Origin of the sequence: Oceanobacillus timonensis (assembly GCF_900166635.1) — a bacterium.
GTDB lineage: Bacteria > Bacillota > Bacilli > Bacillales > Amphibacillaceae > Oceanobacillus > Oceanobacillus timonensis.
This window is the reverse complement of the sequence record NZ_LT800497.1, coordinates 329,984-445,326: the sequence shown is the minus strand read 5'-3', so window position 1 is coordinate 445,326 and position 115,343 is coordinate 329,984. Positions and strand designations below refer to the sequence as shown.

At 39.7% G+C, this 115,343-nt stretch carries 108 protein-coding genes, 1 riboswitch and 1 other annotated feature (1 of these 110 cut by a window edge); of the genes, 34 read left to right on the top strand and 74 right to left on the bottom strand.

Annotation, left to right across the window (positions count from 1 at the left end; genetic code table 11):
• Window positions 1–383 carry the beginning of a DUF1002 domain-containing protein gene (locus B7E05_RS02520; protein ID WP_080872248.1) on the bottom strand. Its footprint begins 496 nt before the window's first position, so only the first 383 of its 879 coding nucleotides appear in the window; the start codon lies at window positions 381–383; its stop codon lies beyond the left edge, outside the window.
• Window positions 384–1,333: 950 nt separating this feature from the next.
• Between B7E05_RS02520 and B7E05_RS02515 the strand changes: the two genes are divergently transcribed.
• Window positions 1,334–2,584, top strand: coding sequence for an MFS transporter (locus tag B7E05_RS02515; protein WP_425435103.1), 1,251 nt, complete (start codon window positions 1,334–1,336; stop codon window positions 2,582–2,584).
• Window positions 2,585–2,913: 329 nt separating this feature from the next.
• Entirely contained in the window at window positions 2,914–3,159 is a 246-nt protein-coding gene (locus B7E05_RS02510; RefSeq protein WP_080872245.1) for a YuzB family protein, read from the top strand.
• A 65-nt stretch (window positions 3,160–3,224) separates the two neighbouring features.
• Here B7E05_RS02510 and B7E05_RS02505 read toward each other — a convergent pair whose 3' ends face one another.
• The 7 genes from B7E05_RS02505 to B7E05_RS02475 form a co-directional block, all read right to left on the bottom strand.
• On the bottom strand, window positions 3,225–3,602 hold the full coding sequence (locus tag B7E05_RS02505) for a RidA family protein (protein WP_080872244.1): 378 nt from the start codon (window positions 3,600–3,602) through the stop codon (window positions 3,225–3,227).
• Between the two features lie 174 nt (window positions 3,603–3,776).
• Window positions 3,777–4,427, bottom strand: coding sequence for a lysozyme family protein (locus B7E05_RS02500; RefSeq protein WP_080872242.1), 651 nt, complete (start codon window positions 4,425–4,427; stop codon window positions 3,777–3,779).
• A complete protein-coding gene (locus B7E05_RS02495; protein WP_080872241.1) occupies window positions 4,424–4,849 on the bottom strand; it encodes a hypothetical protein in 426 nt (141 codons plus the stop codon). The genes B7E05_RS02500 and B7E05_RS02495 overlap by 4 nt, the downstream gene beginning before the upstream one ends.
• 16 nt (window positions 4,850–4,865) lie before the next feature.
• Window positions 4,866–6,206 (bottom strand): MATE family efflux transporter, encoded by a 1,341-nt coding sequence (locus tag B7E05_RS02490; protein WP_080872240.1) that lies wholly within the window; start codon window positions 6,204–6,206, stop codon window positions 4,866–4,868.
• A 143-nt stretch (window positions 6,207–6,349) separates the two neighbouring features.
• The gene (locus B7E05_RS02485) at window positions 6,350–8,344 is read right to left on the bottom strand and encodes a TRAP transporter permease (protein WP_080872238.1); all 1,995 of its coding nucleotides are present in this window, start codon (window positions 8,342–8,344) and stop codon (window positions 6,350–6,352) included.
• Entirely contained in the window at window positions 8,337–8,879 is a 543-nt protein-coding gene (locus tag B7E05_RS02480; protein WP_080872237.1) for a DUF1850 domain-containing protein, read from the bottom strand. The genes B7E05_RS02485 and B7E05_RS02480 overlap by 8 nt, the downstream gene beginning before the upstream one ends.
• A 92-nt stretch (window positions 8,880–8,971) precedes the next feature.
• A complete protein-coding gene (locus B7E05_RS02475) occupies window positions 8,972–9,955 on the bottom strand; it encodes a TAXI family TRAP transporter solute-binding subunit (protein ID WP_080872236.1) in 984 nt (327 codons plus the stop codon).
• A gap of 598 nt (window positions 9,956–10,553) precedes the next feature.
• On the opposite strand from B7E05_RS02475, the gene B7E05_RS02470 reads away from it, so the two are divergent.
• Window positions 10,554–11,345: a serine hydrolase gene (locus B7E05_RS02470; protein WP_080872235.1), complete on the top strand. Its 792-nt coding sequence runs from the start codon at window positions 10,554–10,556 to the stop codon at window positions 11,343–11,345.
• Between the two features lie 155 nt (window positions 11,346–11,500).
• Complete coding sequence (locus tag B7E05_RS02465; protein WP_080872233.1) at window positions 11,501–12,760, top strand: hypothetical protein; 1,260 nt, start codon at window positions 11,501–11,503, stop codon at window positions 12,758–12,760.
• Between the two features lie 96 nt (window positions 12,761–12,856).
• On the opposite strand, the gene B7E05_RS02460 is transcribed toward B7E05_RS02465, so the two are convergent.
• The 3 genes from B7E05_RS02460 to B7E05_RS02450 form a co-directional block, all read right to left on the bottom strand.
• Window positions 12,857–16,009, bottom strand: a complete 3,153-nt coding sequence (locus B7E05_RS02460; RefSeq protein ID WP_080872232.1) for a DEAD/DEAH box helicase — start codon at window positions 16,007–16,009, stop codon at window positions 12,857–12,859.
• Between the two features lie 5 nt (window positions 16,010–16,014).
• On the bottom strand, window positions 16,015–17,205 hold the full coding sequence (locus B7E05_RS02455; protein WP_080872231.1) for an MFS transporter: 1,191 nt from the start codon (window positions 17,203–17,205) through the stop codon (window positions 16,015–16,017).
• A 177-nt stretch (window positions 17,206–17,382) separates the two neighbouring features.
• The gene (locus B7E05_RS02450) at window positions 17,383–17,883 is read right to left on the bottom strand and encodes a DoxX family protein (protein ID WP_080872229.1); all 501 of its coding nucleotides are present in this window, start codon (window positions 17,881–17,883) and stop codon (window positions 17,383–17,385) included.
• A 1,192-nt stretch (window positions 17,884–19,075) separates the two neighbouring features.
• Here B7E05_RS02450 and B7E05_RS02445 point away from each other — a divergent pair.
• The 5 genes from B7E05_RS02445 (at window position 19,076) to B7E05_RS02425 (ending at window position 24,879) form a co-directional block, all read left to right on the top strand.
• A complete protein-coding gene (locus B7E05_RS02445) occupies window positions 19,076–20,011 on the top strand; it encodes an ABC transporter ATP-binding protein (RefSeq protein WP_080872228.1) in 936 nt (311 codons plus the stop codon).
• A complete protein-coding gene (locus tag B7E05_RS02440) occupies window positions 20,004–21,251 on the top strand; it encodes an ABC transporter permease (RefSeq protein WP_080872227.1) in 1,248 nt (415 codons plus the stop codon). Before B7E05_RS02445 ends, B7E05_RS02440 begins: the two co-directional genes overlap by 8 nt.
• A 303-nt stretch (window positions 21,252–21,554) precedes the next feature.
• The gene (locus tag B7E05_RS02435; RefSeq protein ID WP_080872226.1) at window positions 21,555–22,100 is read left to right on the top strand and encodes a flavodoxin family protein; all 546 of its coding nucleotides are present in this window, start codon (window positions 21,555–21,557) and stop codon (window positions 22,098–22,100) included.
• 229 nt (window positions 22,101–22,329) lie between these two features.
• On the top strand, window positions 22,330–23,499 hold the full coding sequence (locus B7E05_RS02430) for an N-acetylmuramoyl-L-alanine amidase family protein (protein WP_080872225.1): 1,170 nt from the start codon (window positions 22,330–22,332) through the stop codon (window positions 23,497–23,499).
• Between the two features lie 120 nt (window positions 23,500–23,619).
• A complete protein-coding gene (locus B7E05_RS02425) occupies window positions 23,620–24,879 on the top strand; it encodes a hypothetical protein (RefSeq protein ID WP_080872224.1) in 1,260 nt (419 codons plus the stop codon).
• Between the two features lie 233 nt (window positions 24,880–25,112).
• On the opposite strand, the gene B7E05_RS02420 is transcribed toward B7E05_RS02425, so the two are convergent.
• From B7E05_RS02420 to B7E05_RS02400, 5 genes are all read right to left on the bottom strand, one after another.
• Window positions 25,113–26,156: a ribonucleotide-diphosphate reductase subunit beta gene (locus B7E05_RS02420; RefSeq protein ID WP_080872222.1), complete on the bottom strand. Its 1,044-nt coding sequence runs from the start codon at window positions 26,154–26,156 to the stop codon at window positions 25,113–25,115.
• Entirely contained in the window at window positions 26,137–26,583 is a 447-nt protein-coding gene (locus B7E05_RS02415; RefSeq protein WP_080872221.1) for a flavodoxin, read from the bottom strand. The genes B7E05_RS02420 and B7E05_RS02415 overlap by 20 nt, the downstream gene beginning before the upstream one ends.
• On the bottom strand, window positions 26,568–28,796 hold the full coding sequence (locus tag B7E05_RS02410; protein WP_080872220.1) for a ribonucleoside-diphosphate reductase subunit alpha: 2,229 nt from the start codon (window positions 28,794–28,796) through the stop codon (window positions 26,568–26,570). Before B7E05_RS02410 ends, B7E05_RS02415 begins: the two co-directional genes overlap by 16 nt.
• Before the next feature lie 776 nt (window positions 28,797–29,572).
• A complete protein-coding gene (locus B7E05_RS02405; RefSeq protein WP_080872219.1) occupies window positions 29,573–30,106 on the bottom strand; it encodes a hypothetical protein in 534 nt (177 codons plus the stop codon).
• Window positions 30,107–30,115: 9 nt separating this feature from the next.
• Window positions 30,116–31,291 (bottom strand): ParM/StbA family protein, encoded by a 1,176-nt coding sequence (locus B7E05_RS02400; protein WP_080872217.1) that lies wholly within the window; start codon window positions 31,289–31,291, stop codon window positions 30,116–30,118.
• A gap of 702 nt (window positions 31,292–31,993) precedes the next feature.
• On the opposite strand from B7E05_RS02400, the gene B7E05_RS02395 reads away from it, so the two are divergent.
• A complete protein-coding gene (locus B7E05_RS02395) occupies window positions 31,994–33,241 on the top strand; it encodes a GGDEF domain-containing protein (protein WP_080872216.1) in 1,248 nt (415 codons plus the stop codon).
• Window positions 33,242–33,797: 556 nt separating this feature from the next.
• Here B7E05_RS02395 and B7E05_RS02390 read toward each other — a convergent pair.
• Window positions 33,798–34,271 carry a GNAT family N-acetyltransferase gene (locus B7E05_RS02390; RefSeq protein ID WP_080876191.1) on the bottom strand — a complete coding sequence of 158 codons (474 nt, stop codon included), beginning with the start codon at window positions 34,269–34,271 and terminating at the stop codon, window positions 33,798–33,800.
• A gap of 87 nt (window positions 34,272–34,358) precedes the next feature.
• A complete protein-coding gene (rlmN, locus tag B7E05_RS02385; RefSeq protein ID WP_080872215.1) occupies window positions 34,359–35,426 on the bottom strand; it encodes a dual-specificity RNA methyltransferase RlmN in 1,068 nt (355 codons plus the stop codon).
• Between the two features lie 243 nt (window positions 35,427–35,669).
• On the opposite strand from rlmN, the gene B7E05_RS02380 reads away from it, so the two are divergent.
• Window positions 35,670–36,689: an LLM class flavin-dependent oxidoreductase gene (locus tag B7E05_RS02380; RefSeq protein WP_080872213.1), complete on the top strand. Its 1,020-nt coding sequence runs from the start codon at window positions 35,670–35,672 to the stop codon at window positions 36,687–36,689.
• A gap of 62 nt (window positions 36,690–36,751) precedes the next feature.
• Here the strand turns inward: B7E05_RS02380 and B7E05_RS02375 are convergent, their stop codons facing one another.
• The 8 genes from B7E05_RS02375 to B7E05_RS02340 form a co-directional block, all read right to left on the bottom strand.
• On the bottom strand, window positions 36,752–37,981 hold the full coding sequence (locus B7E05_RS02375; protein ID WP_080872212.1) for a cytochrome P450: 1,230 nt from the start codon (window positions 37,979–37,981) through the stop codon (window positions 36,752–36,754).
• A 116-nt stretch (window positions 37,982–38,097) separates the two neighbouring features.
• Window positions 38,098–38,535, bottom strand: coding sequence for a Na+/H+ antiporter subunit G (locus B7E05_RS02370; protein WP_080872210.1), 438 nt, complete (start codon window positions 38,533–38,535; stop codon window positions 38,098–38,100).
• Entirely contained in the window at window positions 38,513–38,797 is a 285-nt protein-coding gene (locus tag B7E05_RS02365) for a Na(+)/H(+) antiporter subunit F1 (protein WP_080872209.1), read from the bottom strand. Before B7E05_RS02365 ends, B7E05_RS02370 begins: the two co-directional genes overlap by 23 nt.
• A complete protein-coding gene (locus B7E05_RS02360) occupies window positions 38,794–39,279 on the bottom strand; it encodes a Na+/H+ antiporter subunit E (RefSeq protein ID WP_080872208.1) in 486 nt (161 codons plus the stop codon). The genes B7E05_RS02365 and B7E05_RS02360 overlap by 4 nt, the downstream gene beginning before the upstream one ends.
• 114 nt (window positions 39,280–39,393) lie before the next feature.
• Entirely contained in the window at window positions 39,394–40,875 is a 1,482-nt protein-coding gene (locus B7E05_RS02355) for a Na+/H+ antiporter subunit D (RefSeq protein ID WP_080872207.1), read from the bottom strand.
• Window positions 40,868–41,200: a Na(+)/H(+) antiporter subunit C gene (locus B7E05_RS02350; protein WP_080872204.1), complete on the bottom strand. Its 333-nt coding sequence runs from the start codon at window positions 41,198–41,200 to the stop codon at window positions 40,868–40,870. Before B7E05_RS02350 ends, B7E05_RS02355 begins: the two co-directional genes overlap by 8 nt.
• Window positions 41,201–41,202: 2 nt before the next feature.
• Window positions 41,203–41,625 carry a Na(+)/H(+) antiporter subunit B gene (locus tag B7E05_RS02345; protein ID WP_080872202.1) on the bottom strand — a complete coding sequence of 141 codons (423 nt, stop codon included), beginning with the start codon at window positions 41,623–41,625 and terminating at the stop codon, window positions 41,203–41,205.
• Window positions 41,612–44,026 (bottom strand): Na+/H+ antiporter subunit A, encoded by a 2,415-nt coding sequence (locus B7E05_RS02340; RefSeq protein WP_080872200.1) that lies wholly within the window; start codon window positions 44,024–44,026, stop codon window positions 41,612–41,614. The genes B7E05_RS02345 and B7E05_RS02340 overlap by 14 nt, the downstream gene beginning before the upstream one ends.
• A gap of 1,229 nt (window positions 44,027–45,255) precedes the next feature.
• Here B7E05_RS02340 and B7E05_RS02335 point away from each other — a divergent pair.
• Window positions 45,256–45,948, top strand: a complete 693-nt coding sequence (locus B7E05_RS02335) for a universal stress protein (protein WP_080872197.1) — start codon at window positions 45,256–45,258, stop codon at window positions 45,946–45,948.
• An 86-nt stretch (window positions 45,949–46,034) separates the two neighbouring features.
• Here B7E05_RS02335 and B7E05_RS02330 read toward each other — a convergent pair whose 3' ends face one another.
• Window positions 46,035–46,835 (bottom strand): carbon-nitrogen family hydrolase, encoded by an 801-nt coding sequence (locus tag B7E05_RS02330; protein ID WP_080872194.1) that lies wholly within the window; start codon window positions 46,833–46,835, stop codon window positions 46,035–46,037.
• A 201-nt stretch (window positions 46,836–47,036) separates the two neighbouring features.
• Here B7E05_RS02330 and B7E05_RS02325 point away from each other — a divergent pair, with 201 nt between their 5' ends.
• Window positions 47,037–47,666, top strand: coding sequence for an NUDIX hydrolase (locus B7E05_RS02325; RefSeq protein WP_080872192.1), 630 nt, complete (start codon window positions 47,037–47,039; stop codon window positions 47,664–47,666).
• A 112-nt stretch (window positions 47,667–47,778) separates the two neighbouring features.
• Here B7E05_RS02325 and B7E05_RS02320 read toward each other — a convergent pair whose 3' ends face one another.
• Window positions 47,779–49,653: an ATP-dependent DNA helicase gene (locus tag B7E05_RS02320; protein ID WP_080872190.1), complete on the bottom strand. Its 1,875-nt coding sequence runs from the start codon at window positions 49,651–49,653 to the stop codon at window positions 47,779–47,781.
• Between the two features lie 278 nt (window positions 49,654–49,931).
• Here B7E05_RS02320 and B7E05_RS02315 point away from each other — a divergent pair, with 278 nt between their 5' ends.
• On the top strand, window positions 49,932–50,993 hold the full coding sequence (locus tag B7E05_RS02315) for an NAD(P)/FAD-dependent oxidoreductase (protein WP_080872188.1): 1,062 nt from the start codon (window positions 49,932–49,934) through the stop codon (window positions 50,991–50,993).
• A gap of 42 nt (window positions 50,994–51,035) precedes the next feature.
• Here B7E05_RS02315 and B7E05_RS02310 read toward each other — a convergent pair whose 3' ends face one another.
• The 8 genes from B7E05_RS02310 to B7E05_RS02275 form a co-directional block, all read right to left on the bottom strand.
• Entirely contained in the window at window positions 51,036–51,974 is a 939-nt protein-coding gene (locus tag B7E05_RS02310) for a Cof-type HAD-IIB family hydrolase (RefSeq protein WP_245832927.1), read from the bottom strand.
• A 132-nt stretch (window positions 51,975–52,106) separates the two neighbouring features.
• Window positions 52,107–53,498 carry an argininosuccinate lyase gene (gene argH, locus B7E05_RS02305; protein WP_080872187.1) on the bottom strand — a complete coding sequence of 464 codons (1,392 nt, stop codon included), beginning with the start codon at window positions 53,496–53,498 and terminating at the stop codon, window positions 52,107–52,109.
• Window positions 53,495–54,748 carry an argininosuccinate synthase gene (locus tag B7E05_RS02300; protein WP_080872186.1) on the bottom strand — a complete coding sequence of 418 codons (1,254 nt, stop codon included), beginning with the start codon at window positions 54,746–54,748 and terminating at the stop codon, window positions 53,495–53,497. Before B7E05_RS02300 ends, argH begins: the two co-directional genes overlap by 4 nt.
• 282 nt (window positions 54,749–55,030) lie before the next feature.
• On the bottom strand, window positions 55,031–55,678 hold the full coding sequence (locus B7E05_RS02295) for an SDR family oxidoreductase (RefSeq protein WP_080872184.1): 648 nt from the start codon (window positions 55,676–55,678) through the stop codon (window positions 55,031–55,033).
• A 164-nt stretch (window positions 55,679–55,842) separates the two neighbouring features.
• Window positions 55,843–56,661 carry a phosphate ABC transporter ATP-binding protein PstB gene (pstB, locus tag B7E05_RS02290; protein WP_245833219.1) on the bottom strand — a complete coding sequence of 273 codons (819 nt, stop codon included), beginning with the start codon at window positions 56,659–56,661 and terminating at the stop codon, window positions 55,843–55,845.
• Between the two features lie 49 nt (window positions 56,662–56,710).
• Window positions 56,711–57,601 carry a phosphate ABC transporter permease PstA gene (gene pstA, locus B7E05_RS02285; RefSeq protein ID WP_080872181.1) on the bottom strand — a complete coding sequence of 297 codons (891 nt, stop codon included), beginning with the start codon at window positions 57,599–57,601 and terminating at the stop codon, window positions 56,711–56,713.
• A gap of 1 nt (window position 57,602) precedes the next feature.
• Window positions 57,603–58,547, bottom strand: coding sequence for a phosphate ABC transporter permease subunit PstC (gene pstC / locus B7E05_RS02280; protein WP_080872179.1), 945 nt, complete (start codon window positions 58,545–58,547; stop codon window positions 57,603–57,605).
• A gap of 159 nt (window positions 58,548–58,706) precedes the next feature.
• On the bottom strand, window positions 58,707–59,666 hold the full coding sequence (locus B7E05_RS02275; protein ID WP_080872178.1) for a PstS family phosphate ABC transporter substrate-binding protein: 960 nt from the start codon (window positions 59,664–59,666) through the stop codon (window positions 58,707–58,709).
• A gap of 398 nt (window positions 59,667–60,064) precedes the next feature.
• Window positions 60,065–60,334, top strand: a binding site (T-box leader).
• Between the two features lie 91 nt (window positions 60,335–60,425).
• Between B7E05_RS02275 and B7E05_RS02270 the strand changes: the two genes are divergently transcribed.
• Complete coding sequence (locus B7E05_RS02270) at window positions 60,426–61,277, top strand: SAM hydrolase/SAM-dependent halogenase family protein (protein WP_080872177.1); 852 nt, start codon at window positions 60,426–60,428, stop codon at window positions 61,275–61,277.
• An 865-nt stretch (window positions 61,278–62,142) separates the two neighbouring features.
• On the opposite strand, the gene B7E05_RS02265 is transcribed toward B7E05_RS02270, so the two are convergent.
• From B7E05_RS02265 to B7E05_RS02245, 5 genes are read right to left on the bottom strand one after another with little or no spacing between them, the layout of a single operon-like run.
• The gene (locus B7E05_RS02265) at window positions 62,143–62,835 is read right to left on the bottom strand and encodes an ABC transporter ATP-binding protein (RefSeq protein ID WP_080872175.1); all 693 of its coding nucleotides are present in this window, start codon (window positions 62,833–62,835) and stop codon (window positions 62,143–62,145) included.
• 6 nt (window positions 62,836–62,841) lie between these two features.
• The gene (locus B7E05_RS02260) at window positions 62,842–63,909 is read right to left on the bottom strand and encodes an ABC transporter permease (RefSeq protein WP_080872174.1); all 1,068 of its coding nucleotides are present in this window, start codon (window positions 63,907–63,909) and stop codon (window positions 62,842–62,844) included.
• Window positions 63,910–63,959: 50 nt separating this feature from the next.
• On the bottom strand, window positions 63,960–64,934 hold the full coding sequence (locus tag B7E05_RS02255; protein WP_080872172.1) for a phosphotransferase: 975 nt from the start codon (window positions 64,932–64,934) through the stop codon (window positions 63,960–63,962).
• Between the two features lie 27 nt (window positions 64,935–64,961).
• Entirely contained in the window at window positions 64,962–65,525 is a 564-nt protein-coding gene (gene def / locus B7E05_RS02250; RefSeq protein ID WP_080872171.1) for a peptide deformylase, read from the bottom strand.
• Window positions 65,509–65,709 carry a helix-turn-helix transcriptional regulator gene (locus B7E05_RS02245; RefSeq protein ID WP_080872170.1) on the bottom strand — a complete coding sequence of 67 codons (201 nt, stop codon included), beginning with the start codon at window positions 65,707–65,709 and terminating at the stop codon, window positions 65,509–65,511. The genes def and B7E05_RS02245 overlap by 17 nt, the downstream gene beginning before the upstream one ends.
• Window positions 65,710–65,994: 285 nt before the next feature.
• Here B7E05_RS02245 and B7E05_RS02240 point away from each other — a divergent pair, with 285 nt between their 5' ends.
• The 3 genes from B7E05_RS02240 to B7E05_RS02230 all read left to right on the top strand — a co-directional run bounded on the left by B7E05_RS02240 (window position 65,995) and on the right by B7E05_RS02230 (window position 69,101).
• Entirely contained in the window at window positions 65,995–67,107 is a 1,113-nt protein-coding gene (locus B7E05_RS02240; protein ID WP_425435080.1) for a YibE/F family protein, read from the top strand.
• A complete protein-coding gene (locus B7E05_RS02235) occupies window positions 67,104–67,886 on the top strand; it encodes a YibE/F family protein (RefSeq protein WP_080872169.1) in 783 nt (260 codons plus the stop codon). Before B7E05_RS02240 ends, B7E05_RS02235 begins: the two co-directional genes overlap by 4 nt.
• Before the next feature lie 564 nt (window positions 67,887–68,450).
• Entirely contained in the window at window positions 68,451–69,101 is a 651-nt protein-coding gene (locus tag B7E05_RS02230) for a lysoplasmalogenase (RefSeq protein WP_245832925.1), read from the top strand.
• A 58-nt stretch (window positions 69,102–69,159) separates the two neighbouring features.
• On the opposite strand, the gene B7E05_RS02225 is transcribed toward B7E05_RS02230, so the two are convergent.
• The 3 genes from B7E05_RS02225 to alr all read right to left on the bottom strand — a co-directional run bounded on the left by B7E05_RS02225 (window position 69,160) and on the right by alr (window position 71,470).
• Window positions 69,160–69,717, bottom strand: a complete 558-nt coding sequence (locus B7E05_RS02225; protein WP_080872167.1) for an NADPH-dependent FMN reductase — start codon at window positions 69,715–69,717, stop codon at window positions 69,160–69,162.
• A gap of 288 nt (window positions 69,718–70,005) precedes the next feature.
• Window positions 70,006–70,314, bottom strand: coding sequence for an MGMT family protein (locus B7E05_RS02220; protein ID WP_080872165.1), 309 nt, complete (start codon window positions 70,312–70,314; stop codon window positions 70,006–70,008).
• Window positions 70,315–70,339: 25 nt separating this feature from the next.
• Window positions 70,340–71,470 (bottom strand): alanine racemase, encoded by a 1,131-nt coding sequence (gene alr, locus B7E05_RS02215; RefSeq protein WP_080872163.1) that lies wholly within the window; start codon window positions 71,468–71,470, stop codon window positions 70,340–70,342.
• Window positions 71,471–71,756: 286 nt separating this feature from the next.
• On the opposite strand from alr, the gene B7E05_RS02210 reads away from it, so the two are divergent.
• Window positions 71,757–72,680, top strand: a complete 924-nt coding sequence (locus tag B7E05_RS02210) for a YitT family protein (RefSeq protein ID WP_080872161.1) — start codon at window positions 71,757–71,759, stop codon at window positions 72,678–72,680.
• Between the two features lie 41 nt (window positions 72,681–72,721).
• On the opposite strand, the gene B7E05_RS02205 is transcribed toward B7E05_RS02210, so the two are convergent.
• The 5 genes from B7E05_RS02205 to htpG form a co-directional block, all read right to left on the bottom strand.
• A complete protein-coding gene (locus B7E05_RS02205; protein WP_080872159.1) occupies window positions 72,722–73,426 on the bottom strand; it encodes a coiled-coil domain-containing protein in 705 nt (234 codons plus the stop codon).
• A gap of 269 nt (window positions 73,427–73,695) precedes the next feature.
• Window positions 73,696–73,992 carry a hypothetical protein gene (locus B7E05_RS02200; protein WP_080872158.1) on the bottom strand — a complete coding sequence of 99 codons (297 nt, stop codon included), beginning with the start codon at window positions 73,990–73,992 and terminating at the stop codon, window positions 73,696–73,698.
• 43 nt (window positions 73,993–74,035) lie between these two features.
• Complete coding sequence (locus B7E05_RS02195; RefSeq protein ID WP_080872156.1) at window positions 74,036–74,446, bottom strand: Spx/MgsR family RNA polymerase-binding regulatory protein; 411 nt, start codon at window positions 74,444–74,446, stop codon at window positions 74,036–74,038.
• A 39-nt stretch (window positions 74,447–74,485) separates the two neighbouring features.
• Complete coding sequence (locus B7E05_RS02190) at window positions 74,486–75,100, bottom strand: TetR/AcrR family transcriptional regulator (protein ID WP_080872155.1); 615 nt, start codon at window positions 75,098–75,100, stop codon at window positions 74,486–74,488.
• A 437-nt stretch (window positions 75,101–75,537) separates the two neighbouring features.
• On the bottom strand, window positions 75,538–77,415 hold the full coding sequence (htpG, locus tag B7E05_RS02185) for a molecular chaperone HtpG (RefSeq protein WP_080872153.1): 1,878 nt from the start codon (window positions 77,413–77,415) through the stop codon (window positions 75,538–75,540).
• A gap of 159 nt (window positions 77,416–77,574) precedes the next feature.
• On the opposite strand from htpG, the gene B7E05_RS02180 reads away from it, so the two are divergent.
• Window positions 77,575–78,285: an NAD-dependent protein deacylase gene (locus B7E05_RS02180; protein WP_080872151.1), complete on the top strand. Its 711-nt coding sequence runs from the start codon at window positions 77,575–77,577 to the stop codon at window positions 78,283–78,285.
• Window positions 78,286–78,362: 77 nt separating this feature from the next.
• Here B7E05_RS02180 and B7E05_RS02175 read toward each other — a convergent pair whose 3' ends face one another.
• From B7E05_RS02175 to B7E05_RS02165, 3 genes are all read right to left on the bottom strand, one after another.
• Window positions 78,363–78,950 (bottom strand): YpjP family protein, encoded by a 588-nt coding sequence (locus tag B7E05_RS02175; RefSeq protein WP_080872149.1) that lies wholly within the window; start codon window positions 78,948–78,950, stop codon window positions 78,363–78,365.
• A gap of 396 nt (window positions 78,951–79,346) precedes the next feature.
• On the bottom strand, window positions 79,347–80,015 hold the full coding sequence (tenA, locus tag B7E05_RS02170) for a thiaminase II (protein WP_080872147.1): 669 nt from the start codon (window positions 80,013–80,015) through the stop codon (window positions 79,347–79,349).
• A 39-nt stretch (window positions 80,016–80,054) separates the two neighbouring features.
• The gene (locus B7E05_RS02165) at window positions 80,055–81,323 is read right to left on the bottom strand and encodes an acetylornithine deacetylase (protein ID WP_080872144.1); all 1,269 of its coding nucleotides are present in this window, start codon (window positions 81,321–81,323) and stop codon (window positions 80,055–80,057) included.
• 82 nt (window positions 81,324–81,405) lie between these two features.
• A riboswitch (TPP riboswitch) is annotated at window positions 81,406–81,509 on the bottom strand.
• Window positions 81,510–81,719: 210 nt separating this feature from the next.
• Between B7E05_RS02165 and B7E05_RS02160 the strand changes: the two genes are divergently transcribed.
• From B7E05_RS02160 to B7E05_RS02150, 3 genes are all read left to right on the top strand, one after another.
• Window positions 81,720–82,655 carry a hypothetical protein gene (locus B7E05_RS02160; RefSeq protein WP_080872141.1) on the top strand — a complete coding sequence of 312 codons (936 nt, stop codon included), beginning with the start codon at window positions 81,720–81,722 and terminating at the stop codon, window positions 82,653–82,655.
• A 42-nt stretch (window positions 82,656–82,697) separates the two neighbouring features.
• Window positions 82,698–83,732 carry a S66 family peptidase gene (locus B7E05_RS02155; RefSeq protein WP_080872138.1) on the top strand — a complete coding sequence of 345 codons (1,035 nt, stop codon included), beginning with the start codon at window positions 82,698–82,700 and terminating at the stop codon, window positions 83,730–83,732.
• Between the two features lie 212 nt (window positions 83,733–83,944).
• Entirely contained in the window at window positions 83,945–84,241 is a 297-nt protein-coding gene (locus tag B7E05_RS02150; protein ID WP_080872136.1) for a DUF2653 family protein, read from the top strand.
• 86 nt (window positions 84,242–84,327) lie between these two features.
• Here B7E05_RS02150 and B7E05_RS02145 read toward each other — a convergent pair whose 3' ends face one another.
• The gene (locus tag B7E05_RS02145) at window positions 84,328–85,575 is read right to left on the bottom strand and encodes an ISL3 family transposase (RefSeq protein WP_080872134.1); all 1,248 of its coding nucleotides are present in this window, start codon (window positions 85,573–85,575) and stop codon (window positions 84,328–84,330) included.
• A 422-nt stretch (window positions 85,576–85,997) separates the two neighbouring features.
• On the opposite strand from B7E05_RS02145, the gene B7E05_RS02140 reads away from it, so the two are divergent.
• Window positions 85,998–86,657 carry a TerC family protein gene (locus tag B7E05_RS02140; protein WP_080872132.1) on the top strand — a complete coding sequence of 220 codons (660 nt, stop codon included), beginning with the start codon at window positions 85,998–86,000 and terminating at the stop codon, window positions 86,655–86,657.
• Between the two features lie 47 nt (window positions 86,658–86,704).
• Here the strand turns inward: B7E05_RS02140 and B7E05_RS02135 are convergent, their stop codons facing one another.
• Complete coding sequence (locus B7E05_RS02135; protein WP_342745020.1) at window positions 86,705–87,958, bottom strand: MFS transporter; 1,254 nt, start codon at window positions 87,956–87,958, stop codon at window positions 86,705–86,707.
• A gap of 123 nt (window positions 87,959–88,081) precedes the next feature.
• Between B7E05_RS02135 and B7E05_RS02130 the strand changes: the two genes are divergently transcribed.
• Entirely contained in the window at window positions 88,082–88,663 is a 582-nt protein-coding gene (locus B7E05_RS02130) for a TetR/AcrR family transcriptional regulator (protein WP_080872128.1), read from the top strand.
• A gap of 50 nt (window positions 88,664–88,713) precedes the next feature.
• Here the strand turns inward: B7E05_RS02130 and B7E05_RS02125 are convergent, their stop codons facing one another.
• The 4 genes from B7E05_RS02125 to csaA form a co-directional block, all read right to left on the bottom strand.
• Window positions 88,714–89,226, bottom strand: coding sequence for a hypothetical protein (locus B7E05_RS02125; RefSeq protein ID WP_080872127.1), 513 nt, complete (start codon window positions 89,224–89,226; stop codon window positions 88,714–88,716).
• 169 nt (window positions 89,227–89,395) lie between these two features.
• Window positions 89,396–89,725 carry a hypothetical protein gene (locus B7E05_RS02120; RefSeq protein WP_080872124.1) on the bottom strand — a complete coding sequence of 110 codons (330 nt, stop codon included), beginning with the start codon at window positions 89,723–89,725 and terminating at the stop codon, window positions 89,396–89,398.
• A gap of 184 nt (window positions 89,726–89,909) precedes the next feature.
• Window positions 89,910–90,098: a hypothetical protein gene (locus B7E05_RS02115; RefSeq protein ID WP_080872122.1), complete on the bottom strand. Its 189-nt coding sequence runs from the start codon at window positions 90,096–90,098 to the stop codon at window positions 89,910–89,912.
• Window positions 90,099–90,147: 49 nt separating this feature from the next.
• Complete coding sequence (gene csaA / locus B7E05_RS02110) at window positions 90,148–90,480, bottom strand: chaperone CsaA (RefSeq protein ID WP_080872120.1); 333 nt, start codon at window positions 90,478–90,480, stop codon at window positions 90,148–90,150.
• 221 nt (window positions 90,481–90,701) lie between these two features.
• Here csaA and B7E05_RS02105 point away from each other — a divergent pair, with 221 nt between their 5' ends.
• The 6 genes from B7E05_RS02105 (at window position 90,702) to B7E05_RS02080 (ending at window position 96,685) form a co-directional block, all read left to right on the top strand.
• Window positions 90,702–91,409, top strand: a complete 708-nt coding sequence (locus B7E05_RS02105) for an ABC transporter ATP-binding protein (protein WP_080872118.1) — start codon at window positions 90,702–90,704, stop codon at window positions 91,407–91,409.
• A complete protein-coding gene (locus B7E05_RS02100) occupies window positions 91,406–92,653 on the top strand; it encodes an ABC transporter permease (RefSeq protein ID WP_080872116.1) in 1,248 nt (415 codons plus the stop codon). Before B7E05_RS02105 ends, B7E05_RS02100 begins: the two co-directional genes overlap by 4 nt.
• A 78-nt stretch (window positions 92,654–92,731) precedes the next feature.
• The gene (locus B7E05_RS02095; RefSeq protein ID WP_143833155.1) at window positions 92,732–93,409 is read left to right on the top strand and encodes a response regulator transcription factor; all 678 of its coding nucleotides are present in this window, start codon (window positions 92,732–92,734) and stop codon (window positions 93,407–93,409) included.
• Window positions 93,406–94,794 carry a sensor histidine kinase gene (locus tag B7E05_RS02090; RefSeq protein WP_342744968.1) on the top strand — a complete coding sequence of 463 codons (1,389 nt, stop codon included), beginning with the start codon at window positions 93,406–93,408 and terminating at the stop codon, window positions 94,792–94,794. Before B7E05_RS02095 ends, B7E05_RS02090 begins: the two co-directional genes overlap by 4 nt.
• A gap of 150 nt (window positions 94,795–94,944) precedes the next feature.
• Window positions 94,945–95,994 (top strand): ABC transporter permease, encoded by a 1,050-nt coding sequence (locus tag B7E05_RS02085; protein ID WP_080872113.1) that lies wholly within the window; start codon window positions 94,945–94,947, stop codon window positions 95,992–95,994.
• Window position 95,995: 1 nt separating this feature from the next.
• Complete coding sequence (locus B7E05_RS02080) at window positions 95,996–96,685, top strand: ABC transporter ATP-binding protein (protein WP_080872111.1); 690 nt, start codon at window positions 95,996–95,998, stop codon at window positions 96,683–96,685.
• Window positions 96,686–96,721: 36 nt separating this feature from the next.
• Here B7E05_RS02080 and B7E05_RS02075 read toward each other — a convergent pair whose 3' ends face one another.
• Complete coding sequence (locus B7E05_RS02075) at window positions 96,722–97,444, bottom strand: GntR family transcriptional regulator (RefSeq protein WP_080872110.1); 723 nt, start codon at window positions 97,442–97,444, stop codon at window positions 96,722–96,724.
• A gap of 262 nt (window positions 97,445–97,706) precedes the next feature.
• Here B7E05_RS02075 and B7E05_RS02070 point away from each other — a divergent pair, with 262 nt between their 5' ends.
• Entirely contained in the window at window positions 97,707–98,069 is a 363-nt protein-coding gene (locus B7E05_RS02070; RefSeq protein ID WP_080876187.1) for a DUF488 domain-containing protein, read from the top strand.
• Window positions 98,070–98,178: 109 nt separating this feature from the next.
• Here the strand turns inward: B7E05_RS02070 and B7E05_RS02065 are convergent, their stop codons facing one another.
• The 9 genes from B7E05_RS02065 to B7E05_RS02025 form a co-directional block, all read right to left on the bottom strand.
• Window positions 98,179–99,426, bottom strand: a complete 1,248-nt coding sequence (locus B7E05_RS02065) for an oligosaccharide MFS transporter (RefSeq protein WP_080872108.1) — start codon at window positions 99,424–99,426, stop codon at window positions 98,179–98,181.
• A 71-nt stretch (window positions 99,427–99,497) separates the two neighbouring features.
• Window positions 99,498–100,922, bottom strand: coding sequence for a glycoside hydrolase family 32 protein (locus tag B7E05_RS02060; protein ID WP_080872107.1), 1,425 nt, complete (start codon window positions 100,920–100,922; stop codon window positions 99,498–99,500).
• Between the two features lie 265 nt (window positions 100,923–101,187).
• Complete coding sequence (locus B7E05_RS02055) at window positions 101,188–101,376, bottom strand: hypothetical protein (RefSeq protein ID WP_080872106.1); 189 nt, start codon at window positions 101,374–101,376, stop codon at window positions 101,188–101,190.
• Between the two features lie 113 nt (window positions 101,377–101,489).
• The gene (locus tag B7E05_RS02050) at window positions 101,490–102,683 is read right to left on the bottom strand and encodes an oxalate decarboxylase family bicupin (RefSeq protein ID WP_080872104.1); all 1,194 of its coding nucleotides are present in this window, start codon (window positions 102,681–102,683) and stop codon (window positions 101,490–101,492) included.
• 158 nt (window positions 102,684–102,841) lie between these two features.
• Entirely contained in the window at window positions 102,842–103,693 is an 852-nt protein-coding gene (locus B7E05_RS02045; RefSeq protein ID WP_080872100.1) for an ROK family protein, read from the bottom strand.
• 105 nt (window positions 103,694–103,798) lie between these two features.
• On the bottom strand, window positions 103,799–104,791 hold the full coding sequence (locus tag B7E05_RS02040; RefSeq protein WP_080872097.1) for a LacI family DNA-binding transcriptional regulator: 993 nt from the start codon (window positions 104,789–104,791) through the stop codon (window positions 103,799–103,801).
• Between the two features lie 160 nt (window positions 104,792–104,951).
• Window positions 104,952–105,308, bottom strand: a complete 357-nt coding sequence (locus B7E05_RS02035; protein ID WP_080872095.1) for a YxeA family protein — start codon at window positions 105,306–105,308, stop codon at window positions 104,952–104,954.
• A 1-nt stretch (window position 105,309) separates the two neighbouring features.
• Window positions 105,310–107,208, bottom strand: coding sequence for an ABC transporter permease (locus tag B7E05_RS02030; protein WP_245832920.1), 1,899 nt, complete (start codon window positions 107,206–107,208; stop codon window positions 105,310–105,312).
• Window positions 107,165–107,932: an ABC transporter ATP-binding protein gene (locus B7E05_RS02025; RefSeq protein WP_080872091.1), complete on the bottom strand. Its 768-nt coding sequence runs from the start codon at window positions 107,930–107,932 to the stop codon at window positions 107,165–107,167. The genes B7E05_RS02030 and B7E05_RS02025 overlap by 44 nt, the downstream gene beginning before the upstream one ends.
• 191 nt (window positions 107,933–108,123) lie before the next feature.
• On the opposite strand from B7E05_RS02025, the gene B7E05_RS02020 reads away from it, so the two are divergent.
• Window positions 108,124–108,834 carry a response regulator transcription factor gene (locus B7E05_RS02020; protein ID WP_080872089.1) on the top strand — a complete coding sequence of 237 codons (711 nt, stop codon included), beginning with the start codon at window positions 108,124–108,126 and terminating at the stop codon, window positions 108,832–108,834.
• 58 nt (window positions 108,835–108,892) lie between these two features.
• A complete protein-coding gene (locus B7E05_RS02015; RefSeq protein ID WP_080872088.1) occupies window positions 108,893–110,266 on the top strand; it encodes a sensor histidine kinase in 1,374 nt (457 codons plus the stop codon).
• Between the two features lie 291 nt (window positions 110,267–110,557).
• Here the strand turns inward: B7E05_RS02015 and B7E05_RS02010 are convergent, their stop codons facing one another.
• The 6 genes from B7E05_RS02010 to B7E05_RS01985 all read right to left on the bottom strand — a co-directional run bounded on the left by B7E05_RS02010 (window position 110,558) and on the right by B7E05_RS01985 (window position 115,259).
• Window positions 110,558–111,322 (bottom strand): ABC transporter permease, encoded by a 765-nt coding sequence (locus tag B7E05_RS02010; RefSeq protein ID WP_080872087.1) that lies wholly within the window; start codon window positions 111,320–111,322, stop codon window positions 110,558–110,560.
• Window positions 111,319–112,254, bottom strand: a complete 936-nt coding sequence (locus B7E05_RS02005; RefSeq protein WP_080872085.1) for an ABC transporter ATP-binding protein — start codon at window positions 112,252–112,254, stop codon at window positions 111,319–111,321. Before B7E05_RS02005 ends, B7E05_RS02010 begins: the two co-directional genes overlap by 4 nt.
• Complete coding sequence (locus B7E05_RS02000; RefSeq protein ID WP_179134431.1) at window positions 112,251–112,463, bottom strand: PLD nuclease N-terminal domain-containing protein; 213 nt, start codon at window positions 112,461–112,463, stop codon at window positions 112,251–112,253. Before B7E05_RS02000 ends, B7E05_RS02005 begins: the two co-directional genes overlap by 4 nt.
• Window positions 112,460–113,590: a helix-turn-helix domain-containing protein gene (locus B7E05_RS01995; protein WP_080872083.1), complete on the bottom strand. Its 1,131-nt coding sequence runs from the start codon at window positions 113,588–113,590 to the stop codon at window positions 112,460–112,462. Before B7E05_RS01995 ends, B7E05_RS02000 begins: the two co-directional genes overlap by 4 nt.
• A 204-nt stretch (window positions 113,591–113,794) precedes the next feature.
• Window positions 113,795–114,049, bottom strand: a complete 255-nt coding sequence (locus B7E05_RS01990; RefSeq protein WP_245832918.1) for a hypothetical protein — start codon at window positions 114,047–114,049, stop codon at window positions 113,795–113,797.
• Window positions 114,024–115,259, bottom strand: a complete 1,236-nt coding sequence (locus B7E05_RS01985) for an IS91 family transposase (protein ID WP_080872081.1) — start codon at window positions 115,257–115,259, stop codon at window positions 114,024–114,026. The genes B7E05_RS01990 and B7E05_RS01985 overlap by 26 nt, the downstream gene beginning before the upstream one ends.
• Window positions 115,260–115,343 lie beyond the last annotated feature (84 nt).

The window sequence follows — 115,343 nt, the reverse complement described above, 5'->3', positions numbered from 1 at the left end:
GTAGCATTTTCTGCTCCTGCTGTTAATAAAGCGTTCATATACATCTCTCTGGTTACTTCAGTTATATTATCCGGTGTTAAAATATTTACTTCCAGCCCGGTTCCATTTGATTCTAACGTAATTCCTGCAGAAGAATACATATTTGCATCTGGATTTCCATCTATAAAATCAGCATAATCCTGCCCTGTCACATCATGTTCTTCGTATGTGTCATCCTCTGATATATCCAGCGTTTCCCTGACTTCTTCCCGTTGATCTTCACTAAGCTTTTCCCCATAGATAATCGTTGTATTGGAAGCTGCCGAAACAGGCAATAAAATACTGAAAAATAATATGCAGCTTAGCGCAACGTACTTCCATAAGGATAAGAACTTTTTATTCATTTTGTTTACTCCTTTTCTCCGTAAGAGCACTTCTCTTACTTTTGATATTTGGTATGAGCAACTATCGTCATCTATTATAACGCTTTGCAAAATGGATTACATGTTTTTAAACAATTAAATTTTCATAAAGTAAAACTTCCTTCAGTAGGGGTTTCTTTCACCCCCACTGAAGGTTAGTTGAACAAATCGGGCCGTTACTGGCTGCCCTATCTCCCACTTAGAAATAACAATTTTCCTTCATTTCTTGAAGTGGGAGTCTTACAAATGCTCTTCGATGGGACGAATAAGCGCAGTAATGCTGTCAGGTTAATAAATTTTTAAAAAATATAGTTGCTACAAGCAGAGAGCAATAAAGCTAACCAGCGGAGGAAAAACACGGAGACTCCTGCGGGAAAGCGCAGTGGGAAGACCCCGCAGAAAAAAAGCGAACTTCTTTTTTTCGAGGAGGCTGAGCTCAAGCCCGCGGAAAGCGTAGTGTTTTTCCGGAGTGGTCATACTAACCTGAAAACATTGGTAAGCGCAAAAGCTCTTCGGTGGGGCGAGTAATCGCAGTCCCAGCTAGTTACATTGCGATAAAAACGGACGTGGACAACGGAAAAAATACTATTTTAAATAAATATCCTTTGTATAGGAGTAATGGGAAAAGAATTATTTTTTGAGCAGATACCTTTTCTTTTAATTCGTATTCATGTATATTTGGAGTAGCGAAATAAATGAAGCTGATTTCCGTCTATTTCCGAAATGCTCTGTTGCATGATTAGGAAATGACGAAGAGGATTATCGTTTCATTTAAGAAAGTATTTAAACGGACGGCTGCAGATTGTCACAACGAAGGTATGGGTTATAAGAACTTATGCCTTTTTCATGTGTTCTTAAGCACCTGTGTCATCTGGAACAGGTTCTTATCAATTTGCAGTTTTTACAGTAAAAAGAAAGAAGGTTTGAACGTTATTGATACACATGCAGGAGTAAAACGGAACTTAGCGATTATGTGGTTTGCTAATTTTTTTATTAGCGGCAGTATGACAATGGTAGTACCTTTTATTTCCTTATATATTCAGTCGATGGGAAATTTCTCTGACTCGTATGTGCAGACTTGGTCTGGATTAACCTTTGCCGTAACATTCATCAGTGCCTTTATTTTTGCACCAATTTGGGGAAGAGTCGGTGACCGCTTCGGCAGAAAACGGCTGCTGATTATGTCGGCATTCGGCATTGGCATTTCCGTCTTTTTAATGGGCTTTGCTACAGCCGTGTGGCAATTATTTATTTTACGCCTGTTAATGGGAGTTGTAACCGGGTTTATCCCGATGTCCCAAGCATTTATTTCAACCCAGACACCGAGAGAGGTGGCAGGAAGAGTATTAGGAACCTTGCAGACTGGTACCATCACCGGTCAATTGATGGGTCCTTTATTAGGTGGTGTATTAGCCGATACATTCGGATATGCCAGCACGTTTAAATGGGTTGCCGGAACTATCTTTATCTCCGGATTGCTCGTTACCTTTGGCGTGAAAGAGATGAAAATTAAATATTCAACAGAAGAAGAGGACACCAAAAAATTCTCCAGCAAAGAGTTATTGCAGCACATTATGCATAAACCAATCTTAGTGATTGTTCTGCTGATGTCTGCTCTTGTACAAATTGCACACTTTAGTGTCCAGCCCATTTTATCTTTATTTGTAGAAAAAATTCATGGCCCGGTCAATCTCGCATTCTTTGCAGGTATTGCTTTCTCAGCAACTGGCGTTGGAAACTTGATTATGACCAGACGTTGGGGACGCATTGGAGATAAACATGGTTATACCAAAATATTGATTATTATGCTATTTGCATCTGGTCTGGTGTACCTGCCAGGTATGTTTATCACAGGTATTTGGCAGTTAGTTGCTTTACGGTTCATGCTCGGTCTATTCCTTGGAGGAGTAATTCCAATCCGGGTCGCCTATATACGTCAGGAAGCACCGCTGTCCACACAAGGAGAAGTGCTTGGCTATGACACCAGTTTACGCTTTTTCGGTAATATTGTCGGACCAATGCTTGGCGGTACGATTGCAGCAACCTGGGGATTCTCATCCGTCTTTTTAACAACAAGTCTGCTGCTCATACTTTGCGGCTTTATTATGCTTATTGCTTGGTTACGATATGAACATGAACCAAATGCAAAACGTTCCCATTCACATTCTTCCGTCTCTAGGTAAAAAAATTGATTTGTTTCTATAATTATGCTAAAACTGACTAGCGAAGCAATCATAATATGAGTTTAAAAAGTTGCCAATGGTTTTCGATGGGGCGAGTAATCGCAGTCCCAAATTAGAAGCAAGAAGATCAAGGCGATGTAGCTTTTGCGAACGGACTTCCACAGGATGTGGTGACTTCTGTGTTGTCCACAGGACGTGGACGATTTTAACAGAAGTTCCTCTATGCTTTTAAATACGTGAGTATCGGAAAAGCTGCGTCAACTAAAGCGTTCGCCGCTTATTATTTGGTGGCTTTTTAAACATCCTTTTTTAGAAAGAAAGTGATAGCAATGGGTATCGTTATCGTAGAAATATGTGACGGAAACACCATCACTACGATAGATATTGAAGCCATCCTGGAAGAAGAATTCCCTGAAGTGGCGGTTATTACAAATGAATGCTTGTCATTTTGCGGCCTATGTGCTGTTCGGCCATATGCCTTAGTCAATAATAAACGTGTATTTGGCAAGACAGCGGAAGAATGTCTTGATAAAATACGTTTGCAGATAAAAGAAGAGCTTGCCGTTTATGAATAACGGCAAGCTCTTTTTTACACGTTAGGAAAGGATAATTGAAAATTCCTTTGAGATGGAGATAACAATTATGCTTTACGGTATGCTACAAGATCCATTTCTACAAGAACGTCCTTTGGAAGACGGCTTACTTCCACACAAGCACGTGCCGGATAAGGCTCTGTTAACGCATTCCCATAAATATCGTTAACGGTAGCGAAATCTTCCATGGAATTTAAGAAAATCGTAAATTTTACTGCGTTTGCAAAGCTCAAACCCGCTTCATCCAAAATAGCTTGTAAATTTGCTAATACTTGTTTCGTTTGTGCTTCAATTCCTTCTACTACCTCACTTGTCTCCGGATTAATTGGAATTTGTCCGGAAATATAAAGGAAATCTCCCGCCTCTATTGCTTGAGAGTATGGTCCAATTGCTGCTGGTGCATTACTTGTTTGAATAGCTTTCATGAAAATCAATCCTCCACCTTGTTTTTTAGAATACATATTGTTGTCAAAATCATCAGTTAATTATCCCAAAAATAACTTGGACAATATCGCTCTTTCCTCACGCAAAAAGATATGACAACCTTTGTATGTAGAAAATAATTCTATAAGAGAATTATTTTCCATACTATTATCATATCAGTTTTCCTGTTCTATTTCTATTGCTTCCTTATAAGACATTACAGAAGAGACATAGTAGATGTCGCCGTAACAAGCATCCAATTCTTCCGCTTCCTCTCTGCGACAGCCGTAAACAGAGCTTTCTTTTCCTGCTTCTTCATACATTTGCCGGGAATAAGCAATCGCAGCTTCTTCCGAATAATTTTCTTCCGTTTCCCGTACATAATCAATGAAGCCCGGACCAAAATTATACGCTTGTACCGCTAATGCTTCATCTTCTTCTGCTTGTTGATATATCCAGGCAAAAAAGGATATTCCCTGCTCAATAGATTCTTCCGGGTCATCAATACATCCTTTTTCACCACACAGACTTTCAGATGATTGCATTGGATCTGTCCCGTTTCCTCCTGACTCCTGCATGATAATAGCAAGAATGGTATTCGTCTGTTCTTCCATTCCGTGCTGTTTTGCATATTTTTCAACAAGCGGTTTGTACTCCCACATTTGTTGGCTTAAGGACGGCCGGGGCTCTTTAGACTCCTGTTCTGCACTATCATTCATATTATTGACCAGCAAAGAAAGGAAAATGAAAATAAATATAAAAACAAATCCGATAACTACAATATATTTCAATAATTCTTTGATATGACGCAATCTTCTTCGTTTCATTCATTGTTCTCCTTTAACCGTTCACCTGTCTTCAGCATCCCCCATATAGAAAAACCATATACGATATGTCCGGCAATCCAAATAAGCCATGCTCCTGTATTGTCTATTTCCGGAGTTCTGTCAGATAGTATCGTGGCAGGAAAAATAAGCAGACCGATTGCAGCATTACAAACGACATAAGGCAGCAGCTTCCGTTCCATTTTTTTCTTTTTTAATATGAAATAGAGAAGCTGGACAACTGCCACTGAAACAATCAGATGGAAAGAAAATGCTAACCAACCTGGTAAATCCATCTCGCCAAGAACAGGAAAATAATCCACATTCATCAGCAGCGTATAAACAGGAATGGCAGTCCATTGCTGCAATATATACAAGAAACCGCCGAGTACAAAGCCAGATACCAAACCGATGAACCAGATCATTTATTATCCCCCTACCTTAAGCATCTGCAAATAAGTTCTTTTCTCTCCACTTTCCAAAACGATAATACAGGACAGCAGCAATACTGCTGAGGATAAAGCTTGCTCCTACACCGATGGCAATACCGGTTTCACCAAATAGATGGGAGAACAAAGCAGCTAGGGGATAGCGCAGTATCCAGAAAGAAATAATATTTAATATCAAAATTGGATACATTGCTCCTGCTGCACGAACAACTCCGTTCAAAATAAAATTGATTCCTAAAAATGGATAGCATAATGCAACAATCTGAAGATATAATGTTCCAAATCGGACAGATGCTTCATCCTGAATAAATAATCTTACACCAAATTCAGCAAAAATGGCCACGATAATGCCGATAAAAAGCATAATAAGAAAATTATAAATCACACCGTACTTCGCTACATCTCTGACTCTTGCCCTGTTTTGCGCACCAATATTCTGACCTGCCATACTGGAAATAGCAATACTTAAAGCATGCGCAGGCAACATTAATAAACTGTCCAGACGCTGTGCCGCACTATATCCCGAAACGACTGCTTCTCCATGTCCAGCCACTACACCGATAATTGCTGCTGCTCCAGCGGAAATGACAGCCATCTGCAGACTGGAAGGGATACCAATATGCAAAATTAATTTAATCTCTTTCCATTTTGGCAAACTTGGTACCGTAAACGGCGCTAAATTTTTCTTTAGAATATAAAAGAGTCCGATTAAAAAGGAAAAACCTTGCGATATTACAGTAGCGTAGCCTGCTCCTATGATCCCCCAACCAAATACATGAATAAAAAGCGGATCCAAGATTGTATTCAATAACACAGCTGTTGTCACAAAATATAGCGGTGTCTTACTGTCTCCAATCGAGCGCAGCACCGTGCTGATAAAGTTGTAACCAAATAATAAAAGAATTCCGATAAAGTTAATCCGCAGATAAGTAGCTGCATCTGCCACCATTACTTCCGGCGTTCCCAATAAATGCAACAGCATCTCGGCAAAAATAGTTCCGGATATACCAAGTACAAGCGCAATACTTGTCATAAGAACAACAAAAGCATTCAAGTAACGCTTTAACCCGTCTTCATTCTGCTTCCCCTTTTGCTGGGATAAAATCGTTAACGCCGCATTGTTTAAACCGATGATAAAGGAGAGCACAACAAATAAAATACTCCCTGAGATGGCAACGGCTCCTAAAGCATTCGCACCAAGCAGATTCCCGACCCAAAGACTATCTACAAATTGATACGATGTCTGCAACAGGTTTGCCAAAAGAATCGGTCCTGAAAAATAAAAAAGACTTTTGCCAATACTTCCTTCTGTAAAATCATATTTCTTAGCCATTGATTTACACTCCTGTTTTTTCTTTCCTCTTTCCTTACAATTATATTATAAACGAAACTTCAGATGTTTATCGTCATTCGCTTTCACAGTAAAAAAGAAGAAGCTCTTATCTTAAAGAACTTCTTCCCCTTTTGCTATTTCTTTTAACTTACTTGTGCTTTACTGCGTTGCGTATTTTTATCTCTTGACATAAATTGAATCACTAACTGAATAGCAAATAATACAAAACCAATGGTATCGGAGTACCCTTCCGGATAAATCAGCATCAGGCCGGTTACAACAGCTAAAATGCGCTCAAACCATTTGATTTTGCGATACCAGTATCCAATCATCCCAGCACCTATCGCTATCATTCCAAGGATAGCTGTGAGAAAGGAGAATATAATCTCGAATACGGTAGCGTCTATCATCAGCAGGGTCGGGTTCAATACAAACATATATGGAATAATAAATGCGGCAATAGCTAACCTGGCAGCATTACCACCAGTACGTATCGGTTCTCCCCCGGAAATCCCGGTCGCCGCAAAGGCAGCTAATGCTACCGGAGGCGTAATATCTGCCATTATTCCAAAATAGAATACAAACATATGCGCTGCTAGCAGTGGAATTGCCACATCCAAATTATCATTCAGCGCAACAATTGCCGGTAAAGCAATTGTTGATGTAATAATATAGTTCGCTGTTGTCGGAGAACCCATGCCGATAATAATCGAGGTAATCATCGTAAATACCAATGTCAGCATCAACTGGGTTTCCGGTGAGGTAGCAATAGTACCGGCAATCGATACTAAGCTATTACCCAGTTTCAGGCCTAAACCTGTTCTCGTCACTACGCCCACAATAATACCGGCACATGCTGTCGCAGCAGCAACACCTAATGCAGTTCTAGCCCCTTGTTCTAAAGCAACAATAAATTTAGCCGGCGTAATTCTCGTATCTTTCCGGAACAGGCTGACAATAATCGTCGTTACAATCCCATAAATAGCAGCCCTCTCTACACTCACGCCGATAAATAAGAAATAAACAATAGCTACGATCGGCAGCAATAGATGAATCTTTTTTAAAACGGATATTTTACTCGGTATCTCCTCATCCGATAAACCAGTTAAACCGGTCCGTTTTGCTTCAAGATGGGTCATTATCCAAATTCCCGCAAAATATAATGCTGCTGGAATAACAGCTGCTTTGGCGATATTCCAATAGCTTTCTCCTGCAAATTCAATCATTAAAAAGGCGGCAGCCCCCATAATCGGCGGCATAATTTGACCACCTGTAGAAGAAGCGGCTTCTACAGCACCTGCAAAGTTCTTACGATACCCTAATTTTTTCATCATAGGAATGGTATAAGAACCTGTTGTTACTGTATTCGCAACAGAACTTCCTGAAATTGTTCCGTTTAATGCACTTGAGAAAATAGCTACTTTCGCAGGCCCACCTACTCTTTTACCAGCTATGGATATCGCTAAATCATTGAAATAATTCCCTACTCCTGTCTGCACTAAAAATGCACCGAATAAAAGGAATAAGAATATATATGTAGACGATACCTGCAATGGTGTGCCCAAAATACCTTCTGTCGTAAAGAACATCGATTGAATAAGCTGTTCCAGCGAAAGGCCCGCATGCGCAAACATTCCTGGTATGTTCGGCCCAAGAAGTGCATAACCAAGAAACAATAGAGCAATAATGATAATTGGCAGACCTACCGCACGTCTCGCTGCTTCTAACACAAGCAGAATTCCGAGACCCCCTACGACCATTTGCATGGCAGAAATCCCGCCAAACTGCTGAACTAATGTATCATAATATACCGGCCAATATCCGCAGACAAGAATAGATAACAGCATTAAAATATAATCATACCAGGGAATTTTATCCTTCTTCATTCCTCGGGCAGCCGGAAATAATAGGAAAATAAGTGAAAGCGCAAATCCTAAGTGAATGGTTCGTTGAATATAAGCAGTCAATTGACCAAAAATCCCAGTATATAATTGAAATACAGAAAAGGCAATTAACCCAAGAAAGATAACATGGTATAGCTTGCCCTTTAAATTTCTGGTTTTTGATTCTGCATCATACTTCTCCAACAATTCCTGCTGTTCTTTTTCTGAAAGCTGATCCTTTTCTTTTTCACTCACTGATCCTCTCTCCTTTCCAATAATCAAGCAATGTTATCTTATCTATTTTCACTTTATACCAATCTCCAGGCACAAAATAATCATTAAAAGGGACTTCACAACATTCCTTGACTTGTTTTTTATCCATCCAAGCTAAACGATGATTGGAAACAACTTTTCCATTACGGATGTTTATCGATTCAAATTGATGTTCCATATTTTTTATATGATATTTCCCATCCTCATAGACAAATTCTTCCCCTTCACCTGCATTATTCGGCATACCCACACCGAATTCTTCATAAATAATTTCGTATTGCTCTATCATAAAATCCTCTGTTACTCTATATTTCTCCACAACATCTGTTAAATGAATGGAGTGGGTGAAAGTAATTGAGAAATGATCATTTTCTTTCAAAGGTAAAAAAGCCGTGAATTCTCCTGATTCACCTTCGTTAAAAACCAACGCTGTCTGAATCGGATAATTCACGCCTAGTCCAATTCCTCCTCCAATTAAAAGGAATAAAAGAAGGGTTTTTACCCACTTTCTCCGCATTTTAGCATCACCTAATTTTACAAACTTCATTTAAAAAAAGCCGGCAGCCTATCCCTGCAGTTTCTGGGTGGAGCCGGCTGTATTCCTTTTAATTATTCAATACCCTCTTCATCAAAGTATTTCTGCGCACCAGGATGCACCTCGATATCAATTCCTTCTAATGCAGAATCTGGTGTAATAAAGGACGCTTTATCATGCGCCATTCCTTCAGCATTTTCATAGATGGCTTTTGTCATTTCGTAAACAAGGTCTTCCGACAAAGAGCTATTCACTGCCAACGCTGCCAATACTGCAACTGTCCCCACGTCTTCATCCAACCCATAAGTGCCTTCCTCAACCGTATCTTCAGCATAATAAGGATATGCATCGATAAGCTCATCAATTTTATCTTGTTCAAGCGGAACAATAGAGACATCTACAGAAGCGGTCAACCCTTCCACTGCACCAGTCGGCGTTCCAGCTGTTATAAACGCAGCATCAATGTTACCGTCTTGGATACCACCAGTAGATTCATCAAAATCCAGATTCTGTGCATCAATGTCGTCTATTGACATGCCATGTACTTCTAAAATCTGCTCTGCGTTAATGTATGTTCCTGAACCAGGAGCACCGACAGAAACGGTCATTCCTTCAAGATCTTCCACAGACTCGATTCCAGTATCATCTGTTGTTACAATTTGAATCGTCTCCGGGTATAAAGATCCCATTGCCTGTACATTTTCTACAGTTTCATCTTCAAAAGCATTAATTCCTTCAACGCCATGTGCTACCACATCTGTTTGTACAAAAGCAATTTCTATATCACCATTTTCTAAAGACAGCACATTTTCTGCAGAAGCATTGGAAGAAATAGCATCAGCTGATACATCTGTATTATCAGAAATAATGGAAGCCATTTCCCCTCCAAGCGGATAATAGGTTCCACTTGTCCCGCCAGTAGCGATTTGAATCATTTCCGGATCTGTGCTTGGATCTCCAGCCTCTTCACCGCCTTCACTGTCATCGCCTCCACAGGCTGCTAAAAATAACAATACTGCAAAAATAAGTGCGAGCGGGCTTAACCACTTCTTTTTCATCTAAAATCCCCCTTATTACAATAAAGTAAAGTACTTGAAACAATTTTACAATATAAGTAACATATCCGTCAAATTATTCTTAAAACGGGAAACGATTACATTTTAAAATATGAAAATATTTTATCATTTCCAACCCCTAATATATGTTGTTTGTATTGTAAAAAGTCATCCCACCTGCATATCCAGGTCTTTTATCGCAGTGTAATTGGCTGGGGCGAGTAAGCGCAGCAATGTTGTCAGGTTAATATGGCCGCTACGGAAAAACACTCCGCTTTCCGCGGGCCCCGAGCTCACTCCTCCTCGGTAAAGGAGACTTAGCGATTGGCAAGCCGAAAGGCGCAGACAGAGCTAAAGTCGCTCTTATGCCCCGCGGGTAAAAAAAGAAGTTCGCTTTTTTCCTGCGGGGTCTTCCCACTGGGGCTGCGCTTACTCGCCCCAGTCCCAGTCCTACGACATCACGACCGCAGCCTTTGTTCCCTTATCAGTGGAGATGAAAGTATTCTCCATTGAAGGAAGTCTCGCTTTATTTGTATTGCTTGACTATTTTTTGAATATGCCTAATATTATAATTATCCATTCTTCATTAAGAGGTGATAACATGTTTCCCCTTACTTTGTTAAAGCATGCCATTGATTCTATCAAGCCGTTACCACCAATAAAGATTTGTTATTTCATACGTGCAGGTGACGAAGAAATCGCTTTTCATCACAAAGAAGAGGTGCGTGCAGCCAGCATTATTAAACTGTTTATTCTTGCTGCTGCCTATTATGAAGAAGAAAAAGGAAATCTTGATTTATCCAGACAGGTCTGTATCTCTTCTTCTGATATGGCAGGCGGTGCAGGGGTTATTCCTTACTTATCTGATAAACAGACGTATACATATCAGCAGCTGCTTGAATTAATGATTATTGTCTCGGACAATACCGCAACAAACGTATTGATAGATTATATCGGATTGGATAACATACATGTATTTATTCAAACAATAGGTTGTAAACAGACAACATTAGAGCGAAAACTGATGGATGAAGAAGCTATCAAACATGGTCTCGAGAATAAGACAACCTGCTATGATGTGATGCACCTGCTTGATTTCTTTACGGAACCAAATGACATCCTGTCATCGTACGCACAAGAAAAAATGTTAACTATCCTGGGAAACCAGCAATTAAATAATAAACTGACTGCCTACACTTCCTATGATCATACTATCAGGGCATTTCATAAAACAGGAGAACTGAACAGAGCAGAACATGATGCCGCTATATTTCAAACAGCAGATAAACTTCTCAAAGCTGTTGTACTTACAGAAGGCTGGACAAATAACGGACATGGACAGCAATTTCATCAAAAAACAGGATTACATATCTATCATTATTTAAAAGGGTAAGCAGCAATGTCTCTCTTTTTCAATAAAGGAGAGCAAATCGTTTCATATTTGGCTGTTGGTTTCCCGCTTAAAATGTTCGCGCTTCTTCTTTTTTGAAATAAGCGTTTTACAGCGTATTACACTGCGATACCATCCATTAAAAAAGGGGGAAATAAATGACTATCAAACTAGGGGTATATGGAGAAAAAAAGATCGTGCACAGAGTACAAGAAATAGCCAAACAGCTCCCATCTATCGATGTTCTTCCTTTTATATTAACCGGACCGGATGATACATGGAATCAAACAGCGGGAGCTATGATGTGTGATGTACTTCTTTTCACGGATTATTCTTATCATGAAAATGTAGACCAAAAATATAAGCAAACCATCTTTTATATTGATTATGATGAATACAGCATTCTATCATCTGCTTTGCATGCAGGAAAATTTTCTGAGAAAAAATGCCTGTCAATGGATTATCCCGAAGATGTCCAGCTGGCAGCGTTCGCACATGAAATAGCGGTGACAGAATACGAATTCATTTCCACCTCCTATAAGAAGCAAGATCAGTTAAGTACCCAAGAGCTGGTGGATTTTCATAAGCAATTATTTTTTCAGCAAAAAACAGATATCATCCTGACCTCTAGAAGAGACGTCTACAGCAAACTCTTTCAAGAAGGGCTGCCCGTTCATCGCATGCACATACCAGATAAATGTATCTTCCAGTCATTAGAAAAAATCGTACAAACATGGGAGGAAAAACATCAGTCTTCTCATTCTGTTATCACGGGCATCTTTCGATTAAAACAAACGAATTCTGCCCCTATTCATCAGCCAACGCATATGGAAGTCAGAAACCGTCTGAATCAGTTTTGTGAAAAATATGATGCTATCCTTTTACCGGATAAAGATAATGGTTATTTTATCATTGGAACAAACAAACTGATTCAAGTTATTACGGAAAGCTATCGTTCCTTTCCGCTTCTTTATGAATTAGAAGAACTTGCAGGATGTCCTGTCTGTCTGGCTTTTGGTCTGGGAGTAAACCCGCTTGCTTCCCAAAAAAACGCTTATTTAGCCCTGGAAGCTTGTTACCATGAGCAAGCCAGCCTTTGCTATCTGGTTAACGCCTATCAGGAAAAAATGGGCCCGATTGGCCGGCAAAAAAATATTGATACGAATAAATTACTTCATGCACTGGTGCATCAAGCCCGTCTGAACAATGAATTATCCTATCTTTTTATTCAATTTATTGTAGAGCGGAACAATGAACCATTTTCGTCTCATGATATTTCCGCTTTTTACCGGATTAGCAAACGCAGTGCCGAGCGCACTGTCAAAAAATTGCTATCCGGTGATATCATTAAAATTTCCGGCAAAGAGAGGCAATACACCAAGGGCAGACCAAGAAAACTTTTTATTTTAAATCACTAAAGAATGTACGAAATAAAGAAAACGTGGTACTTAAACATTTTATGCTTTCTTAAACCTAAAAAAAGACGGTCTAAACCGTCTTTTTTGTTTATCATGCTACAAGCTCAACAATTCTTTAATATCATCCTCACTCAAGGAAGAAAGCATCGTCTCTCCCGGCTGGATGACCTGATCAATTAATTCCCGTTTCTGCTGCTGCAGTTCATATATTTTTTCTTCGATGGTTCCTTCTGTCACCAGGCGAATGACTTGCACAACATTTTTCTGGCCAAATCGGTGTGCCCTTCCAGTAGCCTGGTCTTCTACAGCAGGATTCCACCATAAATCATATAAAACAACCGTATCCGCACCTGTCAGATTCAAACCGGTACCGCCGGCTTTTAGCGAAATAAGAAATATACCTTTCTCTCCGTTATTAAATTGCTCGCTCATTTCGACACGGTTTTTAGAAGGTGTGTCGCCAGATAGATAAAAGTAATCGTACCCGGCTTCCTCCAACCGGCCGCTGATGATTTCCAGCATGCTTGTGAACTGGGAGAAAATAAGCAGCCGCTTTCCGTTATTAATAGCTGTCTCGACTGTTTCCATCAATTGCTCCAGCTTACCGGATTTCCCTTCATAATTCTCCACAAATGTTGAAGGATGACAGCAAATCTGGCGCAGTCTCGTGAGACCCGCTAAGATCTTCATCCTGTTCTGTTGAAAGGAATCTTCTTTCATCGATGTCGCTGCTTCCTGCTGCAATTTTCTCAAGTAACCGACATACAAATCCTTCTGATCATCCGTTAACTCGGAAATATGAACAGACTCAATTTTCTCCGGCAGCTCTTTCAGCACGTCCCGCTTCAGACGCCGCAGAATAAACGGCTTTGTAATCGCGGAAACTTTACTGGAATCCATTTGTTTAAATGTCTTTTGATCTGGCATCAACCCGGGTAAAATAACCTGGAAAATTGACCAAAGCTCACTAATGGAATTTTCAATCGGTGTACCGCTTAAGGCAAATCGCCTGGTTGCATGGAGTGTGCGAATCGCTTGGGATGTTTTTGTCTGGTAATTTTTAATATACTGCGCCTCATCCAACAATAACGTCTGGAAGCGAACATCCTGATAATATTCCACATCCTGACGCAATGTCGCATAAGAAGTAATCCAGACATCTTTCTCCATCGAACCTTCCATACGTTCATGTCTCTCTATTGGCTGTCCTGTTAAAATAACCGACGTTAAATGCGGTGCAAACTTTTCCAGTTCATTTTTCCAGTTGTACACGACAGAAGATGGTACAACAATCAAGTGTGGACCGACGGGATTTCCTTCTGTTTCAGAAGTGATATAAGCAATTGCTTGCAACGTCTTTCCCAGCCCCATATCATCTGCTAAAATACCGCCAAATTGATATTCGCTTAATGATTTAAACCATTGATAACCAACCTTTTGATACGTACGCAAAGATGCCTGAAGCTTTTCAGGCAGTTCATACACTTGTTCTTCCGGTGACTTCAAATGACTTAATAATTCCCTGAAATTCGAATCATACTGTTTTTTAGTATCGAGCAGCTCATCCAGCTGGGCGCCGCGATATGCAGGCATCTGTACCTGCCCATTCTGTACGGCCTCTTTATCCATTCCCAATCCGTCAAAAAATTTCTGGATGGAAGCAAACTCTTCTGTATCTAAATCCAGCATCTGCCCGGAATTCAAACGGAAATAACGTTTCTTCTCAATCACCGCCTGCAATACACGATTAATTTCGTTATCATCTACCCCGTCGATAGAAAAACCAATCTCCAATAAATTATTTTGTCCTTCCATTCGGACACTGGTGCTTGGCTGCGGTTCATAATCAAAAAACAGCTTCTTAAACTCGCTGGATAAAAACAATTCCACATCCTGGTTCAATGCAGGTAAAATCTTATACAAGAAATAATAAAGATCTGCTTCATCCACCACTGACATATAAAGTTCTCTGCCGTTATATTTAAAATCTGCTTCCTCGATATGCTGCATAATAAGCTGTTCTTTATCCACATCGCGGATCAGCATCACATCAGAATCTTTTTTCCCTTGAAAAGGATCGATCACATGCGTTCCATAATGATATTCCAGGCGTCCAATAATAACGTCATCTTGTAACTCCAAATAACATTTCGCTTTCAGCGGTTCCTTAATCACTTCTTCCGCAATACGCTCATCCAGCTGCACCTCACCAACTGTTTCAAGCGCAGGCATCACCTCTGAGAGGAACGTATCTGTCTGTTCTGTCGGCACATCGAAGTAAATATTCTCTAAACGGAACATTTCCAGCTCCTCTAAAACTGGAATCTGTTCTCTTTTTGGAAAATAGAAAACACCATCTAAAAATAACAAATCATAGTTTGGAAAAAAGGTCATGGCATTTCCCTGCTGCAGCCGGAGCGATATATGCTGCTCGTTTTTCATGACGTCAAACTGAAACGGAAGTTCCCCATCTACAATCTGTATGTCTGTATACTCTTCCCGTTGTGTTTTCACGGAAGTTTTCCGTTCTTTTAATTTATACAATAAGTTTTTAGCCAGTACTGGCGGAATCGTCAGGTATCTTTCATTATTTCTTCGTGTATAACTATATGAATCATATACCTCTGCACTTTTGCTTACTTGATATAACAACTCAAAAATTTCCTGATCTGCTTCATCTATCACATGTTTCTCCGGCTGAAATGTAAATTTCTTAGAGAAGTAATGCTCTCTTTTTTTAAAATAATTCTCTAAGAATTCGGCTGCATTTTTCACAACATAAAGATGCTTCTCCCCAATTTTCCACTCAATCTGCAGATGCTTCAGGTAAGACCAGCTAACAATATACTCCACCTTTACCGGCTGTTGATAAGAAGTATTCTCCGTCACGTTTCTTGTTCCCCTGATTGCTTCCATAAACCGGTTCAGTCGATAATTATTCACTTTAGGCCGGATATCATTCCTTTCAAAACGCTGTATCGCCAATAACGCAGCTATAATATGCTTACAATATCCGAACGTTTCATATGCAGGACAATTACACTGCATATCAATGGATCCTTCCTGTAAGCTATCTGTATTTATCTCTACAAAGTAATCTTCTGTCCCTTGTACCGTTGCCGTCCACGTATCATTAAATTGATCGTACATCAGGTCGTGGACTTTATTATTATTAAAATAATTTAATCCACGGCGGTAAAATTTGTCAGGAAATGCATTTTTAATATTTATATCCTTTATTTGTTTCAAACCAATTAACCCACCTTTACATTATCAGATGTTTTTCCAAGGGCAGTAAATATATAAATCAGCATCGAAATAATGATAGAAACCGCTGCTGTTAAATAAATAGATGTATAGTTAAAAGCTGCTGCAATTTGCCCGAAAAGAATAGCGCCTATTCCTACTCCTAAGTCAAAGCAGGAGAAGAAGGTCGCATTCGCCATCCCTTTCCGGTTTGCAGGAGCCCGGTTGACTGCCCAGGCTTGTAATGTCGGCTGTACCGCTCCAAACCCGAGACCAAATAAAGCTGCCGCTATTAATAAAACGGTCGTGCTTGGCAGCCATGCTAACAGAAGCATCGACAGGAATATAAGCACAACGGCCGGCAGGAAAATTACTTTATGGCCTTTTCTATCATATAGTCTGCCCGAAAAAAGGCGGGAAACCATGATAAATACAGCAAAAATAAAGAAATAAAGTTGAATCCCTTCTACGCCTCTTTCTATCGCATGCAACGGCAGAAATGTAGCTATTCCACCGAAAGCAAATGTAATAAAAAATAATAAAATCGATGGTTGTAATGCATTTTTCTCCAATACATCAAAGCGTGCTACTTTCGTCAAATGTGCCGGGTCCACTTTTTTATAGTGGATGCGCATGGCAAAAAGAAAAGCAATAACGCCGCCGAGTGCACATATTAAGAACAATTGCTGATATGAAATCAGGGCAGCTAACGTTAGCCCTAAACTTGGTCCGAAAGATAGAGCAATATTTCCGGATAAACCGAAATAACCCATCCCCTCTCCTCTTTTACGGGGCGGAATCAAGTCTGTTGCTACTGTCCCTCCGGCTGTAGTCGAAAACCCCCAGCCGACGCCCTGGATAATCCGAATAATAATTAAAAATAAAATACTTGCTGTAAATGCAAAAGCGCCTACAGACAGGACAAAAATGCCTAATCCAATCAAATAAACAAATCCTCTTCCCTTGCTTTCCAGCGCATGGCCGGCATAAGGGCGTATTAACAAAGCAGAAAATGTAAAAATACCTACAATGATACCCACCATCTGATCACTGCCGCCAAGGTCTTTCACAAATAATGGTATAGTGGGAATAGTCATTTGAAAACCTAAGAAAATAAAAAAGTTCGCTATCCAAATATATAGAAAGTCTCGTGAAAAAATCTTATCATTTTGCGAGTCTGCTTGCGCCTGGGCTGACATTACAAACAACCTTCTTTCATTTTGTCATCACTAAATTATTATACAGGAGTTTCACGGTAAATAACATGAAAAGAATTTACAAGACAGGCCGTTTCACAAAAATAAATAGAGGAGAACGGCAGGATATCCGTTCTCCTCTATTTATTTTTTATCTCCTATATGATTCATCAGCTCATGTTAGGCTACATAACTTTCACTGTGTTTCTCTTTTTTCATACGTTGATTCCAAGTGCCTTTTAAATAAGGCATTACCCAGCGGTCTAAACCATATCTTCCAGCATTCGCGCCAGCAATAGCAATAAAGACTCCTAATATGGCCATTTGCGGATTAGTAGATAGTGTTCCGCTAAGTAAGAAAGAGAAGTTCATCACAACACCCATAAGTGCAGCAAGGTTTGTGAAAATGCCCAAGATTAGCCCAAGTCCAATAAATACTTCTCCCCACATCACAACGATTGAAAATAGGCCAGCGTTCGGAATAGCTACAGCATCCAGAAATGTAGACCACCATCCCGGTACATCCGGATTTCCTAAAGCGCCTTGCAAATAACCGCCTGCATCAAATTCTCCACCTGCAATTTTGCCCCAACCAGATGTTAACCATGTATATCCTAGATAAAGTCGAATAACTGCCCAAAGACCCGCAATATACTTGTTCGTTCTTAAAAAGTTCATCATGTTCACTCTCTCCCTTTATTTAATAAATTAATCAGTTCATATTTTGTTCAATATTTCACAATTGTTTATAGAGGATATCCTTTATTACACTTTTATAATACCATGCCGTTTTTCTTAAGTAAATAGTTTTTGTGAATTATTTCACATAATGTGAACAAAGGATGAAGGTAATTTCTGGATTTTCAAATAACGGTGTCTCTTCTGCTTATCAGAAAAGGTATTCTCTGTAATTTTAAATTGCCCAAAATAATCTAACTTTTTGAAACCATATAAACAATTGTTTCGTACAATAAAATAAGAAGAATTTTCCGTTTTTGTCCCGGCTGAGGTTTATGAACTTTTTCATTACTCAACTTTCGCACTTTAAAAAGTAACTCCCTTTCCATGGGAATAGGGGTTGATTGTTACTTCCATAGAGCAGTTGCCAAAGGAAAGAAGGTAAAGTGTAAGGCGACCGCTACGACGGACCGTTTTGCTTTCCTAGGGGCACGCTCTTCAGCTAACTTTTACCAAGAAGAGCACTTGACAAAAGGGTATCTTCAGATGGTGCTAATCCCTCAGGAGTCAAAACGGTCCGCCTCCGCTAGTAAGGTGTTCTAGACGGTTGAAATAGATCAACAAATAATAGTTATATCAGATAGAACAGATTTTTCATGACGTGTAGTAAAAATGTGCTGTTACAACGTCTGCACTAGTACGTCTTGGGATTGAGGCTGCGCTTACCAATTGTCAGGTTAATAAATTTTCAAAAAATGATATTTGCTACAAGCATAAAGCAATAACGCTAACCAGCGTAGGAAAAACACGGAGACTCCTGCGGGAAAGCGCAGTGGGAAGACCCCGCAGGAAAAAAGCGAACTTCTTTTTTCCGAGGAGGCTGAGCTCAAGCCCGCGGAAAGCGTAGTGTTTTTCCGTAGCGGTCATACTAACCTGACAACATTGCTGCGCTTACTCGTCCCATCGAAAACATTTGTACGTCGGTAAGCGGCGTGGTTGACCAGAGTGGAAGCTATACAGCCTATCCTGTTCAAAAAATAGAAAGATGATTGAACGAAAACGGTTTATTTAATTCATTGAATCGAGACGTGGTGTTACCAAGGAAAACGATCACAGATTCATCTCATACGTATTGGAATGAACGCGCGCGAAGACACGTTTCATTTTATCTTGTGATGTGAAAGGAGATTTTTACGTGAACACTTTATTAACAGTAGATAATCTTAAAAAATCTTTTAAAGATAAAGAAGCTCTAAAAGGCATTTCTTTCGAAGTGTATCGTGGAGAAATTATGGCTATCCTGGGCCCGAACGGTGCAGGTAAATCTACGACAATCCGCAATATTATGGGGATTATGTACCCTGACAGTGGAGAAGTTCATTTTCATCACCAAAAGGGAAAAGCCATTCCGAAATCAAAAATCGGTTATCTGCCCGAAGAAAGAGGTCTATATAAAGATGTAAAGGTGATGGATATCCTTTTATACCTCGCAGATTTAAAGGATTACCCTTTAGATAAAGCGAAAGAACGCGTTTTAACGTATCTGAAGAAATTTGATTTAGAAGGAAAAGAAAATACTTCTGTGGAAGAACTCTCTAAAGGAATGAGTCAAAAAGTACAGTTTATCGGTGCAATTCTTCATGAACCGGAATTACTTATTCTTGATGAGCCTTTTTCCGGGCTAGATCCCGTCAGCCAGGAAATTTTCAAAGAAGAAATTGCTTCTTTAGCAGCAAATGGCACTGCCATTCTGCTTTCCTCCCACCAAATGAATCTTATAGAGCAAATGTGCGATCGTCTTTTTATGATGCAGCATGGCCAGAAAGTGATTTATGGAACATTAGATGAGGTGAAAAAGCAATATGCTAATTTCAAATGTATCCTGCAGGGAGAGAACCCGCCTGCCCTGTTAGAAAAAATTCCTGAAGTCGATCGGATTGAATATAACGGCAATCATGCGATTCTTCACCTGCAAAAAGAAGTTATTCCGCATCATTGGTTAAAGCAATTACCCGATGCATTAGATGTACAGGAGCTACATATTAACCGTATCTCTCTACATGAAATTTTCATTGATATTGCTACGGATAAACATTCGGTTTCGCAGGAAGGAGGGTCACAACATGCATAACTCCCTGAAAGTTGCGAAATGGGAATTAAAACGGAATCTAAAAAACAAAACATTTATCATTGGCCTATTTATAACACCTGCTATCTTCATTTTGTTTTTCTTTTTAGGTTCTTTATTTTCAGATTCAGATGACAATGCAGACGCGGATGAAAATATGACCGTGTACGTGAATGAAAATATTGGCTTTTTTGAAGAAATGGAAGCCATCAACAGAGAACAGAATTTCGGATGGGATATACAGCGTACAGATATGCTTAAATCGGAAATAACAGAGGTTGATGAACCTTATACAGCATATCTATTTATTAATGAACAATCCTTGGAAGAAAATCGGATTGCCACATACACCAGTGAAGAGTCTGACCCATTATTTCCCGGGCAATTACAGACACTGACTGCTCCTTTACAGATGATAAAGGCAGAAGCATCCGGTCTCAGCCAACAGGAGATAAATCAATTATTTGAACCAATCACTTTTGTAGAAGGAACAGATCAAGGAGAGGGATCAACCCCTTCCAGTATAGAAGAAAATTCGCTGATTGATTTAGAAAATCCTTGGGAAACCATTATTCCCGGTGTCTTCGCTGGTATTATTATGCTTTCTATTACGTTTACAGGAATGGCTATTTTTCAGAGTGCATCTCAAGAGAAAAAAGATAAGATTGCAGAAATTATTTTATCTTCTTTAACCCCTTCCGAGCTAATGCAGGGAAAAATTATCGGGTACTTTATGTTAGGTCTTATCCAGGTCGCTGTCTTTATCATTATTTTACTTCCATTTACTGTTTGGCAGACAGATATCCCGATTGTAGAAAATCTATTTGTACCAAGAACCATTTTCTTTGTATTGATTGCTCTGTTGAGTTATTTGATGTTTGCATCTATTTTTGTTGGTGTCGGCGCGACCATGTCTGATATTTCCAGCTCCGGTAATCTGCAAGGCCTTGTTATGATGCTGCCATTTCTGCAGTTTGCAGTTATTGGACCGGTTATCAGTAATCCAGAGGGCATATTCGCCACTGTGAGCACTTATATCCCGTTTACGGCACCTCTAACATTACTTATCCGGCTAACCTTGTTAGATAGTTGGCCATGGATGGAGATTATCATTTCTATTGCGGTTATGGTGTTAAGTATCTATATATTTATGAAGCTGGCAGGAAAGATTTTTAAAGTAGGTATTCTTTTATATGGCAAAAATGCAACCCCCAAAGAAATCTGGAAATGGATTCGCATGTAAGCAAAAAATCCTTTGTGCTTGATTTCAAGGCTTGAATGCAGCTGTTTTGGAACAGGAATAATATCATGCCAACCTGAAAAACCCGAGGCGGGAGCAGAACACTGCTTGCTTCCCCTCGGGTTTTTCAGGTTTATGCATACACAGGTAGATGCGTACATATCCTTTACCATATTGCTTTTTTAAGTATAGGAAAGATGCACACCATTTTTTAATAAGAGCAGAATCTAGGTAGACTACGATGGTGATGGAAATCGCTATCCTTATTTCCTCTCCCTGTTTCTTCATTATAGAAGGAGGATGTTTATGAGCACGATTGTTTTCCATGGATCAACACGCAAGAACAGTAACACCGAGATTCTAACTTATGAAGCTGTACCTGAAAATCAGGGCACCCATGTTTATTTACGTGATTATACGATCTATCCTATCATTGATCAAAGACATGATTCCAATGGCTTTACCCCCGTAAATGATGATCATACGAAACTGATTGATTTGCTATTAGCGCATGACACCATCGTTTTTGCCACGCCTATTTACTGGTACAGCATGTCTGCGTTAATGAAATTATTTATTGATCGCTGGTCACAAATTTTAAGAGATGCAAATTATCCTGATTTCAGAAAGAAACTATCTCAAAAAAAAGTGTATGTCATTATTGTTGGCGGTGATAACCCCTTTATTAAAGGATTGCCGCTGATTCAGCAATTTCAATATATATGCGATTTTTATAAAATGCATTTTGCAGGCTATGTTATTGGAAAAGCTAGTAAACCAGGTGATATATGGAATGATAAAAGAGCTTTTAAAGCTGCTTCAACATTACTTTCTTCTGAAGATGATCAATAAAGGGCTCCCTTTCGATCATCACAGAAACCAAGACGATTCTATCTGTTTTCCAAAAAGAAAGTTTTTGTCTCCCCTGTTTCCCAAAATAACTATTTAATCCTAAAAGCATCGCTCTGTGCTAGTCTTTTTTGATTATTTTTGCGGTTGCAGGTTTAAACTCTTCTATGTTTAGGCTATTCTATTAATATCCAGTCATGCCATTAATTTTAGTCACCTAGAGGAGGATTCAATGGAAAAGAAAATAAAAAGAGTTTACCTATTAGCAGCACTTTTATTTATAATCAGTATTTTCTTACCAAGTTTAAGTTTTGCAAGTAGTAATAGTTATGAAGTAAGCTCTCCCGTGTTAAACATTCGAAGCGAACCATCGAATAATGCTTCTCTTGTTGGCCAATTTACAAAGGGAGATACAGTAAATGCTTTTGACGAACAGCATGGTTGGATTCAAACGTATTATGGCGGAGAACCTGTCTGGATTGCAAAACACCATCTTATTTCCACTGGCAATTCCGATCAGGAACAAACAGCTGCTGAAACAGAAACGGTTGATACAAGCAGTGAAGAAGCAACGGCAGAACCAGTTGCAGAAACGACGGAAGAAGTGACTGTTGCTGCAGACAGCATCTATGTCCGTTCCGGTCCGGATACATCTGATACGATTATTTCCTATGCCTACAAAGGAGATTCTTTTGACGTTCATTCCACTTCCGGAGATTGGCTTGAAATTTCCTTGGACGGCGGGGAAACAGGATGGATTGCATCCTGGTTGACGACGGATGGAAATGTGAATGAAGAAGAAACCACGGAAGATGCTGCTCCAACTGTAGAAGCAGCCCAAACACAATCCAGCAGTTCCGGATCTCTATCCGGTTATAACATTGTCATTGATCCTGGCCATGGAGGAAAAGATCCGGGAGCAATCGGGTTAAATAATGTTCAAGAAAAAGATGTTGTCACATCAACAGCTGATCATGTGGTTCAACACCTTGAAGAAGCCGGAGCCAATGTCATTATGACAAGAAGCAGCGATTATTTTGTTTCTTTAGATGAAAGAGTACAAATGAGCAATAAGAACAATACCGATGCTTTTATCAGTTTACATTATGATAGTTTCTCTGCTGTCCCGGTAAGCGGTGTAACAACGTATTATAACTCTGACAGTGATACTGGTTTGGCAGATTCACTCAACAGTACACTAGCTTCTACTGTTCCCTTACCATCAAAAGGAACAAAGCAGGCGAATTATAAAGTACTTGCTGAAACAGATGCTCCATCTGTACTTATTGAACTTGGGTATATTACCAACCCGAATGATTTAACGACTGTACAGTCTGCGGACTATCAATCTAGTGCAGGTCGGGCAATTACCAACGGTCTTATTAATTATTTAAATAACTAATAGCGAAACGGCTTCGAATGATATTCGAAGCCGTTTTCTTTCTGTTAATGCATTTCTTTAGAAAGATTCGGCAGCATGTTATACTTTAATCATTCTAAAAGTCAAAAGCGAGGTATAGACATGCATCCTGCTACAAAAGAGATAGTAGAAACAACACATGAACAATTTCAATTAAATGATTTTTACTTGGAGAGCTATCATTTCTTTCAAGATGAAGAGAATCGAATTCATTTAAGTATGACTTGGCTGCCAAATGGAATAGCCAAAGAGAATGATGTAAATCCATCTGGAGCAGTGGAAATCGTTGTGGATATAAACACAAAAAAAGTAAAAAAAGTAGAATTTGCAGGAGAAAAAAACATGCTGCCTGGTGACGTGTTTCCACAAGTGGATAACATGGAAACCGTTATTGAGTGGATAGAAGAACAGACAGCACTAGAATACGGCAGACAGTTCAAACTTGTAAACGAAACAAAAGAAAAGATAACGTTTCATGCGGCTGTGGATAATATTAGACTCTTTCCCGGCGGAATCATCGATATTTCTTTTAATGAAGAGGGCCGATTAACAAACTTTTCCCTGCATGGGCAATTTGCTGATGAATCCCAAATTGAATGGGAGCCTTTTAATTTAGTGGATGAAGTGGTACAACCTTTAGCAAAACAACATTGTAAAGTAATGGAAGTCCCAGATGAATTAACCGCATCCTGGAAACCTTACTACGTTATATCCAGCTTCCTGGTTCCTAATCAACGTCCTGATTCGATTATCTATTTCAATGAAGTAGAGAACAACCTTTCCTACAGAGCGCTTGATCATGTTTTAACTTGGCAAGAGCCATCCTTAGAGAAGTTTGAAGGAAAAGATATTGATATCACATCTACAGTTACAGAAGAGGACGTTTTTCATGATCAAACAATCCAGGATCATCATCAGCCGATTTCAGATGATACATTAAATAGCATAGTGACAGAGATTACAGAGATGCTGCGAATGGCGTTTCCAAACGACAGTGGCCAGTGGCGTTTATCTTCCATAAAACGCGAGCGGGGCTATCTATTCGCAAAACTGAATCCCGTAAAAACTGGAACAAAGATTATCTATCCTTCTTTAAACCTGTGGATTCACCCAAAAACGTTACAAGTGGAAAACTATACAGATGCGACATCCTTATTAGAGGCTTTTGACTTCTTTGAAGAAGCCGAGACGGTGCAAGCTGATTCAGAAACAGCTGCTGAGCTGTTATCCAAGCAAATAGAAGTAGAGCCTGTATATGTTTATCATCGACAGCAAAATCTGTATCAGCTATGCGGGAAAGTAACAAGCGGGGGCTATGCTGTTGATGCTGTCACGGGCGAGTTATCCACATTAGATTATTAATTCTGTGTGTAACTTGGAATTTTATCCAGAACCACAAGATTACTTTGTGTATTAATTCTGTAGTTATCCACAACCCAATAATAAAAATTTATCTATTCCTCTTTTTACCGTTATATCGTAAAAACATCCTTCCATTTCGTTTACTTACCACGAAACGGAAGGACGTTTTCTGTTACTTACCTATGCCTTTTTCTGGGCTTTTCATTATAAAAAAAAGCGCAATTTGCGCTTTTTTACAAGTCATCAAAACCATTTAAATCACTTGTTTTTGTATATTGACGTGATTTCTGTTCAAAGAAATCCGTTTTTGTTCCATCCACGTTATCCACATATGCACGAATCCATTTCATCGGGTTTTCCACATTTTCTGGATAAAGTTCTTCTAAGCCCATCATACGCAGCATTTTATTGGCACGGTATTTGACATAGCCGTCCAGCTCATCCATATCAATACCTTCCACACCTGCAAGCGCATAGTGTGACCATTCTAATTCCAGCTCAACAGACTGATGGAAATGGTCATAAACCCATTGAATAAATTCGTTATTATTATACTCCGGATTCTCAGCTAGTGTTGCCCGGAACAGTTCTGTAATAAAGCGGCCGTGCTCCAGTTCATCACGGTTAATATAGCTAATCATTGTCGAGGTCCCGACCATTTTATTCTGTCTTGCCAAATGATAGAAGAAAGCAAATCCAGAATAGAAAAACATTCCTTCTAACAGAGAAGTATATACTAGTGTTTTAAGAATATTTTCTATTGTCGGGTTTTCCACAAATGCATTATATTGCTCTGTAAGCAGTTCATTCCGCTTCATCAATAATTCATCTGTTCTCCCTAACTGGAACGATTCATTCTGTTCATTCCAAGAAACAACGGATGACAATACATAGGAATAACTTTCATTATGAACAGCTTCCTGCTGGGCAATCACTGCCATAATCGATTGCACAGAAGCATCGGTGGCATAAAGTGAAATTAACAGCGCTGTTCTTGTTTGCGGTCCATCCAATGTGGATAACAGCCCAATGATTTTTAAATAAGCATCCTGCTCTTCTTCCGATAAAGAAGGAAATTGTTTTACATCACTGGACATATTGATTTCATCCGCTTGCCAATAATTACCGATAAGTTTTTTATAGATTTTATACCAATGTGGATAAGCAATATCATTCCAATTTAGAATGCCACTTGATTCGCCTCCGAATAATCCTGTTGATTTATTTGGAAAACGCGGCTCTAACGTTTTAGCACGTTCAAGCGTTACTTTTTGCATGATTTAATACTCCTTCCAGCCACTGTTCAATCTTACTTTCCTGGGAACCCCGCGGGGATTGTTCAATTTTAAGAACTGGATAATGACTACCGTAAAAATAAGCTAACTTTTCAGCAGCTTTACAGAATAATGCTTCCCCGCCAAATTGTGTTTCGCCGGTTCCGAAAATAACCATATTTTCCGGTTTATATCCTATTTCTAATACAAAATCCTTCACCTCATCTGGTGTAGATCCCTTATCCCATGTGAATGTTCCTAAAAAAATAAGATCGTACATTGCAGGGTCGTTGAGTGCATCGATACCGATTCGATGCCACTCAACTGTTGCCCCTTCTTTATTTAAATAATCTCCGATATACGCAGCCGTTTCTTCTGTATTACCGCTATAACTTAAATACGCGATAAGAACCCTCAACTCTGACACCATTCACACTCTTCGACATCATTAGATGTGGAACGGACATAATACGTTGTCTTCAGTCCTTCTTTCCACGCTTGTAAATGTAAGTCGAGTAATACAGAAGCACGAATCGTATTCGGTACATAAATGTTAAATGATAAACTCTGATCAATATGACGCTGACGTTTTGCATTCTGGCTGACAGAATAACGCTGGTCGACAATATATGCAGAACGGCGATAGATATTGTACGTGTTATGATCTAAAGCCGGAGCTGTTACAGGGATTTTAAAGTCTTTCTTCTCTTCGTGATAAAATACTTGGAAAATCGGATCGATACTTGCTGTAGAACCTGCAATCATCGCTGTTGTAGAGTTCGGTGCAACAGCCATTAAATAACCGTTACGAATACCGTTCTCTTTAACCTCTTCTTTTAAAGCAGTCCATTTAGAGCTGGTATAGCCTTTCTGGTCAAAATAAGCACCTGTGCTCCATTTACTTCCTTCATAAACAGAATAAGCACCTTTTTCTTTACTCAATTCCATACTGCTTTTAATCGTTAAATAAGCAATGTTTTCGTACAACTCATCTGCATATTGAACGGCTTCTTCTGTTTCCCAATCGATTCCTTTCAACGCAAGAAGATGATGCCATCCAAATGTGCCCAGACCTATGGCGCGGTATTTGTGATTTGTAATAGTCGCCTGCATAATTGGTAATGTGTTGATATCAATTACATTATCAAGCATTCTTACCTGAATCGGAATCAGACGCTCTAAGACATCATTGGAAACAGCTCTTCCCAGGTTGACGGAACTTAAATTACAAACCACATAATCGCCAGCCTGATATTTTCTGACAATCGTATTTTCGCTTTCTAAAAACTCTTCCACAAATTCAGTCGGTGACTGATTTTGTGTGATTTCTGTACATAAGTTAGAGCAATAAATAATACCTTCATGTGAATTTGCATTCTGACGGTTTACTTCATCGCGATAAAACATGAATGGTGTTCCGGATTCTAACTGAGAACGCATCAAACGTTTCATCAGTTCAATAGCCGGTACTTTTTCTTTTGATAAATCTTCATTCGCAACACATTCTTCATATTTCTGGCGCCATGTACCATTCCCTTTTTCTTCATCATAGAAGTCCTCTAAGGAATAGCCCATTACCTCACGTACTTCATGCGGATCAAATAAATACCAATCTCCGCGATTTTCCACCTGTTCCATAAAGTAATCAGGCAAGCACACGCCGGTAAAGATATCATGCGCACGCATGCGGTCATCCCCATTATTTAGTTTTAAATCCAGGAATGATTCGATATCACGATGCCATATATCTAAATAAATCGCAATCGCGCCTTTCCGGGTACCGAGCTGATCCACACTGACCGCTGTGTTATTCAATTGTTTAATCCAAGGCACAACCCCGCTGGACATTCCTTGAAACCCTTTAATCGAGCTTCCTCTAGCACGGATTTTGCCCATATAAACACCAATTCCGCCACCGTTTTTAGAAAGCTTGGCAATATCGGTATTACTGTCATAAATTGCCTGTAGGCTGTCATCCACTGTATCAATAAAGCAGCTGGAAAGCTGGCCATGTGTTTTACCCGCATTTGTTAATGTTGGTGTTGCCACGGTCATATATAAGTTACTTAAAGCCCAATAAGATTCTTCAATATATTCCAGGCGTTTATTTTTCGGTTCATCTTGCATCAAATGCATTGCAATAATCAACCAACGCTCCTGCGGAAGTTCAAATACACGCTTCTGGTGGTCTGTAGCTAAATAGCGTGTGGCAATCGTATAAATGCCTAAATAGTTAAATAACAAATCTCTTTCCGGTTCAATCAATCTGCCAACCTGATCCATTTCTTCTTTTGTATACTTTTCAAGAAATGAATCGGAATAGATTCCTTCTTCTGTCAGCATCTTAACCAAGTGATAGAAAGAACCATACTTTTCAGATTCGTCATAACCGCGGTTAGCTGCAGCTTTTTTATATAAATCTCCCACATAAATTCGGGCAGCTGCATAAGTCCAATCCGGGTTTGCTTCATCTATATTTTCAAGAGCAGTCTGAATCATCGTGTCATTCACTTTTTTATCGGAAGTAACACCCTGCGTCTGCTTTTCTACTTTTTGAAACCAGGCATCAGCATCTATATTTAAGCCTTGCGATGCGTTATTTATTTTCTCTTGGATAGATGTCGGATGAATAATAATGGTCATTGTTAATCCTCCTGTAATCAGTTATGTATATTTGGGAACGGCTTTACCGTCTATTCTAAAATAATAAGCGTCTTGCGGAACGAATTTGCTGAATGAATGATATTTTAAGAAACGTAATCCAACACCTGTACTAGATATAGTAGATTACTCCATTTTTAAATACAATCAGTTGGTGTATTATCCCTGTTTATAACAGGGTTCACCACTTCAGCAATAAAGACTTCATTTGGGCAAGACACAATATATAGTATTAAAAGTTTTCGAATTCACCTATATCTTGTATTAAACAATATCATAGATTTTTCAACTACGCAAGATTTTAGTTTAAGAAAGTCACTGTTTACTACAGCATTTTTTGCACCATTTCTTCGCTGTAACTGCAACAGTCTATGGTTCAGACAGTTGCTAAAAAATTTCTATTATCCGCTGAAACGGTTTGTTATTTTTATCACGGAGAAGGGTGAAAACTCTCACTGAATGAAGTTTCGTTTTATAATGATATCATTCCAAACATCGTTCGTTTAAAAGATGGTGATTTTCTATTTTTTATAAACTCAAGTTTCAATTATAGCTTAATTTAATAGAAATAAAAGTATTTAAGTACGATTTTTTACAGCATTTTTTTATCCACAAATTGCCCTGTGGACAGGGAGTGGATAACCAAAAAGTTATTCTATAGATTTCCACAGATTTATCCCCAAATATGTATGTACATCAGCATATTTGGCAAAAAAGAAAGGCTATTCCCGCCACTAACGGAAACAGCCTTTCCTCTCTTATTTATTCATACTTGAGAAGAAGTCGCCTAATGGATCCTGGTCTTCTTCCTCTTCTTCTTGTTCTTCAGCAGGATGAAGATTTAAATCATCTGCATCTAAATCATCCATGCTCCAATCTGCCTGTGGTGTTTCTTGTATTTGTTTTGGAGCAGGTTCCGTTTCTTCCGGCGGTTCTTCCATCTCTTTAAATATATCTGCTGTGCCAGTGCTCATAGAAGTTAACAGAGCGGTTGCCCGCATCGGATCTGATAATAATTGATATAAAATCGTTCCAATCAGAGCTTCCGAGTGTTCATGCTTCAACCAGCTTTTTTGCTCCTTTGTCAGCTGTCTGGGAAGGGGAATCGTAACTGTCTCTCTTTCTTTCACAGTCATTTCATTGACACCTTTTAAGACAAAGCTTGCAATTTTGCTGGAGAAATTTCTCCGTTCCGTTTCCTTCAATTGCTGCAGTTGTCTCAGTAAGTAATCAGGAGTATCTGAAGGAATACGAAATGTGATTGTTTGTCCTCTTTCGATATGCTTTCCCATAGGATCACCTTATTTCGCTTTCGTTGTGTTCTCTTCCTTCTCTACCTTCTCTTCCTTTTCATTTTTCTGTACAAAATCGGTCACTAATTTATAGTACGCATTTGCCATCATCCAGATGCTTTCACTTTCATCTTCAAAGAATTCAATGTTATAACCTTCCATTTTATTGTTGATCGCTTTAATATAATCTTTTAGAACCGCTGATCCGCCACCAACAAAATAGCAAATTTCCGTCTGGGAATTCTTGCTCCATACATTACGCAAGTAGCGATACTCTTTCTTGGCAATCTCCAACAGGATATGATCTGTTATATCATGGACATTGGTACGGCTGCCTTTTACCATAATATGATTCCGGTCATTCTTTCTGGTGATAATATCCACGACGTCTCTTCTGCTGTCCAGCTCAACCCCATGCCTGGTTCTGATTTCTTCACGGATTTGCTCCAGAGATTCAGACACACCGATATTAAATCCTTGTGCTTTATCGTCATCCACATTTCTATTACGAATAACAGCGATATCTGTGGATAACCCTCCAATATCTTGAATTAAAATTTGTTTGTCAATTAATTCCTTGTTGATAACTTTTAAGTCATTATCCATAATTAAATTGACATATGCTGCAAATCCTTCCGGGTATACTTTCACTTCATCAAATTTAATATTTACTTTTTTACCTTGATGTTTTGGAGTAACTAAAAATTCCACCTGATGTACAGAGCCTAGCAAACGTGAACGATACCCTACGTCTTTTCCTTCTTTTACTTCTCTGAGCGGTAACCCGGTACCTAATGTATAGAGCGCATCGTAAACGCCATTTTTCTCTTTAAATGCCTCACTTGATACAGCATCCAATGCTAAAGAAGCAAATAACATCACTAATGTCTGATCTTCTTCTGATTTACTGCTCCCCGGATCTAATTCTTCTGAGTTCGTTGTTTTGGTAGCCAAATTTCCTACCCTATATACAATATTATTTTCAGATAGGGCAGGGGAGTGGATACGAATATGGATATTATCCAATACTTCCTTTGTATCTAATTCTTCAATTCCGATAACAGGTCTGTCCTCTAAATCAGGCGCGACTACATTAGGTATGTAGTATTCGTTTTCTAATTTTCCATAGTTACCTTTTAATGCATCGTTCCCGACATCAATTGCTGCAATCCTGGATTTTGTCATTTTCATTCTCCTTTCAAATTTACGTTTCTACTATAAAGTACGTATTCGAAAAGCATCCAATCTTTTCGTGCGTTCTCTATATTAAAACAAAAATAAATCGTACTCTTTCAAGTCTTCTATTTTATAATAACTGTTGATTTCAATAAAGATAGATGCAATCAGTTATAGATTCAGCATAAACGTATCCCGTTGATTTCTCAAGTATTTCGACAAATGTTTACATGTTTGTTTTTTTGTACACTTTTAAAAACATTAATAAATCAATGTTTACACGATATTGTATACATGTAAACATTTTATGCATTGTTTGTGTACAATATCGTATACTTGTAAACATAAAACGAAACTTTACCTTATTAGAGATTTATAGATGTTTCTCTATCATAAAAATTTATTTATAAAAGCCTCATATAATTACTTTTACTGATTCATAGAAATAAAGGCTTGTTAAGTATGCTAATATTTTATAAAATAACATTAATATTCATCTAATCTTTACTGACTTATAAAATTCCATATATTGTATTAAGTGAGTGCTGTGAACTGGAAGAAATTCTCTCTAATCGTTTATAGGATGATTAAACGTGCAGCTATGGATTTATTTATTATATAATTAGGTCTAATTCACTGATTCTTTTATACTTATTTTCTGCACAAATTACATTTAAGAGGATTATTTTTTAACGAAGAGAGGTCCTTCATATGATTCGCCAAAATCTGCGTCTTGTCATTATACCGATTTTTATCGTAGCTGCTTCGATAGCTTTTTATTATGGTGAGTTTCTAATTGATGTCAAAATGTATCTACTGTTATTTTCATTGTATATCCTCTTTTCGATTCTATTTGTACATCTAAGAACACTTGTAAAAACAGGCACAATGAATATTGACTACAGTATTTCCTACAGTTTTTCATTTATTTTGCTGACTGGACCACTCGGACTGTTTCTATTTGAAATAGTCAATCGGTTTTACGTTTACTTTTATAGAAAAATGACCGGAACGGCTGATGAGGATGAATTACTGCATACCTTTTATAATATTGGCGGTCCTGCTCTCTTTAGTTATATTGGATTCTTTATTTTTCAATCTGTCTACCCCATGATTTCAGTGTTTCCTTTTGCATTTTGGCTGTTGGCTTTTTTCTTGATTATTTTTATGGATTTGCTTTCCTCCTGCTCTTTATTATGCCTTATGTATATCACGAAAAATGTTCATTCCAAGCAAGAAGCATTCGAATTTATAGCAAGTCGCAGTATACTCGACTTGCTTAAAACAGCATTAACAAATGGGTTACTATTTACTTTTATATCGGAAGGACAGTGGGAAGCTGTTATTGCCATCTTTTTATTAAGTTATATCGTCGGACGTGCCGGGATATTTCACACCAAACTGCTGCTGCAAAAACAGGAAAGTGAGCGGTTTAAAAAAATGGCTTATACGGATTTTTTAACAAACCTTCATAACCGGACTTATATGGGTAAAATAATGGAGGAGTTAAATGAAAAAGAGGAAGACCTCGCATTAGTTATTGCGGATATTGATTCGTTTAAGTTAATCAATGATACATTTAATCATGTTATCGGGGATAGTGTCATACAAGCATTTGCCAAAATCTTAATAGAGCATACAGAGCCGTGTGATTATGTTTTCCGTACGGGTGGGGAGGAATTCACTATTATTTTTCGGAATAAGACCTATGCAGAGTGCGAGGATTTTTTGGATCATTTAAAAGATACCATTTTGTATACGCCTGTCGAAACTGAATTCCAATCTAGGGAGGTCAACGTTCCTTATACGGCTTCCTTTGGTATGTACTATACGCATAATGATAGCCGGAATGAACTGAAATATGCTTATGAACAAGCGGATGAATTGTTATTGCAAGCTAAAAACAGCGGTAAAAACCAGATAATCTCCGTTGATAATACTGTAAATCATTCCGACTGACACGCTTATTATCCGTTATTCCAATCGAAACAGCAAAAAACAGAATCGACACAAAAACGCTTTGCAGAAGATGCTGCGGACGCTTGTGATGCCCTCTTATCAGAGCAGATTCACAGTCCCAGGCTCCTTTGTGACCTACACCCTGTAGGCCGGAACGAGTCAGGCCGTTACTGTGTCCCGCCTCCCACCTAGAAGTTTCGATTTTTCTCCATTCTTGAAGTGGGAGTCTTACAAAAGCTCTTCGGCGGGGCGAGTAATCGAAGCAATGTTGTCAGGTTAATAAATTTTCAAAAAAATGATAGTTGCTACAAGCATAGATCAATAAAGCTAACCAGCGGAGGAAAAACACGGAGACTCCTGCGGGAAAGCGCAAAAGCTCTTCGGTGGGGCGAGTAAGCGCAGCCCCAGTGGGAAGACCCCGCAGGAAAAAAGCGAACTTCTTTTTTTCCGAGGAGGAGTGAGCTCGGGGCCCGCGGAAAGCGGAGTGTTTTTCCGTAGCGGTCGGCTTAACCTGACAACATTGGTAAGCGCAGCCCTAGTCCCAGCCAGTTCATTGCTATAAATTCTTTATATACCAACGATCCATGGCAGTGTGCTCGCTTCCTTCCAGTGGTTTATTTAATAATTGAAATCCATATTTCTCATACAAACGGTTGGCTGTTTCTAATTCATGTCTAGTTTCTAAATAACACTGCTTAAAATGAATAGAAGCATAATTCAGAGCCGTTTTCATCAGTTCCCTGGATAAACCCCTTCCCTGAGCTTCGAAAGCCAAATAAAGCTTCTGAAGTTCGCAAATAGACTCCTTTTCATTATAAACACCTATTCCTACACCTCCAATCACTTCTCCATCCAGCTCCATAACCCAATACTTATCCATTGGCCGGGCGTGATAGTAGCTGCTGAGCCGGGCAAGCTGCGGATCCGTATAAGCTGTTCCATCATGGTCTAAATGGTACTTTTCTAGTGAACGTTTAATAATAGCTTCTATCTTTTTATCATCCTTTGGTTCCATTTCTCTAATGACCATAGAAGTATTCACTGCGTCGCCTCCTTATATGATAAAGAAAGAAGCTAACTCATCCCTGAGCCAGCCTCTTCCATTTTCATCCGTTTATTAAACGGCTTTTGTCTTTTTAATTTGCTTACTGCGTAACTGACCGCAAGCTGCATCAATATCCGCACCATTTTCCCAACGGACACCGCATTGAATTCCTTCTGCCTTCAATGTTTCATAAAAGGCTTGGATATTCTCTGAACTGCTGCGTTGATAATCTATGTGCTCATCGACCGTGTTATAAGGAATCAGGTTCACATAAGCTAAGTGACGGTGGTTTCGGATTAAGTTAGCCAATTCAACGGCTTCCTTCTTATGGTCATTGACATCATGAAGCATAATATACTCGTACGTGATACGGCGATTCTTCTTCTCTAAATAATAATCGACTGCTTTCATCAGTTTTTCAATTGGGAAAGCACGATTGATTTTCATAATTTGTGTACGCAACTCATTATTTGGAGCATGTAAAGAAATTGCCAGATTTACTTGAATCGGATCATCTGCAAAATCATACATTTTATGCGCTAACCCGCTTGTAGATATGGTAATATGCCGCGCACCAATATTCAATCCGCCATCATCGTTAACGATATATAAGAAATCCATTAAATTCTTATAGTTATCCAGAGGCTCGCCAATTCCCATCACAACAATATGACTGACACGGTCTTCTTCTCCGCGGTCATCTAAATGTTTTTGTACATTCATAATTTGTTCCACAATTTCACCGCTGTTTAAATCACGGCTCTTACGTAATAACCCGCTTGCACAGAAAGAACAGCCGATATTACATCCAACCTGTGTTGTCACACAGACAGATAGTCCATAATTAAAACGCATCAGTACCGTTTCAATCACATTGCCGTCTGCCAGTTTGAATAAAAATTTAATCGTCCCATCTTTGGATTCCTGACGAACCTCTTCGCCCATTGTGTGCAGGACAAAGTTTTCTTTTAACAATTCGATTGTTGTCTGATTGACATTATTCATATCCTCAAAACGATTAATCCGCTTTTTATATAACCAGTTCCACACTTGTTCAGCGCGGAAACGTTTTTCACCATGTTCCATTAGCCACGACTGCAATTGTTCATATGTTAATCCGTAGATAGATGAATTGCTCATCAAATTACCCTCATTTCCATTTTTTCTACTTCCCTATATTACTTGATTAAGACCAGGTTAGCAACTCGTTTTCGCATCCTTTCTGTTAGAAAAACCATGTCGCCCTGCCCTTTTCACAGTTTAAAAATATGCTTCCCCTGCTTTTTTGTGTGAAATAATCGATTCTTTTCTAATTTATAAGTCCAAACATTGGACGCTGCGGCAAGAAACCGTTATTATTTTCAATAAGTAAGGAGGGATTTAATGGATACACATTCATATAAAACATTTCAAAATATACCTTTATCTGTTCTTGATCTCGCACCAATTATTGAAGAAGGAGATGCCAGACAGGCATTTCAGGAAAGTGTCCGTTTAGCACAGCATGTTGAGAAACTGGGGTTCTATCGTTATTGGTTTGCAGAACACCATAACATGAAAGGAATCTCAAGTTCCGCTACCTCTTTATTAATCGGTCATATTGCTGGACATACCAATTCGATACGTGTTGGTTCAGGCGGCATTATGCTTCCAAATCACGCTACGCTGGTTATTGCAGAACAATTTGGTACATTAGAGTCTCTTTATCCGAATCGAATAGACTTGGGACTGGGCCGTGCACCAGGAAGCGACCAAGCGACTGCTTTTGCCTTGCGTCGTACATTGCAAGCCGGACCGGAAGAATTTCCAATGCAGGTAAATGAATTACAGGATTATTTTTCAACTAACCCTGTATCCCGTGTGAAAGCAATACCCGGTCAAGGCTTGGAGGTTCCGCTCTGGTTACTTGGTTCTAGTGATTTCAGTGCGCGGTTAGCTGCTGAAAAAGGATTGCCTTTTTCCTTTGCCAGTCATTTTGCACCAGCATATACCGTCCCTGCATTGAACCTGTATCGCGATCGCTTCCAACCTTCTGAAGTACTCGATAAACCGTATGCAATGGTAGGTGTTAATGTCATTGCAGCTGATACCGATGAAGAAGCCGAATATCTGGCAACGTCACATCAGATGCAATTTTTAAATCTGCGAAAAGGGAAAGAAATGAAACTGCAGCCTCCTGTCAAAAATATGGATGCCGTCTGGACTCCTGCAGAAAAAGCTGCTGTTCAAGAATCCCTGGATCCGAAAACAACCATTATCGGAAGCAAAGAAACGGTCCGCAAAGGATTAGAAGCCTTCCGTAAAGAAACAGATGCGGATGAAATTATCATTACCTCACAAATTTATGACGTAAAAGCACGACTTTACTCATATTCCATTGTCGGCGATTTGATGAGTGAATAAACCAATTAGCTGGATTACGATAAGGAAGTTATTCTTTTATCGTAATCCAGTTGTCTTATCATCTAAATATCCTCATAAAAATCCTCATGGTAAAACTCTAAACGAATACCATTTTTCGGCCTCGCAGGAACCTCACTGCCCTGGAAATGTAATTTCTGATCAGACATCATCCAGTCTGTTCGTAACAGATACGATAAGCTTACTCTCATTAACTGCATCGTTATACTTTCAGCGGCTGTATCAGGTGCTGTTTCCGTTCCTACAGCAGACTCGTCCAAAAACCGATCCGGTTGAAAGGCCTCTGGTTCTGTCCATAAGTCAGGATGGTGGTTCGTGCCGTAGATATCAAATAAAACAAGCTGCTTATTGGGAAAGAACATATCTTTCCAGAAAAATTGTTGCTTGGTCTTCGCTACAGAAAAAGGAATAACCGAATAGTAGCGGAGAACCTCATAAATAAAGCAATTTACATATCCTTTATCCCCTTGCAGCCTCTCTTTTAATTCCGGATTCTCCAGAAGTGCTGCCTGACTGAAAACAACCCATCTGCTGGAAGCTACAAAGGCCCGAATAAGTAATAATAATTCTTGTACAACTTCTTTGGCAGGTAAAATATAACCTGATGTATCTTCATACCAGGAAAGTTTATAGAGTATCTTTTCTTCATCCACATGGACTCTTCCTGCTCGCAGCTGACGAATTAAAAAGACAAGCCACTTTTCTAATCGGTTTTTGGCCTGATTTCTTTTCAAGCGGTTTAACCCGTACTTTGAATATAATTGAACAAACTCTTGAATATCGGTTGTTCGCTGCTGCAAACTATTTGCACGAATCGGAATTCCCAGCCAGTTACAAACAGTAATCACCCATAGCTCTTCCATTTCCATCATAAAATCAATCGACGGGTTCGTTTTCCATGCCTCTATTCTTTCTTCCCAGCGCTGTCTGATAATGGACTCCAGCTCTTCCCGCTTTTCTGCAGAGAAGGCTTCCTGAAACCATCCTTTTTCCTGATGATCATCGATGTCAGCCAGATAAAATACTCCATTTTCTTCCTTCAGAAAATTGGTGGACAGCTCAGAGATACTTTTTTCCGCTTTAAACTTTGTCGTATCCCTCACTAAATCTGCCGCTTCACCTGCACGTAACATCACCAGCTTTCTTCCGAATATACGAGAGTTGACCGTATCTTCCTGATATTCATTCATCCGTTTGGAGAAATAAAAGTAACCTTCCTTCAAAAAGTCGATTGTATGGTCCACTCCTTTATCTTGTACCATTGGTTTTACCATTTTCTAACCCCCTACGTACTTCCCTACCTTATACCTACCCTCTAAAACACACTTAAAAACCTGTCTTCCTGTTAAAAGTATGCACGATTTACTTAAATATATAAACAAAGAGCACCCTAATTTGAATGCTCTTTGTCTGCTTTCTTTTCTTCTTCTATAATGACTTCGCCCGTTTCACTGCGTTCTTTCTCTGCTTCTTCTTTCACTTTATCCGTCACTTCTTTCAGTTCATCTTCCACCGTCGTATCGGCCATTTTCACATTCGCCCGGTAAGCAGCGCGTGTAATAACATGTCCTGCAACCGGAGCAGTTAAGAATACAAAAGCAATCCCGAGCAGCAGCCGGACACTATAAAAGCCTTGATTGGAAGCAAAATAAACGAATGCTCCGAGAAGGGTCAATAGAACTGCAAGGGTAGAACTTTTAGTACCTGCGTGAGATCGTGTAAAAACATCCGGCAATCGAATAATTCCTATCGCACTAATTAATGCCATAATCGACCCGGCAAGCATCAATAAAGCAGCTATAAACTCAATCGTCGCGTCGATATTCAAGAATGGACCCCCTCTCAATATATTTCGAGAAGGCAATGGTACTGATAAAAGCCAGGATAGCTAAAATTAATATGACTTCCAGAAAAGCAGTTGTTGTCAGCATAACGGATACAACGGCAATAGAAGATACAAGCGTCACACCAACCATATCTAAAGCAACAATGCGATCGGGCAGACTTGGCCCAATAATAACACGTAACACACTGAGACAAATCGCTATACCATATAGCACCAGTGCAGCTGTCAGCATTCCTTGAATCATTGGCGTGTCACCCCCATAATCGCTTTTTCAAATGAATCAATGGACCGCAGCAGGATGTCTTTTGATTCTTCCACGTCCATCGCGTGAATATAGAAGGCATCCCCTTCCTCCGTCACTTCTATCACAACAGAACCCGGGGTTAATGTTAACAATAATGCCAACGTCGTAATTTCCCAATCTCCGCGCAGAACTGTCTCATATTTAAACAGTCCCGGCTTAATCGAAAGCTTTGGTCTTAATATTTGCCAAAGCACCATTTTGGAAGACATAATAAGTTCCCTTGTAAAGATAAATACAAGCTTTATTAACGCAAAAAAACGTGATAAATAAAAACGTTCTCCAAAAAATCGATGCATTAAAAACACAATACCGATACCAACAATATAACCTGCTACAAATGTTGTAAATCGAAGTTCTGTTTCATCACTGATCAGCGTCCATAATACAGCTATAAAAAAATTTAATAAAAACTGTGCCGGCATTCTGATTTCACCACCTTGTTTATTAGAAAACCTGTCTCAGAGCTGCCTGTTTGTTCTTCAAAAAGTGCATCTGCTGATTCACGTTGAAAATATAATATCCAGGAAAGTGACGGATTAATTATCTCTAAGTACGGCGTCAATATAGATTTGCGGATTTAATAATGTTTCTGCCGCATCCTGAACATAAACAGACATCGGTTCAGCGCCTATACCTAAAGCAATTGTTCCGATAGCTAAAATACAAGTTGAAACAATCCATCCTTTCTTCGCAGGCACTTCTTCATCTTTACTGATAATTGTTTCTCCCCAGAAACTTGTGAGGAAAACACGTAAAAGGGAGTATAAAACGAAAATACTCGAAATAAACGCAAGAGCTAATAACACATATGCTCCGCCTTCTACCGCTCCTTCACCAATCAGCACTTTACCGATAAAACCACTCAACGGCGGTATGCCGGCTAGAGATATCATTGTCAGGAAGAATAACCATCCAAGCAGCGGATGGTTTTTAATCAGTCCGCTGATTTCATCCAATTTCGTTTGCCCGGTTACCGCAATCATGGTACCTGCCAGTAAAAAGAGCAGTGATTTTATAATTATATCGTGCATCAGGTAATAAATAGACCCTTCTATAGCAGCTGGAGTCGCAACGGCTAAACCAACGAGAATAAATCCAACTGCTATAACGACATTATAAGCAACAATTAGTCTGATATCTTTATAAGCAACAGCACCAATGCTTCCACCGATTAACGTTAACCCTGCTAAAATACCAATTAACGTATGTGTCCATTGCGGTTCATGATTAAAAATCAATGTAAACACGCGGAACATCGCATAAATTCCGACCTTTGTCAGCAAAGCACCGAACATAGCTGCAACCGGCGTGATAGGAACAGAATAAGAGCCCGGCAGCCAGAAGTATAAAAATAGGCCCGCTTTTAATGCAAATACAGTTAAGAATACAACACTAATGACCGTTATTGCTGGAGTCTGCCCATTTTCTGCGACACGTTCTGCTATATGCGCCATATTTAAAGTCCCGACGGTTCCATATAGATAAGCAATAGCTACCAGGAAAATCCAAGAGGAGACAACATTGATAATCACATATTTTATCGACTCGCGAAGCTGCCGTTTCTTACCGCCAAATGTTATCAACACGTAAGAAGCAAGAAGCATAATTTCAAAGTTTACAAACAGGTTAAATATATCTCCTGTCAGGAAGGAACCATTCACTCCGGCTATCAGAAAAAGAACAAACGAATAATAATAATTCTTTTCAAACTGGGATTCCACCGAAGAAAAAGAATAGATGACACATGCGGCAGCAACAATACTTGCTGTCAATACCAGAAGCATCGAAAAACTATCCGCAACAAATAAAATTCCAAATGGCGGTTCCCAGCCGCCAAAATCAAGACGCATCACACCATTTTGCTGAATCAGGTGCAGCACATAAATACTTGTACCAATATTGGCTCCGAAAACGAGTAAGGACAGCGTTCGCTGCACCTTCACATAAGGCTTTAAAAAGAAAAGAACAATACCGGTTAAAACAGGGAGCATCATTGGTATAACAATTAAATTATTCATCTGGATCCCCCTTCAGCTTATCTAATTTATCTGTTCCAACTTCTTGATAAGTTCGATAAGCAAGAACGAGAGAAACTGCAGTTACCGCAAAACCGATAACAATGGACGTTAAAATCAAAGCCTGAGGAAGCGGATCTACTGGATTTCCCTCTCCAACAATCGGTGCCGTCCCGGTTTTTAATCCAGCAACAGTCATAATGATAAGATGTGCTGCATGTGTTAAAATCGCCGTTCCAATGATGACTCGGATGATATTCTTTGACAGCAACAGATACGTTGCTACAGTTACTAATACACCTGCCAGGATGGTTACTAACGTTTCCATAATTACTCATCCTCACTAATACTTAATAAGATTGTGACAACAACGCCGACAACTGCCAGCGCAACACCCGCTTCAAAAAGCGTAACAGTGGTCAATTCTATTTCACCGAAAAAGGGAACCTGAAAGTAATCAAAAGTTTGTGTTAAAAAGTTTTTACCAAACACTAATGCTCCAAACCCTGTCCCCACGGATAAAAATGCCCCAAAGGCGGCTACCAATTTAAAGTCAATAGGCAGTCCTTTCTGAATGGTTTCAATATCATATACAATAAACAACAAGACCAAAGCTGAAGCAAGTACCAGACCGCCGCTAAAACCGCCGCCCGGACTGTTATGTCCAGCAAAAAATAAATATACGGCCAGCGTTAAAATAATAAAGAAAACAAGTTTAGCCACTGTGCGGAGAATAACGTTATTTATCTTCAAACTGATCACTCTCCTTCTTGGCTCTCACCCGGATCATCGTATAAACACCAATTCCCGCAATTAAGAGCACAACCACCTCTAACATCGTATCAAATGCACGAAAATCGCCTAAAATGGCATTCACAATATTTTTTCCGCCTGCAAGCTCATACGAATTCTCGAAAAAGCTGGAGATGGTATCAAATGCTTTATTCCCCTGGACTGCCAGTGCAACAACAGTAAACACAAGTCCCACTCCAATAGAAATGAGCAAATTAAAGCTTTTCGTTTTCTTGGAAGTATCTTCTTTCTCCATCTCAGGCAAGAAATAATAAGCTACCAGGAATAAAACAGTTGTAACTGCTTCAATAATCGTTTGTGTTAATGCCAAGTCCGGTGCACGGAATAAGACAAACAGAAGTGCAATACCAAAACCTAAAATACTATTTAATACAATGGCTGTCAGCCTTGATTTGGCAAATAAAATCGCGATTCCGGCTGTCATCATAGCCAGGACAATAAGCCATTCAAATCCGGAAATGGATGCATTCTCCGGCAATGTAAATTGATAAGCTCCTGTGATAATAAATGTCCCGCCGATGGCCAAAATGAAAAAGGCAAATATATATACCATATAATCACGTAAATAGCGTGTCATATATTTATTTGTAATAACCGTGGATTTATCTTCAATCTGGTCTAAAACAAAACCGTAAAATACATTAATGGACCATTTCTCCGGAAACAGTTTATATATACCTGACCAGTATTTTCTGGTAAGGAATAAAAAGATCCCGAACAGAACAACGCCAATGGTCATAAATAACTCCGGTTCGAACCCATGCCAAGCATGGATATGTGTCCCTAAGTCGGCTCCTTCTGCAGCAAATGTCGGGAAGATTCCGCTCATAGCAGGCGTAATTAAATACTGCCCTATCACATTCGGCATAAAGAAAATAGCAATAACTAGCAATCCCAGTATCATTGGCGAAATCAGCATTCCCGGTTTGGGCTCATGTGCCGGATGCTCTAATTTCTCCTCTTTATATGGTCCAAGGAATGTTTTTACAACAAATACCATTGCATAAACAAACGTAAATATACTTGCTATCCAGGCAACAATCGGGATAGCCATCCCCCATGTCCCTAAGCCGAAGAAACTTGCTTCTGTAATATCCCGCGAGGATATAAAAAATAATTCTTTACTTAAGAAACCGTTAAACGGCGGTAAACCTGCCATAGACATACTGCCAATTGTCGCAACCGTAAACGTGACTGGCATTAATGTAATGAGTCCGCCTAACCGGCGAATATCCCGGGTACCTACACTATGGTCCACGACACCAACAACCATAAACAAGGCGCCTTTAAACGTTGAGTGGTTCACTAAATGGAACAAGGCTGCAAAGGTTGCTCCTGTATACACTACTGATTCACTTGAATACCCCATATAAAGTGCAGCAGATCCCATACCGAACATACTCATAATCATTCCCAGCTGACTGATGGTAGAATAAGCCAGTAACGCCTTTAAATCGGTTTGGCGTACCGCATTAAAGGATCCCCAGAAGAGCGTAAATATCCCAACACCTGTAACGGCCCAGAACCAGACTGCTTCTCCTCCGAAGACCGGAGTAAATCGGGCAACCAGGTAGATCCCCGCTTTTACCATCGTTGCCGAATGCAGATAAGCACTGACCGGTGTCGGTGCTTCCATGGCATCCGGAAGCCAGATATGGAACGGAAACTGTGCTGATTTCGTAAAAGCTCCCAGCAGTACAAGCAGCATAGCTGGTATAAATAAAGCATCCCCGCTGATCATACTTACATTAGCAATAACTTCCCGAATACTCCAAGTATCCGCCATGGTGCCAACCATGATAAAACCGACCAGCATGGAAATACCACCGGAAACAGTAATAATTAATGATTTCTTGGCACCCTCTCTGGAACGTTTCCTTTGGTACCAAAATGCAATCAACAGGAAGGATGAAATACTTGTTAATTCCCAAAACACATATAGAACTAACATATTATCTGACATCACAATACCTAACATTGCTCCCATGAAAAGCATAAGGTATGTATAGAACGTGCCTATTGGTTCCTTGAATGAAAGATAATAAATGGAATAGAGAATGACAAGTGCTCCGACTCCAGTAATTAATAATGCAAATGTTAAACTGAGTCCATCTAAATAAGCTGTTATATTTATTCCATAGCTTGGAATCCAATTCATTGTCTGTACAATTACTTCACCACCGGAAATAGTTGGGATAAGTGAAGCAAGGAAAATAAATAATCCGATTGGCACCAGGATAACAAACCAGCCAACGTGCAATTTTTTCACATATTTATATAAAAAAGGTATCATTGCGGCAGCTAAAAAAGGTATAAAAATAGCCAGTACTAAAGTTGACAAACGGAAACCTCCTATCACTTCATTGATTTCTTGATAGTGTGTTCATTATGGTGAAAAATTTGCACACATTCTTTTCATGCTAGTGCGTTCTTAATGAATGGCCCATTAAAACGAACGCAACAGATACTAATGGTTATTTTGCACTTAAAATGCTAATCTAATGATAATGGATGTTTAAAAGCCGGCAAAGACATAAAGAGCCGTCTGTTCATGCCTGTTTTATGCCTAAAGAACACTTTCAGCATATAGCGTCATGGAGTGTGGTAAAAGGCAGAAACGCACTTTGTTTGGCTTAAAAGAATTTGATCCAGCGGGTGCTTTTCACGACATGAAAGCTTTTAGTCATTCAGAATGTTCAAAGCGCATTTTCTTTCCATCATTCATATGTCCCTTATTGAAAAAAGGAAAAGTGCGAACACTTATACTGTGAAAATACGTGGTAAAGTAGTAAGCCTTTCTTGCAGTAAATACAAAGGCATGACGAGGTGTTATAATGGTTGTTCAAAAAGTCTGATAAAACGGCATATCATTGATCTTCACGATATCTTTATCACGGAGGGAGAACCATCCGGCACACTCCCGTTTTCAAACAGAGAATGAAATATACATCTGTTTCGCCGGGGTTCAGGTGAGTTAATTCCCTGAATCACTCAGGCTAAACCTATGGGAGGACAAGGAAACAGACTATGTTCGCAACGTCTGCACTAGTACATCCTGGGACTTCATTTACTCGTCCCATCGAAACCTCCATCTAAATAAAGTTTTGTTTTATAAACGTTGCTGGAGCACACACACTAAAACATGAATTCTTCATAATCACACATAAATATTATACAAAAAATCAGCTGTTTTTGCATGTCTAACGTTGTGACACCTTTATCATATTTTTATGTTGACGTATTTTTTATTTCTTTCCAGGAAAAGGAAACCCCTTTACAATAGCTTCACAACAAAGGAAGAGATTAACTTGATGAGGAACTTTTCAGGCAAAAAACATGGAAAATCAATTATTTTTCATCTAGTACTATACGAATCTAAAATTACATGTTAAAATGATACGGTTTAAAGGATAAGACTTCCTTACAAAACAGTTAATTAAGAAGGTTTACGCCTTCTGTTTTCAGGTCAAATATAAATAAAAGCAATTCGGTTCCTATTCAGATAGATATAGATGTTTTAAAACGAAATAAAAAGTAAATGACTATATAGAGAAAGGTGCGGTAGAAACGATGAAAAAAATCAGAGGTCGCATGGACGAAAGTATTTTAGTATGTGTTTATTATGGTCCTAATGGTGAACGTCTTATCCGCCGGGGTCATAAACTGGCACAAAACATGGACTGCCCATTGTATGTTTTAACAGTAGATGCCCTTCCTTATGACGAATTTGATGCAGAAAAATCAGGTTTTGTCGAACATTGGAAAGAACTGTGCGAAGAATTGGATGTAGAAGAATTTATTATTCGTGATAAAGAAAAACGATCTGTAAGAGCCATCAAAGAAGTGGCACACAAATATAATATTACCCAAATTATTATTGGTCAGAGTGCACAAAACCGCTGGGAAGAGATTACAAAAGGTTCTTTTGTCAATGTACTTCTCCGGGAAATTTCATTTATTGACCTTCACATTGTTTCCGTAGACCGTACATTAAAAAGTACCGATGATACGATTTATGAAAAAGGGGTACGTGCGTTTATTCAGGAAGACAGTGAAATACCTGGCCAATACCGTTTAAAATTCACCCGCTCTAAGCACAACTTATACGAGGGGATTTTCTACAAAGAAATTGGAACAGATTTTAATAATGGTGTATTCAAATTCATTAATAATAAAGGAAAAACATCCCAGGTTCATATTACAGAAAATGTTTGTACAGGTGAGTTAAAAGAGCCCCCAAACATTGCGAAATCCATTCATTAAAAAAGACTCCTGCAACGGCGCTGCCCCCGAAATCCAGTTTGTTCCTTCTGTATTTCGGGAGACTGCACCGATAACGGAGTCTTTTTTCATTGCGTCCAGCCCTTGTACATTTCTGGAACCCTGCTCGCAAATACAGGAACTTCCTTGCGTATCCGGTCAACATTGGAAACAGTAATGGTCTCCACCAATGTTTCTTCATTGTTTTCTGACCCTTCTTTGATGATGTTTCCCCATGGATCAACTACTAACGAGGTTCCGCAAAATGAAACGCTGTCATACTCACCAACCCGATTACTGGAAATAACATAGCACTGATTTTCAATTGCCCGTGCCAGTTGGAGTGCCTTCCAATGGTCCTTACGTGCAGATGGCCATTCGGCTACTATATAAATCACTTCGGCTCCAGCTAGAGCCAACTCCCTAGCTAATTCCGGAAAACGGAGATCATAGCAAATAAGTAATCCCATTTTCACACCATCCAGTTCAAATACATGCGCTTGCCTTTTTCCGCCTGCTAAATACGCCGGTTCATTTAACATCGGAACCAGATGAATTTTATCGTACGTATATACCTCTTCTCCAGCATGATTAACAACAAGCGCTGTATTGTAGATAGCGCCATCTACTTTATTGGCAAAAGACCCGCCAATAATATGCACATGGTATTGTTTAGCCAACTCTTTTAAAAAGCTTCGTGTCGGTTCTCCATCCAAATCCGCAATTTCCTCTAGTTGCTCCAATGTATATGCTGTCGTCCACATTTCCGGGAGAACAATCACATCCGGCTTATCCTTTTCCACCCGTTCTGCCAGCCATTTTCTGATGCGTTTCCGGTTACGCTCCGGATCACCGGGAATAATATCCATTTGGTAAATCGCATGCTTCATCTTATTCACACCTCTCCTTCTTATTTTATTAACTACCTACCTTGTATCTTATCTTCTTATCTATAAGAATAAGTGTCAACCTGCATACATACCTTTCTACAAAGAAGTTTTGCAGGCAACCTCTAATCGATATACATGACAGTAACCAAAAAGCATAATAGAATAGAGGATAGTACAAATGACTGGGAGGAAGGATACGGTATGCAGATTGAACATATTCTAAACGAACTAAAAGATCGTACGCCGGCATTAATGGGACATCAGCATTTTAAACGGTCTTCTGTGCTTATTCCTTTGGTTGAAGTAGATGGAGAAACACATATCCTGTTTGAAATCCGTTCCATGAACTTAAGAAGTCAGCCTGGAGATGTTTGTTTTCCCGGCGGACGAGTTGATCCAGAGGATAAACACCCTGCCCATACCGCCATCCGGGAAACCACAGAAGAGCTCGGTATTATTGAGCAGGAGATATCGGACCCTATACCACTCGATTATATCGTGAACGACTTAGGAAGAATCATCTACCCTTTTATCGGAAAGCTGAAAACGATAGAAAATATTCTGCCTAATCCGGACGAAGTAGACCAAATTTTCACCGTTCCGCTTTCTTTCTTTTTAGAAAATGCGCCCAAAAGATACCAGGTACACCTGGAAATAAAACCCGAAGATAACTTCCCTTACCATCTTATTGTTGGCGGAGAGGATTATGAATGGCGTGTGCGGACGATGGAGGAGCTCTTCTATCAATATGATGATAGAACTATCTGGGGACTAACAGCTAAGGTTTTGGCGCACTTTATCAGTTTAATTACACATGAAAAAGACCGTTAATACGCTTATAAAACGTATCACGGTCTTTTTTCTACTATCCTTTTTTAGTTGCGCATTTCTAAAGAAGAAGGGAAATATCCCCTTCCCTCTTCCGCTCTGTTGAAGTAGCTGATTAGATAGCATCCTGTTTCCAAATATGCACAATTCCTTTATCATGCTCCGTACGGATTAAGCGGCCGATTCCTTGCTTTAAACGAAGCTGCATATATGGCAAATCAATTTCTGCGAATGGATCCGCTGCATGTTTCCGTTTAGCTTTAAAAACAGGATCATCGGGTGGATACGGCAAGGATGCAATAATAACTTGGGTTAATGCCTCACCTGGCACATCCAGCCCTTCCCATAAGTGATGCGCACAAAGAACCGAAGACGTGTTAAGTTGAAAAGCACGAACAATTTTACTGATTTCGTTATCCCCTTCAAATATAAAGTCAAAAGACCAGTCCCGTGCATCCGCCCAGTGCCGGAATGCCTGCATCTCTTCTTCAGAACGGAATAAAATCAGACTGTGCCCTTCGTTATCCTGAAGCTGTTCCGCAATCCCTTCGTATTTTTCTGTTGCATCTGTATAGCTATGTTCCGTTATTGTACGCACTTCCTCATAATCAAATGGAGATGCAACAGAAAATGAGCTGTACGTATCCACACCTAAACTTTTCGCAATGTAAGAGAAATCTCCATCCTGAGAAAGGGTTGCTGAAGAAAACACAAAGGGAATATTTTTCTGAAATACTTCTTCCCGGAGAACATTTTCAACCAATCTCGGCATAATAACCAGACTGGTTTCATCGCCATCTTCTTCTAACCAGTAGACCCCTTCGTCATCTTTCAGGAAAATCGATAAACCATACGCAAAGAATTCCAAATACTCTTCAATAATTTTTGTATGATACGCATCGATTGTAAACAGCTCTGCGTCAAAAACAAGTTCTTCTAACAGTTGCTGGACCATTTTCTCTAACCGTTCTGCCATCTCTCTCATCTTTTTATCTTGCGGGATTTCCAGCCGGTTGGAACCTTCCACATGAACAGCTATCTCTGAAATATAGTCAAACCAGTCATCATGGAGTGCCATAATATCTTCTGCTAATTGCAGCGATTCTTCCCGCACATCCTGACCCTGGTAGCCTGTCAAGACATTGGTGAGATTCTGATAGTTAAAACGGTAGGTCAAGCCCTTCTGCGCGGCAAATTCCAACAAGTGGCCTTCATCAAAGACAACGGCACTTGCTTCCGGAAGCAGCGGTAACTGTCCTTCCCTGATCCGTGATTCCTTTGTCCAGACATGCTCCATATAAAAATCATGCGAGCAAATAATCAAATCTTGGGCATGACGATAATATTCGCGGTGTAATGTCTGGGCACTGCGATGTCTGAAATCACATGTTGCACATTGCTTCAATGGATCCCAGCCAATCTGTTCCCATTGCTTATCCGAGAGCCACGGGTAATCTTTCCGGTCCCCGTAAGGATAAAAAGATTGCATCGAAATGCCCTGGTCAAAAACAAAATCTGGCACAGCATCATAGACATCAAGAATATCTTCATCTTCTGTATATTCAGCTAACGGATCCAATTTTTTCATACACAAATAGTTTTCACGTGCTTTGGCAAGCCGGACATCTACTTCTAACCCCAGTGTTTTCTCCAGCTTATCTATATCTCCACCTTCTTTGACCAGCTGCTCAATCAACGTTTCATCCGCACAGGAAATAATAACCGGCTTTCGCTGGTAACGGGCATAGCAAATAGCATATAAGAGATAAACAATCGTTTTACCTGTTCCGACACCTGCTTCCGCAAAAATCGTTTTTTTATTTTTAAAAGCCTGTTCCAGCTGAAATGCCATGTAAATTTGTTCATCACGCAACTCAAAACCTTGTTCTGGTAAAATATCATAAAAAACATCGCCGATATAATCACCCAAGCGATCAAAAAATTGTTCGTTTTTTGCTACTGTAAATGGGATTGATTTCATTCCTGCCATATACAACTCCTTTTCTATTTTACATCTATTAAAACACGTTTTGTTGAACTTATAGAATAAAAGCACTCTTCATCGTACCATTATTTCTAAAAAGCTAGCAAGCTATTCACTTGTACAGCCTAAAATAAATTCTTACTGTTAATAAATTGATTTTTTTGAATAAATCATTCTTTTCATCCGTGTAAACTACAGCTACTCTCTTGATGACATCGCCTTCATAATTTGTTACGCTAGTATCTGAACAGAGAACGTTTCAATTCAAATAAGGGGTGTAAACAATGAAGAGAGTTGTCCTTGTCGGAGGTGGATATGGCGGTATCAAAACACTGCTTGGCCTGCTCGGTCAAACATTATCCGATGATATACATATAACGGTTATTGATCGTAATCCTTTTCGTTCATTAAAAACCGAGTTCTATTCCATTGCTGCAGGTACTTCGGCAGATCATGATGTCCGCGTTGATTTCCCTGCGGATTCTCGTGTGACGTATGTTTTTCGGGAAATTACTAAAATGGATATAGCTAATAAACAAATTGTGATTCAAGATGAAGATTCTGTTGTTCCTTATGATTATTTAATTATCGGATTAGGCTGCGAGGACAATTATCATGGAATTACCGGAGCTGAAGAATTTACAGAAAGTGTTCAAACCTTTGCTAAAGCCCGAAAAGCTGGTGTTGCAATCGGAAACTTAAAAGCTTACGGTAAAGTATCTGTTATCGGCGCCGGATTAAGCGGTATTGAGGTTGCTTCAGAAATTCGCGAAAGCAGACCAGATTTAAATATCCGCTTGCTTGACCGCGGGAACACCGTATTAAAACCGCTGGACAGCAAAATTCAATCCTATGTCGAAAAATGGATGGCAGAAAATAACGTCGATGTTATTCATAACTCAACAGTAGAATATGTAGAAAAAGATGGCGTATGCAATAATGGTGTATGTTATTTAAATGATGTCACTATCTGGACTGCAGGGGTACAACCTAATTGGCTGGTGCGGTCATTGCCATATGAAAAAGACAATCAGGGAAAAGTTGTTGTGAACGATTTTTACCAGGTGCCGGAAGATCCATCCGTCTATGTTCTAGGGGATTGTGCATCAAGTGAATTCTCCCCAAGCGCCCAGCTCGCCGGGCTGCAAGGGGAACAAATTGCGGAAATACTGCTTGCCATTTTAAACGGAAAACAGCCGAAACAGCCAAAACCGCTAAAATTAAAAGGAACATTAGGTTCCTTGGGCAAATCAGACGGTTTTGGAAATATGGTCAAAAAGCCAATGACAGGACTATTGCCAAGACTCGCTAAATCAGGTGTGCTATGGTTGAGTAAACGCCATTAAAATTTAAAAATGCCGGGCCGCTTCATTGCCAGCCCGGCATTTTTATTTATCTAATTCTTCCAGCATGTCTTCGATTGCTTTAGCAACACCATCTTGCTCATTCGATACCGTTTCATACTGACATAGGTTCTTAATCTGATCTGCGGCATTTTCCATCGCCACACCACGTCCGGCCATTTCCAGCATGCTGGCATCGTTCCAATTGTCCCCGATTGTCATAACATCTTGCATGGACCAGCCTTCATTCTCAATATATTTTTGAATCGCTAAACCTTTCTGCGCTTTGGGATGGTTAAACTCCAGATTTGTTTCTCCCGAAGAAGTGATAACAGCCCCCGGCTCATCACGAAGCTTTTTCTTCGCATCCTCCAGCTGCTTTTCTTCAAACGCAAACGTAAGAATTTTATAAATTTCGGTATGCTCATCTTGCAGCGCTAACTGTAACTGTTCAACAAAAACAACCTGTTCCAGCTGAAACCGCTGCTCTACCGTTTCACGCATTTCCTGCTCGGAAACATCCGGATTAGATGTACGCATAATATCCATCAACACTTCTAAAAAATGTTCCCGGCTTTCTGAAAGCACACCTTTGTTGGTAAATAGCTCTACATACATACCCAATTTACTGCATTCATCAGCGATACGCGCAGCGACCGATTTATCCATTGGGATACTATTTATTATTTTTTCATTCTCCTGATATGTGACCGCTCCATTCAAACTGACCACCGGACACGTAATCCCGGCAGCTTGAAGCGGTATATTTGCAGCTTGATAAGATCTTCCTGTTGCTACAATAAATTCAATTCCTTGATTGATTGCTTCTTTTACTGCTTTTGCATTCGCTTCACTTATTTCACCATTTTCATTAAGTAAAGTTCCGTCCATATCTGATGCAATTAATTTCATGATACCTAACCGCCTTTTCGATAAAATAAAGCTGTTAAAAAGCTGATAAGGAGTACGGCTTTCAAATGACAAGCCCATTCTCCTGATTATCTGCATACTTTCTTTATATTCCCATTTTCAGCTTTTTTACACCCTCTATTTATTTTCAATAATAAAATGATTGAAACCCGAGTAAGAGCTTCAATCATTCCACTTCCATATTCACTATACCTTATCTGCATCAGATGATTCCAGTAATTTCTCTGCTTTATCCATTTGTGCTAAAACACTTTGTTTTGCTGTACCGCCGGCAGCTGCTCTTGCATTCACAACCGTTTCAGGCTGTAACGCTTCAAAAATATCTTCTTCTACAACAGCCGAATATTGTTTAAACTCCTCCAAGCTTAAATCCAGCAAATAAATACCTGCTTGAATACAGTTTAAAACAACCTGCCCAACCACAGCATGCGATTCACGGAATGTCAGTCCTTTATTGACCAGATAATCCGCTAAATCCGTCGCATTAGAATAATCATTCGTCACCGCTTTATACATGCTGTCCTGATTGACTTTCATCGATGCAATCATTCCAGCAAAAAGCTGCAAGGCCCCTTTCAATGTCTCATGAGAATCAAACATGCCTTCCTTATCTTCCTGCATGTCTTTGTTGTATGCAAGTGGCAAACCTTTCAATGTCGTCAGCATCCCCATCAAGTTTCCGTAAAGGCGACCGGTTTTCCCCCGGACAAGCTCAGCTACATCCGGATTCTTCTTCTGCGGCATCATACTGCTTCCGGTTGTATACGAATCATCCAGCTCAACAAAGTTAAATTCCGCACTTGACCACTGCACGAGTTCTTCACAAAGCCGGGATAAATGCGTGCCGATTAACGATCCATTTGATAGGAACTCCACGACAAAATCACGATCGCTGACCGCGTCCAGGCTATTCTCACAAATCCCTTCAAAATCAAGCTCGTGAGCGACAAATTCGCGATCAATCGGAAAAGTGGTGCCTGCAAGCGCTCCGGCTCCTAATGGCGATTTATTCACCCGCTTCAGGCTGTCCTCCAGACGCTCTACATCGCGCTGAAACATAAATACATATGCCATCATATGGTGTGCAAATAAAACCGGCTGTGCACGCTGTAAGTGCGTATATCCAGGCATGATTACATCGATATTCTCCTTTGCCTGACCAATAAGTGCCTGCTGTACAGATTTCAATAGTACAATCAGCTCAGAAACAGCTTCTCTGGCATACAGGCGCATATCCAACGCCACCTGATCATTTCTGCTGCGACCGGTATGCAATTTGCCTCCCACTTGTCCAATTTCTTCAATCAGGAGTCGCTCCACATTCATATGAATATCTTCGTCCGTTTCTGACAGTTCCGCTTCTCCGGCCTCAATCTTGCTGAGAACTTTTTTCAATCCTGCTGTAATCTGATCCGCATCATCAACTGAAATAATATTGCACTTTTTCAGCATAGCCACATGAGCCAGACTGCCTTTCACATCATACTTCGCTAATTTCTGGTCAAAACGAATCGACGAGGCATACTCGTCGACTAGTTCATTCGTAGGTTTTGTAAATCTTCCACCCCATAATTTCACGGTTTCACAGCTTCCTTTACCTCTAATTTTACTTTTTCAATTGATTTATTGCCTTGGGGACCATTCACGGCAGAATGTACCTGTGTTGGCAGGCCCCATAATTTAATAAAGCCTAAAGCTGCTTCATGGTCAAACGCATCCGCCTTATTATAAGTGGCTAAGTCAAAATCATATAAGGAGCTGGCTGACTCTCTGCCAACAACCTGCGCTTGCCCTTTATACAGTTTTACTTTTACTGTGCCGGATACATGCTGCTGCGTCTTCTCAATAAACGCCTGCAATGCTTCTGTTAACGGAGAATACCATAATCCGTAGTAAACGGCCTGAGACAGCTTCTGCTCAACAACCGGTTTAAATTCCGCTACTTCCCGAGGTAACGTTAATGCTTCCAGCTCCTGATGTGCATTGATGAGTGTCATCGCAGCCGGTGCTTCATAAACCTCTCTTGATTTGATGCCGACTAAACGGTTTTCCACATGGTCAATTCTGCCAACTCCATGTTTGCCGGCAATTTCATTCAATGTAAGAATCAATTCGTCCAAGTCCAGTTTTTCGCCATCTAAGGAAACTGGCTTTCCTTGTTCAAACGTAATTTGCACGGTTTGCGGCTCATCCGGCGCATCGATTGGATCCTGGGTTAAATCAAATGCATCCTGTGGTGCTTCCGCCCATGGGTCTTCTAAAATACCACATTCGTTACTTCTTCCCCATAGGTTTTCGTCAATGCTATAGGGGCTGTCTTTTTTAATTGGAATCGGAATCCCATGCTCTTTCGCATATTCAATTTCTTCTTCTCTAGACATAGCCCATTCACGAACCGGCGCAACAATCTGCAGATCAGGATTCAGTGCTGTAAATGCGACATCGAAACGTACTTGGTCATTTCCTTTTCCAGTACAGCCATGCGCAACTGCCACAGCTCCTTCTTCTTCTGCAATATCCACCAATATTTTGGCGATCAATGGACGGGATAGTGCAGAAATTAACGGATATTTCCCTTCATAAAGCAGGTTAGCCTGTAATGCCGGCAGGACATATTCATCCGAATAAAGTTTTTTGGCGTCAATCACATACGATTTGATTGCTCCAACATCCAGTGCTTTTTGCTTTACGAACTCCAAGTCTTTTCCTTCTCCAACATCCAATGCTACCGCAATTACATCATAATTATATTTATCCTGTAACCACTTTACCGCTACAGATGTATCTAATCCTCCAGAATAAGCTAAAACAATCTTGTTTTTTGCCACTTAAAAAATCCCCTCTCGTAAATATGCTGTTATCGAATTATTATGCATCATTATGTATAATAATGCAAGGGATATTTGAAACTTTTTTTATTTTTTCGAGGAATTCTATTTTGGTACTGTCAATGCGGGTAATTTCTGGTTTTCTATTTATTTTCCGGAAACATAAATGACAAGGTATATGAGCATTTATTCCAAAAAAATATCCTTTTACAGTGAAACGATAATGTATATTTTTGTATGTAAAAAGACGTTCCTCCTAAAAAGAACGTCTCCTTTGTCTGTTTATATTTTCTTTACTGCTTCACTAATAGTACTTTCTCCAGCAATCAAATCAAAGCCTTTCTGATACGTATTTTGAGCTTCGAGCACTTCAACAATGGTAGCTGCAACGTCTTCACGCGGAATATTGCCCCGGTCCAAGTTTTCACCTGCCAGAATTTTTCCTATGCCCGGTTCATTCTGCAATCCGCCCGGGCGTACAATGGTATAATCAAGACCACTCTGCATTAGCGTGTCATCTGCAAAGTGCTTTGCCACCATATACGGTTTAATTGGACTATCCGCCCAACTATCCCGATTATGCGCTTGGAAAGCACTTACCATGACAAAACGATTCACATTGGCTTTTTTCGCAGCTTCAATCGATTTGACAGCTCCGTCTAAATCAATGAGCAATGTTTTATCAGGGCCGGTATGTCCGCCAGATCCTGCTGTAAACACAACAGCATCTGCTCCTTTTACCACAGTTTCTAAATCAGATATGCTGCCTTCTAAATCAGCTAAAACAGCATGAATTCCTCTGTCTTCCAATTCTTTTTTCTGCCCTTCTTTACGAACCATTGCTGTAACTTCATGTTGTTCATGTGCTTGAAGCTGATTGACAAGATGCTTTCCAATTTGTCCGTTTGCTCCGATAACTACTACATTCATTTCATATCCACCCCTTTGCATCCTTCTTCTAATGTATTGTTTTCCCTTCCATAAAATATCCAAACATGTTTTAAGTAGATGGGTATATATCCAAATAAGAATGCGCTACTTTTTCTATTAAAAAAGAATGACCCTTCAAAGCCATTCTATAAAATCTTATTCTATTATCCGAACCGTCCGGAAATATAATCTCCCGTGCGCTTATCTCTCGGGTTATTAAAGATATGATCGGTTTGATCATATTCTACAATTTCTCCATTTAAAAAAAATGCTGTTCTATCCGAAATACGTGCTGCCTGCTGCATGTTATGCGTTACGATAACAATTGCATAATCCTTTTTCAATTCCTGTATAAGTTCCTCAATACGCAAGGTTGATTTGGGGTCCAGTGCCGACGTCGGTTCATCCATTAAAATCACTTTCGGTTCAATCGCTAAACAGCGAGCAATACACAAGCGCTGCTGCTGTCCTCCGGATAAACCGTACGCATTATCATGGAGCCGATCTTTCACTTCATCCCAGATAAATGCACCACGCAGGCTCTTTTCAACGATCTCATCCAGTACTTTCTTATTCTTTATACCATGGATTTTCGGACCATAGGCAATATTTTCATAGATGGATTTCGGGAATGGATTTGGTTTTTGAAAAACCATACCAACCTTGGTGCGCAAGTCTTCCACCCGGAATGATTTATCTAATATATTTTTTCCTTTATAGGTTATCTGGCCAGATGTTTTTACAGTGGGAACCAACTCTACCATACGGTTCAACGTCTTCAAATAAGTAGACTTTCCGCATCCGGAAGGCCCGATAATAGCAGTAACTTCTTTTTCTCTGATATCCATATGAATATTTTTTAAAGCATGCGTTTCCCCGTACCATAAATGCAAACCTTTCGTATCGTAAACCACTTCTTTCGGTTCAGCAGGTTCTTTTTCGTAATGGTCTCTTACAAGTTTCAAATTTATTTGTTTTGTCATAACGGTACTCATGAGATAATCTCCTCTCTTTTGTCAGCGAATATCCTGTTTAATAACGTTGCCCGAATTTATTGCGGATGAAAATAGCAATCGAGTTTAACAAAAACAGGAATATCAATAATACAATAATCGTTGCGGCTGCTAGATTCGCATATTCTGCGACCAGGGACGAATCAATCGTCCAATAATACACTTGCATCGGTAAAGCCGTAAAAGTATCCAAAATACCGGATGGAAATGGGATTAATAAAGCCGGAATACCAAGCACCGTTAATGGAGCAGTCTCGCCGATAGCACGCGATAATGCTAAAATAGCTCCTGTTAAAATACCAGGTAACGCGGCTGGTAAAATAATACGGCGTATGGTCTGCCACTTGGTCGCTCCCATACCGTAAGATGCTTCACTCAAACTGCCCGGAACCGCCCGTAATGCTTCCTGTGCCGCTACAATCACTATTGGAAGAACAAGCAAGGATAAGGTTAATCCGCCCGCTAAGATGACATTGCCAAATTCCAAAGCTCGCACAAATAACGTCAGACCTAGTAATCCATACACAATCGACGGGACACCAGCCAAATTAGATATATTTGTTGCGATAATCGCATGCAGTTTCCCTTTCTTGGCATAAAGCTCCAGATAAATAGCTGTCCCTACGCCAATGACCATGGTTACCGGAATAACAACCATCATCAGCCAGGCAGTTCCTAAAATGGCTCCCATAATTCCCGCTCTGCTTGCATCAGTTGACAGATGATTCATCAGGAAATCCATATTGATATATTCGATTCCTTGCGTAAAAATACGGACAAGCAATACAGCAAGCACAACCAAGCCAAACAAGGTCGAGGCAAAGAAAAGCCCTTTAAAGCCTGTATTTTTCCGCACGCGGGATGACATACGCTTCTCAACTAGCACAGCATCCATATATTTCGTTGCCATCTCAGTACTCCTCCCTAAACTTCCGTGAAATATATTTTGCTAATAGATTCATCATGAGTGTGAAAACAAATAATGTTAACGCCACAGCATAAAGGCTGTAATAAATCGTTGTCCCTGCTGCTGCTTCTCCGCCGGCAACCTCTACAATATAGGCCGTCATTGTCTGCATCGACTGCGTGATATCAAAAGAGAAATTTTTCGAGCTTCCGCTGGCAATGGCAACAATCATTGTTTCCCCTATTGCCCGGGAAATACCGAGTACAAAAGATGCTACAATTCCGGATAACGCTGCTGGTATAACTACTTTAAACGTCGTCTCCAGTTTCGTTGATCCAAGTGCTAAGGCTCCTTCTCTGATGGAATTTGGAACAGAAGACATTGCATCTTCTGACAGCGAAGCAATCATCGGAATAATCATGACACCCATAATGATTCCCGGGCTGAGAATATTTGTCGCTTCGATGGAAGGAAAAATCATTCTCAGTAATGGCGTGATAAATGTAAATGCAAAGAATCCATATACAATTGTCGGTACACCAGCTAAGATTTCCAATAGTGGCTTCAACACTTTCCGCACATCATCTGGCGCATATTCACTTAAATAAATTGCCGACATCATCCCAATCGGTCCAGCTACCAGCATGGCAATAACCGTAGAGATAATGGTTCCATTTAATAATGGCAGAACACCGAATTCCGGATTTTGGCTTAACGGCTTTAACACCGTTCCTGTAAAGAAATCAAGAATTGGTACATTCCGGAAAAATGCAACGGATTCGGCAAACAACGTGTAAACAATGCCAACCGTTGTCAGAACCGATATCGACGCAATAAGTAATAACAAAGCTGGTATGAAGCGTTCCAATGTATGAAAGATTTTCTGCTTCTCTTTTTGTTGTTCAATCATTTCACTAACGGACAAACGGTTCTTATTATTTGCAGCCATTATTCTAAAGCCACCTTCCATTCTTTGAGAAATACATAACTTATCGCCAAACCCTGCTGGCAAAAGTCGTGTTTTTTTCATCCTGTACATCATAACTTTTATATTTTTAAAATAAGAGGAAGATGAGAAGTGAAGCCACACCGCTCATCTGTCTTCTTTTTATTTGATTCCTTCTAATGCTTCCAGCTGAGACGTGATTTCTTCATCGGGAATTGGCGCAAATCCTGTCTCACCAGCAACATTATTCGTATTTTCTAAAACATATTTTGCGTAATCAAGCACTTCCGGTTTTTCCTGCGCTTGGTTTACATTCAAGTATGTGAATACCGGACGTGTATAATCTGCATAAGGCCCATCTTCTGCAATGGTGTCCAGGGATGGCTCTACTGCACCTTCTCCAAAATCAATAGATACAGCGTTAATTGCATCTTGGTTGCTTTGATAATAACCGAAACCGAAGAAACCAATCGCATTCTTATCTTCTGAAACCAACGTTACTAATGTGGAATAGTCTTGTTGAAGATCAACCCCATCCACTAAATCCTGTTCTTCTAAAATCTCTTCGTAAAAGAATTCATAGGTCCCGTGATTTTCATTTGGACCATACGTTTGGATAGCTTCATCCGGCCAGGACTCGTCAATATCTGACCACTTTGTATAGTCACCAAGGAAAATGCCTTGTACCTGTTCCGGAGTTAACTCTGTTGCCCAGTCATTATCCGGATGTGTCACAATCGTTAAACCATCTAATGCAACCTTTAATTCTTGAACTTCCATACCCAATTCATCTGCTTGTGCTTGTTCTTCCTCTTTTATTTCCCGGGAGGCGTCATTAAAGTCTGTCCCGTTCTCCGTTAAAAACTTTTCAAATCCTGCGCTTGTTCCAGCACGACTGACCTCTACCGAAACACCCTGCTGTTCATTTATCATATAATCTTCCGCTAAACGTGCCATTAATGGATAGACTGTACCGGAACCATCAATAGCAACATTTCCTGACAATTCTTCATTATTATCCGATCCGGAATCATCTGCACCATCTGCATTTCCTGAACCACATGCTGCCAAAAACAGGAGTGCAGCAACAAAAAAGAATAAAGTAAATCGTTTCAAGCTCATCAAAGTGCCCCCTTAGATTGATTATCATTTTTTGGACGTCTTTTCTCCTAGTCCTTACTTTGAATTATAGAGAAGAATTATTAATATAGTTTGCTGTTAATGTAAAGAGTATGTAAATGATGTTTTGGGAGGCTATACAAGCTTGAAAAAAAACAGAAAATGCTTATCTATCAAGACTTCATTTTCTACTCCTCTATGCTTGTCCTATTTCGCTGATGAAAATAATAATGTGCTTCTCTTATTATCCTATGCACAGATATGTCATTTAGCATTCAAATTTTAAAACTGCAGCAATAGATTACATAGAGACAGTGCTGTTCACTTTTGACCTTTTCTAAAAATACTTGCTTTTTATTTTTTTATTTTTTATAATGACAATAATTCGTATTTATCTTTTATTAAAAGCATGGAAGAGGAAAAGTAAGGTTCACCTATTTTTTCACAGAGAACTTCGGCCGCTGAAAAGAAGTAAAAATAAGAACCCGAACAATGGCCTCTGAGCTTCGTGCTGAAAGTATCTATTGATATGAGTAGGTTCCGACGAGATTTGGTACTCGTTATCCATACCACAGTATCAAAGCTTCGTGCTTTCGTACTTGATGAGGCTGTATGTGTGAGCATGCAGTAAAATAAGGTGGTACCACGTCTATTCCAGCCACGTCCTTATCGTTGATTCGATTCGGGCGTGGTTTTTTAATTTCTAAAAAACCAGCCACTCATCGGCGAAAATGCAAGCTAACACAGAATAGGAGGATTTAAATGGGGAAAAATTTAGTCATTCAAACAGATTTTGGTCTTAGTGACGGAGCAGTCAGTGCAATGTATGGGGTGGCGCTTTCTGTCGATTCCAATCTTCGGGTATTTGATCTGACACATGATATTCCACAATATAATATTTGGGAAGGTTCTTACCGCCTCTATCAAACGCTGCCGTATTGGCCTGAAGAGACCGTTTTTATTTCTGTGGTTGATCCAGGAGTAGGAACTGCCAGACTCAGCGTCGTTGTAAAAACGGTGCATAATCAATATATCGTGACGCCGGATAATGGAACATTGACGCATATTAAAAAGGATATCGGCATCAAAGAAGCACGAATTATCGATGAAAAAACAAACCGGCTGCCCAGATCTGGTGAATCCTATACTTTCCACGGACGGGATATTTATGCATATACCGGAGCAAGGCTGGCTTCGGGGACAATCACCTTTGAAGAAGTCGGGAAGGCCGTTGATATAGACGATATTGTGGAACTAACCAAACCGGAAGCCGTTATAGAAGATGATACCGTCTACGGTAATATCGATATTTTAGATATTCGCTTTGGCAATCTATGGACCAATATTAGCCGGGAACTATTTCAAAAAATGCATGTGGCGCATGGAGATGCTTTTGAAGTTACCATCGCCAATAACCGGCAGCAGGTATATAAAAATATCATGACATACAGACATTCCTTTGCGGAAATCCGGCTTGGCGAACCGTTATTGTATGTGAATTCATTAGATAATCTGGGGGTAGCTATTAATCAGGGATCCTTTGCCAATGCATACCATGTAGAAACTGGACCTCATTGGCAAATTATTATCCGGAAAGCACCGAAAACAAATTGATTTTAAAAAAGGGATTGGGTTTTTAATTCACTCGACTTTCGCACCTAAGAATAAGCATATAACTCTTGCTGTACCAGGATGAACATGATTTCTATTATCATGCTTGCTTTGATTTCAATCATCTTTTTATTTTTGAACGGGATAGGGTGTATAGCTTCCGCTCCGGCCAACCACTCCGCTTTCCATGGGGACGGCTTCAGCTAACTTGAAAAGAAAACCGCTTTTCAAGTGGATCTTCAGCTCGCCCTGTTCCCATAGGAGTCTCCGTGGTTGTCCTGCGCTCTAATAGGATGCTACAGCGTTTGGAAGAAATACCCTCCTGATGAAGTGAGATGAAATAATCGCTTTTTAGCCTAAATAAACAATAATTCTGATGTTTCCAATGGTCGATTTAGCAGTTCAAATCATGACAGCATGGATCGTTCATGTCGAGCATAGCTTGCATGCACAGAAATGGCTGATTGCTGAACATTTTTACCATGCACCACGAAAAAGGTGTTCTATCTGATCTAACTTGTATTTGTTCAGCTATTCCGTGTATAGAATCTCCCACTAGCGGAGGCGGACCGTTTTGACTCCTGAGGGATCAGCACCATCTGAAGATGCCCTTTTTCCAAGTGCTCTTCTTGGCAAAAGTTAGCTGAAGAGCGTGCCCCTAGGAAAGCAAAACGGTCCGCCGCAGCGGTAGCTTGACACCTTATCTTCTATTCCTTGTCAAGGGAGTTAGCAAAGGAACGATCAACTCCTGTTTCTCTGGAAATGAAGCTACTTTTTAAAGTGCGAAAGTTGAGTTATAAAAAAGGGACGGGATTTTTAATTTACTAAAACCCCGTCCCTTTTTCCAGATATTTCAACTGTATTGCCATCACTGTACCGTATGATGCGCACTTTCCTGCAATTCCATTGTACCATCTGTCATTTGATATACTTTATCGCAATCATCAATCAATCGGGTATCATGCGTCACCACAATCGTTGCTGTCTGCCTTTCTTTTGTAATTCTTTTCAGCATATGCATCACCTCAAACGCGCGGTCAGAATCAAGTGAGGCAGTTGGTTCATCGGCTAAAATAATACTTGGGTTGGTATAGAGTGCTTTGGCAATAGCAACCCGCTGTTTTTCTCCGCCCGATAAATCTTTCGGAAAGTTACGGATTAAATGATCAATCCCCAGAGACTGATAAAGTTCTTCTGCTTCCTCTTTTTGCATATTTCCTTTCTTCACCTTATCCAACAATTGCATTTGCTGCCCAACATTTAAATAAGGAACAAGATTGGATGCCTGCAAAACAAAGCCTACTTCTTTCAGTCTTAATGCAGCACGATGTTTCTCCTTCACATCTGTCAAAGCTGTTCCATTAAGCCTAATTTCTCCTTCTGTCGGCGTCTGCAGCCCGCCGGCAAGGGTTAAAAATGTACTTTTCCCAGAGCCGGAGGGACCAATAACAGCAATTAATTCTCCTTTTTCCGCTTCAAAATCCGTTTCCTTCATTGCCTCTACTTTCGTTCTGCCCGACTCAAAAGTTTTCTGTACTTTGTTCAATTCTAAAATAGCCATATTTCTTTATCCTCCTATCGCTTTTAACGGATCAATTCGTACAATGGTCTGTACAGAAATAAGTGCGCCAATGACCGAAACAGCAATCAGGATAAGTCCGTACAGCAGCATTTCCATATATTGAAAGGCCACTGGCACAGCCACCGGTAAAAAGAATCCTGTTAGGACAGCCAAAACCAATCCAATGATTACACCTGCTAAAGCAAGCAAAAATGTTTGCGCGACAACAGAGCCGGCCAAATATCTGGAGGATATGCCTTGAGCCTTCATTACCCCGAAAATACTTATCTTTTGAATGGTAAGCACATAAAGAAAAATTGCCAGTACTACTGCAGATATAATAAATAGAAAATAGATCATTAAGGTTAACGTTACATTCTGTTCCGTATAGCCCGGTAAATTCTCTATAAATGTTTCTGTATCAACGACCTGTAACGCTTCATCTGCTTCCACACTATCCAGATGATCTGTACGAATAACAAAGGCATTTACTGCATTCTCCGTACTTTCCGCTGTTTCCCCATATTGGATCGTCTCCAGCGTATCCTGATCAGTAAACAGGACGGGCGCTGCATTAAATCGGGCATTATCCGTAAATCCTGCGATTTCTAACGTTTCATCTGTGGAAGATAGAGAAACTTCATCACCGATTTCAAAGCCATCTTCTTGTAAGGTGTCATCCGCTATTACCTGACCCTCATCTGCAAAGGCCTGCCCTTCTGTAACATTTGGCATGATAAAGGAGTCTGTATCTACAGCAAAGATAAATACATTTTCTTTGTTATCGCCGTTACTGGCAATCGCGCTTAACTGAGATAACTCGGTATATTCATCCGCTCCGGTTCCATCAAAATCATCCTCTGATAACACGGACTGCTGCAAACGTAAATCGGATTCTTCTGTCAAAATAATTCCATCCGCTTCCCATTTATCAACAGCTTCCCGGTTTAATTGCTCCAGTCCATTGGCCAAACCTGATAAAAAGAAAACAAGGTAAGAAATAAGTACCAATACACCAATGACCAATGTAAAACGAAGCTTGTTATTCTTTATTTCATTCCAAGCTAAAAACATGCCTTCACTTCCCTCTGTCTTCATTACAAATACTATTGTCTGTTCCCTTTTCAGAGCATGTTTAACCCTGCAATCTCCAAAGGATCATTTTCATCATCTGTTAAATCTTTTAAATAACCAATAATGCTATCTTTTTCTTGTATATCAAGCTCTTCATATAACAACTGCCCGGCAAACTCCCAAATATCCTCCAGTCTTCTTCTTAACTGATTAAAAACCAAAGCATCTTCATTGATATGATAACTCTTATGATACTGCTGATATACTTTCATAAAATGCTTCAAGTAAGGCTTATCTGTCAGAAACATAATATCTGCTTCAGCAGGAGCCAATTTCAACCCTTCCCAATCAATTAACAGCAAGTTATCTGCCTGCATCAAATTCCAATGATGAAGATCCGTATGACATAGCACTTTATCTAATGAAGCAGTATGCAGTTTTTCTGACAGCTCTTTTATAGCATTAATCCACACCCCTATCTTTTCCCGATTTTCACGCGTAAAAGAATCCCATTCTGCCGAAATCTGCTCTGTTTTGCTATACATAATTTCTTCCAATTCCCTTACAAAGGACACCTCAAAATTCTCTGTCAGAGCCTCCGTTGGAAAAGGAATCTCCTCACCGAATGAATGGAGTGTGGCAATCATATGTGCAAATGCTTTCGCCTGCTGCTCTGTTAAATCTTTTTCACCAATTGGTTGTCCTTGAATAAAAGGATATAATAGATAAATATTTTCTTCATCTTCACATTTGTAATTCCCTTCCCTGGTCTTTAACGGAATAGGGACCTTTCCTTTCAAACAACTGTTATGTTCCAACCATGCCACAATAGGAACGTATTGGTCTATCATTGCTGTTAATTTTGGAGTGGAAGCCCGGCTCTTTTTATAAGCTTTTAAAAAGTAAGTAGTACCACCATTTGCTTTCACCTCAAAAGCAAACGAGGCCCATCCGCCTTGTTTGGATTGGATAAGCGTTGGATGGACATCATATTCTGATTGTAAGATTGCAGTAAATTTATTCATTACGATAACCCCTTTCCTGAAGAAGCTTTAACCCTGCTGCAAATTTAAAAAAGGCTGTTTCTCATTAATACGGTCAAAAAACATAATTCCATTCAGATGGTCCATTTCATGCTGCATCAGAATGGCACCATATCCTTTGAAGGTATAGGTATGCTCCTCTCCTTCAACATCATAAGCCTGCACCTTTATTCGCTCGTAACGCGGCACATGCCCATGTACTTCTCTATTGACAGACAGGCAGCCTTCTCCTTCCGGCAGATAGATCGTATTTGCAGCATGGCTGATCAGCTTGGGATTAATCAGTTTTAATTCGGTTGTTTCCCCATTTTCTGTTTGGTATAATGCAGCAAACATGCTTTTATTGATACCGACTTGATTCGCCGAAAGTCCGGAGCCTGGTCTTAATTTATATTTCTTTGCAATGTCCGGATCCTGGCTGTTTTTCAAATACATCAGCATACACTCCAGCTCTATTTTTGTTTCCTCAGAAACAGGTAAACGCACTGGATCCAGCTGTTTTCTTAGAATAGGAGCCCCTTCTTTTTTAATATCTTTCATCGTCATACGATACGCTTTATGAAATGTCGTCATAAATAAACACCTCTTCTACGTTTTTATCAAGTGCTCTGGAAATTTTAAAAGCCAGTTCTAACGTCGGGTCATATTTATCATTTTCCACACAATTAATTGTTTGCCTCGCAACGCCGCACAACTTAGATAATTTTTCTTGTGTTATATTCGATTGCTTTCTTATTTTTTTAATTACGTTTTTCATGCATCTAAGCTCCTTTTTGTCAAAAGTATTGGACAAATTATAGCATACAATAGAAAAATGTCCAAAACTTTAGACATCATGAAATACGAATCCTTTTTTTATACATACTAAACATTGAATCCTGCTGTTTTCTGTTGTTACAAATAACGGGCATTTTCGGTTTTACAATCCATCATTCCTATCGGTTACAAAAATTTTTTGTTACTCTGCGTGTCCCCTTTTCATGAAAAGTGTTATTATAGTATATGTTTTCGGAAATATGAATAGGACAATCCTATCTTTGGAGTGATTACATTGAAGGCATGGTTAAAAAATCGGACAAAAACCGAATATATTACCGTCTGTCTATTACTAATCGGATTTATCGCGTCAATGATTTTTATCAACAATAATTATGATTTATATGATAAAACAATCGTTCACATAACCGATGTTCAAGAAACAACGAGAGAAAATCAAACAGATGTGAACGGCAACGAAGACGAGCGTGTCGTACAGCAAATTGAAGGAGAAATAAAAAACGGATCGGATAAAGGAGAAATAACGGAATTTGATAATGAATATATCCAGTCTTTGGCATTGGATTATGAGTTATCCGAAGGGGATGAGATATTTCTAGCTCCAGACGGCGAGGCTACAGACGATATCAAACGGGATAAATATTTCGTGTTAACAGCATGGATATTTCTGATTATTTTATTAGCAGTCGGCAAGTCTCGAGGTGCTTTATCTGCGCTGAGTCTGCTAGTCAATGCGGTTATCCTATCATTCGCACTGGATATTTATATACAGCATCCGAGTATCGGGCTTTCTGTTATTACTGCTGTCAGCATTATTATTTTCACAGTACTTTCCTTATTGATGGCAACAGGATTTAACAAAAAAACCTATACAGCTATTCTGGCTACATTGATTGGTACAGTTGTTTCGTTGGTGATTGCTTATGCAGCCCTTCATTTCACTGGCGAACAAGGGTTACGTTATGAAGAAATGGCCTTTTTAACCAGAAGCCCAGAGACCATATTCATGGCAGGATTACTGATTGGCTCTTTGGGAGCTGTAATGGATGTTGCCATTACTTTATCTGCGTCTATGTTTGAGATGTTTGAGAAAAACAACCGGATTGATTTAAAAACATTAAAAAAAGCAGGTTATGAAGTCGGGAAAGATATTATGGGCGCCATGACTAACATTTTATTTTTCGCATATGTCAGCGGGTCGATTCCGATGTTGTTAATCTATTTGAAAAATGCAGCACCACTCGGTTTCACCATATCGATGAACCTTTCTCTTGAGTTAACACGTGCTCTAGTTGGCGGAATCGGTATTGTACTGACGATTCCGATTACAATCTATATTTCCATTTTCTTTATCCGGAGAAAGCAGGCTAAATTATGAATGTACTTTTATTATTGGCAATCATACTATTTGCATTAATGGCTTGGGTTGGCGGCATGAAGGGCGTGCGATCTTTTATTGCCCTCTTTATCAATTTTGTGATTGTTCTAATGGCTGTTTTTGTCATGAATGATCCGACTGGAAATCCAATTATTATTGCACTTATCGCATGTGCTTTTATTAGTGCAGTCAGCTTGTTCTTTATTAATCGGGTAAATAATAAAACGATGCTCGCTTTTTTATCTACCATAGCGACGATGGTTATCTTAATCTTTTTCATCATTATTTTAACCGAACAGTCGATGATTTATGGACTTGGAGAAGAAGAGTCTGGGGAAATAACAGCTTTCAATGTGCATATTGGGTTGAATTTCATTCAAATTGCTACAGCGGTTATTATTATGAGCACGATTGGAGCGATTGTAGATACCGCTATTTCTATTACCTCGCCAATGCGTGAAATCCATGAGCAGAATCCGGAAATTTCCAGAAAGAATCTATTCTTAGCTGGTATCCGGATTGGACGTGATATTCTGGGCACAAGCACAAACACCCTATTCTTTGCCTTTTTCGGAGGGTACATGGGGCTGCTGATTTGGTTTAAAGATTTAGACTACTCTCTTGGTGATATTATTAATGCGAAGGTATTTAACGATGAATTACTCTCCATTCTTCTTTCTGGTGTCGGTATCGCCTTGGTTATCCCGATTGCTTCCCTGATGAGTGCCTATTATTTGAAGAAGAAAAAGAGCGATACAGAATTAGATAATAAAGAATAAACACCAATAAATAGAAATAAGTAATCAAGAAGCCTGCATGCGAATTCTTTCATAGAACGTATGCAGGCTTCTTAATTACTCAACTTTCGCACTTAAAAAGTAACTTCCATTCCATGGAAACAGGGGTTGATTGTTTCTTCCGTACAGCTTTGACAAAGATTTGAAGGTACAGTGTGAGGCGACTGCTACGGCGGACCGTTTTGCTTTCCTAGGGGCACGCTCTTCAGCTAACTTTTGCCAAGAAGAACACTTGGCAAAAGTGGATCTTCAGATGGTGCTAATCCCTCAGGAGTCAAAACGGTCCGCCTCCGCTAGCAGGGTGTTCTATACGATTGCAATAGCTCTACTAATAAAAGTTCGATCAGACAGAACAAATTTTTCGTGGTGCATGGTAAAAATATTCAGCAATCATCCTAGCTCCTTTTCTTATTTTTATAATGCATTTTTCTGAAACGGTATTGCTTTATCTGTCTAAAAATTTGTTAAATAAGCAGTTTTTTACTATGATGAAACTAAGGTGTCTGAATATTCATCCTGATAAATGAAGGGAATGAAGCTGCTTTGATGCTCTATCGTCTACCCATATTGATACTTACTACAGGATTTGTCTATATATTTATATCCCCATCTGAACCATTAACATTCAGTATTTTCTTTAAAGTGATTCCGATGGTGCTTATCCTAATCTATGCTTTTGAACAGTCTCTTCCAAGGCGGGAGGCCGTGCATTATTGGATTATTGGCGGGATTACATTTTGTTTAATTGGAGACGCCACGCTGCATTGGTTCTTTGTAGGCTGGACTGCGTTTTTTATCGGCCATGTCTTTTATACGGTGGGATTTTTAAAACAATGGCGTTTTTCTTGGCTGAAAAGTCTCTCTGTCATACCGCTTCTTCTTTTTGCTATTTGGATTGGTTACCGGCTAGTAAACAATCTGCAGGCAGATGGAGAGACTGCTTATATGATTCTGGTAATTGCTTACACGGTCATCATTGTGCTGATGAGTTTTTCAGCGATTATGACCGGAAACCGCTGGGCTATTCTGGGCAGCATCCTCTTTATTATTTCTGATAGTATACTTGCCTGGAATACATTTATAACCGGTTTTACAGGTGCACAGGAAGCCATTATGCTTACGTATTACGGTGCCCAATTTCTTATTGCCCACAGCCTGTTTACCCTAGATTCCACTCAAAAAGGAATGGCTTGGTGACGTTCGTATTAAAAAGAGCCTTTCTGTTCACAAAAGTTGCTAAACAGAAAGGCTCTTTTTATAGTGATGGCGTTATCTCCGGATGTTTCTGTAAAAAATCGACATAATAAATCAGGTCATCTGCTAATTTGTTTAAGCGGTCCACCACATTTTGATTCGTAATGACATAGTTTGTATAATCTTTTTCTTCCACAAATACATATTTGGGCACAACCCATGCATGCATATAATGCAGAATTGGCTTCAAATGCTGCTCCGGCACCAGATAATGTTTCGTTGTCCCGGCTGTAGCAATAATAGCAATCATTTTATTCTTAAATGCATCAACAGGCAGGAGATCAAAAATATTTTTTAATGTTCCCGGGATGGATGCTTGAAAAACAGGCATTCCAACCATAATACCGTCAGCCTGCATGATTTTTTCAAGTAAGATTTTCGTATCCCCCGTATAATCTTTATAGGAACGGCCATCACTAAATACGATATCATAATCCTTCAAATCAAGCAGTTCCACCTCTACTCCAGCGTGCGCTTTCTCTATATGTTTCAATACATGTTCCACAGCTATCCTTGTTTTCGATCCTACTGTCGAACCGGAAATACCAACTATTTTCACCGAGCATCCCCCTATGTGTTCTTTTATTCTATATATATTCAAAAATTCGCTTTCTGATTTGTCCACCTGTCCAAGAACAGATGAATACCGATTTACTCTGTATATGAGTAAATAAAGTATACTTGAAATAACTGCACGTTCCTTTTCATGCCCTGAAACAGTACAAATATACAAGAACGAGAACGTTTCTTAAAACAGTTATTTTACTCATATTATACCTAGTTCATAATCAGAAATACAGTTAGATGCTTAAGAACCGGCCCGACTTTCCCGAAACAACAAGGTACTTTAACGTTGAATAAATTGATATTTCTTTAAATCGACATACCCCTTCGAACTGACCCTTACGTCCTCTGCCTCCAGACGAGTACGCTGCTCCCAGTTTGCCTCTTCATCAGGGATAGCAAGTTGCCCTTTTGCATTAATTACTCGATGCCAGGGCAAACGATGCTTTTTACTCATAGAATGAAGTACACGGACAACCTGCCTTGCTGCTCGGGGATTACCGGCCTCCCGGGCAATTTGTCCATACGTCATTACTTGTCCGGGCGGTATCTGCTGTATTATTTTGATAACTTCTTGCGTAAAAGGCGTCATGTTATATCCTTCCCATTCACAATAATCATGTCACATATTTTCTTGGTACGCGTTTACCGATTAAACAAACCGTTTCATAATGAATCGTTTGCATTTGTTCCGCAACTGTCTCCAGAGAAATATATCCTTCATCCGGTTCACCGAAAATGGTTATTGTATCATTCTCATGGATATCCTCTACATCAGAAACATCCACCATGCTCTGATCCATACAAATACGTCCGACTATCAAGCATTCTTTTCCACGGACAGTAACATGTCCCTGATTGGATAAAAGACGCGAAAAGCCATCCGCATATCCAATCGGCAGCGTGGCAATCTTCGTATCTTTTGTCGTTGTATATGTTCTTCCGTAACTGATAGATTGACCAGCCGGAACATTTTTAATCAATACAGGTTTTGTTTTTAAGCTCATCACCTGTCTAAGCGAAAGAATCTTTTTTAAATGCGGTTCCGGATAAAGGCCATACAAACTGACACCGACGCGCACCATATCGAGATGCATCTCTGGATAGGCAATCGTTCCGGCGCTATTACAGCAATGCTTTATCGGAATCGCATACCCTTTTGCTTCTACTGCTTGATATATCTGCTGGAAGCTTTCAAACTGCTGATACGTATAGACACTTGATTCTCCATTATCTGCTTCAGCAAAATGTGTATAGATACCTTCTACCTCTATCTCCTCCCGGTCCAGCGCCCGGCAAAGAGCGACAGCTTCTTCCGCAGTACGGACACCGATTCGCGTCATGCCAGTATCTATTTTCAGATGGACTTTTGCTTTTTTCTGCAAAGATGTTGCAGCCTGGCAAATCGCTTCAATCGTTTCTTCGGAGTAAACTGTCAAAGTAACATCCTGCTCTACGGCTGAACGAACAGCATGAGCAGCTGTATACCCTAATAGCAATATCGGCGCAGTAATCCCCGCCTCTCTCAAGGCTACCGCCTCATCCAGAAAAGCAACACCGAGATACTCCGCTCCATTAGCCAGCGCCTCTTCCGCAATTGGTACAGCACCATGACCATACCCATCTGCTTTCACCACAGCCATCAGTCTGGTATCTTTACGAATATGTTGTTTAAACTGCTTTACATTATATGCGAAAGCTTGCAGAGATACTTCAGCCCACGTATCACGAAAACTGGTCGTTATCATATTATTCTCACCTCAACTATCATTCTTGCTTTGATACACGATATATTTTTCTTTTCATCATTACCCATTTTATCATTTCCATTCTTTGTTGGGTAGCTCCTCAAGAGCACTCCGAACCAGCATAAGTCTGCCATATGTTTTTGAAAACGGCAGCGTTCCTGCTATAAAACCTCCTCGATTTCATAAAGGTTTTTTTCTATGTTTATTTCTTTACACATGTATGAAACATGCGTATTATTCTATTATTCGGGAAAATTATTATTAGCATTGTTGGGAGGTTGAGAAAATGAAACAAATCATTCTTGCGCTCATTGGAACGATTTTTTGTGCGTTGGCAACCACCATATTCGCCATGCCGAACCAAATTGCAGACGGAGGAATTTTAGGAATTGCTTTGTTACTCTTTTATTCTCTTGGATGGTCACCCGGCATTGTAACGATGGTTGCTTTTATTCTATTACAGCTGGTCAGTTTTAAATTTCTTCCTAAAGGCATTGTTATCAAAACCATGGTTAATGTGCCGCTCTTGTCTTTATTTATCTTTTTAACGGAAAATATCGTAACCGAGCCTCTTGGCGATTCTTTGGTAGCTGCTATTTTTGCGGGAATTACAATGGGAGTCGGGTTCGGTTTAATCATTCAGGCGGGCAGCTCCATTGGTGGAACATCAACCATAGCCCGGCTGCTCGCTCAGCGTTATGAATGGAATGTCGTGCTTACCACTTTTATTATGGATGCGATTATCGTATTAACCGGTATTTTTATCATCGGACCACTTTATACGTTATATACGATTATTGCATTATTTATCGGCAAAGTTGCCAGTGATTATGTCATTGGCGGATTTGATTCGAAAAAAGCTGTCACCATTATTTCGCCGGAATTTCAAAAAATAGCCCATGATATTAATACCGTCATGTCATCCAGCGCCACCTTTATCAATGGATCAGGTTCCTATACAGAACGCCAGCATTTTATTCTTTACATCATTGTACCGAGCTACCGTCTTTTAGCACTGAAACGGATTGTCCGGGAAGTGGATGCTAATGCATTTGTCGTTGTACACAATGTCAAAGACGTGTCAGGCGGGACCTTTTTTGCTCCGACACCAGAAGAGGACGTAGCTTTCACAGAATTTGATGAAGAAACAATCCCTCCGGACACCGAACAGGTGACACCGGATGGCACTACTACGGATAAATCAGATTAGCATGGTATAAAGCAAAAAAAGTGAGCTGCTCATTAGACAGCTCACTTTTTCAGTGTTTCTTTCGGAGACTTTGTATCATTTCGCTGTACAACGTTCCACTTATTTCCAAACAGTTGAATACTATTTTCAACCTTTTTGATAATTTCGTCTGCCCGTTCATAAATGATACCCCGCAAATCCTGCATCTGACGCATTAACTTATCAAGCCATGCCTCCTGCTTCTCCATCCTTTCCTGTAGCAAAACCATATTCTTATCTTTCTGATTGGATTGATGCTGCATTTCCTCCAATATTTGTTCTTGTTTCTCCATTTTGTTCAACATAGCAGTTTGTGCTGTATCCATTTTTTCAAGTTTTTCCTGCATCACGAGCTGATTATGTTGCATGTCATCGGTCTCGGACTTCGCATTCTCCTGCTCAGTCCTCATTTCTGTAAGCTGCCTGGTTTCATTTCTTATGTTTCCATCCAATACATCTAAATGCTGTAAGACTTTTTCTTGCCCTTGCTGCAGGTGCTGTTTATTTTTATCCATTTCCGTTAATCTTTTCGCAATACGTTCCAACTGCTGATTTTTAGCAAACATATCCCGCTGAAGCTGCTGCAATACTTCTGCAGATTCTTTCTGCATCTCCAGCTGTTTTTCATCTCTTTCACGGGCATATGCATAAACAAACATCTCCTGGTTTGACGAAGAACCTTTTATATCTTCTGCATAAATGCGCTTTTGCTGGTTCAGATATACCATTTCCATCACCTCTAAAATCAGCTTATGCACAAGAATAAAAATAGGACGAATTTTGGTTATGTGCCTATGTTCCTGTCTAAATGTCGGAATGGAACCTGGTTGTTTGTTGTATATCAAAGGTAAAAAAAGAGGAGGAAGTATTCTTCCAGAGGGTTTCTCTTTTCAGAGGCGTTTTAGAAAAGGTCATTTGGACAGGGGCAGAGAAAGCAGAACAAATAGCCCGAAAGAAATGGTCTTTCAAAACTTCGAGCTGCTCTTTGATTATTATTTTAATCCCGGTGGGTGGTACTGTGCGTCCGTGCTTTAAAGGCAGCAATAAACTGATCTGGTGAAGATGTGATAATGTAGGCATAAACTCCCTTAAGCGTATGCAAATACAGCATCCCCTTTTTTCCGGTAAGGCGGTAGGAAATATCCATTACATTATCCAACGGAAATTCCCTGTATTTTGTAACAATCTTTTCTTCATAAAGATACATATAGCGCTGCTCTTCTGTATCCTTTTGTTCTAATGCATTCACTTGACGGACTACTTTTACATACGGTTGTTTGGCAATAAATTGCATTGTCCCCTCCCCGTTAATGAATCGTTCTTCACGTATTTATCGATTAGCTTTCTGCAACACGCAGATGGTTTTTTCTCCATTGCAGCCATTGATTTTCTCTCGTTTGACGCGGTAAAAATTGACGGATATCCTCTTCATGATAACCTACCTGCAAACGTTTGGCATCCACCATAATCGGGCTGCGCAAAAGACGCGGATATTCCTGGATGATTTCCAACAGTTCCTGCAGCGGCAATGCTTCAATATCAAGATCTAAATCCTTATAAATCTTAGAACGTGTTGAAATGATTTCATCTGTCCCTTCGACTGTCATGCGAAGAATATTTTGCAATTCCGTTACTGTCAGCGGTTCTCTGATGACATTTCGTTCTGTATATTCAATTCCATTTTTCGTAAACCATTGTTTTGCTTTCCTTGTTGATGAACATGCTGCACCATAAATCGTGACTGTCATTAATCATACCCCATTTATTATTTAGTTTCTTTCTTCAAATCATTTTCTTAAACCTTTACTTAACAGGTTCATTTCGATACGAAAGTTTTCTACAGCTTCCTCACAGGAAAGATCCCTGGTCAGCTGATCAACAATGTTTCGAAATGTAACAGAGGTTAAAATTTGCATAACATGGAAAAACTCCTGTTTACTATCAATATTCAATTTATTAAAATCAACCAAATCTTTCACTTGATTCATGGCATCTACTTCATTGTGCTTTCCTAAAAACAATTCTGTAAATGAATCCTCAATTTCATGTGTGACGTTCAATATGGCGTTCTTTAAAAACTGCAGTTGCTTTTCTTTAGACAGCTCTGTCAGTGTCAGCCGGAAAATTTTATCCATAGAGGCCATCAAATCGCCACCTGTTTCCTGCAACTGGTTCAAAAAAAAAGCGCGGCGTTTATCTGTATGAAGCTTTAATAAATAATAAAAAGCATCTTCTTTGCCATCAAAATACTGGTAAAAACTTCCTCTTGAAACACCTGCAAGTTTAACAATATTCGCAATGGAGGCTTGCGATAACGGAGCTCTTGCAAATTCTTTTTCAACTGCCTGCAATAATGTCGCCCGTTTAGAGTCATTTAAATTAAAAAATGTTGATGTAGGCATATACTTGCTCCTCCAAAACCAAATGTGACACATCGTCATGTCTATAGTTATATAGTATATGACACAGTGTCACCAGTCAATATTTTTCATGACATCGTGTCACTTTTTTTATGAAATGTGACGGTTCTATGGCAAACAGCCTATTGCTTTAGTGTTTCCTTTTCCTTCTTAAATAAACAGCTTTTTCAATAAAAGAGTACTGTTTTATTTATTTTCCGACTTAACCATTTTATTCCCCGTTCCTGTCATTTCATAACCTGAAAATGTGAACATTTCTAAAATGATTTCTGCTGCTTCCAGGTTTGACATAAAATCTGTTGTTTACAAACAGTATGGATATCACCTTAATGAAGCGGATATAAGGTGGAGAGATAAAGTAGAGATGTGTAAGAAAAACATCGTGTAAGAGAACCGCCTCCCACACGATGTTTCTTTCATCAAACCATAATCTTACTCATGTCTTTCGTAAACGCTACTGGGTCCTCAATCGGCAGCCCTTCAATTAATAACGCCTGGTTGTAAAGCAAGTTGGTATATAGTTCCAATTTATCCTGATCATTTCCTTGCGCTTCTTCCAATGCTTTAAAAATATTATGATCGACATTGATTTCCAATACTTTGTCAGCCTGGATCTGCTGATTATCCGGCATTGCATTAATAATTTTCTCCATCTCCAAGGAAATTTCACCATCTGCAGAAAGCACAACCGGATAGGATTTCAGTCGTTTCGAAACTCGTACATCCTTCACTTTGTCACCAAGTACTTCTTTCATTGCTTGTAATAACGCTTGATGGCTTTCTGTTTCTTCCTTCTCTTCCTCTTTTTCTTCCTCTTCAATACCAAGGTCGCCGCTGGACACAGAACGGAATTCTTTATCCTGATATTGCATCAGCATTTTAATCGCAAATTCATCCACTTCATCTGTGAAATAAAGAATTTCATAGCCTTTATCTGCAACAATTTCCGTTTGCGGCAGCTTTGCAATACGCTCGTTGGAATCTCCAGAAGCATAATAAATATATTTTTGATCTTCCGGCATCCGTGACACATATTCCTCTAGCGTTACCAGCTTCTTCTCTGTAGAAGAATAGAATAGCAGCAGATCCTGCAGGTCCTCTTTATGCTGGCCAAAGTCACTGTAAACACCAAATTTAATTTGCTGGCCAAATGCTTTAAAGAAGGTTTCATACTTGTCACGCTCATCACGGAGCATACTGAGCAGCTGCTGTTTGATTTTCTTATGGATATTTTTCGCAATAATTTTCAGTTGACGGTCATGCTGCAACATTTCCCTGGAAATATTTAAAGATAGATCCTCTGAATCTACTATCCCCTTCACAAAGCTGAAGTAGTCCGGCAGTAAATCAGCACATTTTTCCATAATTAATACGCCATTGGAATAGAGTTCCAATCCTTTTTCAAATTCTCTGGAATAGTAGTTAAATGGCGGCTGCTCCGGAATATACAGAATTGCATTGTAACGGACTGCTCCGTCAACGTTAATATGGATATGACGCAACGGCTGATCAAATCCGTACCGTTTTTCCTGATAGAAGTTGGTGTAATCTTCATCCGTCAGCTCACTTTTATTCTTCTTCCAGATAGGAACCATTGTATTCAACGTCTGTTCTTCAATCACATCTTCATATTCGTCTTCTGTTCCTTCTTTCAGCTTGCTTTCCGTAACATCCATTTTAATCGGATAGCGGATAAAGTCAGAGTATTTCTTGACGATCTGTTTTAATGTAGACGCTTCTAAAAATTCGTCGTAGTTTTCCTCTTCCTGGTTTTCCTTTAATTCCAGAATAATTTCTGTTCCAACCTGTTCGCGGTCAATTGGTGTAATCGTATAGCCGTCTGATCCTTGGGAAACCCATTTATACCCTTCTTCGCTATCAATGGATTTGGTAAGTACGGTGACTTTGTCTGCAACCATAAATGCCGCATAAAAACCGACACCAAATTGGCCGATAATATCATACCCGTCTTTAATTTCATTTTCTGATTTAAAGGTATGGGAACCGCTTTTTGCAATCACGCCGAGGTTGTCTTCCAATTCTTCTTTTGTCATCCCGATGCCTGTGTCCACTACAGTTAATGTACGATTTTCTTTATTAGGAGTCAGTTTAATATAGTAATTATTTTGGTCGAATGTTAAAGAATCATCTGTTAATGCTTTATAATAAATTTTGTCAATGGCATCACTGGCGTTGGAGATTAATTCACGCAAGAAAATCTCCCGCTGGGAATAGATGGAATGGATAACCATATCTAATAATTTCTGTGATTCTGCTTTAAACTCATGCTTTGCCATTATCTGCTCTCTCCTTTTTTTCTGTTTTTAGCACTCTCAATCATAGAGTGCTAAACCTCTATTACATGAATACCATATTCTATTTTACCTGTCAATATTAGTCGCATATCACCGCAACAATCTGTATAATAGAAAATATATAGAAGAGGAGGGGTCTCGATGCTTCATGAATGGTTAAAAGATTCCAATCACACTGTTGTTTTCACTGGTGCAGGAATGTCTACAGAAAGCGGACTGCCTGATTTCCGCTCTACCAACCGGGGACTTTGGCGAAAGAAAGATCCAAGCAGAATCGCCAGTGTGGATGCGTTAAATCATCACGTAGAAGATTTTATCGAATTTTACCGTGAGCGGGTTCTTGGTGTTACAGAAGTTAGTCCGCATCAAGGTCATCATATTCTTGCCGATTGGGAGAATAAGGGGCTTGTCCAGGCAATCATTACACAAAATGTCGATGGCTTTCATCAAGATGCAGGAAGTAAACACGTTCATGAACTTCATGGAACCCTGCAAAAGTTGCATTGCCAGAGCTGCGGAAAAGTCTATGATAGCTCTGCTTATATAAATGAAGATTATCATTGTTCTTGCGGAGGCGTACTCAGACCTTCTATTGTATTATTTGGGGAAATGCTCCCCGAGGATGCCTTTTCATCTGCTTTTGAACATGCAAAGAAAGCTGATTTATTTATCGTATTAGGATCCTCGCTATCCGTCACACCTGCCAATCAATTTCCGGAAATCGCAAAACAACATGGTGCCAAACTTGTCATTGTGAACCAGGAGAAAACACCTTTAGATGATTATGCAGATTTAGTTGTTTTTGACCGGAAAATTGGAACATTCTTAGAAGAAACTGATACATTGCTATAAAAAAGGAAAGGCAAGGGAGCGCTAAATGATATGCCCCCCTGCCTTTCCTTTTTACATGTACTGATACGTTTCCATTCTTATGTCATCCATTTTGGCGGTGTATTTCTATCCCAGTAAATATCTCCGATAGGATGATGTTTTTGGAAACCATCTTCGCTCAGGTGGTAATGAAAATGAAAATAATGCCCTTCTAATGGTCTATTTTCACGGCGGACATGAAACTTTACCAAGGTCTCACCCGAACGATTATTGGAAACATTAAACATGCGCTCTCCATAGCCTTTGGAAGGTTTCTCTGTAATAGCTATGTCGTTATACGCTTCCGAATGTTCAACGAGGTCAACCAGCATGGTTTCCATTTGCGGCAAAATAGCAGCAGCAAATTCATCCTCTACCTTATCAGTGATTTTTGGTCCAAATTTCTCGAGGCTCAATACCTTTGCTTCTTTTTGAAGATGCTTCAGATAGGATGCTCTTGCGTCCTCGACAATATAGGATTGGGTGGCCTCTTTAATGACAGATGCTGTATCGATATCTGATGAAGAAGATACACTGTTGTCGCTCCGTTTATCTGCATCCACTTCCAGCAGATTAGTGGGCGAGTAGATTCCTAACGTCAGAATCGTTATAAATACAACTGCTATTCTTCTCCACCAAAGCTTCATCTGTCTCACCCGACTTCCGTACTTTTTCTTTATTTTACCATGAATCGGTGTATTGTCTATCCAACTTTTTTACTTTTTTGAATTTTGTTCAACTAAATAACATCGCTTACAAAAGAAGGTGGCAGGATACATGTATCTTCTTTTTCAAACAAAGATGGTAAAGCGTACATTTTTCATTTTAAAATAAAAGTTTAGTCAATATACCGCTAAGCAAAATGGCCATACCGATTCCGATTACCATCCTTCTAGCTAACATACGAGATTCATTTTTTGTATTGTTCATCTGTATCGCCAACTTTCATCATTATTCCGACTTCGTGACAATAGAAAATACACCTTTACTTTCTCATACTGTTTCCAATAATGCAATTACCTTAAACGCCCTATGAGATTGGCTTAAACTGGCCAGCCTTCGCGATTATATGCCATATCCCAAAACATATACTCATAGCGGCTGGTATTCAGAAAAATAGCTTCTAAATGATTCAGCTCTGTTTCTGTACAGCCTTCCGCAAGCTCATCTAACTTTTCCATCAGCCATTTGCCGATGGAGCCAAATTCATCTGAACTGTACATTTTCACCCATTCCCCATACTGTTCATGCTCCAACGCACCCGGTTTTTTTGCCAGCTCCAGACCAATTTCATAATAACTCCAGGCACATGGCAGAATCGCTGCAACCAATGCTGCTAAAGAGCCTTTTTGTGCCTCTGCAAGCATATTACTGCTGTAAGCAAGCGTTACAGGTCCCGGAACCGTAGATTCTAGTTCCTCTCTGGAAATGCCGAGACGCTCGGCATATTGGCGATGAAGATCCATTTCAAAATTCAGGGTTTCATCTAGTGATTTGGCAAAGCCGGACATCGTATCTAAGTCCTTCGCAAGCACCGTTCCCATCGCAATTACTTTGGAGTACTCTATCAAATACTTGTAATCCTGACACATGTAGAATTTAAATGCCTCTATATCAAGTGTTCCATTACCAATTCCTTGTACAAATGGATGCTGGTGACTTTTCTCCCAAATCGAATCTGCTGCCTTGCGAATACGTTCTGTAAATTTCATGCTCTATGCACTCCCTTTTCTATCATTTTTATAAATGCCTTATTCCTGTTTTTCTGTTTGACACCATTTCAAAATAAATTGCAGCAGGGACACTGTATAATCTACTAACTCGTCGATATTTACCTGCTCATCTACGGCATGGGCATGCTTCAATTCACCCGGTCCATAGCAGGCTGTCGGAATCCCGTACGCTGCCAGCCAGCCGCCGTCTGTTACTGTTTCAGACATTCGGACTTTCGCTTCCTTGCCAAAAGCTTTGCTATGACTCTCCTGTAACATGGCAAAAGCAGCGTGCTCTTCATCTACGGAGAAAGACGGGAAAATTTCACCTCGGTCCACGATCATCGATTCGCCGCCCCATTCAAATGTTGGCAGGTTATCCCGCATCCAGACATCCGCTTCAGCCGTCTTTCGTAAATGGGACTCAATTTCTTCAGCAACCTGTTCAGCCGTCTCATCGGGATAGTAATGAACAGTAATCCATAAGCGGCATTCATCAGCAATAAAAGCAGCATGTCTTCCGCCCTCAATCACTGCCGGGTTGATCGTATTGGTTCCTGGCGGGAAGCCTGGATAGGATTTGGTCACTGCCCAATGACGCTCCAGCTCCTGCAAAGCCGTAATCAGCTTATTCATCTTTTCAATGGCACTGGCCCCTTTCATCCCGCCGCCTGCATGAATGAGCTGACGGCGTGTCCCATCATGGTGCGTGGTCGGGCTTTTCACCGTAATCCAGCCGGTAATAACGCCTCCTTGCCCGTGTATTTCACAATGGCTTGTATCTGCAACAATAGCATAATCTGCTGTATACCCGCGTTCTCCGCATTGCTTCGTCCCTGCTTCTCCGACTTCTTCCCCAATGACGGACTGCAGAATAACGTCTCCGCCAAGCTGAATCTGATGGTCATACAACAGACGCATCGCAAATAAACATGCTGCCAGACCGCCTTTCATATCTGCTGTTCCCCGTCCATATAACGTACGTCCTTCCACTGTTGGCTGAAATGGCCCATGCTTCCAGTTTTCACCTTCCTCTATAGAAGCGACATCCACATGCCCATTAAGAATCAGGCTGTTATATGTATCAGAAGCAGTCCCACGCAAACAGCCGACGACATTCGGATCATCAGGGTACACATTCCATTGATCTGTTTCAAAATGCATTTCCTCCAGGTAATTCGCAATATAAGCTTGGATATCCTCTGTATTTCGTGCAGGCGGGGCTGGTGTTTCAAAGCGAATTAAATCGCTGACAAGCGCTATTAACTCATCTTCTCGATTTCGAACCTCCTGAATGACCCTGTCCATTCAAAAAACCTCCTTTTCAGCACGCAAAAAAACCGCCTCCTGATATAGAAAGCGGCAGAAAAGTTTGATTCATTTGCCTATAGGCATATTCCGCCCACTTCCCTCCGCTAGTACGAACTAGATCAGGTTGGTAAGGGTCAAGACAATATGCCTCTCTCAGCTTAGTAAGCACCCCTAGTGGATCCATTGCGTATGTATTTATCCATTTTAGATTACCATACGGATTTGTAAGCGTAAAGCATAGTTTAAATTATATTATTGGAATCATCCTAATTATTGCAAGAATTTCAATCTATCTACAGGGAAAGTATGCCTATATCACATGTTTTCCAGCAGTTTAACTCCCTAAAAATGTTATAATAAATTTTGAAATAGTTGCAGATAAGGAAGTGAGCCATGGAACGATTTAAAAAATTAGGTGCTTATGCAATTGGGATTTTTATTTTAATCATCTGTATCACGGTGATAGCAGATGAATCAAAGCTTCTATATCCTTTATTACAGGGGAAAAACGGGGAAGAAAAAGAAGTGACCACTGTCGGTAAAACCGTATCCAGTGATTTATTTGGCAGCTTGAAATATTATGCTGTTTTAGAAGACGACGCACTCCTTCAGCTCACTCGTCATTCATCTGATCAAGAAATTTCTTTATTAACTAAACAGGAATTTGAACAGTTGGATGCCGGAGAAACGATCACGAAGAATGATTCTGGTATAACAGACGAGGATCAGAAATCACAAATAACAGAGCATCTTATTGTTATCATCGTCTTTAGTATCTATCCTTCAGGTTTTCTTGTTTATAATATTAGTCATATCCCTTTCTTTAAAAAATGGAGAGAAAAGGGTGCTACATTTTTTATATTTATTGTGTCAGGAATCTTATGCCTGGTGTTTATAATGACATATGTATTTATGGGAAAGTCTATCATTAGTGTGGTTCAATCCTATAGTGGGGACCAAATCGAAGTGGAAGCCTTTATTTCCGACACAGCACACGAACGTAATACCGGACGCTTTAGTCGAGATTCGTATTATTTACATTTATCTTTTTATACAGAAGATGGGGATGAAGAAATTTTTATTTCTAAAGAAGTCTCTTCTCGTATATATTCTCAAAATCACTTTTCCATTCCTGTCCGTTATCCTGAGGGACAACCTTATAAAGCGCACATAGCAGGGACGAAATTCGGGGATTTTATCGGATCCAGCTTTATTATTTACAGCTGCACCCTCATCATTACAGTTTTTTTAATTTATGCTGCTTTTTTAATGCGAAGAAAGAAGAAAACAGGCTCTTTTTATAAGAAAAAGGATTTCTCCAATAAATAGCGAATACATAAGATATACCATTTACAGAGAGGAGTATTCCCTATGCTTATAAAGCCATCGAAGTTGTCCCCAGGTGATAAAGTAGCAACTGTCAGCCTCTCCTGGGGCGGAGCAGGTGAACCTTCCTTACAGTGGCGTTACCAGCAAGGTGCGGAACGCTTAAAAACCGTCTTCGGGCTGGAAGTTGTTCCAATGCCCAACAGCTTAAAAGGACAAACTTATATAGATGAACATCCCGAGGCACGAGCAGAAGATTTAATGGCTGCATTCAGAGACCCTGAAATCAAAGCAATTATCTCTAATATTGGCGGTGATGACAGTATTCGTCTGCTTCCTTATATCGATTTTGAGATTATCCAACAAAACCCAAAGATTTTTATGGGATTTTCTGATACGACGATTGCTCATTTATTCTGCCTGCATGCAGGCCTATCCTCCTTTTACGGACCGGCAATCATGACCGATTTTGCAGAAAATGTGGCGATGGATGATTATACAGTGAAAGCCATTCACAATATGCTTTTTGAAGCGGAGGCAGTCGGTGACATTTCCGCACCGGAAAAATGGACAAGTGAATTTCTCGAATGGGACATTTCTAATCAAAACATTACCAGGAAAATGCTTCCTAACAAAGGCTATGAGCTCCTGCAAGGAAACGGCATCGCAAAAGGACGCCTTATTGGCGGCTGTATCGAAGTGCTTGAGTTTGCGAAAGGAACCATCATCTGGCCGCAGCCGGAAGCATGGGAGAACAGCATTCTCTTTTTGGAAACATCGGAAGAAAAGTCAGACCCTGAATTAATAAACAGATGGCTCAGAAATTATGCAGCCCAAGGGATACTCCAGCAAGCAAATGGAATGATTTTTGCCAAGCCTTATGGAGAGGTGCATGATGAAGCGTATAAAGAAGTGATATTATCCGTTTTAGCAGAAAACGGGCTGACAAATCTTCCTGTACTATATGGTGTTTCTTTTGGACATACGGAACCCAAAACACCTATTCCTTATGGCAGGCTGGCTCAAGTCAATTGTCATCACGCATCCTTTTCCATTATAGAAGCAGCTGTTACGGACTAAGTACAGCTGTTTTTACTTGATATAAATATTTAAATACCTCTCATTCGTGCATTAAGTACAGACAGTGATATAATATGTATGCGAAACATCCTAAATAAGCACTTCTTACTTCATACTTATAGGGAGTTTATAGTAAAATAGAATGGAATCGGCATCATTACTAGAGGCTGAAAAAATAAGCCTTTCAACTATATGCAGGAGGAATTTGGGGCATGCAAAAACTTATTATTCCTGAAGAGGATATTGTGCTTGCTATATGTATATACATTGCTGAAAAACAAAATATAGACCCGGATAATGTTCAAGTAGAATTATTTTATGACGATTATTCCGGCGTTTCAGCAGAAATCATAACGCCATCCGGAAAACAGGAATTGATTACCAAGCACATTATTACTGCATTAAGAGAATGGATTAAAAACAATCTCCATGCTGATCCTTATGCAGGTTTAAAACTGGATTTAGATAGGCGAAACGGTATTTATGCACGCCTTCGTTATGAAAGTTAGTTTCTCACAACATTTTGTTCTTATTTTTCATTTCGATTTATTTACATAATTTTTAAAGGCTCATCACCAAAATCTATGGTTGACGATTAAATAGCATCTTGCATGTAAGCCCAATTACATTCAACTAAAATACGGTTCTCGTATACATCCCGATTACGTGTGAAAAAATGCCGGCGCTGTATCGCTTTTATCTTATTATGACGTCCTTCTACAACAGCGTTTGTAAAGCGCATCCGGTGATAGTTAATCACTTCTGTTTCCCAGTTTTTAATCGTTCGGAGACAGGATTCAACTGCTTTATGCTTGATATGATGACCTTGTCGATACCACTGTTCCAGCATTTGTTTGGCCTGCTCTGCATTTAAACTCAAATCATACCAGTCAATAAAAGCTTCTTTCCATTTATAGACGGCTTTTAATTGGCTATCATAGTTTAAAAGGGTCCGAACCGTCGTCTGATTTTTTTTGGACAACGTATCATAACGTGTTTCCAGCAGCTGGTGATGGCGCTTCAACTGTTTTCTTGCTTGCGTAGAAAGTTTTCTTTGTACCTCTTTTCGCACGGCATGCATTGCATCGGTCACATAGCGATTAACATGAAATCGATCGGCAATTCGAATCGCTTGCGGGAAGGTTTCTTTGACAAACTTGTGATAGGTGTAACTTAAATCCATCACCACAGCGATAGGATTTAATAAATGTATATAGGAAGATGTTTTTCGAAACGTTTGTAAGTCTTCCTGTTTCCGCCCGGAAATGATATCCAGCATGTTGCCGCCTTTTAAATCATGCATGCCTGTATTATAGGTATGTCCTTTTCGGACGGCAAAATCATCGATGCCAAGCACCAACTGTCCACGCTGGATCGCATCTTGAATGCAGGTCGCTTGGGTATACATCCGTTCTGCTTGAAGTCCTTTTTTAAAATATCTTTCTGCTGTGGAATAGGGAACGCATTGAGAAGTAGACATGGATTGTACCGTTACACCCTGTCCTTGTTTCATCAACTGATGTTGAAAGGCTCTTGTATACCGTTTTTTCGGCGGAACAAAATCATATTGCCAAACGAAATGCGCGCTGCATTGCTGGCATTCCATATTCACTGCTGGAACCCAAAGGATGGTCTGCCATTCTGCCAATGGTAAGTGGCGGACATGACGGTGATATAATACCCCATCCCGATGAACATCATGACTGCCGCAATAAGGACACGGTTGGACGTGCTGTATCGGCTCAACAGACAGGTAAACCATACCTGTTTTGTCATCAAATAATATATTTTTCACGTTTATTTCTGGAAGTTGAATCAATTTATTGATATAGTGAAATTGCACCGGTAACACCTCGCTATTTTGGTTGTTGGTACTTTCACTATAGCAGGGTTACGGGTGTTTTTTCATGTATTTGGAACTATTACCACATTTAACCTGATGTGTCACCCATAGATTTTGGTGTAGAACCTTTTTAAATGATGGAAAAGTTTAAAATCGAATAGGATAAGTTCTCATTTCATCATGTACTTATTTTTATTTTTTCGTATTGATTCGCTCTACTTCTAAGTTTCCGTGAGACAGACTTCCAAGTGTATATACATATAGTAAAATCCCTTGTTTCTTATTCAAACAGATACAAGGGATTTTTTAATAGATAAATGACTCCTTTCTGTCTGCTCCCCATTATTTCTTCTCTCCTGTTCTGATTTCCAGTACAAGCTCATATACTGAACCAATGACTTGATGGAGAAAGGAGAGATAGCTTGGAGCTTATACAAACAGTCGGACAGATTCTCCTTATCAATATTTTATTAAGTGGAGATAACGCCATTGTGATTGCGATGGCAAGCCGAAATCTTCCAGATCATCTTCAGGGACGAGCTATTCGCTGGGGAACATTTGGCGCCATTGGGCTTCGGATTCTCTTTGTGTTTATTATGATTTATTTACTGCAATTGCCCTTTATTCAGTTTATCGGCGGATGTCTTCTGTTATATGTAGCTTATAAATTATTAGTAGACAAGCAAGACCACAGCCAGATGAAAAGCGGCAATTCTTTACGGGAAGCAATTACGATTATTATTTTTGCAGATGTCATTATGAGTCTGGACAATGTGCTGGCTATCGCTGCCATCGCTGATAGTGACTTATTATTAATCATCGCCGGGATTATTTTAAGCATCCCGATTATCTTAACCGCCAGCGAATTAATTCTAAAATTGATCGAACGGTTTCCCATTATTATTTATATCGGGGCAGGGTTGCTTGCCTGGACAGCCGGGAAAATGCTGTTAGAAGAAGCATTTATTCAACAACTGATTGCTTCACTGAAATATGGGCAGCTGATTTTTCTTAATATCCTTACCCTTGCGATTCTTTTTATTGGGAAATGGCGCAGGCACCAATCAGAAATGACCGTATAAAAAAACCTCTTATGTGACGTTTAATGCCGCATAAGAGGTTTTGTGGTCTACATACTTTGATACGTTTTGGCTTTCCTGAACAAGACTGCTGTAATAATCAAACCAATTGCTGCAAAGCTTAACAAAATAGTTTGAATCGGGATGTTTGCAGCGGATAATCCGGAAACAAGTGCATAGGAAATAGGATCGAATCCATTCATCGCCAGAAAGATGATGCTCATCACCCTTCCCATCATAAAATCCGCTGCCTGTTCTTGCGCAGCCGTGAAGAACGGGATAAATACAAATGACATAGAGAACCCGATAAAGAAGACAACGATGGTCAACATCGTTAAATGAGGCACCAGCGCAAAAACAACGTAAGCGATTAGTGCTCCGGATAATCCAAATAAAGAAGTTCTCCCCTTCTTGTTGATTAACACGGTACTCAGCACACCTGTACCGGCTACTAGACCAAGACCGAGGCTGGCCTCCATATAACTCAGATTAAGCGGCGACCCTCCGTAACTTTCCACCAGAAATGGAATCGCAATATGCAACGTTCCAAACACAAAAAAGTTCAGTGTAATTAACACCACTAACCCAGTCATCAGAAAACGGGAACTGCGAATATACGCAAGGCCCTGCTTGATTTCCTGTACGGGTTTTTGTTTCTCCTGCAATGCAACTGGCCCCTCACGGATAAAACGCGGATAAATAATTACCGCTGAGAGAAGCGCTAAAACCATCGCTATAAAATAACTTCCGCTGACACCAATCGACTCCATCAGCACGCCAGCAACAATCGGGCCTGCTACGAAGGAAACTTGATCCACTCCTTGAAATAAGGCATTGGCACGCTGCAGCTGGCTTTTCGCCACGATTTTAGGAATCATCGACGTACTTGCCGGCCCAAAGAAAGCATCCAGCATGCCAAACCCGGCAGCAATGACTAAAAGCAGCACAGTTGATAGTCCATCGTTTTGAACCAATATGAATAACAGAAGCAGGAGAATAGCCTGCACAAAATTAGTTATAAACATAATCGAAGTCTTTTTATAACGATCCGCTACCACGCCTCCGAAAATCATCATCGCAATCCGCGGAACCGTCGCAGCAATTAACACAAGCCCTAACGCACTCGCCGATCCATTGTCACTGATCACAAACCAGGTCGTTGTCGTTAAAAACATACTGAAACTGACAACGCCAAAAATACCAGCAATAAACAACAGCACAAACGTACGATTTTTTGATAACGGCTGAGATTCCATACCATTCTCCTCCTGTCTTCTATAGAATGAAACAAAGCCATGTAAAATGTAAAAGCTTTGTATTTATTTTTCACAAAACATGTTTTATAATGAAAACAACAGCACCTACCGACCGTTCGTTTCCAAAGAAATTTTACCCGACAACAACGGCTTTGTCAAAGGAGAATGATCATGCATACCAAAGAAAAAATATTACTCGAAGGATTGGAGCTTTTTGCCGCACTTGGCTATAACGGAACGTCCATGACCAAGATTGCCAATCAAGTCGGCCTGCAAAAATCCTCCCTCTACGCACATTACAGCAGTAAAGAAGCATTGTTTTTCGATGTCACCACAAAAATCGCTGCTGATTACGTGCAATTTGTACAGTCCACTTTTGATAATGAAGGGCAGACTATAAAGGAAAAGCTGCACCTCTCATTCCAGGCACATGTAAAGGACTTGGCTATTCACAACAGCAGCATCGAATTTTACAATCGTTTCTCTTCCTATCCGCCCAAAGGATTTGAGGACAGGATTTTGGCGTTATTACGTGACAGTGAGGAACAAGCGCGGGCTGCATTCAAAGAGGAAATCATCAAAGCGCAGGAAGCCGGATCTGTTTCTGAAGCGGTTACGCCGGAAGAAGCTGCACGTGCTTTTTATGGATTATTGGACGGGTTATCCTATGAAACAAGCTATTATGATATGGATGTGATTGAAAGCCATGGAGAGGCTATGTGGAAGGTGTTTTGGCGGGGAGTGAAGGCATGAACTGAAAAGTTCATCATTTATTTTATCAGAGGCTCAAAATAGAATATTATTTACACTGATTTGATTGTTTCAATCTCTGTATCACTTAAATCAGATATAGCAAATCCAATTATTTGATTATCGTTTATATATAATTTTATTCGATCATTTTTATAGCATTCTTCAGGCTGAAAGTCCTTTGTAAAACTACATATGAGGTCCTTATCTTTAAAAAACAGATAATACTGTTCATCATTATCAATATAATCATTCTGTTTTTTGAAAATAGATGTATCAGTAAATATGAGCCCCTTTTTTTCTTGATTCATTATCTCTTCCTGCATGTTAACAAAAAAAGCAGAATCAATATAAAATACAATCGTTTGTATACTGCCATCACTGCTATCCACCCCTATTTCTAGTGGTGGAACTCTACCTGTTTTTATGAATCTCCAATAGTCATAGTAATCTTTCATATTTTGTTTATCCAATTTGATTGAAATCATTAACAAATCTTCTACAACTTTTTCCATAGCTATTTCATTACTTGTTTCAGTATTTTTATTTCCTATCTTTTTCAACACATGAAATCCCCCTAGATTTAACTTGAAATTAAGATAGAGTATTAGCCATTTCTTCATAGTTCATTTTCATATTTCCTCACACCTGTACCATATAATCTAAAGTTTAAAAACCTTGAAAAACTATTTAGCTTATCAAGATATATTTTTAAAGTCGCATCTTTGTTTTCCGTTATTCCCTTTTCCACACTCTTTTTCCATCGGGTAAAAATACTGCACCTGGCGGATTATCATACAATGAAACTTCAATCAACGAACCGTTTTTTTGTTTCAACCAATTATATACACTATTTTCATTATTAGTAGGATGGGATAAAATGTGATTCACTTGAAACACAGCTGCATCATATTCTATATAATTATTGTCGTCCTCACCTAATTCATTATCTGTTTCAAAAACTGTATCTAGTTCACCAATAATTCTTAACCCATTCTCCCATTCTAGTATCATACCACTCTCCTCATACTTTATTAATGTTCCTATTAAACAATCATAGCCCATATGCATCCTCCGTTCGTATGTCTTTTATTCATAATTACCAACACAAAGAAAGATATTATTTTATTTATGGGAAGTATCAAGCAGCCAGTATAGAAATAAATAAAAACGGTCCATGCACGTGAACCAAAATCCTTATGAGGATACGTTCACGGAGCTTGACCGTTTTCTTTCATTTCAAACTTGGTTATTGATGCTTCTTATTTCTCTCCGCTTCTTTTTGCCGATGGTTGTCATACCAAAACCAACAGCCTAAGAGAGTGAAGAAGCCTAGAACAGCGGTATCTACAAATTTCGAGAACCCTACTGTAGCATTTAGAATAACAACAATTGCTACTAAACTGCACCCTAGGATGAGTTGTTTTTTTGTAAACATAACATCTCCTCCTTGCTGTTCCTAAAATACATATCAAAGCTAGTATCTTTTACGAAATTCTCGTCCCATTCGTCACTTTTTCATCCGGACGAAGCAAAACCACGTCGCCCTCTTCTTCCACGCCGCCAACCACAAGCACCTCTGATTTAAAACCGGCAATCCTGCGCGGCGGAAAGTTAACAACCGCCACAACTTGGCGTCCAATCACTTCTTCCGGGGTATAACGCTTGGTAATTTGCGCAGAGGATTGTTTTTCTCCAATTTCTTCTCCAAAATCTATCCGCAATTTAATCGCCGGTACACGCGCTTTTTCTAGTGGTTCTGCATGTAATACGGTACCTACACGTAAATCAATCTCCATAAATTCTTCAAATGTTGCCATTCTAATATCCTCCTTGTGTACTAATTTTCAAATTATTCCTATTATATCTATCTTAATAGAGATGCATACTTGAAAGCAAACAAATAAAGTGAAGCAGGTTTTAAAAAATGCTGTTTCTTCTATAATGAAACTTTTCTTCCTCTTTATCGTATTTCTAATATATAAAGTGGACCAACATACATCAATCCAGACACATTCTACAATTTGCGGAGGCGATTCCCATGCTACACGTACATATCGATTCAGCAGGATATCAGCCAAAAGAACTTTACCTGAAAGACATTGATTTCATCATCAACCCTGGCGAAATCGTCGGTCTCATCGGAGCAAACGGCGCCGGGAAAAGTACGACCATTAAATCCATCATTGGCACCATCGAACACTTCCATGGAAACATTGCATTAGAAGCAGGCAAACAGCTGGCATATATCCCCGAGGAACCGATTCTCTATGATCGCCTTACGCTCTGGGAGCATCTGCGGCTTGCAGCGACGTCATATGAAATGCCCGCAGCTGTCTGGGAGCCGCGGGCGAAAGATCTTCTTAAAAAATTCTCCCTTACCGGTAAAGAACATGAGCTTCCCATTCATTTTTCCAAAGGGATGCGGCAAAAAACATTGATTTGTCTCAGCTTTATGACAGAAGCGGATATTTATATCATTGATGAACCTTTTATCGGTTTAGACCCTATCGCAACCAAACACCTGATCAACCTGCTATATCAGGAGAAAGCTCGTGGAGCAGCTTTGTTAATGTCTACGCATGTTCTTGATTCTGCAGAGAAACTCTGTGACCGTTTTATTCTTTTAAACGAAGGGAACGCTATCTTCCAAGGGGCTTTACAGGCGTTACAGGAAGAAACAAATCAACCTGCCGGCACTTCTCTGTTAGATTGTTTTTATGAACTGCTGGAGGAGGATACGTTATGAATGGAACTGCACGTACACTGTTTTTCAAACGACTCCAGTCTGATTATAAAAATATGTGGGAAGCCAGTAAACTTGTAATGGATTGGACATTATTTATCTATCTATTGATTCCGGGAATAGCTATTGGAGCATTTTTCTATATGGAATGGCTGCAGGATATTCCTGTTATTTTAAGATTTATCGGCTGGTATGGTTGGATGATTTTATTAGCAATCAGCTTTTTATTTTATCATATAAAGTTATTCACCTATCTGGCAGATCAGCTTTTCCTTAGTAGAAATATTCCTTTATTGCGACGGATCTCCCAATACGGCATCCTTTATTCTATCAGTATTATGTTATTTACCGCAACACTGTTATTTGTCGTAGCTGCACCCTTTTTAAGCAAGTTATTCTCTCTATCTTTCTTATCATTAGGATACCTGTGGATTTACTATCTCACCGGTGTTGGTTTGGTGACCGTGTGGAGAAAATATGCAAATATTTATATTCCTTCTTTTATATTACGTACGCTATCGTCTATGGCTCTCCTTGTCCTGTGGATAAGTTTATCATGGATTATTTTAACTCATTTTCTTCTGTGGACAATGTGGATAATTATTACCTTTACCGTTATTGCTGTTATAACGAAGCACCTAGCTTACAACGGAACGCATTTTTTAAAAATCGCCGAGAGGGATGAACAGGCTAGAGGAAAATGGGCCAATCTTTTGCTGGCTAACGCCAGACAGCAAGGATATAAACTGCCTTCTGCCAAACCGGTACGGCTCTGGAAAAACTCTCAGGTTATGTTCCAAAAGCAAAGCAGTGAGATGATATTTACCGATGCCTACTTTAAATCTTTCTTTCGTAATTTACCCGTACTGATGCCGCTTGTCCAGCTCACATCGCTTTTGATTGCGATCCTGATAATATCTGCACCGCACTGGACTGGGTACTTATTTTGGCTGGCTTCTATTTATATCATTGTAGATATTACCAAAACAGGCTGGCTCGGTTTTCGATTCAATCCCTTTATCGGGCTGTTTCCATGGAAAGAATCGGTACTGCGAAAATCTTTAGAAACAAGCGTGCTGTGTTTGAGCTCCCCTATTCTATTCGTTATTGGAATGCTTTTCGGATACTTGAAATGGGGACTTTTAGGGATGCTGATTTTTTCTGTTGGTAGTGTTCTACTGGGAATAGGACTGGTTTATTGGCATATTCGTTATATTCCGGTTCATAAAGCAGCTTCAGCAGAATAATTTCATCATTTGGCAGCTTCCTATGACCTGCTGTAAACTGAACTCAAATACTATTAATCGTGAATGGAGATTATGCCCGTGCAACATATATTAATCGTTGATGATGATACGCATATTCTGCGTTTTGTCCGTATTGAACTGGAAAAGGAAGGCTTCCTCGTTTCCGAAGCGAAGGATGGTACAGAGGCCTTAGCAATATTAAAAAAGACAGCTTGTGATTTAGCTGTTGTGGACGTGATGATGCCATTTATGGATGGCTTTCAGCTGACAAAAGAAATTCGTAAACAATATGATATCCCGATTATTTTACTCACAGCTAAAGGACAAATTGAGGATAAGGAAGCAGGTTTTCTGGCAGGAACAGATGATTATTTAGTGAAACCTTTTGAACCCCGGGAACTTAGCTTCCGTATTCATGCATTGCTGCGGCGCTATCAGCAAGAAAACGATACGAACATCATTCGATTGGGAGAAACAGTAATTAACCTCAGCAGTTATGAAGTAAAGCTTGGGGATAAAACCCTTTTACTCCCCCTAAAGGAGTTTGAATTATTAGCACTATTAGCAACTTATCCACAACATGTATTCACACGTGCGCAGTTGATTGAGAAAATCTGGGGAATGGATTATGAAGGCGAAGAACGGACCGTTGATGTGCATGTTAAACGGCTGCGCCAGCGTTTTTCGTCCGAAAACGCTGCTTTTTCGATTAAAACCGTCCGCGGCGTCGGCTATTGCTTGGAGATGGCGGAATGATGCGATCCCTTTATGTGAAATTTGCTGCTGTTACGATTGGTATTATGCTTCTTAGCGGTGTGATTGCCTTTCTCGTATCAAACATGTACTATCAATATTCCCTGAAGCCTCAAAATGATGAAAAGAATACGGAAATTGCTTTAGAAATGGCTGCTTTTATTGAAAATAATCCCGAAGTCAACATGAATGACTACCTATCGAATATGGCCGATGTCGGTTATCAACTGTACCTTGTGGATAACAATGGGCAAGGTCAATTTTTCGGATCTGATTTTCGGGAAAATAATCTAACCGATAGCGATATACAGGAAGTACTGGACGGAGAAGTCTTTCATGGAATGGCTGACTTTCCGAAGCAGACTTTTGTAACAGGATTTTTTGCAAATGAGTTAAAAAATGCGATTGGCGTACCGGTAACCTATCAGGATACTTCTTATGCGTTATTCATCCGTCCGGATATCAAACTGTTGTTTAATGAAATCCATTTATTACTTGGCGTCCTATTTGTCCTGACCATTGTCTTAAGTATTTTATTTGTGCTCTTCAGCACCAATTATTTGGTCAAACCAATTTCCCGACTTAGCCGTGCTACCAAACAGCTGGCTACAGGCGATTTTCAGGCGAATACGTTAAATACGAAGCGGAAAGATGAATTGGGAGAGTTATCCACAAGTTTTACACAGATGGCACAACAAATTGTGGAAAATGATCAGATGCGCAAGGAATTTATCTCGAATATTTCCCATGATATCCAATCTCCTTTGTCCAATATTAAAGGATACACGAATTTACTCGGTGATAAGGAAACATCTGAAGAAGATAAACAGCAATATAAAACCATTATTAACGAAGAAATCAGCAGGCTGTCCACGATGACAGACCAGCTTCTGCTTCTCACTTCGCTTGATCAGAATCAGCATATTGTAAAAAGGAAACATTTTTCTATCAGCAAGCAGCTTCAAAGTCTGTTAAAAAGCTATCAATGGCTGATTCAGGAGAAAGAAATCATGTTGAGCTATACACTTCCTGACTTAGAAATCTACGCTGATCCTTCTTTATTAAATACGGTGTGGGATAATCTGTTGTCCAATGCATTAAAATATAACCAGCAGGGCGGCAGTATTGATATCCAGCTTTCCTACACGGAGGAGGACTGTTCCATCACGTTTACAGATACCGGAATCGGCATATCGGACGAAGAAGCAGAACGTATTTTTGACCGTTTTTACCGGGCCGATGCCTCACGGACCCGTAGTGTCAAAGGAACGGGGTTAGGCTTATCGATTGTGGCTACGATTGTTGAATTGCATGGAGGTTCGGTTATTGTCCGGTCGAATGAAGAGAGTGCCGGGACGATTTTTACCGTGACATTACCTTTCAGTTAACATCAAAATAGCTTGTTTCAATGGAGCATGTAACCTTTTGGTTAGATGCTCCTTTTCACTGAACATGATAATTCATATTTCTGTTCATACTGTGTTCATATTCCCTCACTATACTTCTAGATATAAGAAAGATACAGGAGGGAAAACAAAATGAATATGGCATGGAAAGAAATGAAGAAAAATAAATTACGTTACACCATTCTCGGCTCAATTATTTTTCTGATCAGTTTACTAACCTTTATTATATCTGGCCTGGCAAATGGGCTTTCACAAGATAATGCCTCTCTGATTAAAAATTTGCCGAATGGCACGTTTTATATGGAGGAAGACGCAGATGAAACATATAACTTCTCCAGTCTGTCAGAAGAACAGCAGCAAGAAATAACAGAAGAACAGCCTGAAGCAGCTTTCTTCTCGATTCAAATGGGGAATTTTATCGACACATCTGATAAACAGCGCAGTGTTGCTTATATAGCGTCAACAGACAATGCGGACTTCCCAGAAGTCGACGCTGGTGAAGTGCTGTTAGATGCTTCGCTTGAAGAAGAAGGAGTAGCAGTTGGCGATGAAATAACCAATGAACAATGGGAGCAGCCATTAACTGTAGCAGGATTTGTCAGTCAAGAGAAATTCAGCCACTCAGCTGCAGCTTTTATCAATCCGAATGATTTCAGTACCTTTTTCCATACAGATGCGATGCAAATGGCCTTTATCGCGGATGCCGATTTACAAGGTACCAATGAAGCGCCAGCCTTTGAAGAGCTGCAAGCTTTTTCAAATAGTGATTTCTTAAATACCATTCCAAGTTATAGTGCAGAACAGATGTCACTCAATATGATTGTCATCTTTCTACTCGTTATCAGCGGGATGTTATTTGCCATCTTTTTCTATATGATTAATGTTCAAAAACTTGGCATTTACGGGATTTTAAAAGCAATTGGTGTGAAAACAGGAAAACTGTTTCAAATGATGTGGGCACAGATGCTGATTATCTCTGTGATCTCCCTGCTATTGTCTGTTATCATCAGCCAAGCTTTTCAATTACTGGCGCCAAGCGGGATGCCTTTTCACCTGACCTGGCAAACAAGCGGACTGCTCTCACTCGTTTTTATCATCATCGGCTTTATCGGCGCGACATTATCCGGTATGCAAATTAAACGTGTCGAACCAATGCAGGCTATACAGCAAGGAGAGATGTAACATGGATTTATTTACAATGAAGAACGTACAAAAAACATTTGCTCATGGAGACGTGGAAGAAAAGATATTAAAAGGCATTGATATCACACTGCCAGAGGGAAAAATTACTGCTTTGACCGGCGCTTCCGGCTCTGGTAAAAGTACACTGCTGACCATTGCTGCTGGGCTGCAAACAGCTTCCGGTGGACAGATTTCCTTCGAACAGCAGGAGCTGACCTCCATGCGTAATGAAGAACTCCGTCAAATTCGGGCAAAAGCGTTTGGTTTTATTTTTCAATTTGCGCATCTGGTTCCGTTTTTAACTGTGCGGGAACAGTTAGACTTGATGTTGGAAACGGCAGAATCTCCACTTTCCAAGCAAGTACGGAAAAAGGAAATCAAACAGGTGTTAGAGCTTGTCGGTATGTGGAAACGAAAAGACGCCTACCCGGCTTCCTTATCTGGAGGAGAAAAGCAGCGTGTCGCTGTAGCAAGAGCGATTATCCATAGTCCTCAGGTACTTTTCGCTGATGAACCAACTGCCAGTCTGGATTCGAAGCGTTCCGAGGAAGTGATGCAACTGATTCAGAAGCTCTCCAAAGAACGCAATATTACTGTTTTAATGGTCACTCATGATACGGATATACTAGACTTTGTAGACCATGTTGTTGAAATGCGGGATGGAAAAATGGTTTCGAATCAAACCATCTAAAGGCACGAGGAATAAGCTATTTTGACACAAAATAGCTTATTCCTTCATACTATATTCTCTTACTACCTTCATCATTTCTTCATCTGTCCAGATTGGTTCTACTTGGTTTTGCACATCATGAAAGTTTCGCTCAAAAGCTAAATCGACCAATCTCTTTTCTTTTTTATCAATTGCTTCCACAATCAGTTCATGATTAGCAAGAATTCGTTCAAAATCTTTTTCATCTGTCATCATCCGATAACGCATCGATAAAATAATCAGACATCCTAATACAGGTTTTAAATTATTCCAAAGCATCATAATATGATGATGACCAATGGATTGAATAATCGTTTCGTGAAATTCAAGGTCTAAAAAGGAAAATTGATCGACATCCTGATATTTAATCGCAATTTCCATCATTTCAAGCGTCTTTTTCAGCTCTTGTACCAACGTATCCGTCTGCATTTTCAAAAGACGTTCAAACGTAAAGGATTCTACCATTAAACGGACATCATAAATTTCTTCAATATTTTTCTCAGAGATACCGACAACAACGGCACCCATCCTTTCTGGCCGGACAAGATTTTCACTGGCCAAAACACGCAGCGCTTCACGGACCGGAGAACGGCTGACATCAAATAAAGCTCCCAATTGATTTTCGGAAAGAACCGTCCCTGCTTTTACTTCGCGTGAAATAATTCTCATTCTAAGCTCTGCCAGAACTTGCTCACCTTTTGATTCCTTGCTCAGCTGCTTATTTGGATAAAATGTTTTCATGCTGCATATCTCCCTTATGTATCAATGAATACTTGTATACTAACATAGTGACATAACCTCCGCATTTTGTAAACGTTTCCCGAAAAGGCGAGCCCCTTTTAACCCAATGCATGGTTGTTCTTTTCATCCATTAACATGGAAAACAAATTAGACTGTATTTGTTTTAACTTTATTATTTCCGGGGAAATAGTATGGTAGAGTTGAAACAATGTACATGCTATAGTAAAGAAAACACTACATGATTGGAAAGGCAGGATTGACAATGGCTATTACACTACAACGTATTTATGAAAAATCAGACGAGCCAGGATACCGTGTGTTAGTTGATCTGGTCTGGCCTCGCGGAATTTCCAAAAAAGATGCACACTTAGATGAATGGGCAAAAGAAATAACACCTACACCATCATTGCGAAAATGGTTTAACCATGATCCTGAAAAATTTCCGGATTTTAAAGCGGCTTATAAAAAGGAATTACTGCATGATGACGAAAAATTAAAGAAGCTAGCTGAACTACAAGCGTTGCAAAAGGATCAGCAGCTTATCTTACTGTACGCCGCTAAGGATAAAGAGCATAATCATGCGCTTGTTTTAAAAGAAGTGCTTGAAAGCAAGCTTCCTGAATAAGAATGAAGAAACGCTCGAAAAAACTGTAACGTACGATTTCTTTTGTCTGTATCAAATGATGCATCAAAAAGGCAATGAACCGCTGAAACAGTTCATTGCCTTTTTTCATTTACTCTTTCGCCATCGCAAATTCATGCTCATCTATTTTTTGTTCTTTATTATTGTTATTCAATGCAAAAATAGAGAAGATAACAAATAATACAACAATGGCACCTAAAATGTAGAAGGTCGTTTCATAAGTCGTCTGATCATAAATCCAGCCGACTAGCGAAGAGAAAATAATAACACCAATTTCACTGGATACTTTATAACCTATTAAATAAACCGTCGCTGAAAGCCTGACATCAAAGTTCGCAGCAATATATTTAAACACAGCAATTAATAAAATCGGCAATTCGACAGCGTGCAGCATTTTCATAAAGGAAATGCCGAATCCGCTTGTTACCACTGCTGAACCAATGATACGAAATGCCATGATACTTCCTGCTAATATCAATGAACGCTTAACACCGACTTTGTTGACAATAAATGGTGCCAGGAATAAGAAAATTGCTTCGACAAATACCTGAATAGAGTTAAGGATACCGTAGACTGTATTCCCATCAGCTTCTGCTCCAGAAAATAAACTCACAAAGTAAACTGGGAATAACTGCTGATCGTACACGGTGTAAATGCATACTGTTCCGAATAAATAAATAATTAGAAACCAGAATACTTTATTTGCAAATAAAAAGCGGATATCTTTCATCGATATATTGGAAACGCTTTTTTCTTCTGTCTTCGAAACTTCTACTTTAAAAGTTGCGTTAATCAGAAGAAAGATAATTCCAGTTCCGGACGCAATCCAGAAGTTAATATGCGGGTTAATACTCATTAACGCACCTGCACCAATAGCAGAAACAGCATAACCTAACGAACCCCACATACGCGATTTCCCAAATTCAAAATCATATTTACGGCTGAGTTTTTCTGTAAAGGATTCCAAAAATCCTGCTCCGGCTATAAAACCTGCCCCTAAATAGATAGCGCCCAGGACCGCTCCTACATAAAAATGATTTAAAAGTAATGGTTCATACACATAAATAACAAATGGTGCAATGAAAACAAGCACAACACTTTGCAACCAGACCAGGTTTTTCTTCGTTCCTAATTTATCCTGTAAATATCCATAAAGAATCATGAAAAATAGAGAAAAGAATGAATTAAAGGAATAAATCGTTCCTACCTGCGCTCCTGTTAATCCAAGACTATTATTCAACCAGATCGCATAGAAAGACCACCAGATAGACCACGTGATAAAGAAGAAAAATAGATACCCCGATGAAAACCAATATTTACTATTCTTTAAAAAATCCATGTTTATAAGATCCTTTCTTTATACTTTACTTTATACGTGCGGGGAGCTTATCCAACTCCTCCGCACAATGATTATTTCCAAATAGAATGCAATTTTGTCCATGTGATATTTTCTACCTGTACTGCTTCATTTACTGCGAATACTTCCAGTTGTGTTATCGTACCTTCTGGATAAATCGTATTCGTCGCCGCGGATAAGCCATCATTTAAGAAGAGTTCGATAGAAGCTTTGTCAACGATTGCTTTCAGCGTTTTCACTGCTTCTTTATTCAGGCTTCCCTTCACTTCTGTCGGGAAATCTTCCGAGAAGTCCGTGATGCCTTGATCCCGATGAAACGTATACGAGTTGGACTGCTTGTCTATCACCAATCGAAAAGCTTCATCCTGATCCGTCGTAAATGTCACGCCCCATTCACTGTTGCCTGTCGTTTTTGCAAGCTGCACATCTATCTGGGCCGTATCACCAATCTCATAGCTTTCTGTCTCACCAGATTCAATAGTCGCGCCAGGATAGGAAATTACCTCTGCGTCGCTGTCTGCCGTAATGACTTCTTGTTTTAATAGCAGATCGTCATCTTTTTCATATAATGACAGTTTCCGGGCCAAGCTCATTGCACTGAGCCAAGGCGATACCGGTGAAACGCCTGCATACTGCCAGTTATTCATCCAGCCAATCCAGTACGTATCTTCTGTATTATCCCAAGTAACAGCGGCGTAAAAGTCTTTTCCGGCATCCGCCCATTTCAGCGTATCTTCCGGTTTTTCATTGGGTTGAAATGCTTTGCCGTCGAAGCTACCTGTAAAGTAATAAACAGCAGATCCTCCGTTAGGCCCACCTGGATTGATGCTTACAATAAGGACCCACTCTTTTTTGGAACGATTCTCCACTGGTAAATAAAGCAGATCCGGGCATTCCCAAACCCCATCATAGGAAGGATATTCTTTCCCAAATGAAGATAGATAAGTCCAATCAATCAAATTTGGGGAGCCGTAAAATTGCATATGATCGCCACAAGCTAATACCATTATCCATTGCTGACTGTCCTCATGCCAGGAAACTTTCGGGTCACGAAAATCTTTTATTTTTGTATTCGGAATCACTGGATTCCCTTCATACTTCATCCATGTTCTTCCCTTGTCCTTGCTGTAAGCAATACTTTGCTGCTGGCTCGCACCATCTTGTGTGAAAATGGCAACCAACCCGCCGGAATCGCTTTCAAACAAGCCGCTGGTATTATTTTTATCAACTACTGCGGATCCAGAGAAAATGGTTCCCAATTCATCTGGAGCTATCGCAACTTCATGTTCTTCCCAGTGATACAAATCTGTGCTTGTTGCATGACCCCAGTTCATATTTGCATGTTCACTAGCAAGTGGATTGTACTGATAAAATAAATGATATTCTCCTTCGTAATAAACAAGACCGTTCGGATCATTCATCCAATTCTCTTTTGGTGTGAAATGCAACTGCGGACGGTGTTTTTCCTGATATAACATAGCAATCTACCTTTCTATCAAATTATTTATATTTATGAAAACCATTGAAAACGGTATCAGTAATTTCTTACGTATTATCATCTTACATTTTTCTAAATATGTCAACCGGTTGACACAAAATTTCATAAAAAACCTTTGAGCGATAAACAAAACATAAAGTTTGCGCGCCTATCTTTTTTGGGTAAATTTAACACGCTTTTTTCAATCAAAAAGCACCTGCTCCCTAACAGATGCTTTACCCGTTTTCATTTCCTTTTTTCTGAGATTACTGATCCAGCATCTCTTCATTTTTAATATCTGTATCACTGTATCTTTCCGTCCCACGCTCTTCCATTGTTTTAGCTAAGAATTCTTTGACCTCATTATAGGACATACCAGCGTTTTTATTTGCTTCTTTAACCGACTCGATATTTGTTCCTGCAACTGTATATTTATCGCTTTTATTTTCCTGCATGACTATCCCTCCTGCTTTGTTTCCGTTTATTTTACCCAATAAGGCATTTCTTAACCAGGAAGCTCAAGTCTTTTAGCAAAAATAGACGGCACTGATATAACTTTCTTGTTTACCTAACTATTTTTAGGATAATAGGAAAATCCGGGATATTTCACAACGGGCCATTTTTCTTTGCGCAGTGAATCAATCAATTCAGAGCCCACATTCAAATTACTTTGGATCAATTCCTTAGGCGTCAACGCCATCCATTGATTCAATGACACGTCTTCAAAGCGGCTGCTTTTGAATATTTCTAAAAACCATAATGTATCGTCACCCGTATTCTGAATATAATGTCCATTAGCAAAGGGAACATAACCGACATCACCAGCACGATAGTCAAATGTACGTGCAGCGCCCTCTCCGTTAAATACCGTCATACGTCCCTGCCCGGCAAGGTAATATTGCCATTCATCCTGATTGGGATGCCAATGCATTTCCCTCATGCCACCCGGCTCAACCTCAACAAGTGCAGCGGCAATGTTTTTCGAAATCGGAAAATTAGAAGTGTCAACAATTCGCACGCTTCCACCTGGCGTTTTAATGGGTGTTTGCTTCAAAAGCTCGTGCTTGAAGGTCAATGGAACTTCACCGTTGGGAGACGGGACTTCCTGACTTTCCAAGGAACCGGGTACTTCTCCTTGGTAGATATAAAGCTCATCTGAAGGAATGGAGTGGAAAGTATTCTCTGGCACACCGAAATTAGCTGATAGGACATCTTTGGGCGTATGTGCAAACCAACTAGAGATGGATAAAGTATTTTGGTCAGAAAAATTTCCATCATCAAAGACCAGGAGGAATTCACAATGCTCCAATCCTTGAATGGAATGCGGGATTCCCGGTGGAAAGTACCAAAGATCGCCGGGACCAATATCTGCAATAAAATTCCGTCCATCTTGGTCAACCGCCGTTATTCGCGCCCTTCCTAAAAGCATGTAAGACCATTCCGCTTCTTGATGCCAGTGAAGCTCTCGCACACCACCAGCTGTTAAACTCATATTCACCCCAGCAAGTGTCGTAGCGACCGGGAGCTCTCTCGCAGTAACCTCTCGAGACCATCCTCCCATTTTTAATTTCATGGAAGTATCTGAGAACGAGAATTTCAAGTTCGGAAGCAATCCCGTATCCGTAGCTGGCGGAACAAGCATATCCGGATTTTGCACATCCCGCATAATATTACGCGGTCCCACATCCATCGCGCCCGCTCCATCATTTCGAATAGGCTGCGGTACATGTTCATTCCATTGATTACCATTTCGGTTTTCCATCAAAAAGCACCTCATTTATCGGTTTATACAGAGAAAACCCCTTTAACATCGGTTTATGCCTCCTGCTTCTTGTATGTGCCTACGGTTAAAAAGAAAGGGATGAAAAAAGAGATGAACCTGGCCAGTATACCTTGCCTTTCGTTCATCTCCGTTATAAATTACTCTTTTGCTGCCAAAGCGATACAGCCTTTTACACCCTGCTCATCGTTTAATGCTGGAGCAACAATCAATTCCTCTACATTCTCCACTTCGATGTAATCATTTAACAGCTCCATGAATTTTTCACGAATCATCGGATACAATTTTTCCTGTTTCATGACACCGCCGCCGAGAATGATTTTTTCTGGAGAAAGAATCACAAAATAATCCATGATTGCCTGAGCCAAATAATATGCCTCTAATTCCCAAACATGATCCTCATCAGCTAAATCCGCGCCTTTTTTACCATAACGTGCTTCAATGGCCGGGCCGGCAGCCAATCCTTCCAAGCAGGAGCCGTGGCTTGGGCATGCCCCTTCAAATGTATCTTCCGGATGTTTTTGTAATAAAACATGTCCCATCTCCGAATGATTTCTTCCCTGAAATGGCTTTCCATTTTGAACAAGTCCTGCCCCGATTCCCGTACCTACAGTTATGTAAAGACAACTCGCAGCATTCTTACCGATTCCATATTCATATTCACCCATGCTCGCAACAACAACGTCCGTCTGAATGGCCACAGGAACGCCTAAACGTTTTTCAAGCTCTTCCATAAGCGGATAATAACGCCACGGAATTTTAGGAGTCTTTTCAATCGTGCCGTAGTTTTCACTGCCGGCTCGTAAATTAATGGGTCCAAATGCGCCAACTCCTAATTTCTCAATCGAATGTTTCGCAAAAAATGCTTCCACTTTTTCTAATGTTTCATCCGGTGTTGTTGTTGGAAATGCTGTGCGATCTATAATCGTACCATCCGGGTTCCCCACTGCGCATACAAATTTTGTCCCGCCCGCTTCAATTGCTCCTATCATCTCTGTAAACACTCCTTATTTATTCTACATGTTTGATTATTATAGCAGATTTTGGTTCGAAGTTACGATTTCATCTTTTTTCTAAAACGGAGAAACGGTATTCCTTCACGTGGAATCCCTTGTTGTTTCCCCTTTCCAAAGTGAAACCGGAAATGTTTTTTCTTTTCTATAATGCGGTTTATCATCAATCTCCCAAACTAATGTCTCGACAGCGTTTTCTGCAATTTGATAGATTGGCTGAATAATTGTTGTGAGATTCGGATAAAGCGACCGTATGAGGCTTGTCCCATCATAGCCGATAATTTTCAAATCTTCCGGCACCTTGTAGCCTAGACTCTCCGCATATTGTAATATACGTATAGCGAGTAAATCGTCACTTGCAAAGATTCCGTCTACATCCGGATGCTCCTCGAAAAGCTGCTGTATGGTAACAATATTACTTTCTAAGAATGCAGCATCAGAAACAACATGATACGTTTCTGGAGTCCTGCCAGCTTCTTTCATTACTTTTTCATAGGCATATTGCCTGTTATTGGCCGGTGTTTCCAACTTGGCATCTCCATTAATATGAATGATCTTTTTGCAACCTGTTTCTATCAGCTCCCTGCTCGCCATTTCCCCGCCTTGGAAATTATCCGAGCTGACAACATGAATATGTTCAGATAAGTAATGGTCAATGGCCACTGCCGGAAATTGTTGTTCCTTATCTATTAAACCGCGATTGTAGGTAACGACAATGACCCCATCAACCTGATGCCGGCGCAGCATTTCCCAATATTTTTTCTCTTTGTCCGCTTCATGAAGGCTATTACAAAGGAGCACCTTATAGCCTTTTTCATCACAAATACTCTCTATATGCGCCACCAATTCTCCAAAAAAAGGATTACTGGTTGAAGGAACAATCACACCAATCAAGTAACTGCGCTTGTTATACAATGAACGCGCAAGGTCATTGGGTACATAGTTAATTTCTTCCATTGCTGCATATACTTTTTCTTTCGTTTTGTTGCTGATATATCCCCTGTCATTTAGAACCCGGGAAACCGTCGTCGGGGATACACCGGCTACTTTCGCGACATCCTGGATTTTGGGTTTCATACAAAATCTTCTCCTTTAATCCCGCTTTCATTTTTTCACATCTATTCTTCATCATATCGGGTTTCGTTTATAACGTAAAGAACCGTATGCTAAACCATTCAAAAAGCCATATAAGATACCAACGAATTCGTTGCATCTTATATGGCTACTTTCTGCTAAACTACAGCGCTTCTTCCACCGCAGCCGGCAATTCCTCTTCACTGACTTCATCGTATGAAGAAACTTCATTATCATCATTCACATAAAGCATCAGATATGCTCCTTGACGCAAATCCTTTTGTGCAGAAAACGTCACTTCAATTTCTTCTCCATCCTCTGTATAAGCCGGCTGCTCATACCAATAAGTGGTCGCTATTTCTCCCGTATCCATCTTATCCTCTTCTGTACTTGCCGGTTCATCCACTTGAATATAAACATTATCTTTTCCCGCCCGATTGAAATCCACTGTCATCAAAACAACAACCGCTGCGGCAAATAAAACGACGACACCTATCATGACAAAAAATAATTTTTTCATGTTAACCCTCCTGTACAATATTTCGTGTAATGGTTTTATTAAATCCTCTGGCCGTCACCACATAATATAAAATATAAATAATTGTATAAGCCGCCATCCAGATAATGACAGGCTCCAACAAATTCGCTTGTAACAGACTGGAAAATGCCATTAGCGCCACTGCCCCATGCATTAACCCTAATACCAGCGGTGCCAGAAAAATGAGCCCGACTTGGTAACGTATTGTTTTTCTCATTTCTTTTTTGGAAACACCAATTTTATATAAAACGGCATATTTATCCTTATCTTCCTCTGCTTCTGTCATCATTTTAAAGAAAATAATGCTGCCTGTAGCCACTAAAAACACTAATCCTAAAAAGCTGCCGACAAATAGCATCACTCCAGAAGATGCTATGGCATCCTGATAACTTTGTCCTGCACTGGAGAATCTCTCTATATCTGCATTTGCTTCCAGGTCCTGAGAAAGGTCTAAATGATTTTTCTCATCCGTAATCTGCACTGCCTGATAAGCAGCATCTTCTCCATCCAGCTCTTGAAAAGCCGCATCATCCATCACTAAGGTAGAGCCTGGTAATGTCGGCGTATTTACTAACGGGTCTTGATAAAACTGACTGACTTTTTTCTCATCACCCTCAATAGCAATGGCTTCTTCTCTATCCCCTTGCAATTGCGGATCATAGTAAGGATCGACCATCATTGCTTCATCTTTTCCCAAGTCATGGTAATCGATATCCCAGCCAAGTGCTTCTGTCAATTTCATAAATGTTTCTTCGTCTATAACATAGTAAGACTGATCATATGGCTCTCCCGGTACGGTGATATCCTTTGCTTCAAAGCTGACAGCATCCTCTACCAGGTCGGAATCGATATCCTGGGCTTCCCCTTCCCACATAAAAGAGAAAGGTGCCATTTCTTCTACACTTTTTTCAGTATTATAATACGTGCCAAATATCGCTCCACCTGCTGTAATCGTTGTTGCGCTCAATGTCGCAATAATGGTTAATGTTTTGGCATTCCCGCGAATCCGGTAAAGGAGCTGGGAAGATGTCATAAGATGCAGCCCTTTCCAAGCCCATTTCTTCCTTCTTTTCAAGACATGTAAAATATAAACGAGAACACTGTTAAATAAGAGAAATGATCCTAAAATCGTTAACCCAATAATCACCAGCGGCATCGCCAGGCCTAAAATCCGCCAAGCCGAAGAGGTCATTAAATCCTGCAGCGCCAGCCAGTAAGCTAAAACTAATGACAAAACGCCGATCAGTGCTGAAATCATCCGTGCTTTTGGCTGTTCTTCCCCTTTTTTCTCAGCATGGAATAATTCAATCAGCTTAAATTTATAAATCACCCGGTATCCCAGTAAAGAGGTCACTAAAAATATTAGGAAAAAGACCAGTACCGTCTCGATTACTGCCTGCATAGAAAAAGCAAAACCGACAGAAAGCGATAAGCCCATCAGCTTTAATAAAAGTGACAATAAAGCTTGTGACAGGAAGAATCCTAATCCTACACCAATGACCAGTGAAATAATTCCAATAACGATATTCTCAAAAAATAATAGAAAACCGATCGCTCGTTTACGTACTCCCAATAAGGAATATAAAGCAACTTCTTTCTTCCTTCTTTTCATAAAAAAGGAATTGGAATATAGAATAAAAATGGCCACAAAAATCATTAATACAAACGCCGAAGAGCTCATAATGCCCTGCATCTGCTTGGAAGTTTCCGCTAAACCGCTTATATCATCGCTATGCTTCAGCGTCGCAAAGGTAAAATAAATAATAATCGAGAAGATCGTGGCTCCGATATATAATCCATAGCTCTTTATATTTCTGCGAATATTTTTTAACGCTAAATCAAACAACGTCATTCCCATCACCGTCCAATTCTGCCAATTCATCTAAGATCATCTGGAAGAATTCCTTCCGCGTACATGTTCCACGGACCAGTTCATCCGATAAAGCACCATCTTTAATAAACAGAATACGTCTGCAAAAGCTGGCTGCATAAGCATCATGTGTCACCATCATCACGGTTGTTTCACGGGTTTCATTCAGGTTGCTCAAGCTCTCTAACAAATCGGTAGCTGATTTGGAATCAAGCGCACCTGTCGGCTCATCTGCAAAAATAAGCTTGGGATCAGATACAATAGCGCGGCAGGAAGCAGTACGCTGCTTCTGTCCACCCGAAATCTGGTACGGGTACTTATCCAATATGTCCTCTATTCCAAACGAATGGGCAATAGCATTGACTTTTTCTTCAATTTCTTTTGCCGGCTTTTTGGCAACAGCAAGCGGCAGCAGAATATTTTCCCGCACTGTTAATGAATCCAGCAAATTATAATCCTGAAAAATAAAGCCTAAGTGGTCCCGGCGAAAATCTGCTAACTTTTCCTCTTTCATTTTGGCAATATTGTCTTCTTCAACATAAATATCTCCGTTCGTCGGTGTATCAATTGTCGCCAGTACATTAAGAAGCGTTGATTTCCCAGCACCGGACGGTCCCATCACCCCTACAAATTCGCCATGGTCGATGGTAAAAGAAATATTTTTTAACGCTTGAAATGTATTTGCGCCTTTTCCATATGTTTTTTCGACATCGTCTACTTTTAATAAATGCTCCATCCTCTTTGCACCTCTTTCGAATATCTTTATCTTTACTATAGCCCCTCATCCTTAAACAGCCATCAATGTAACCTTACAAAATGTTTAAATCTGTCTCATAGTTAATGAATTCCTGTTAAGATAGTAATAATTCAACTTTTTGGTAAATCATAAATACACATTGTTTTGATATAGAAAGGCGGGAACTTCATATGGAAAAGCCGAAAATTTTAATTGTCGATGATGAACAGGACCTGTGCCAGCTCATGAAAACAGCGCTTCAAAAAGAAGGAATGACGGAAATTGCTACAGCGGGGTCGATCAAAGAAGGGTGGAAGCAATTTACCAGCTTTGAACCCGACTTGGCCATATTGGATGTGATGCTTCCAGACGGGGAAGGATATGATTTATGTCGAAAAATCCGGGAAGTATCACGTATTCCCATTCTTTTTTTATCCGCTAAATCGGATGAAATCGATAAAATACTTGGACTGGCCATTGGCGGGGATGATTATATTACGAAACCGTTCAGTCCCAAAGAAATGGCTTACCGCGTCAAAGCACAGCTGCGCCGGGCAGGTGTATATACCATGGAAGCGGTCAGTTCACACGCCCCAGCTCAAGCAGACAAAAATATCGGCGTCTTTACCATGAATGGGGATGAAACGGAAATAAGCAAGGACGGCGAAGTTTTAGAGTTGACTGCTAAAGAAGTCGGTTTAATGGCATGTTTTCTGCGCAACCCAAAACATATTTTAAGTAAGGAAACCTTATTCGAAACCGTATGGGGAGAAGATTTTTACGGAGCAGATAATACGTTAATGGTGCATATTCGCAGACTTCGGGAAAAAATTGAGGAAAACCCGTCAGACCCTGCCTATATTGTCACTGTAAAGGGGCTAGGGTACCGTTTTAATCCATAAGCATCTATACAAGGACTCGACCTGCAATTTTTGAATTTGAAAAAGGAGTAAATGCATCATGAAATGGAAACTCACTATCCGCTATCTTATTTCCATTCTCAGTATTGTCTTTATCGTCAGCATTGTGAATAGCATTATTCTTATTGCGTTATTATTTTCGCAACGTCATGAAAACCCGGAAGATATCACACATGATACAGGGGAAAACTTTACTCGCAACTTCTCTCAATATTTAACGATAGAAGACGGTACACCGGTTGTCTCAGAAGAAGGAAGAGATGCACTGACCCGCTTTGGTGCCTGGCTGCAAATACTGGATCAAAACGGAAATGTCTTATCCGATGAATACGCACCGGATAATGCCGCCACACACTATACACCGATTGATTTAGTTCATAAGTATAAGTACATGGATGATGATTTCAACACGTACTTCGTCAGTGAATTTGAGGGGTACAGTTATATCGTCGGTGTCCCTGAGTCCCAGCAGCAACGAACCATTATTATGGCTGATCCGCAGCAGGTTCTGAAGTACACTTCCCAGTTCTTAGGCGCTATTATTATTGTCGACTTAATTATCGCCTGTATTGTCGGATTTCTGTTCAGTACGGTGTTGGCCAAACCCGTCTCACGTATTATTGAACGGATTAGTGAATTAAAGGAAAGAAAATTTGAGCCGAAAAAAATGAAGCGTCCAGGCGTATTTAAACGCGTATTTGCCAACTTAAACGACGTATCTGAAACCTTGCAGGCACATGAAAATGATCGGCAAAAACTGGAGAAAATGCGTAATGAATGGATCAGCAATGTGTCGCATGATATTAAAACACCGCTCGCATCCATCCGTGGTTATGCAGAATTGCTGAGCAATGCGGATGTCTCTGCAGAGGAACGTTTAGAATACGCAGAAGTCATTGAACGGCAATCACTTTATATGAAAGAGCTGCTCGATGATTTTAATCTGACCATGCGCCTCCGAAATCAGGAAATGGATCTACATCTTCAAGAGATACGCGTAGAAGGTTTTGTCCGAAAGATTATTATCGATTTATTGAATGATCCGCAATTCCAGACACACGACATTGATTTTACCAGCAATGCACCTGAATTAATCTGGAATATAGATCAGCATTTAATGAAGCGGGCATTATTAAACTTTATTATCAATGCCTTAATTCATAATCACGAAGATGTAAAAGTCTCCGTAGAAGTGCAGGAAGACGGCATTATTATCCGCGATAACGGCAAAGGGATTAAAAAAGAGGAACAGGCACAAATTTTTGACCGTTATTACCGCGGCACAAGCACCACGTCACGCGGCACTGGACTTGGACTGGCTATTTCAAGAGATATTATTCAGGCACATGGCGGTGATGTGGAAATGGAAAGTGAAGTCGGAGAAGGAACAATGTTTAAGATTCGGATGGATTAATGGTTGGCGCTACACAGATCTGTTACAACTTCCTTTGTGCTTAAAAAGAAACATCAATAAAGTTATATAGAAAAACCGCGAGATTCACTTAAGAGCATGAAAAAGAGCTGACTGATTATCAACTCTTTTCTCAAAACCCAGTCTTTGATATAGGATATGATTTTGCAAAGGTAGACTAGACCTTTCAATCATATCCTTTTTCTTCCGACGAATTTTTGCAGTTTTTCTATTCTGTTCGTCTTTCTATTAGAAATAAGTTCAATAAACTCTATTATCATATAAGCATTGCTGTTATAACTTCTTCTTGTTTAAAATAACGATGGATAACCAGATAAATAGCAAAGATAAAAAAACAGAAAGCAGTATAGCAAACAGATAATTTCCCAAGCTGGCAGCACCCTGCAAAAAGTTCATATTTTCACCAATCAGCGAAATGGGATTATATCGCTCGAATGAATCAACAATATTTAAGATAAATAAGAGAACGACGAACGCGCCTGTCAGTAACAAGCCTTCGTAGCTGTTTCTGGACACAGTGGAAAAAAACAGGATTACCGTGACTAGCAACACCCCAAATAACCATAACGGAAAAGCCGCCTGAAAAATATGCGGGCTATGATTATCTGGAAAATAATAAACCGTATATCCCCAAGTCACGAAAAACGCGGCATACATACAAAAAGTCCATTGGAAAATATAATAAATACTTTTACTGACCACAATCGCAGAACGTTTTAGCCCTTTGGTTACAAGATTAATCAACGTTCCTTTATTTACTTCTCCGCTCACCGCACCACTGCACATCAGTACTATCACGATTAATCCCATCTGTGTCATATTACTATAAAATTGTCCCCAGGAATCCAGCGAAGTCGGTTCCGGAATATCGATTGGCATCGTATCCCCAAAACTCATTTGTAAAATTTCCGGTGTTAATAATGCAATCAGCGGGTTCATGATACCTAAAATAAGAAAAATCACTAATAATATAAGCAGCTTGGACGTACGCCATCCTTCCAACAGCTCTTTTTTGGAAAAATAATAGATATTCCTCATTGAATCACCTCCAAAAAGATGGATTCCAGCGAAGGGTTCATTTTTCTTAATGCAGTTGGCATCATGTTTTTAGCAATCAGGTTCTCTAAAAGAGGGACAGCCACCTCTTCGTAAACTTTGTTATGGGATATAATAAATTGATTGCAATCATTTATCTGTTGCATCTCCGTGATAATTGATTGTTCTTTTAACGCATTCAACTCTGCAATCAGTGAAGAAGTGTCCACCCCTTCGTCAAACACTACCTCCATTTGCGGTTTGGCATAGGTTTGCTTCAATGCTTCTATAGACGAGTTCACCTTTAGCTTTCCTTCATTTAAAATACCTACATAATCACAAATGCGTTCCACATCTCCTAAAATATGTGTAGAAAATAAAATCGTCATTTCCCCTTTTAAAGAGGCTAAAAGCTCCAAAAATGCATTTCTTCCTTCCGGATTTAACGCAGAAGTCGGCTCATCACAAATAAGCAATTCCGGATCATTTAACAACGCCTGCGCAATGCCTAAACGTTGTTTCATTCCTCTGGAAAAACCCTTAATACGTTTTTTATTCCCCTCTAAACCAACCAGCGCTAATGTTTCCTGTATTTTTTGTTTTCGCTTCTCCTTTTTCAATCCCGTAATTTCCGCACAAAACGTTAAATATTCTTCAGCAGACATATAATGATAAAACGCTGGGACATCGGATAAATAGCCTGTAATCCGATTCGTTTTTGTATTGCCGAAAGTTACTTTTTCTCCGCCGACAAATATATCTCCCGCTGTCATTTTTTCTAGACCTAAAATAAGCTTCATCGTTGTCGTTTTACCTGCTCCGTTTCCACCTACAAAACCAAAGATAGAACCTGCAGGAACTTTTAAATCCAATCCATCCAGAACCTGCTTAGAACCGAAACTTTTCGAAACATTCTTCACTTCTAGGATATTCATTCATTATCCCCTCTTCCAAAGACAAAATAAAATACCGGACCAATGATTTGCAAAAGGACAACAATCACAATCCACATTCCTTTGTTGCCAAACCGATAATTGGGATGCTTTATGACATGAATCAGCGCTGTAATCATCAGCGTGAATTGCAGGATAATCAAAGGTATGAGCAGTGCTAAATGATCCATTAAAAATTGTGTATCATTCATTTTTCTCCCTCGCATTCCAAAAGGTTCTTTAACTTTCGATTTATCTGCTCAAAACGTTCTTGTTCTTGCCCATTTAAAAATAACGGATTATCTACAACTGCATTTATAAAGTTTTCTTTTACCAATCTGGAATCCCTCGGCATCTGATTACCAATATCCAAATTGTTAAACCAATCATCAACTTGATCAAAATAATCATCCCCGTGCAGGACGATTGGAAAACTGGTTTCTTTGATTACCTCTGTAAATTCTTCCAGCATGGACAGTGCTTCATGTTCCTCCTTCATTTGCGCATGACCAAAAGCGGCCGATAATTGAAAATTCATCAAAGCCACTGGATGTAAGGAAGTAAGGTCGAATGTTTCTGCTAATGCTTGCCCTCTTTGAACGGTCTCCTTGAATTTTTCAGGAGCATGTATTAATACCTGTAAATAATTTGTAAATGCACTCATCACGACAATAATGTACTGAAATAATGCACTTTGAAGCGTGCTGATGGCTCGATCTGTTTCCCCTTTCATTTGAAAAGCTCCAGAAATTAAGCTTTCCACCGGGAAAATCCCAGGAGGATATTCACCAAGAATTTCTAAGACTTGATCTGCTTCTTTTAATGTAAATAAAGAATAAGCCTCCAACTTAAAAGCTTTTGTAATCAAATCCGGATCTTTTGCCTGCGTTCGGACATGGATAAATAAATCCTTAGCTTCATTCATATAGCGCTGCATTCTCTCTTCTTCGCTTTTTCCCGGAAGCCGGTCAACATGATTCATAATGAGCAATCCCATTTGCAATATAAATGGATAACAAGAATAATATCTGCGAATAAAACTCCGGATAGAAACTAAAACTTCCTCTGCCGGTTTTGTTTCAAAAGAATCTTTTAAAGAAGCATAAATATGCTGAATCTCTTTTTGATTCAGCTGTGATTCATATCCCAGCAAGGAATCAATGCTGACATTAAAATACGCAGCAAGCAGCGGAAGCGAAGTGATATCCGGGTACGTCCGTCCTATCTCCCATTTAGAAACCGAAGCCTTGGAACCACCAATAAAATCCGCTAATTCCTGTTGTGTAATCTTTTTTTCTTTTCTTTTTTCTGTAATGATGGAACCAATATTCATTCGCATAGGAATTCTCCTTTCTCTTTTATTGTATGTTTTCACACAGGGCGATTCAATGGAGTTATTGTTAACTATTGAAGGAATAAATCAACCTGAAAGATACTTTTACATTCTAAAAACAGAAGCAAAAGAACGGTTCCAAGTATTTGAAGATTGATTGGATAGCAGAACAAAATCGCTAACGCGACTAAATCACGTCCCAAGTAGATGCTAATCACTTGGGACGTTTTTCGCTTCAATCATAGTGCCATTACAATGCGGACAATGAAGTTCTACTTCATCCCTATTATTTTTATCCACACTAAATTCACCAATGATATACTCCGGGACTTCATCGGTTCCATGGCAATCTAAACATTGAAATAATATAATCTTCATTTCTTCTTTTAAGCCAAAAGGATCCTCTTCGTCCAGCCAGTCTGGAAAAAATTCATCTGATTTATCCGGCTCTTTTGGGTTTGTCAATTCCGTATCTCCTCCTTCTTTCTTTCTCTACATCCTCCATGTAATGATAAATCCACCCATAGTCAGCATGCCATATTCCAATGAGCTCCATCTGTTTACGGCAACACGGACATTCCAAAGGGTCCTGTTCAAATGATTCTATCATACGTTGACGGTATGTTTTTTTCTTACGTTTTGCTTCCAAAAGAAACGAAATCTGCTTCGTTCTCATGAACGCATATAAACTCAATATTTGTTGCGCTTTACGATGAGCCCTTCTACTATACAGCCCATATCTCCCAACCATTCGAAAATGCTTTGGTGGAATGTGTTGTAATATTTCAAATAAGAACCTGTACACTGGAACCTTTTTATCTACACGTTTTCCTGTTTTATGATTCTCATACCAGTAATGAACTGTTTCCCCATCATAAGATTCAATACGATATTCGGCGATAGCTGGTCGAGCTAAATATCTGCCGATATACTTGGCTACACGCTTGGCATTGTTCATTTTCTTCTCTGCATTGACATAAAAGCCTTTCGGATACCTTTGATATAACTCATTAATAAGTTCTATGATTTTCGGTGTTGCAGGAAACCACTTCTTTAACAAATCTAAGACAACTTTTTGCCAGGACTTTCTTAAAAAATCATAAGGAACATATCCATTATTAACCCATTCATTTTGATTATCTAACGCACCTTCTGTCACCAATGCATGTATGTGAGGATTAAACTTTAAATCTCTTCCAAACGTATGAATAACCGTAATAATCCCTGAACGGAAGCCTCTTTTCTTACCTTTCTTTTTATTATGGTACTGAAATACTTCGGCTACCTGTTTACTTAATTCATTTAATTTTTTTCGGTCATTGTAAAATATGTTTCTTAACTCTCGTGGAAGTGTAAAGACCATATGGCGATACGTAACATTAAATATCATTTCCTGTTGTTTGTCTGACCAGTCATCCGTATACTTTTTCCCACAACGGTGGCATAGTCTGCTTTTACAAGTAAAACACACGAATTTAGGAGAAGGATCCCCTTCACATCCTAAACACTCATAGCGAGCATATCCTAAATCACGTGTCCCGCAACGAATTGTTTTTTCTACCGTTTCTTTTATATGTTCACGATACGTTTTCGGAAAACGATCAGCATGGAACTCCCAAAATCCAGCAAAATGGTCTTTTAAGATTTCTTTAATAACTCCGCTTCCCTTTCTCATATCTCTACCCCTCCAGTGAGTTAATAAAAGTTTAACATAAAAGTTATCCACAGCTAGAGAATTTTATAATTTCCTAGACAAGAA

Bases quoted from the DNA above. Each gene is read 5' to 3' on its own strand.
- B7E05_RS02510 (WP_080872245.1), top strand. From the start codon at position 2,914: ATGGGTATCGTTATCGTAGAAATATGTGACGGAAACACCATCACTACG.
- B7E05_RS02505 (WP_080872244.1), bottom strand. From the start codon at position 3,602: ATGAAAGCTATTCAAACAAGTAATGCACCAGCAGCAATTGGACCATAC.
- B7E05_RS02500 (WP_080872242.1), bottom strand. From the start codon at position 4,427: ATGAAACGAAGAAGATTGCGTCATATCAAAGAATTATTGAAATATATT.
- B7E05_RS02495 (WP_080872241.1), bottom strand. From the start codon at position 4,849: ATGATCTGGTTCATCGGTTTGGTATCTGGCTTTGTACTCGGCGGTTTC.
- B7E05_RS02490 (WP_080872240.1), bottom strand. From the start codon at position 6,206: ATGGCTAAGAAATATGATTTTACAGAAGGAAGTATTGGCAAAAGTCTT.
- B7E05_RS02480 (WP_080872237.1), bottom strand. From the start codon at position 8,879: ATGCGGAGAAAGTGGGTAAAAACCCTTCTTTTATTCCTTTTAATTGGA.
- B7E05_RS02475 (WP_080872236.1), bottom strand. From the start codon at position 9,955: ATGAAAAAGAAGTGGTTAAGCCCGCTCGCACTTATTTTTGCAGTATTG.
- B7E05_RS02470 (WP_080872235.1), top strand. From the start codon at position 10,554: ATGTTTCCCCTTACTTTGTTAAAGCATGCCATTGATTCTATCAAGCCG.
- B7E05_RS02465 (WP_080872233.1), top strand. From the start codon at position 11,501: ATGACTATCAAACTAGGGGTATATGGAGAAAAAAAGATCGTGCACAGA.
- B7E05_RS02455 (WP_080872231.1), bottom strand. From the start codon at position 17,205: ATGTCAGCCCAGGCGCAAGCAGACTCGCAAAATGATAAGATTTTTTCA.
- B7E05_RS02450 (WP_080872229.1), bottom strand. From the start codon at position 17,883: ATGATGAACTTTTTAAGAACGAACAAGTATATTGCGGGTCTTTGGGCA.
- B7E05_RS02440 (WP_080872227.1), top strand. From the start codon at position 20,004: ATGCATAACTCCCTGAAAGTTGCGAAATGGGAATTAAAACGGAATCTA.
- B7E05_RS02435 (WP_080872226.1), top strand. From the start codon at position 21,555: ATGAGCACGATTGTTTTCCATGGATCAACACGCAAGAACAGTAACACC.
- B7E05_RS02430 (WP_080872225.1), top strand. From the start codon at position 22,330: ATGGAAAAGAAAATAAAAAGAGTTTACCTATTAGCAGCACTTTTATTT.
- B7E05_RS02425 (WP_080872224.1), top strand. From the start codon at position 23,620: ATGCATCCTGCTACAAAAGAGATAGTAGAAACAACACATGAACAATTT.
- B7E05_RS02420 (WP_080872222.1), bottom strand. From the start codon at position 26,156: ATGCAAAAAGTAACGCTTGAACGTGCTAAAACGTTAGAGCCGCGTTTT.
- B7E05_RS02415 (WP_080872221.1), bottom strand. From the start codon at position 26,583: ATGGTGTCAGAGTTGAGGGTTCTTATCGCGTATTTAAGTTATAGCGGT.
- B7E05_RS02410 (WP_080872220.1), bottom strand. From the start codon at position 28,796: ATGACCATTATTATTCATCCGACATCTATCCAAGAGAAAATAAATAAC.
- B7E05_RS02405 (WP_080872219.1), bottom strand. From the start codon at position 30,106: ATGGGAAAGCATATCGAAAGAGGACAAACAATCACATTTCGTATTCCT.
- B7E05_RS02400 (WP_080872217.1), bottom strand. From the start codon at position 31,291: ATGACAAAATCCAGGATTGCAGCAATTGATGTCGGGAACGATGCATTA.
- B7E05_RS02395 (WP_080872216.1), top strand. From the start codon at position 31,994: ATGATTCGCCAAAATCTGCGTCTTGTCATTATACCGATTTTTATCGTA.
- B7E05_RS02390 (WP_080876191.1), bottom strand. From the start codon at position 34,271: ATGGTCATTAGAGAAATGGAACCAAAGGATGATAAAAAGATAGAAGCT.
- rlmN (WP_080872215.1), bottom strand. From the start codon at position 35,426: ATGAGCAATTCATCTATCTACGGATTAACATATGAACAATTGCAGTCG.
- B7E05_RS02380 (WP_080872213.1), top strand. From the start codon at position 35,670: ATGGATACACATTCATATAAAACATTTCAAAATATACCTTTATCTGTT.
- B7E05_RS02375 (WP_080872212.1), bottom strand. From the start codon at position 37,981: ATGGTAAAACCAATGGTACAAGATAAAGGAGTGGACCATACAATCGAC.
- B7E05_RS02365 (WP_080872209.1), bottom strand. From the start codon at position 38,797: ATGATTCAAGGAATGCTGACAGCTGCACTGGTGCTATATGGTATAGCG.
- B7E05_RS02360 (WP_080872208.1), bottom strand. From the start codon at position 39,279: ATGCCGGCACAGTTTTTATTAAATTTTTTTATAGCTGTATTATGGACG.
- B7E05_RS02355 (WP_080872207.1), bottom strand. From the start codon at position 40,875: ATGAATAATTTAATTGTTATACCAATGATGCTCCCTGTTTTAACCGGT.
- B7E05_RS02350 (WP_080872204.1), bottom strand. From the start codon at position 41,200: ATGGAAACGTTAGTAACCATCCTGGCAGGTGTATTAGTAACTGTAGCA.
- B7E05_RS02335 (WP_080872197.1), top strand. From the start codon at position 45,256: ATGAAAAAAATCAGAGGTCGCATGGACGAAAGTATTTTAGTATGTGTT.
- B7E05_RS02330 (WP_080872194.1), bottom strand. From the start codon at position 46,835: ATGAAGCATGCGATTTACCAAATGGATATTATTCCCGGTGATCCGGAG.
- B7E05_RS02325 (WP_080872192.1), top strand. From the start codon at position 47,037: ATGCAGATTGAACATATTCTAAACGAACTAAAAGATCGTACGCCGGCA.
- B7E05_RS02320 (WP_080872190.1), bottom strand. From the start codon at position 49,653: ATGGCAGGAATGAAATCAATCCCATTTACAGTAGCAAAAAACGAACAA.
- B7E05_RS02315 (WP_080872188.1), top strand. From the start codon at position 49,932: ATGAAGAGAGTTGTCCTTGTCGGAGGTGGATATGGCGGTATCAAAACA.
- B7E05_RS02295 (WP_080872184.1), bottom strand. From the start codon at position 55,678: ATGAATGTAGTAGTTATCGGAGCAAACGGACAAATTGGAAAGCATCTT.
- pstB (WP_245833219.1), bottom strand. From the start codon at position 56,661: ATGACAAAACAAATAAATTTGAAACTTGTAAGAGACCATTACGAAAAA.
- pstA (WP_080872181.1), bottom strand. From the start codon at position 57,601: ATGGCAACGAAATATATGGATGCTGTGCTAGTTGAGAAGCGTATGTCA.
- pstC (WP_080872179.1), bottom strand. From the start codon at position 58,547: ATGGCTGCAAATAATAAGAACCGTTTGTCCGTTAGTGAAATGATTGAA.
- B7E05_RS02275 (WP_080872178.1), bottom strand. From the start codon at position 59,666: ATGAGCTTGAAACGATTTACTTTATTCTTTTTTGTTGCTGCACTCCTG.
- B7E05_RS02270 (WP_080872177.1), top strand. From the start codon at position 60,426: ATGGGGAAAAATTTAGTCATTCAAACAGATTTTGGTCTTAGTGACGGA.
- B7E05_RS02265 (WP_080872175.1), bottom strand. From the start codon at position 62,835: ATGGCTATTTTAGAATTGAACAAAGTACAGAAAACTTTTGAGTCGGGC.
- B7E05_RS02260 (WP_080872174.1), bottom strand. From the start codon at position 63,909: ATGTTTTTAGCTTGGAATGAAATAAAGAATAACAAGCTTCGTTTTACA.
- B7E05_RS02255 (WP_080872172.1), bottom strand. From the start codon at position 64,934: ATGAATAAATTTACTGCAATCTTACAATCAGAATATGATGTCCATCCA.
- def (WP_080872171.1), bottom strand. From the start codon at position 65,525: ATGACGACATTTCATAAAGCGTATCGTATGACGATGAAAGATATTAAA.
- B7E05_RS02245 (WP_080872170.1), bottom strand. From the start codon at position 65,709: ATGAAAAACGTAATTAAAAAAATAAGAAAGCAATCGAATATAACACAA.
- B7E05_RS02235 (WP_080872169.1), top strand. From the start codon at position 67,104: ATGAATGTACTTTTATTATTGGCAATCATACTATTTGCATTAATGGCT.
- B7E05_RS02230 (WP_245832925.1), top strand. From the start codon at position 68,451: ATGCTCTATCGTCTACCCATATTGATACTTACTACAGGATTTGTCTAT.
- B7E05_RS02220 (WP_080872165.1), bottom strand. From the start codon at position 70,314: ATGACGCCTTTTACGCAAGAAGTTATCAAAATAATACAGCAGATACCG.
- alr (WP_080872163.1), bottom strand. From the start codon at position 71,470: ATGATAACGACCAGTTTTCGTGATACGTGGGCTGAAGTATCTCTGCAA.
- B7E05_RS02210 (WP_080872161.1), top strand. From the start codon at position 71,757: ATGAAACAAATCATTCTTGCGCTCATTGGAACGATTTTTTGTGCGTTG.
- B7E05_RS02205 (WP_080872159.1), bottom strand. From the start codon at position 73,426: ATGGTATATCTGAACCAGCAAAAGCGCATTTATGCAGAAGATATAAAA.
- B7E05_RS02200 (WP_080872158.1), bottom strand. From the start codon at position 73,992: ATGCAATTTATTGCCAAACAACCGTATGTAAAAGTAGTCCGTCAAGTG.
- B7E05_RS02195 (WP_080872156.1), bottom strand. From the start codon at position 74,446: ATGACAGTCACGATTTATGGTGCAGCATGTTCATCAACAAGGAAAGCA.
- B7E05_RS02190 (WP_080872155.1), bottom strand. From the start codon at position 75,100: ATGCCTACATCAACATTTTTTAATTTAAATGACTCTAAACGGGCGACA.
- htpG (WP_080872153.1), bottom strand. From the start codon at position 77,415: ATGGCAAAGCATGAGTTTAAAGCAGAATCACAGAAATTATTAGATATG.
- B7E05_RS02180 (WP_080872151.1), top strand. From the start codon at position 77,575: ATGCTTCATGAATGGTTAAAAGATTCCAATCACACTGTTGTTTTCACT.
- B7E05_RS02175 (WP_080872149.1), bottom strand. From the start codon at position 78,950: ATGAAGCTTTGGTGGAGAAGAATAGCAGTTGTATTTATAACGATTCTG.
- tenA (WP_080872147.1), bottom strand. From the start codon at position 80,015: ATGAAATTTACAGAACGTATTCGCAAGGCAGCAGATTCGATTTGGGAG.
- B7E05_RS02165 (WP_080872144.1), bottom strand. From the start codon at position 81,323: ATGGACAGGGTCATTCAGGAGGTTCGAAATCGAGAAGATGAGTTAATA.
- B7E05_RS02160 (WP_080872141.1), top strand. From the start codon at position 81,720: ATGGAACGATTTAAAAAATTAGGTGCTTATGCAATTGGGATTTTTATT.
- B7E05_RS02155 (WP_080872138.1), top strand. From the start codon at position 82,698: ATGCTTATAAAGCCATCGAAGTTGTCCCCAGGTGATAAAGTAGCAACT.
- B7E05_RS02150 (WP_080872136.1), top strand. From the start codon at position 83,945: ATGCAAAAACTTATTATTCCTGAAGAGGATATTGTGCTTGCTATATGT.
- B7E05_RS02130 (WP_080872128.1), top strand. From the start codon at position 88,082: ATGCATACCAAAGAAAAAATATTACTCGAAGGATTGGAGCTTTTTGCC.
- B7E05_RS02120 (WP_080872124.1), bottom strand. From the start codon at position 89,725: ATGGGCTATGATTGTTTAATAGGAACATTAATAAAGTATGAGGAGAGT.
- B7E05_RS02115 (WP_080872122.1), bottom strand. From the start codon at position 90,098: ATGTTTACAAAAAAACAACTCATCCTAGGGTGCAGTTTAGTAGCAATT.
- csaA (WP_080872120.1), bottom strand. From the start codon at position 90,480: ATGGCAACATTTGAAGAATTTATGGAGATTGATTTACGTGTAGGTACC.
- B7E05_RS02105 (WP_080872118.1), top strand. From the start codon at position 90,702: ATGCTACACGTACATATCGATTCAGCAGGATATCAGCCAAAAGAACTT.
- B7E05_RS02100 (WP_080872116.1), top strand. From the start codon at position 91,406: ATGAATGGAACTGCACGTACACTGTTTTTCAAACGACTCCAGTCTGAT.
- B7E05_RS02090 (WP_342744968.1), top strand. From the start codon at position 93,406: ATGATGCGATCCCTTTATGTGAAATTTGCTGCTGTTACGATTGGTATT.
- B7E05_RS02085 (WP_080872113.1), top strand. From the start codon at position 94,945: ATGAATATGGCATGGAAAGAAATGAAGAAAAATAAATTACGTTACACC.
- B7E05_RS02080 (WP_080872111.1), top strand. From the start codon at position 95,996: ATGGATTTATTTACAATGAAGAACGTACAAAAAACATTTGCTCATGGA.
- B7E05_RS02075 (WP_080872110.1), bottom strand. From the start codon at position 97,444: ATGAAAACATTTTATCCAAATAAGCAGCTGAGCAAGGAATCAAAAGGT.
- B7E05_RS02070 (WP_080876187.1), top strand. From the start codon at position 97,707: ATGGCTATTACACTACAACGTATTTATGAAAAATCAGACGAGCCAGGA.
- B7E05_RS02065 (WP_080872108.1), bottom strand. From the start codon at position 99,426: ATGGATTTTTTAAAGAATAGTAAATATTGGTTTTCATCGGGGTATCTA.
- B7E05_RS02060 (WP_080872107.1), bottom strand. From the start codon at position 100,922: ATGTTATATCAGGAAAAACACCGTCCGCAGTTGCATTTCACACCAAAA.
- B7E05_RS02055 (WP_080872106.1), bottom strand. From the start codon at position 101,376: ATGCAGGAAAATAAAAGCGATAAATATACAGTTGCAGGAACAAATATC.
- B7E05_RS02050 (WP_080872104.1), bottom strand. From the start codon at position 102,683: ATGGAAAACCGAAATGGTAATCAATGGAATGAACATGTACCGCAGCCT.
- B7E05_RS02045 (WP_080872100.1), bottom strand. From the start codon at position 103,693: ATGATAGGAGCAATTGAAGCGGGCGGGACAAAATTTGTATGCGCAGTG.
- B7E05_RS02040 (WP_080872097.1), bottom strand. From the start codon at position 104,791: ATGAAACCCAAAATCCAGGATGTCGCGAAAGTAGCCGGTGTATCCCCG.
- B7E05_RS02035 (WP_080872095.1), bottom strand. From the start codon at position 105,308: ATGAAAAAATTATTTTTTGTCATGATAGGTGTCGTCGTTTTATTTGCC.
- B7E05_RS02030 (WP_245832920.1), bottom strand. From the start codon at position 107,208: ATGAATTGGCAGAATTGGACGGTGATGGGAATGACGTTGTTTGATTTA.
- B7E05_RS02025 (WP_080872091.1), bottom strand. From the start codon at position 107,932: ATGGAGCATTTATTAAAAGTAGACGATGTCGAAAAAACATATGGAAAA.
- B7E05_RS02020 (WP_080872089.1), top strand. From the start codon at position 108,124: ATGGAAAAGCCGAAAATTTTAATTGTCGATGATGAACAGGACCTGTGC.
- B7E05_RS02015 (WP_080872088.1), top strand. From the start codon at position 108,893: ATGAAATGGAAACTCACTATCCGCTATCTTATTTCCATTCTCAGTATT.
- B7E05_RS02010 (WP_080872087.1), bottom strand. From the start codon at position 111,322: ATGAGGAATATCTATTATTTTTCCAAAAAAGAGCTGTTGGAAGGATGG.
- B7E05_RS02005 (WP_080872085.1), bottom strand. From the start codon at position 112,254: ATGAATATCCTAGAAGTGAAGAATGTTTCGAAAAGTTTCGGTTCTAAG.
- B7E05_RS02000 (WP_179134431.1), bottom strand. From the start codon at position 112,463: ATGAATGATACACAATTTTTAATGGATCATTTAGCACTGCTCATACCT.
- B7E05_RS01995 (WP_080872083.1), bottom strand. From the start codon at position 113,590: ATGCGAATGAATATTGGTTCCATCATTACAGAAAAAAGAAAAGAAAAA.
- B7E05_RS01985 (WP_080872081.1), bottom strand. From the start codon at position 115,259: ATGAGAAAGGGAAGCGGAGTTATTAAAGAAATCTTAAAAGACCATTTT.